111 protein-coding genes and 1 riboswitch (2 of these 112 running past the window's edge) are annotated in these 115,343 nt (G+C 37.6%); of the genes, 77 read left to right on the forward strand and 34 right to left on the reverse strand.

Features of this window, described 5'->3' with window-relative positions:
- The 6 genes from B1B04_RS02015 to B1B04_RS02040 form a co-directional block, all read left to right on the forward strand.
- Positions 1–398, forward strand: partial view of a DUF58 domain-containing protein gene (locus tag B1B04_RS02015; protein WP_079559664.1) — the 3' end only. 478 nt of this gene lie to the left of the window's left edge; the window shows 398 of its 876 coding nt (coding positions 479–876); its start codon lies beyond the left edge, outside the window; it ends in the stop codon at positions 396–398.
- An 11-nt stretch (positions 399–409) separates the two neighbouring features.
- The gene (locus B1B04_RS02020; protein WP_079559665.1) at positions 410–2,155 is read left to right on the forward strand and encodes a vWA domain-containing protein; all 1,746 of its coding nucleotides are present in this window, start codon (positions 410–412) and stop codon (positions 2,153–2,155) included.
- Positions 2,139–4,736: a VWA domain-containing protein gene (locus B1B04_RS02025; protein ID WP_079559666.1), complete on the forward strand. Its 2,598-nt coding sequence runs from the start codon at positions 2,139–2,141 to the stop codon at positions 4,734–4,736. The genes B1B04_RS02020 and B1B04_RS02025 overlap by 17 nt, the downstream gene beginning before the upstream one ends.
- 257 nt (positions 4,737–4,993) lie before the next feature.
- Positions 4,994–5,416, forward strand: coding sequence for a MarR family winged helix-turn-helix transcriptional regulator (locus B1B04_RS02030; protein ID WP_079559667.1), 423 nt, complete (start codon positions 4,994–4,996; stop codon positions 5,414–5,416).
- A gap of 43 nt (positions 5,417–5,459) precedes the next feature.
- On the forward strand, positions 5,460–5,783 hold the full coding sequence (locus B1B04_RS02035) for a ketosteroid isomerase family protein (RefSeq protein WP_079559668.1): 324 nt from the start codon (positions 5,460–5,462) through the stop codon (positions 5,781–5,783).
- Between the two features lie 15 nt (positions 5,784–5,798).
- Positions 5,799–6,278, forward strand: a complete 480-nt coding sequence (locus B1B04_RS02040; RefSeq protein ID WP_079559669.1) for an EVE domain-containing protein — start codon at positions 5,799–5,801, stop codon at positions 6,276–6,278.
- Between the two features lie 73 nt (positions 6,279–6,351).
- Here B1B04_RS02040 and thiW read toward each other — a convergent pair whose 3' ends face one another.
- The gene (gene thiW / locus B1B04_RS02045) at positions 6,352–6,852 is read right to left on the reverse strand and encodes an energy coupling factor transporter S component ThiW (protein ID WP_079559670.1); all 501 of its coding nucleotides are present in this window, start codon (positions 6,850–6,852) and stop codon (positions 6,352–6,354) included.
- 100 nt (positions 6,853–6,952) lie between these two features.
- A riboswitch (TPP riboswitch) is annotated at positions 6,953–7,060 on the reverse strand.
- A gap of 386 nt (positions 7,061–7,446) precedes the next feature.
- On the opposite strand from thiW, the gene B1B04_RS02050 reads away from it, so the two are divergent.
- Positions 7,447–9,246, forward strand: a complete 1,800-nt coding sequence (locus B1B04_RS02050; protein ID WP_079559671.1) for a glycerophosphodiester phosphodiesterase — start codon at positions 7,447–7,449, stop codon at positions 9,244–9,246.
- Between the two features lie 264 nt (positions 9,247–9,510).
- On the opposite strand, the gene B1B04_RS02055 is transcribed toward B1B04_RS02050, so the two are convergent.
- From B1B04_RS02055 to B1B04_RS02080, 6 genes are all read right to left on the reverse strand, one after another.
- Positions 9,511–10,707 carry an MFS transporter gene (locus B1B04_RS02055; protein ID WP_079559672.1) on the reverse strand — a complete coding sequence of 399 codons (1,197 nt, stop codon included), beginning with the start codon at positions 10,705–10,707 and terminating at the stop codon, positions 9,511–9,513.
- Positions 10,708–11,250: 543 nt separating this feature from the next.
- Positions 11,251–12,324, reverse strand: coding sequence for an ABC transporter substrate-binding protein (locus tag B1B04_RS02060; RefSeq protein ID WP_079559673.1), 1,074 nt, complete (start codon positions 12,322–12,324; stop codon positions 11,251–11,253).
- Positions 12,321–13,118: an ABC transporter permease gene (locus B1B04_RS02065; RefSeq protein WP_079559674.1), complete on the reverse strand. Its 798-nt coding sequence runs from the start codon at positions 13,116–13,118 to the stop codon at positions 12,321–12,323. Before B1B04_RS02065 ends, B1B04_RS02060 begins: the two co-directional genes overlap by 4 nt.
- On the reverse strand, positions 13,115–13,927 hold the full coding sequence (locus B1B04_RS02070) for an ABC transporter permease (RefSeq protein ID WP_079559675.1): 813 nt from the start codon (positions 13,925–13,927) through the stop codon (positions 13,115–13,117). The genes B1B04_RS02065 and B1B04_RS02070 overlap by 4 nt, the downstream gene beginning before the upstream one ends.
- Positions 13,917–15,023, reverse strand: a complete 1,107-nt coding sequence (locus B1B04_RS02075; RefSeq protein WP_079559676.1) for an ABC transporter ATP-binding protein — start codon at positions 15,021–15,023, stop codon at positions 13,917–13,919. The genes B1B04_RS02070 and B1B04_RS02075 overlap by 11 nt, the downstream gene beginning before the upstream one ends.
- A gap of 17 nt (positions 15,024–15,040) precedes the next feature.
- A complete protein-coding gene (locus tag B1B04_RS02080) occupies positions 15,041–15,583 on the reverse strand; it encodes a helix-turn-helix domain-containing protein (protein WP_079559677.1) in 543 nt (180 codons plus the stop codon).
- Between the two features lie 406 nt (positions 15,584–15,989).
- On the opposite strand from B1B04_RS02080, the gene B1B04_RS02085 reads away from it, so the two are divergent.
- The 5 genes from B1B04_RS02085 (at position 15,990) to B1B04_RS02105 (ending at position 20,202) form a co-directional block, all read left to right on the forward strand.
- The gene (locus B1B04_RS02085) at positions 15,990–16,532 is read left to right on the forward strand and encodes a peroxiredoxin (protein ID WP_079559678.1); all 543 of its coding nucleotides are present in this window, start codon (positions 15,990–15,992) and stop codon (positions 16,530–16,532) included.
- A 252-nt stretch (positions 16,533–16,784) separates the two neighbouring features.
- A complete protein-coding gene (locus B1B04_RS02090) occupies positions 16,785–17,237 on the forward strand; it encodes a TlpA family protein disulfide reductase (protein ID WP_049668264.1) in 453 nt (150 codons plus the stop codon).
- A 526-nt stretch (positions 17,238–17,763) separates the two neighbouring features.
- Positions 17,764–18,144: a winged helix-turn-helix transcriptional regulator gene (locus tag B1B04_RS02095; RefSeq protein WP_079559679.1), complete on the forward strand. Its 381-nt coding sequence runs from the start codon at positions 17,764–17,766 to the stop codon at positions 18,142–18,144.
- Between the two features lie 369 nt (positions 18,145–18,513).
- Positions 18,514–19,386, forward strand: coding sequence for a MerR family transcriptional regulator (locus tag B1B04_RS02100; protein WP_240518165.1), 873 nt, complete (start codon positions 18,514–18,516; stop codon positions 19,384–19,386).
- A 60-nt stretch (positions 19,387–19,446) separates the two neighbouring features.
- Positions 19,447–20,202 (forward strand): SDR family NAD(P)-dependent oxidoreductase, encoded by a 756-nt coding sequence (locus tag B1B04_RS02105; protein WP_079559681.1) that lies wholly within the window; start codon positions 19,447–19,449, stop codon positions 20,200–20,202.
- 529 nt (positions 20,203–20,731) lie between these two features.
- On the opposite strand, the gene B1B04_RS02110 is transcribed toward B1B04_RS02105, so the two are convergent.
- Entirely contained in the window at positions 20,732–21,802 is a 1,071-nt protein-coding gene (locus tag B1B04_RS02110) for an SDR family oxidoreductase (RefSeq protein WP_079559682.1), read from the reverse strand.
- A gap of 164 nt (positions 21,803–21,966) precedes the next feature.
- On the opposite strand from B1B04_RS02110, the gene B1B04_RS02115 reads away from it, so the two are divergent.
- The 3 genes from B1B04_RS02115 (at position 21,967) to B1B04_RS02125 (ending at position 23,868) form a co-directional block, all read left to right on the forward strand.
- Complete coding sequence (locus tag B1B04_RS02115; RefSeq protein WP_176166741.1) at positions 21,967–22,155, forward strand: hypothetical protein; 189 nt, start codon at positions 21,967–21,969, stop codon at positions 22,153–22,155.
- 565 nt (positions 22,156–22,720) lie between these two features.
- Positions 22,721–23,383, forward strand: a complete 663-nt coding sequence (locus B1B04_RS02120; protein WP_079559812.1) for a potassium channel family protein — start codon at positions 22,721–22,723, stop codon at positions 23,381–23,383.
- Between the two features lie 5 nt (positions 23,384–23,388).
- On the forward strand, positions 23,389–23,868 hold the full coding sequence (locus B1B04_RS02125; protein WP_079559683.1) for a hypothetical protein: 480 nt from the start codon (positions 23,389–23,391) through the stop codon (positions 23,866–23,868).
- A gap of 77 nt (positions 23,869–23,945) precedes the next feature.
- Here B1B04_RS02125 and B1B04_RS02130 read toward each other — a convergent pair whose 3' ends face one another.
- On the reverse strand, positions 23,946–25,208 hold the full coding sequence (locus B1B04_RS02130) for a dicarboxylate/amino acid:cation symporter (RefSeq protein ID WP_079559684.1): 1,263 nt from the start codon (positions 25,206–25,208) through the stop codon (positions 23,946–23,948).
- A gap of 414 nt (positions 25,209–25,622) precedes the next feature.
- Between B1B04_RS02130 and B1B04_RS02135 the strand changes: the two genes are divergently transcribed.
- The 6 genes from B1B04_RS02135 to B1B04_RS02160 all read left to right on the forward strand — a co-directional run bounded on the left by B1B04_RS02135 (position 25,623) and on the right by B1B04_RS02160 (position 31,908).
- On the forward strand, positions 25,623–27,224 hold the full coding sequence (locus B1B04_RS02135) for an ATP-binding protein (RefSeq protein WP_079559685.1): 1,602 nt from the start codon (positions 25,623–25,625) through the stop codon (positions 27,222–27,224).
- Positions 27,225–27,929: a response regulator gene (locus B1B04_RS02140; RefSeq protein ID WP_079559686.1), complete on the forward strand. Its 705-nt coding sequence runs from the start codon at positions 27,225–27,227 to the stop codon at positions 27,927–27,929.
- 288 nt (positions 27,930–28,217) lie between these two features.
- Positions 28,218–29,003 (forward strand): alpha/beta fold hydrolase, encoded by a 786-nt coding sequence (locus B1B04_RS02145; RefSeq protein WP_170938873.1) that lies wholly within the window; start codon positions 28,218–28,220, stop codon positions 29,001–29,003.
- Positions 29,004–29,084: 81 nt separating this feature from the next.
- Entirely contained in the window at positions 29,085–30,050 is a 966-nt protein-coding gene (locus B1B04_RS02150) for a S66 family peptidase (protein WP_079559688.1), read from the forward strand.
- Between the two features lie 337 nt (positions 30,051–30,387).
- The gene (locus tag B1B04_RS02155) at positions 30,388–30,885 is read left to right on the forward strand and encodes a GNAT family N-acetyltransferase (protein ID WP_079559689.1); all 498 of its coding nucleotides are present in this window, start codon (positions 30,388–30,390) and stop codon (positions 30,883–30,885) included.
- A 27-nt stretch (positions 30,886–30,912) separates the two neighbouring features.
- Positions 30,913–31,908, forward strand: a complete 996-nt coding sequence (locus B1B04_RS02160) for a S66 family peptidase (RefSeq protein ID WP_079559690.1) — start codon at positions 30,913–30,915, stop codon at positions 31,906–31,908.
- Between the two features lie 41 nt (positions 31,909–31,949).
- Here B1B04_RS02160 and B1B04_RS02165 read toward each other — a convergent pair whose 3' ends face one another.
- Positions 31,950–32,510 carry a GNAT family N-acetyltransferase gene (locus tag B1B04_RS02165; RefSeq protein WP_240518166.1) on the reverse strand — a complete coding sequence of 187 codons (561 nt, stop codon included), beginning with the start codon at positions 32,508–32,510 and terminating at the stop codon, positions 31,950–31,952.
- A gap of 293 nt (positions 32,511–32,803) precedes the next feature.
- Positions 32,804–35,893: an efflux RND transporter permease subunit gene (locus B1B04_RS02170; RefSeq protein WP_079559691.1), complete on the reverse strand. Its 3,090-nt coding sequence runs from the start codon at positions 35,891–35,893 to the stop codon at positions 32,804–32,806.
- A gap of 99 nt (positions 35,894–35,992) precedes the next feature.
- Between B1B04_RS02170 and B1B04_RS02175 the strand changes: the two genes are divergently transcribed.
- Entirely contained in the window at positions 35,993–36,826 is an 834-nt protein-coding gene (locus B1B04_RS02175) for a TetR/AcrR family transcriptional regulator (protein ID WP_079559692.1), read from the forward strand.
- Between the two features lie 218 nt (positions 36,827–37,044).
- Here the strand turns inward: B1B04_RS02175 and rnjA are convergent, their stop codons facing one another.
- On the reverse strand, positions 37,045–38,712 hold the full coding sequence (rnjA, locus tag B1B04_RS02180; protein ID WP_079559693.1) for a ribonuclease J1: 1,668 nt from the start codon (positions 38,710–38,712) through the stop codon (positions 37,045–37,047).
- 5 nt (positions 38,713–38,717) lie between these two features.
- Positions 38,718–38,927, reverse strand: coding sequence for a DNA-dependent RNA polymerase subunit epsilon (locus tag B1B04_RS02185; RefSeq protein ID WP_079559694.1), 210 nt, complete (start codon positions 38,925–38,927; stop codon positions 38,718–38,720).
- A gap of 448 nt (positions 38,928–39,375) precedes the next feature.
- Here B1B04_RS02185 and B1B04_RS02190 point away from each other — a divergent pair, with 448 nt between their 5' ends.
- Positions 39,376–40,146, forward strand: coding sequence for a Cof-type HAD-IIB family hydrolase (locus B1B04_RS02190; RefSeq protein ID WP_079559695.1), 771 nt, complete (start codon positions 39,376–39,378; stop codon positions 40,144–40,146).
- A 102-nt stretch (positions 40,147–40,248) separates the two neighbouring features.
- Here the strand turns inward: B1B04_RS02190 and B1B04_RS02195 are convergent, their stop codons facing one another.
- Entirely contained in the window at positions 40,249–41,037 is a 789-nt protein-coding gene (locus B1B04_RS02195; RefSeq protein WP_079559696.1) for a DeoR/GlpR family DNA-binding transcription regulator, read from the reverse strand.
- Between the two features lie 145 nt (positions 41,038–41,182).
- Here B1B04_RS02195 and B1B04_RS02200 point away from each other — a divergent pair, with 145 nt between their 5' ends.
- Genes B1B04_RS02200 through phnX form a run of 5 tightly spaced genes read left to right on the forward strand, consistent with a single transcriptional unit; the run spans position 41,183 to position 46,451 of the window.
- The gene (locus B1B04_RS02200; protein ID WP_079559697.1) at positions 41,183–41,935 is read left to right on the forward strand and encodes an ABC transporter ATP-binding protein; all 753 of its coding nucleotides are present in this window, start codon (positions 41,183–41,185) and stop codon (positions 41,933–41,935) included.
- Complete coding sequence (locus tag B1B04_RS02205) at positions 41,928–43,592, forward strand: ABC transporter permease subunit (protein WP_079559698.1); 1,665 nt, start codon at positions 41,928–41,930, stop codon at positions 43,590–43,592. The genes B1B04_RS02200 and B1B04_RS02205 overlap by 8 nt, the downstream gene beginning before the upstream one ends.
- Positions 43,555–44,538, forward strand: a complete 984-nt coding sequence (locus B1B04_RS02210; RefSeq protein ID WP_079559699.1) for an extracellular solute-binding protein — start codon at positions 43,555–43,557, stop codon at positions 44,536–44,538. The genes B1B04_RS02205 and B1B04_RS02210 overlap by 38 nt, the downstream gene beginning before the upstream one ends.
- Before the next feature lie 15 nt (positions 44,539–44,553).
- The gene (gene phnW / locus B1B04_RS02215; protein WP_079559700.1) at positions 44,554–45,648 is read left to right on the forward strand and encodes a 2-aminoethylphosphonate--pyruvate transaminase; all 1,095 of its coding nucleotides are present in this window, start codon (positions 44,554–44,556) and stop codon (positions 45,646–45,648) included.
- Positions 45,645–46,451, forward strand: coding sequence for a phosphonoacetaldehyde hydrolase (gene phnX, locus B1B04_RS02220; RefSeq protein ID WP_079559701.1), 807 nt, complete (start codon positions 45,645–45,647; stop codon positions 46,449–46,451). The genes phnW and phnX overlap by 4 nt, the downstream gene beginning before the upstream one ends.
- Before the next feature lie 124 nt (positions 46,452–46,575).
- On the opposite strand, the gene def is transcribed toward phnX, so the two are convergent.
- Positions 46,576–47,133 (reverse strand): peptide deformylase, encoded by a 558-nt coding sequence (gene def / locus B1B04_RS02225; protein ID WP_079559702.1) that lies wholly within the window; start codon positions 47,131–47,133, stop codon positions 46,576–46,578.
- Between the two features lie 393 nt (positions 47,134–47,526).
- Here def and pdhA point away from each other — a divergent pair, with 393 nt between their 5' ends.
- The 5 genes from pdhA (at position 47,527) to B1B04_RS02250 (ending at position 53,460) form a co-directional block, all read left to right on the forward strand.
- A complete protein-coding gene (gene pdhA / locus B1B04_RS02230) occupies positions 47,527–48,642 on the forward strand; it encodes a pyruvate dehydrogenase (acetyl-transferring) E1 component subunit alpha (protein WP_079559703.1) in 1,116 nt (371 codons plus the stop codon).
- A 3-nt stretch (positions 48,643–48,645) separates the two neighbouring features.
- A complete protein-coding gene (locus B1B04_RS02235; protein ID WP_079559704.1) occupies positions 48,646–49,623 on the forward strand; it encodes an alpha-ketoacid dehydrogenase subunit beta in 978 nt (325 codons plus the stop codon).
- A gap of 47 nt (positions 49,624–49,670) precedes the next feature.
- Positions 49,671–51,014, forward strand: coding sequence for a dihydrolipoamide acetyltransferase family protein (locus tag B1B04_RS02240; protein ID WP_079559705.1), 1,344 nt, complete (start codon positions 49,671–49,673; stop codon positions 51,012–51,014).
- Between the two features lie 5 nt (positions 51,015–51,019).
- Positions 51,020–52,435, forward strand: a complete 1,416-nt coding sequence (lpdA, locus tag B1B04_RS02245; protein ID WP_053483451.1) for a dihydrolipoyl dehydrogenase — start codon at positions 51,020–51,022, stop codon at positions 52,433–52,435.
- A 242-nt stretch (positions 52,436–52,677) separates the two neighbouring features.
- Entirely contained in the window at positions 52,678–53,460 is a 783-nt protein-coding gene (locus B1B04_RS02250; RefSeq protein ID WP_079559706.1) for an SDR family NAD(P)-dependent oxidoreductase, read from the forward strand.
- Positions 53,461–53,502: 42 nt separating this feature from the next.
- Here the strand turns inward: B1B04_RS02250 and B1B04_RS02255 are convergent, their stop codons facing one another.
- The 5 genes from B1B04_RS02255 to B1B04_RS02275 form a co-directional block, all read right to left on the reverse strand.
- Positions 53,503–55,029: a tripartite tricarboxylate transporter permease gene (locus B1B04_RS02255; RefSeq protein WP_079559707.1), complete on the reverse strand. Its 1,527-nt coding sequence runs from the start codon at positions 55,027–55,029 to the stop codon at positions 53,503–53,505.
- 17 nt (positions 55,030–55,046) lie between these two features.
- Entirely contained in the window at positions 55,047–55,523 is a 477-nt protein-coding gene (locus B1B04_RS02260; protein ID WP_079559708.1) for a tripartite tricarboxylate transporter TctB family protein, read from the reverse strand.
- Between the two features lie 48 nt (positions 55,524–55,571).
- Positions 55,572–56,600: a tripartite tricarboxylate transporter substrate binding protein gene (locus tag B1B04_RS02265; RefSeq protein ID WP_079559709.1), complete on the reverse strand. Its 1,029-nt coding sequence runs from the start codon at positions 56,598–56,600 to the stop codon at positions 55,572–55,574.
- Positions 56,601–56,867: 267 nt separating this feature from the next.
- Positions 56,868–57,554 carry a response regulator gene (locus tag B1B04_RS02270; RefSeq protein ID WP_079559710.1) on the reverse strand — a complete coding sequence of 229 codons (687 nt, stop codon included), beginning with the start codon at positions 57,552–57,554 and terminating at the stop codon, positions 56,868–56,870.
- A complete protein-coding gene (locus tag B1B04_RS02275) occupies positions 57,541–59,160 on the reverse strand; it encodes an ATP-binding protein (RefSeq protein WP_346426979.1) in 1,620 nt (539 codons plus the stop codon). The genes B1B04_RS02270 and B1B04_RS02275 overlap by 14 nt, the downstream gene beginning before the upstream one ends.
- 297 nt (positions 59,161–59,457) lie before the next feature.
- Between B1B04_RS02275 and B1B04_RS02280 the strand changes: the two genes are divergently transcribed.
- Both B1B04_RS02280 and B1B04_RS02285 read left to right on the forward strand, forming a co-directional pair.
- On the forward strand, positions 59,458–59,901 hold the full coding sequence (locus tag B1B04_RS02280; RefSeq protein ID WP_079559712.1) for a CidA/LrgA family protein: 444 nt from the start codon (positions 59,458–59,460) through the stop codon (positions 59,899–59,901).
- The gene (locus tag B1B04_RS02285; protein ID WP_079559713.1) at positions 59,894–60,571 is read left to right on the forward strand and encodes an LrgB family protein; all 678 of its coding nucleotides are present in this window, start codon (positions 59,894–59,896) and stop codon (positions 60,569–60,571) included. The genes B1B04_RS02280 and B1B04_RS02285 overlap by 8 nt, the downstream gene beginning before the upstream one ends.
- 34 nt (positions 60,572–60,605) lie before the next feature.
- Here the strand turns inward: B1B04_RS02285 and B1B04_RS02290 are convergent, their stop codons facing one another.
- Positions 60,606–61,202, reverse strand: a complete 597-nt coding sequence (locus B1B04_RS02290; protein ID WP_481817164.1) for a class I SAM-dependent methyltransferase — start codon at positions 61,200–61,202, stop codon at positions 60,606–60,608.
- Positions 61,203–61,630: 428 nt separating this feature from the next.
- Between B1B04_RS02290 and B1B04_RS02295 the strand changes: the two genes are divergently transcribed.
- On the forward strand, positions 61,631–61,963 hold the full coding sequence (locus B1B04_RS02295; RefSeq protein ID WP_079559715.1) for a helix-turn-helix transcriptional regulator: 333 nt from the start codon (positions 61,631–61,633) through the stop codon (positions 61,961–61,963).
- Positions 61,964–62,004: 41 nt separating this feature from the next.
- Here the strand turns inward: B1B04_RS02295 and B1B04_RS02300 are convergent, their stop codons facing one another.
- Positions 62,005–63,474 (reverse strand): aminotransferase class I/II-fold pyridoxal phosphate-dependent enzyme, encoded by a 1,470-nt coding sequence (locus B1B04_RS02300; protein WP_079559716.1) that lies wholly within the window; start codon positions 63,472–63,474, stop codon positions 62,005–62,007.
- A 152-nt stretch (positions 63,475–63,626) separates the two neighbouring features.
- Here B1B04_RS02300 and B1B04_RS02305 point away from each other — a divergent pair, with 152 nt between their 5' ends.
- Both B1B04_RS02305 and B1B04_RS02310 read left to right on the forward strand, forming a co-directional pair.
- Positions 63,627–64,583: an NAD(P)H-dependent flavin oxidoreductase gene (locus B1B04_RS02305; RefSeq protein WP_079559717.1), complete on the forward strand. Its 957-nt coding sequence runs from the start codon at positions 63,627–63,629 to the stop codon at positions 64,581–64,583.
- A 252-nt stretch (positions 64,584–64,835) separates the two neighbouring features.
- Positions 64,836–65,123: a UPF0223 family protein gene (locus tag B1B04_RS02310; protein ID WP_079559718.1), complete on the forward strand. Its 288-nt coding sequence runs from the start codon at positions 64,836–64,838 to the stop codon at positions 65,121–65,123.
- 427 nt (positions 65,124–65,550) lie between these two features.
- On the opposite strand, the gene B1B04_RS02315 is transcribed toward B1B04_RS02310, so the two are convergent.
- Positions 65,551–66,177 carry a YktB family protein gene (locus B1B04_RS02315; RefSeq protein WP_079559719.1) on the reverse strand — a complete coding sequence of 209 codons (627 nt, stop codon included), beginning with the start codon at positions 66,175–66,177 and terminating at the stop codon, positions 65,551–65,553.
- A gap of 120 nt (positions 66,178–66,297) precedes the next feature.
- On the opposite strand from B1B04_RS02315, the gene B1B04_RS02320 reads away from it, so the two are divergent.
- Together B1B04_RS02320 and B1B04_RS02325 are read left to right on the forward strand one after the other, a co-directional pair.
- Positions 66,298–66,495, forward strand: a complete 198-nt coding sequence (locus B1B04_RS02320) for a hypothetical protein (RefSeq protein ID WP_079559720.1) — start codon at positions 66,298–66,300, stop codon at positions 66,493–66,495.
- A 228-nt stretch (positions 66,496–66,723) separates the two neighbouring features.
- The gene (locus B1B04_RS02325) at positions 66,724–67,518 is read left to right on the forward strand and encodes an inositol monophosphatase family protein (protein ID WP_079559721.1); all 795 of its coding nucleotides are present in this window, start codon (positions 66,724–66,726) and stop codon (positions 67,516–67,518) included.
- Between the two features lie 57 nt (positions 67,519–67,575).
- Here B1B04_RS02325 and B1B04_RS02330 read toward each other — a convergent pair whose 3' ends face one another.
- Positions 67,576–67,761 (reverse strand): DUF5325 family protein, encoded by a 186-nt coding sequence (locus B1B04_RS02330; protein ID WP_079559722.1) that lies wholly within the window; start codon positions 67,759–67,761, stop codon positions 67,576–67,578.
- A 138-nt stretch (positions 67,762–67,899) separates the two neighbouring features.
- Between B1B04_RS02330 and typA the strand changes: the two genes are divergently transcribed.
- The 5 genes from typA to B1B04_RS02355 all read left to right on the forward strand — a co-directional run bounded on the left by typA (position 67,900) and on the right by B1B04_RS02355 (position 72,966).
- Positions 67,900–69,744 carry a translational GTPase TypA gene (typA, locus tag B1B04_RS02335; protein WP_079559723.1) on the forward strand — a complete coding sequence of 615 codons (1,845 nt, stop codon included), beginning with the start codon at positions 67,900–67,902 and terminating at the stop codon, positions 69,742–69,744.
- Between the two features lie 30 nt (positions 69,745–69,774).
- Positions 69,775–70,173 carry a YlaH-like family protein gene (locus tag B1B04_RS02340; RefSeq protein WP_079559724.1) on the forward strand — a complete coding sequence of 133 codons (399 nt, stop codon included), beginning with the start codon at positions 69,775–69,777 and terminating at the stop codon, positions 70,171–70,173.
- A gap of 244 nt (positions 70,174–70,417) precedes the next feature.
- Positions 70,418–71,410 carry an ABC transporter substrate-binding protein gene (locus B1B04_RS02345; protein WP_079559725.1) on the forward strand — a complete coding sequence of 331 codons (993 nt, stop codon included), beginning with the start codon at positions 70,418–70,420 and terminating at the stop codon, positions 71,408–71,410.
- A 1-nt stretch (position 71,411) separates the two neighbouring features.
- Positions 71,412–72,179 carry an ABC transporter ATP-binding protein gene (locus B1B04_RS02350; protein ID WP_079559726.1) on the forward strand — a complete coding sequence of 256 codons (768 nt, stop codon included), beginning with the start codon at positions 71,412–71,414 and terminating at the stop codon, positions 72,177–72,179.
- Positions 72,172–72,966 (forward strand): ABC transporter permease, encoded by a 795-nt coding sequence (locus B1B04_RS02355; protein WP_079559727.1) that lies wholly within the window; start codon positions 72,172–72,174, stop codon positions 72,964–72,966. Before B1B04_RS02350 ends, B1B04_RS02355 begins: the two co-directional genes overlap by 8 nt.
- 238 nt (positions 72,967–73,204) lie before the next feature.
- On the opposite strand, the gene B1B04_RS02360 is transcribed toward B1B04_RS02355, so the two are convergent.
- Positions 73,205–73,408 carry a YlaI family protein gene (locus tag B1B04_RS02360; protein ID WP_079559728.1) on the reverse strand — a complete coding sequence of 68 codons (204 nt, stop codon included), beginning with the start codon at positions 73,406–73,408 and terminating at the stop codon, positions 73,205–73,207.
- Between the two features lie 11 nt (positions 73,409–73,419).
- Positions 73,420–73,920: a molybdopterin-binding protein gene (locus B1B04_RS02365; protein WP_079559729.1), complete on the reverse strand. Its 501-nt coding sequence runs from the start codon at positions 73,918–73,920 to the stop codon at positions 73,420–73,422.
- A gap of 182 nt (positions 73,921–74,102) precedes the next feature.
- Between B1B04_RS02365 and B1B04_RS02370 the strand changes: the two genes are divergently transcribed.
- Genes B1B04_RS02370 through pyc form a run of 3 tightly spaced genes read left to right on the forward strand, consistent with a single transcriptional unit; the run spans position 74,103 to position 79,075 of the window.
- Positions 74,103–74,384 carry an Fpa/YlaN family protein gene (locus B1B04_RS02370; RefSeq protein WP_079559730.1) on the forward strand — a complete coding sequence of 94 codons (282 nt, stop codon included), beginning with the start codon at positions 74,103–74,105 and terminating at the stop codon, positions 74,382–74,384.
- A 59-nt stretch (positions 74,385–74,443) separates the two neighbouring features.
- Positions 74,444–75,628, forward strand: a complete 1,185-nt coding sequence (locus tag B1B04_RS02375; RefSeq protein ID WP_079559731.1) for an FtsW/RodA/SpoVE family cell cycle protein — start codon at positions 74,444–74,446, stop codon at positions 75,626–75,628.
- A 12-nt stretch (positions 75,629–75,640) separates the two neighbouring features.
- Entirely contained in the window at positions 75,641–79,075 is a 3,435-nt protein-coding gene (pyc, locus tag B1B04_RS02380; RefSeq protein ID WP_079559732.1) for a pyruvate carboxylase, read from the forward strand.
- Positions 79,076–79,648: 573 nt separating this feature from the next.
- On the opposite strand, the gene B1B04_RS02385 is transcribed toward pyc, so the two are convergent.
- Positions 79,649–80,572: a COX15/CtaA family protein gene (locus B1B04_RS02385; protein ID WP_079559733.1), complete on the reverse strand. Its 924-nt coding sequence runs from the start codon at positions 80,570–80,572 to the stop codon at positions 79,649–79,651.
- A gap of 335 nt (positions 80,573–80,907) precedes the next feature.
- Here B1B04_RS02385 and cyoE point away from each other — a divergent pair, with 335 nt between their 5' ends.
- The 7 genes from cyoE (at position 80,908) to B1B04_RS02420 (ending at position 88,462) form a co-directional block, all read left to right on the forward strand.
- Positions 80,908–81,825 carry a heme o synthase gene (gene cyoE / locus B1B04_RS02390; RefSeq protein WP_079559734.1) on the forward strand — a complete coding sequence of 306 codons (918 nt, stop codon included), beginning with the start codon at positions 80,908–80,910 and terminating at the stop codon, positions 81,823–81,825.
- A gap of 100 nt (positions 81,826–81,925) precedes the next feature.
- Complete coding sequence (gene coxB, locus B1B04_RS02395; RefSeq protein WP_079559735.1) at positions 81,926–83,014, forward strand: cytochrome c oxidase subunit II; 1,089 nt, start codon at positions 81,926–81,928, stop codon at positions 83,012–83,014.
- Between the two features lie 39 nt (positions 83,015–83,053).
- Positions 83,054–84,937 carry a cytochrome c oxidase subunit I gene (ctaD, locus tag B1B04_RS02400; protein ID WP_079559736.1) on the forward strand — a complete coding sequence of 628 codons (1,884 nt, stop codon included), beginning with the start codon at positions 83,054–83,056 and terminating at the stop codon, positions 84,935–84,937.
- On the forward strand, positions 84,937–85,563 hold the full coding sequence (locus B1B04_RS02405) for a cytochrome c oxidase subunit 3 (RefSeq protein WP_079559737.1): 627 nt from the start codon (positions 84,937–84,939) through the stop codon (positions 85,561–85,563). The genes ctaD and B1B04_RS02405 overlap by 1 nt, the downstream gene beginning before the upstream one ends.
- Before the next feature lies 1 nt (position 85,564).
- Positions 85,565–85,909 (forward strand): cytochrome C oxidase subunit IV family protein, encoded by a 345-nt coding sequence (locus tag B1B04_RS02410; protein ID WP_079559738.1) that lies wholly within the window; start codon positions 85,565–85,567, stop codon positions 85,907–85,909.
- Between the two features lie 771 nt (positions 85,910–86,680).
- The gene (gene ctaG, locus B1B04_RS02415) at positions 86,681–87,604 is read left to right on the forward strand and encodes a cytochrome c oxidase assembly factor CtaG (RefSeq protein WP_079559739.1); all 924 of its coding nucleotides are present in this window, start codon (positions 86,681–86,683) and stop codon (positions 87,602–87,604) included.
- Positions 87,605–88,000: 396 nt separating this feature from the next.
- Positions 88,001–88,462 (forward strand): DUF420 domain-containing protein, encoded by a 462-nt coding sequence (locus B1B04_RS02420; RefSeq protein WP_079559740.1) that lies wholly within the window; start codon positions 88,001–88,003, stop codon positions 88,460–88,462.
- A 60-nt stretch (positions 88,463–88,522) separates the two neighbouring features.
- Here the strand turns inward: B1B04_RS02420 and ytvI are convergent, their stop codons facing one another.
- Complete coding sequence (gene ytvI / locus B1B04_RS02425; protein WP_079559741.1) at positions 88,523–89,587, reverse strand: sporulation integral membrane protein YtvI; 1,065 nt, start codon at positions 89,585–89,587, stop codon at positions 88,523–88,525.
- 201 nt (positions 89,588–89,788) lie between these two features.
- Positions 89,789–90,154 carry a YugN family protein gene (locus B1B04_RS02430; RefSeq protein ID WP_079559742.1) on the reverse strand — a complete coding sequence of 122 codons (366 nt, stop codon included), beginning with the start codon at positions 90,152–90,154 and terminating at the stop codon, positions 89,789–89,791.
- A gap of 148 nt (positions 90,155–90,302) precedes the next feature.
- Here B1B04_RS02430 and B1B04_RS02435 point away from each other — a divergent pair, with 148 nt between their 5' ends.
- A complete protein-coding gene (locus B1B04_RS02435; protein ID WP_079559743.1) occupies positions 90,303–91,424 on the forward strand; it encodes a CAP domain-containing protein in 1,122 nt (373 codons plus the stop codon).
- Between the two features lie 275 nt (positions 91,425–91,699).
- A complete protein-coding gene (locus B1B04_RS02440) occupies positions 91,700–93,175 on the forward strand; it encodes a UDP-N-acetylmuramoyl-L-alanyl-D-glutamate--2,6-diaminopimelate ligase (RefSeq protein ID WP_079559744.1) in 1,476 nt (491 codons plus the stop codon).
- Here the strand turns inward: B1B04_RS02440 and B1B04_RS02445 are convergent.
- Complete coding sequence (locus B1B04_RS02445) at positions 93,156–93,656, reverse strand: PaaI family thioesterase (protein WP_079559745.1); 501 nt, start codon at positions 93,654–93,656, stop codon at positions 93,156–93,158. The genes B1B04_RS02440 and B1B04_RS02445 overlap by 20 nt on opposite strands.
- 87 nt (positions 93,657–93,743) lie before the next feature.
- Between B1B04_RS02445 and B1B04_RS02450 the strand changes: the two genes are divergently transcribed.
- From B1B04_RS02450 to B1B04_RS02460, 3 genes are all read left to right on the forward strand, one after another.
- Positions 93,744–94,190, forward strand: a complete 447-nt coding sequence (locus B1B04_RS02450; RefSeq protein ID WP_079559746.1) for a YlbF/YmcA family competence regulator — start codon at positions 93,744–93,746, stop codon at positions 94,188–94,190.
- 179 nt (positions 94,191–94,369) lie between these two features.
- Positions 94,370–95,422 (forward strand): tartrate dehydrogenase, encoded by a 1,053-nt coding sequence (locus B1B04_RS02455; protein ID WP_079559747.1) that lies wholly within the window; start codon positions 94,370–94,372, stop codon positions 95,420–95,422.
- A 559-nt stretch (positions 95,423–95,981) separates the two neighbouring features.
- Positions 95,982–96,437, forward strand: coding sequence for a DinB family protein (locus tag B1B04_RS02460; protein WP_079559748.1), 456 nt, complete (start codon positions 95,982–95,984; stop codon positions 96,435–96,437).
- 77 nt (positions 96,438–96,514) lie between these two features.
- Here the strand turns inward: B1B04_RS02460 and B1B04_RS02465 are convergent, their stop codons facing one another.
- A complete protein-coding gene (locus B1B04_RS02465) occupies positions 96,515–97,414 on the reverse strand; it encodes a glycerophosphodiester phosphodiesterase family protein (RefSeq protein WP_079559749.1) in 900 nt (299 codons plus the stop codon).
- 251 nt (positions 97,415–97,665) lie between these two features.
- Here B1B04_RS02465 and B1B04_RS02470 point away from each other — a divergent pair, with 251 nt between their 5' ends.
- Positions 97,666–97,938 carry a YlbG family protein gene (locus tag B1B04_RS02470; protein ID WP_079559750.1) on the forward strand — a complete coding sequence of 91 codons (273 nt, stop codon included), beginning with the start codon at positions 97,666–97,668 and terminating at the stop codon, positions 97,936–97,938.
- A 2-nt stretch (positions 97,939–97,940) separates the two neighbouring features.
- Here the strand turns inward: B1B04_RS02470 and B1B04_RS02475 are convergent, their stop codons facing one another.
- Positions 97,941–98,330 (reverse strand): DUF7147 family protein, encoded by a 390-nt coding sequence (locus B1B04_RS02475; protein WP_079559751.1) that lies wholly within the window; start codon positions 98,328–98,330, stop codon positions 97,941–97,943.
- A gap of 56 nt (positions 98,331–98,386) precedes the next feature.
- Between B1B04_RS02475 and B1B04_RS02480 the strand changes: the two genes are divergently transcribed.
- From B1B04_RS02480 to coaD, 3 genes are all read left to right on the forward strand, one after another.
- The gene (locus tag B1B04_RS02480) at positions 98,387–99,814 is read left to right on the forward strand and encodes an RNA polymerase II (RefSeq protein WP_079559752.1); all 1,428 of its coding nucleotides are present in this window, start codon (positions 98,387–98,389) and stop codon (positions 99,812–99,814) included.
- Positions 99,815–99,981: 167 nt separating this feature from the next.
- Complete coding sequence (rsmD, locus tag B1B04_RS02485) at positions 99,982–100,533, forward strand: 16S rRNA (guanine(966)-N(2))-methyltransferase RsmD (protein WP_079559753.1); 552 nt, start codon at positions 99,982–99,984, stop codon at positions 100,531–100,533.
- Between the two features lie 102 nt (positions 100,534–100,635).
- On the forward strand, positions 100,636–101,151 hold the full coding sequence (gene coaD, locus B1B04_RS02490; protein ID WP_170938874.1) for a pantetheine-phosphate adenylyltransferase: 516 nt from the start codon (positions 100,636–100,638) through the stop codon (positions 101,149–101,151).
- 98 nt (positions 101,152–101,249) lie between these two features.
- Here the strand turns inward: coaD and B1B04_RS02495 are convergent, their stop codons facing one another.
- Complete coding sequence (locus tag B1B04_RS02495; RefSeq protein WP_240518167.1) at positions 101,250–102,149, reverse strand: hypothetical protein; 900 nt, start codon at positions 102,147–102,149, stop codon at positions 101,250–101,252.
- A gap of 118 nt (positions 102,150–102,267) precedes the next feature.
- On the opposite strand from B1B04_RS02495, the gene B1B04_RS02500 reads away from it, so the two are divergent.
- A complete protein-coding gene (locus tag B1B04_RS02500; RefSeq protein ID WP_079559755.1) occupies positions 102,268–103,314 on the forward strand; it encodes a SepM family pheromone-processing serine protease in 1,047 nt (348 codons plus the stop codon).
- Positions 103,315–103,578: 264 nt separating this feature from the next.
- Here the strand turns inward: B1B04_RS02500 and B1B04_RS02505 are convergent, their stop codons facing one another.
- Positions 103,579–104,790: a nucleotidyltransferase gene (locus B1B04_RS02505; protein ID WP_079559756.1), complete on the reverse strand. Its 1,212-nt coding sequence runs from the start codon at positions 104,788–104,790 to the stop codon at positions 103,579–103,581.
- 196 nt (positions 104,791–104,986) lie between these two features.
- On the opposite strand from B1B04_RS02505, the gene B1B04_RS02510 reads away from it, so the two are divergent.
- The 12 genes from B1B04_RS02510 to B1B04_RS02565 form a co-directional block, all read left to right on the forward strand.
- Positions 104,987–105,520 carry a YceD family protein gene (locus B1B04_RS02510; RefSeq protein WP_079559757.1) on the forward strand — a complete coding sequence of 178 codons (534 nt, stop codon included), beginning with the start codon at positions 104,987–104,989 and terminating at the stop codon, positions 105,518–105,520.
- A gap of 24 nt (positions 105,521–105,544) precedes the next feature.
- Entirely contained in the window at positions 105,545–105,718 is a 174-nt protein-coding gene (gene rpmF, locus B1B04_RS02515) for a 50S ribosomal protein L32 (protein ID WP_010858320.1), read from the forward strand.
- Positions 105,719–105,881: 163 nt separating this feature from the next.
- Positions 105,882–106,649, forward strand: a complete 768-nt coding sequence (locus B1B04_RS02520; RefSeq protein WP_079559758.1) for an enoyl-CoA hydratase/isomerase family protein — start codon at positions 105,882–105,884, stop codon at positions 106,647–106,649.
- Between the two features lie 110 nt (positions 106,650–106,759).
- Positions 106,760–107,137 carry a transcriptional regulator gene (locus B1B04_RS02525; RefSeq protein WP_079559759.1) on the forward strand — a complete coding sequence of 126 codons (378 nt, stop codon included), beginning with the start codon at positions 106,760–106,762 and terminating at the stop codon, positions 107,135–107,137.
- Between the two features lie 672 nt (positions 107,138–107,809).
- On the forward strand, positions 107,810–108,712 hold the full coding sequence (locus B1B04_RS02530) for a ketopantoate reductase family protein (protein WP_079559760.1): 903 nt from the start codon (positions 107,810–107,812) through the stop codon (positions 108,710–108,712).
- The gene (locus B1B04_RS02535) at positions 108,709–109,104 is read left to right on the forward strand and encodes a DUF3397 domain-containing protein (protein ID WP_079559761.1); all 396 of its coding nucleotides are present in this window, start codon (positions 108,709–108,711) and stop codon (positions 109,102–109,104) included. The genes B1B04_RS02530 and B1B04_RS02535 overlap by 4 nt, the downstream gene beginning before the upstream one ends.
- 220 nt (positions 109,105–109,324) lie before the next feature.
- On the forward strand, positions 109,325–110,941 hold the full coding sequence (gene bshC / locus B1B04_RS02540) for a bacillithiol biosynthesis cysteine-adding enzyme BshC (RefSeq protein WP_079559762.1): 1,617 nt from the start codon (positions 109,325–109,327) through the stop codon (positions 110,939–110,941).
- 252 nt (positions 110,942–111,193) lie between these two features.
- Positions 111,194–111,625: a division/cell wall cluster transcriptional repressor MraZ gene (gene mraZ, locus B1B04_RS02545; protein ID WP_079559763.1), complete on the forward strand. Its 432-nt coding sequence runs from the start codon at positions 111,194–111,196 to the stop codon at positions 111,623–111,625.
- A 59-nt stretch (positions 111,626–111,684) separates the two neighbouring features.
- Entirely contained in the window at positions 111,685–112,635 is a 951-nt protein-coding gene (gene rsmH, locus B1B04_RS02550; protein WP_079559764.1) for a 16S rRNA (cytosine(1402)-N(4))-methyltransferase RsmH, read from the forward strand.
- Positions 112,636–113,004: a cell division protein FtsL gene (gene ftsL2, locus B1B04_RS02555; protein WP_079559765.1), complete on the forward strand. Its 369-nt coding sequence runs from the start codon at positions 112,636–112,638 to the stop codon at positions 113,002–113,004.
- Positions 113,001–115,202, forward strand: coding sequence for a penicillin-binding transpeptidase domain-containing protein (locus B1B04_RS02560; protein ID WP_079559766.1), 2,202 nt, complete (start codon positions 113,001–113,003; stop codon positions 115,200–115,202). Before ftsL2 ends, B1B04_RS02560 begins: the two co-directional genes overlap by 4 nt.
- Positions 115,203–115,260: 58 nt before the next feature.
- Positions 115,261–115,343: the 5' end (the start) of a stage V sporulation protein D gene (locus tag B1B04_RS02565; protein ID WP_079559767.1), read on the forward strand. Its footprint extends 1,834 nt past the window's final position; 83 of the gene's 1,917 nt are visible here — the first part of the coding sequence; the start codon lies at positions 115,261–115,263; the stop codon falls past the right edge of the window.

Genomic DNA, 115,343 nt, shown 5'->3' on the forward strand with positions numbered 1-115,343 from the left:
GCTTCGCAGAGGGAGCATTAAAAGCATTGCCTAAGGATAGTACAGTACTATTTATTGTGACGGACGGACTGGAGCCAATCAAGGAATGGGAGCAACTTTTAAAAAGGCTACCACGTTTTGCGGGGGATGTGCGTATTTTGCAAATAGTTACGCAAGAAGAACTATCACCAGAATATAAAGGTGATGTGCGCTTACTCGACCGTGAAACAGGCAGAGATGTAAATGTTACGATGTCTTCTAAAGTTCTAGACACATATTTGGCAAGACGTTTATTACATGAAGAGGAATTTGAGGCAATTTGTCGGCGTTTCGGTGTTCGACAATTACAGCTTAAAGTAGAAGATGGATTACAACATGCGATCTTTCAACAATTATTAAAAGCACATTGGATTAGGTGAGGTGAGCCGTATTGGGCTTTAGTCAAATAATTTTTAGCTGGACGGCCATCATCCCGGTCATTGTCCTTCTATATTATTTCTTTCGAAAAAAATATACCGATCAAACCGTATCCTCCACACTTTTTTGGTCAGAAATTATGCAAGAAACACGTGTATCACCATACTTAAAACATCTTCAAAAAAATGCACTGCTTTATTTACAACTGCTAGCACTTCTTTTACTTGTACTGGCATTAATGAATCCTTACGTTAAAAAGTCAACAATTGTTGGCGCGCAGACAATTTTCATTGTAGACACGTCTGCAACAATGTTAGCGGGGAAAGGGCAGTCAACATTTGACACACAGAAAAAAGAAATGCTGTCATTGGTTAAGGAGCTTGATGGAAGACCCATGACACTCATTACAACAGGTAATACGCCAAAAGCTCTATTACAGCAAGAAACAAATACAAAAGATATTGAAAAAGCTATTCAAGAACTACAGGTAACCTATGAAACAGCTCAAATGAATAAAGCTCTTGATGTGGCACAGGCTTTTGTCAGTAATACACCAACATCTATTTATGTCTTTACAGATTCGCTCGATAAAAAGCAATTACCGATGGAAAAAGATACGGTGAAGTGGATTATAAAAGGAGCTGCGAAGGATTTAACAAATATCGCAATTACCCGTTTTGCTGCTACTACAGATGGTCAATCTGCAGTGTCGCTTGTACAGTTACAAAATGATACGGACCAAGAACAACATGTGACTCTTTCGATAGAAAATGTTAAAGGTAAGGAGTTAGTTTCAGAAAGTATCTTATTGCCTCCAAAAGAAGCTGTAACAAAAACATTTAAAGACTTACCGTTAGAAGATACTATGACGGCCAGCATAGATGCTAAGGACGATTACGCAGTTGATAATTCACAAACTGTATTGTTACAAACAGCGACTTCAAAAGTAGTTGTTGATCAAAGTATGCATCAACTTATTCAAAAAGGTTTTCAAACGATTAATAGTAGCGTAAAAATTGTTCCATCTTCACAAGTAGCCGACAATAAGGATGCCACTATTGTGACAAATCAGACGGCGCTTCTCGAAAAGATAGACAAGCCAATTGTATTATTTGGACGGGATGACGTAGAGAAGGTTGAAGCTACTGGGGAAATAGGGACAACAAGTCATGCATTGTTTGCATTTAGTGAACTAAAAGACATTTATGTCAGTGCTATATATCCTGGGTTCGATGGCTATAAAACAATTGCATCGATTGGAGAACAGCCATTTATCCAGCGTTCACCAGAAGGAGATATTGTTGTATTAGCGGATATTGCTGATACAGATTGGCCGCTACATCCTTCATTCCCATTATTTTTATGGAGTGCTGAACAGCAGCTTTCAGAATCGATTGGTTCGCTCGGTATTTTTACACCAAATGAACAACGAGCAGTTGCTTTAGCGCAAGGTGATTGGAGTGTATATTCGCAAGATGATGAGTTCTTATCGTCCGTTACGAATGGATTATTAACAGCTCCAATGAAGCCGGGAATTTATACAGCGCGCTCAAATGATGAAGAAAAGCGCTTTATTGTACAGCTTCAAACGCAGGAGCGTGTGATTGAAAAAGGAACAAGCTATACGCTTGGAGAGCTTCAGGACAATGGGAAGAAGGAAATATCGAAAACCTCGTTCATACCTTGGCTGATTCTTATAATCTTAGTATTACTTGTTGTAGAGTGGGAGGTGCAACGACGTCGTGGATTTACGAATTGATATGCCATTAACATTGTTGCTTTTACTTCCGTTACTCGTGTATTTTGGATGGACCTATTGGCGTGAGCGTCAGCGACTTAAAAAAAGTCATATCGTCGTTCTAGGTATCCGTATAGTAGCAATATGCTGCTTAGTTTTTGCACTAGCTGGTCCCTATATTTTATTGCCCGTAAAAGAAGAACAAGTATTATTTTTAGTTGACCGTTCTGCTTCAATGAATGGTACAGATGATGAGATGGTCAATTTTATAGCGGAAAGTTTACAGTCGAAAAAAGATGAACAACTTGCCGGAATTTATTCGTTTTCATCGACATTACAAACGGAAGCTATGTTATCGAACTCTTTAAAGGAAGTACCGAAGTTTACAACTATAAAAGCAACAGATCAAACAAATATCGAACAGAGTCTACAGCTCGCTTCAGGTATTGTAGATCCGAAAAAAGCAACGAGGCTTGTGCTCTTAACGGATGGCAATGAAACAAAAGGAGATGCCTTAGAATTTGCATCAAAGTTTAAAGGATCGAATAGTAGTGTTGATGTAGTGACATTTAACAAACCTGTTGCTAAGGATGTATCTCTGAAAAGCTTTGTAACACCACAAGTTGCTTATGCAGGTGAACAGCAGCAGCTAGTCACTGAAATAAATGCAACTGTAGCAGAACGAGGTGAGCTCTTATTATACGAAAATGATCAGCTCATCCATCGTGAGACAGTGGAGCTTGCAGAAGGTTCAAATATTTTTACGTATAAACATACAGCAACGGCTGAAGGGCTTGTAAAATATGAAGCACTCGTGCAGGTCGATCAAGATGCGATTTTAGAAAATAATAAATTAACGAGCGTCACGGTGGTGCAAAGTGAACCACATTTACTAATTGTTAATGGCTATGAAACACCATCACCAATCGCAGCAGCACTTGGCAATCAACCCATTTCCTATGATGTGGTAGATGCTAAAAGTTTACCAAATGAGCTTTCTAGTTATTTACAATACAATGCAATCATTTTTGATAATGTGCCAGGCCATTTAGTAGGCGAGGCAAAAATGACTGTCATTGAGCAAGCGGTGAAAAATTTTGGTGTCGGTTTTACAATGGTCGGTGGCGAAAATAGCTTTGGCTTAGGCGGTTATTTTAAAACACCAATTGAAACTTTACTACCTGTTGAAATGGAGATTAAAGGTAAGGAACAATTACCATCATTAGGGCTGGCAATCGTACTTGACCGTTCTGGAAGTATGTCTGGAGCAAAGCTAGAGCTTGCTAAGGAGGCTGCCGCTCGTTCCGTTGAAATGCTACGAGATGAGGATACGCTTGGGTTTATTGCCTTTGATGACCGACCTTGGGAAATTATTGAGACTGGGCCAGTTGGCAATAAGGAAGAAGCTGTAGATACGATTTTATCTGTAACGCCAGGCGGGGGTACTGAAATATATGGTTCACTTGCTAAAGCCTATGAAAATCTAGCAAATTTAAAGCTGCAGCGTAAGCATATTATTTTATTAACAGATGGACAGTCACAGTCGGGTAACTATGAAGACCTAATTGCACAAGGAAAAGAAAATGGCACGACACTATCAACAGTTGCAATTGGTCAAGATGCAGATGCTAACTTACTTGAAGCACTCAGTGAGATGGGGAGTGGGCGTTTTTACGATGTTGTTGATGAGCAGGCGATTCCCTCTATTTTATCTCGTGAAACTGCTATGATTTCACGCACATATATTGAAGATAACCCATTTTACCCAACGATATTTAATGCATCTGGCTGGAATACGCTATTTACAAATGGGGTACCTAAAATGAATGCTTATATAGGTACGACAGCAAAGCAGGGGGCCACTGTTATCGCAGAAAGTGAGAAGGAAGATCCCGTACTTGCAGAATGGCAATATGGCCTTGGCAAAACTTATGCCTTTACGTCTGATTCGACAGGAAAATGGACGGGAGACTGGGCAAGATGGCAAAATTGGGGTGCATTTTGGCAAACGCTTATTTCAAAAATGCTACCAAGTTATAACGATGTTGCCTACGATGTACGTTTAGAATCAGACGGCTCATTTGTCATTACTGACCCAACAAATGAAGCGGCATTTTTAGATATTGTTGCTGTCAATGAAGCGGGTGAAGAACTTGAAACACAGCTTGAGGCAATTTCAGCATCACAAGTTCGAGCAGTCGTACAAGCAGAACCAGGACTCATCTTCTTCCGTATTGCCGATGAAGAACAAGCTATTTACCAGGCTGGCTTAAGTGTACCTTATAGTGCTGAATATGAATTACGTCCGGTGAACGATAAGCTAGTCAAAGAACTAACAAAGCAAACAGGCGGCTCTGTTTTGAAAGAACCGAGCGAAGTATTCCGTGAATTTACTAAAAAAGGAGCGGAACGCCAAAATATCGCGACATGGCTTTTATTAGCAGGGATGCTACTATTCTTCATTGATATTACTATTCGACGCTTTGGTTGGGACTTCCTAACAAGACCGAAGAAAAAAGAACAGCGTATAGAGGAAAAACCTATACAGGCAGAGGACACAAATGTTGCCCAGCTATTAAAGGGCATGAAAAAACGACATTAACAAAGAAAACGATGGTGCATCGCTTTACAGCAATGAGCCATCGTTTTTTTGTCGTTTGACATATGCTGTCAGGGATTATCGCCCAACATTTGAATTTTATCGATAAACTTTAGCGATTTAGCACCCAACTTATAATTTTTATCGACATCCACTAACCGCTGATTTATCTTGTAAACAAAGTGTATAAATGTAATAATAGATTATAGTAATAAAATATTACTATCATTACAAAGTACTATCGACTTGGAGGTTCAAAAATGACCAATATAATGAATTCATTTGGTTTTCTAAGTTTTAAATTAGCGGAGGCTTTAGAGGAAAATCTCGAGCAATATATTAGCGAAAAATTTCACATGAAATCTAGAGAAGTCGGGATCATGATGGCTGTAAAAGACCAAAAACTTAGCCAAATTCAAATAGGGCAGATTTTAAAGTTAGATAAAAATAGTGTCCGCTTTTTTATCGATGGTCTAGAAGAAAGAAAGTATGTTTATAGAGAAAAAAATCCAGAAAATAGAAGGGAAAATTTAATATGCCTTACCGAACAGGGTGAAAATTTGGCAGAAAAATTAATGAAGACCCTTACGATTTCTGAGAATGAAGTTTTAAACGTACTCTCATGGGAAGAAAAAGAGCAATTAAAAAACATTATGAAAAAAGTATATGAAAATCGTTCATAGGGATTAAAACCTTATAAATAAAAAAGGAAAGGGTGATTGAGATATGAAGGCAGTAGAGGTTATGAAGGAGTATTTAAGAAGAGCGCAAGTAGAGGGGCACGACTTATCTGACATGTATGCAAATCATGGGGAATTGAAAAATTTTAAAGGTCAAACTTTTAAAGGAAAAAAAGAAATACAGAACTTTTACATGTCATCTATGCCGACAGGCTTTAAATTAACGATCCACAATATTGAAGGCGATGATATAGAAGCTAGAGCTATCATTTCGACTACTTGGGATGGTTTGCCAAACCCAGTGATTTTTGAAGAAAAGTTGATTCTTGAAAATGAAAAAATTAAATCATTTACAATGATCCCGAAATAAAAGGAGAAGGAAGCTATGTCAGTATATCCTAATAAAAATCCTCTTCCTACGCCTGAAAGAGACACGAAATACTGGATTGGCGTAGTATCTCTTAATCATGTACAAAAAGGGGTTAAGGGAGGGTTCGGCCAGTTATGTCATGGCAAAGAAAGACCTTTGAAACGAATGCAAAAAGGAGATTGGATCATTTATTATTCTCCTAAAAAAAGTCTAGATGGTAATGAACCTGTAAGAGCATTTACCGCAATTGGAAGGATAAAGGACGACCGAATATACGAGTTACAAATGGCGGAAAATTTTATTCCTTTCCGAAGAGATATAGACTTTTATAAAGATGCAAAAGCTGTACCAATAAAAAGAGTCTTAGATTTTTTAGAATTTGTAGAAGATAAATCGAAATATGGCTATAAATTCAGATTTGGTCATTTTGAAATAAGCAAAAAGGACTTTTTATTAATTGCTCATGAAATGGGATTACCGTTGAAGTATGGGTGAATTTGGTTGGACAAAAAACGTTACTTTCTTAATTCCCCTTAAGAAAATAACGTTTTTAAATTTGCCTAAATCTTTATTTAAGAAGAGTATTAAGGTTAGTTACAAATACTGTCTTGCGCAAATTGCTAGCAACGACAATGCCTAATACAGCACCAATAGTACTTGAAGTTAAAAAGGCTGGCATGAAAAATAAAGCAGCTACAGAAGTCCCCATTAATAAATGTGCGTAGGGCACTGCAATGAGTGAGGCAATAATACCTGTCCCAAACATTTCACCGACACCTGCGAGCCATTGTTTGTCGCTGTATTTATAGGCAAGGGCGGCGCATAAAGCACCAATGACACTGCCAGGTATAGCTAATAATGAGCCTGTACCTGTTAAAATACGAATAATAGCTGTGATAAAGGCGATCATAACAGTAGGCACTGGTCCAAGAATAATCGCGCCAATAACATTAATGGCATGCTGTACAGGGTAGGCACGCGCAATTCCTGTCGGTATTGAAACGAAGGTAGAACCTGCTACGGCAATTGCTACTAATAAGGCCATGATTGTTAATTTTCGAATTGACATAATTTCCACTCCTATTTTGTATTTATTGAATTGCTAATAAACCAGAAAAAAGCCGCTCCCTATAAGCATTAGGAAGCGGCCTTGCATTTAAAATAGTAAAAAGCAAGTGTCGCCACTTCCCTCCGCTAGTGTGAACTAGATCAGGTTCAAAGGGTCCGTATATGACAATATACGTCTCAGCCTTTAAAAGACTCCCCTAGTGGTAATGATTTTAACTCTTAATTTTTCTAATAATAACGTAGTCAAGACAGCCTGTTTCCCTCGATATACAAGGAGTTTAACAGGAGGAATCAATCATAGTTACTAACATTTTAGCACACTCGAAAGAACAGAGCTAGAACTCCTACATACTCAATGGATGGTCTACAAGTGTCGTCGCTAAAGAAATAGGGAGGGATCCTTCAAGTGAAGAACTAAAGTTGAAGCGCGATCAATAATTTGTCGCCTTTTTATGTATTGAGTCTCTCCATTCCGTGTGCATGGTCAACAATATTTTTCAGCTTATTACACTCCACTATGCAGTCTTGTTGGAGGAAATGTGTAGGTATATAATGGAATATATACCGCGAAACTAACTAAAGGAAAACCAAAACCATGAATACCAAACAAACCAATACGAACCGTTTAAGACTCATGCCATTTCAAATGACGAGGGATATTTTAAAGGTGTGGAAGTATGCGTACCGTCCTTTTCTTTTATTTGAATTGATATACAAACTGCTAACGATAAGTGTATTTATCCCGTTGTTATCCATAATTTTCAACAAATTACTGGCTGTAGGGGGCTTCGAAGCAGCCGCCAATCATGACCTTCTGCGCTTCTTGTTCAGCAAATATGGCTTACTTAGTGTACTAGTAATGGTGCCAATTGCGATAATGCTCATTTACACAGAGTTCACGGTTCTCTTCTATATTGCGTACTACGGGATTCAGGAGAAGCGCCCACGAATCCGCCCTGTATTGTTCAAGGCAATCTCTAGCTTACCAGGCTTATGGCGCATCGGGGTTTTCGGACTTGCTCTCTATTTATTGCTTCTGTTCCCGCTACTTGATGCCAACATCGGCGGAACACTTTTACCTAATATGACAGTTCCAAACTTTATTACGGGCGAGCTGATGAAGACAACCTTCGGAACTATCGCTCTTGTTATCGTCGGACTGCTCATCTTGGCATTGAACTTAATCTGTATCTATGCTCTGCCGATTATGGTATTGGAAGGCAAGTATCGATTCTGGAACGCCGTTCGCGAGAGCAAGCGATTGTTCTGGCGTAGTAAGTGGTCATTAGTTAGAGCTGTGTTTGAATGGGTAGTAATCTTCCTGTTTCTGTTTATTCTACTTATCTGCTTAATCATCCTAATCGTGCTTCTCCTTCCTAGTGGGGATGGTGAGTCCAGATTAATGACTACCATTGGCGTCATGCTAAGCCTTGGTTTGTATATCGCAACACTAATTATGACTCCAATGTTCATTACCATCATCACCTTGCTCTATGTACGCTATCAAGGCCATGACCATGTGAACATTGATACCGATGGAGTCGATGCTACTGTCTGGAAAGGACGCGATATGCAGCGTTCGCTCATGCGACGTTATCGTTCAATGCTGACTACATTCGGACTGTTCATTCTTATTGTTATAGGCTGGGGAGCAACTGCCCTGTTGACTGATTGGGGAGAAACCAATGAAAAGTTCATCATTATGGCTCATCGGGGCGACACCACTTCAGGCATAGAGAATACAATCGGTGCCTTCGAAGGCGCCATTCGCACAGGTGCTGATTATATCGAGCTCGATATTCTGCAGACGAAAGATGGCAAGCTTGCGGTCATCCATGATGAGAATTTGAGACGATTGTCCGGCAAAAATGTGAATGTTTTTGATCTTTCCCTTGCCGAACTTCAACAAATTTCGCTGCGCGTAGGCAAGTTCCAAGACAATGTCCCATCTCTTGATGAGGTGTTGGAGCGTACGAAAGGTAAAATCAAGCTTAATGTGGAACTCAAAACACATGGACATGAAAAGAATTTTGTCTCTATCTTAGTGGATACGATTCGTAGACATAAGGCAGAACAACAGATTATTCTCCAGAGCTTAGACTATGAGCTCGTAAAGAAAGTGAAGAAGGCCGCACCAGATTTAACAGTCGGGTATGTCATATTCGCTACATTCGCTTCGCTTAATCAGTTCGACGCGGATTTCTTCGTTGTTGAAGAGTCTTTCGCCCGTCCACGATTGATTAGTTCAGCGAAAATAATTGGCAAGCCGATTTATGTTTGGACCGTGAATGATGTGAAGAGCGTTGAACACCTCTATACGTTAGGTGTGGATGGCATCATAACGGACATTGCCGTTGACGCAAAGGAGACCGTTCAAAAGTTACAGAAAGAATAGGGTCAGAAATGAAAATATCATCTGCTCTTTTTTGAATAAAGCATGAACACCCGGTATTTCGCACGAGGCGCTAAATACCGGGTGTTTTGTGTTATCTATAGTTGCACATTATGACTGTCAGTCTGCAACTTCTCAAGTTTTATGTTGGTAACTTCTTATGAATAATCTTTCTCTATACAGCAAGTGAATAAAATTTTCCTATTGTCCAACGAGTTATCTAATCGTTGCGGTCATGCTAGTAAAAATAGTCAATCACTTTTCAGACTATTTTGTATCAGGATGCATAAGGTGAGGGGCTTTTTTCATTGTCCAAATAAGGGCAAGGAAGAAGCATGCCATTAAAATAATAGCCCCGAAAATATAAGGACTGTTCATATTCCAATCGAATAAAATACCTGCTAAAGCTGGACCAATCATATTACCAAGACTCATATACGCATTGTTCAGACCAGCTGCAAAGCCCTGTTCATTTTCAGCAAGCTTGGAAATCAACGTGTTGACTGCTGGACGAATCAATGTCGTAGCTGTAGAGAAGATTGTCGCTACCACTAAAATAAGAGCAAAGCCAGATACGAATAGTATTAAGAATATTGACACGGATGCAATAAATAAATTGACTAACACTACTTTCATTTCGCCGAAGCGATTAAACAGTGGTGTAATCACAAACATTTGAACAACAACACCAAAAGCGCCTCCCACAACTAATATAATGGCGATATCAGTAGGTGTGTAATTAAACTTATCTGTCACAAATAATGATAATGTTGTTTGGAAGTTAGCAATCCCGAATGAGAATACTAGCATGATAATAAGCATGACAAAATAAGGCATTCGGACTGAACGCGCCATTTGCTTTGCAAGATTATCCTGCCTCTGCGCTTTTTGTGCTGTGTTTGGTTTTGCACCAGGCAATAAAAAGAACGATAAAATCGCTGCTAAAATAGCTGCACATCCAGCTGTATAAAATGGGAAATGCAAACTAACTTTTGAAAGGAATCCACCGATACCTGGACCAATCATAAAGCCAAAGGACATTGCTGCTCCTAGCATACCCATACCTTTTCCTCGTTCCTCATACGTTGTGACGTCTGCCACAAAAGCCATAATAGGAGGTGCCACAAATGCAGAACCAAGGCCACCTAAAAAGCGTGCCAAGAAGAGCATCCACACATCTGTAGAAAGCCCGAAACCAATTTGTGCAAGTCCTGTTACGATAAGACCGAAGATAATGAGATTTTTTCGACCGTATTGATCTGAAAGATTCCCAGCAATTGGAGAAAATACGAATTGTGCTAAGGCGAACGTTGCAATCAACATGCCAAGTACTTGTCCTGCAGCACCAAATAGTTTTAAATACTCAGGCATGACAGGAATAATAATTCCAATACTCCCCATTGCGATAAACATATTAAACATTAAAATAAACAAAGCCGCCTTATTAGACTTCTGCTGGGTCATCGAATACCCCTTTCTTTATTCAAATATATTACAGTCTACCACAAGGCTTGTACGTTTACTATTGACTATAAGTCTGAAATAAGAATTCAGATGACCTTCCGGCAAAACGAGGGGGTGATTTCCGTTCCGACTGGGCGCTTTGTTGTTGCTGTCGATTTGCTTTCGCACAGATAAAACATTTGCTGCCGCACAGAGCAGAGCTTCCTGGGGGCGTCCGATGAGCCGCTTCGCTACGCTGCAGAGTCTCATCTGTGACGCTAATCCCCAAGGAGTCGCCCAGTCTCCACTCCAATCAACGACTACAAAAGAATGTATCTTTTTTACATATCACTCTAATTTGTAGTAATAAGGCTATGTATCCTAGCCTCTTTTTTCGTTTAGCTAATGGAAGACTTCTATGGTGAAACTTGTGCAGTATTTGTTTTAATAATTAGAATCCCACACCTGACAGTAAGATTAAAAAAATATAACATCAAAAAAACGCAAGAAATCAACTTTTCTAAAATTGATTTCTTGCGCTTTTTAAGTTTATTAGCTTTGAGCTTATCGAATACTCATTTTAAATTCTAAAAACAGCTCATTGTATTTACCTAAATAATCAGGGCCTAAGTTTTTATAAACTTCTAATGTTTTACGTTGTTCTTCAGAAGGATAGAATCGCTTATCAGATACAACTTCCTTATCCATTAACTTCATCGCTGCAATATTAGGAGTAGAGTAGCCTACATAATCAGCGTTTTTAGCACCTGATTTAGCTTTTAGCATGAAATTAATGAAGGCATGTGCACCATCTATATTTTTTGACGTTTTTGGGATGACCATATTGTCAAACCATAAGTTTGAGCCTTCCGTCGGTACAGCAAAGTCTAAATCTTCATTTTCTGACAACATGTCAGCTGCTTGACCAGACCAAGTGAGTGCCACGCTCGCTTCATTATTAACCATCAGCGGTGTAATTTCATCCCCGATAATAGCTTTTACATTTGGCGCCATGGTGATTAGCTTATCAGTAGCTTCACGTAGCTCCTCGTTATTTAAAGAGTTTAGAGAGTAGCCAAGGCTGTTTAAGCCCATACCAATCACTTCACGTGCACCGTCTACTAAAAAGACTTTACGCTTTAATGAAGGATCCCATAAGTCCTCCCAAGATGAGAAGTCAAGGTTTCCAACGAGCTTTGGATTATAGACAACGCCGACTGTTCCCCAGAAATATGGAACAGAATATTTATTGTCGTCATCAAATGGTAAATCTAAAAAATAAGGATCGATATTTTTAAAATTAGGGATTTTCGTTTTATCTAAAGGAACAAGTAAGTTTTCTTCCTTCATTTTTTCAATCATATATTCAGAAGGTACTGCAATATCGTAAGCTGTACCACCTTGTTGAATTTTTGTCATCATTGCTTCATTTGAATCAAACGTCTCATAAATAACGTGAATCCCTGTTTCTTTTTTAAATTGTTTCAGCAAATCAGGGTCAATATATTCTCCCCAGTTAAAGATTGTTAACGTATCTTTACCACTTTTCCCACCACCCGCACTTAGGGCGTCAGCAGCATAGAATAAAAGGGCGGAAACAACAAGTATTGCGATTGTTGCTTGAATTAATTGCTTCATTGAGTTCCCCCCGTTCTTTTACTAGCGCGGCTTGTGATGAAGTAATAGCCGACTACGACTATAACCGTTACAAAGAATACTAAACCAGAAATAGCATTAACCGTTAAGGAAATACCGGCACGTGCCATCGAATAAATTTCAACAGATAATGTACTGAAACCGTTACCTGTTACGAAAAATGTTACCGCAAAGTCATCTAGAGAATACGTTAAGGCAAGGAAGAACCCCGCAAAAATACCAGGTTGAATATACGGTAAAATAACACGCATCATAACATCTTTTTTCGTTGCTCCTAAATCTAATGCAGCGTCGATTAATGATTTATTCATTTCTAATAGTTTCGGTAAAACCATCAGAACAACGATTGGAACACTGAACGCTACATGTGCTAATAACACAGAAGCAAAGCCTAATTTAATACCAATCATTGTGAATAAAATTAAAAAGCTTGCACCAATAATGACATCCGGGCTAACAATTAACACATTGTTTAAAGAAAGTAGTGTATTGCGCATTTTTGAATCTTTAACAGTAACAATACCAATAGCTCCTAGTGTTCCGATGATTGTAGAAATCAATGCAGAGAGTAAAGCCACGATGACTGTATTTATTAGAATGACGAGTAGACGTGAATCCTCAAAAACAGCTTTATAATGTTCTAACGTAAAGGACTCAAAACTATTCATCGTTCCACCACTATTGAACGAATAGAAAATTAAATAGAAGATAGGTGCATACAAAACGATAAAAACAATCGCTAAATATACTCTTGCTGAAGCAGATAGTTTTTTCATCGTACGCGACCTCCTTTATCCTTTTTCTGTCCCGTAATTAACATAATAATGACCATAAATAAAATTAAGAAAACAGCAATTGTTGAACCCATTCCCCAGTTTTGAGTGACAAGGAATTGTTGTTCAATAGCTGTACCAAGTGTAATAACACGGTTTCCTGCAATTAAACGAGTGATCATGAAGAGTGATAATGCAGGAATAAATACAACTTGAATACCGGATTTAACACCGTCCATTGTTAACGGCAAAATAACGCGACGGAACGTAGTAAAGGCCGATGCCCCTAAATCACGTGCGGCATAAACAAGAGCCGGATTTAAACGATCCAATGAGTTAAAAATCGGTAAAATCATAAATGGAATAAAAATATAAACGGATACGAACACAAAGCTAATGTCAGTAAATAGCATTTGCTTCGGATCAAAACCAAATACTTCGATAAATGCATTTAATGGACCGTATAAGCCGAAAATTCCAATAAAGGCATATGTTTTTAACAAAAGATTAATCCAAGAAGGAATAATTATTAGTAAAAGCCAAAGTTGTTTATGTTTCGTCTTCGTTAAAAAATAGGCTGTTGGATACGAAACAAGTAATGTAAAGAACGTAATTAAAAACGCATACCAGAATGAACTTAATGTCATTTTTAAATAGACAGAAGTAAAGAATGCTTTATAGTTATCGAGTGTGAAATTGCCATGTATATCTAGTAGGGAATAGTAAACAACGAGTGCAATCGGTGCGATAACGAAAAGTGCAATCCATAAAACATAAGGAAATAAGGCTGATTTTGAAGTCTTAGTTTGCATCTTCGTCGTCCCCATACGCCTCTAAACGTTTATCGAATTCTTCTTCTGTTTCATTTAAGCGCATTACATGAATTGCTTCTGGGTCAAAGTCTAAACCAATTTCTGTCCCTACCTCAGCTTTTTTCAATGAATGCACAAGCCATTCATTGCCATCTTTGTCGTACGTAGATAATTCATAATGTACCCCGCGGAACAATTGAGTATCGACTTTAACGACAAGTTTTCCTTTATCGATTGTTGTCATTTCTAGATCCTCTGGGCGAATGACAATATCAATTTTTTCGTTTGGCTTCATACCTTGGTCAACACATTCAAAAACTTTACTAGCAAATTCTACTTTGAAATCTTCAATCATTACGCCAGGAACAATATTTGATTCACCAATAAAATCAGCAACGAAGCGGTTAATTGGCTCATCATAAATATCTACTGGTGTACCAGATTGTTGAATTTCACCTTCGCTTAAAACAAAGATTTCATCACTCATGGCAAGTGCTTCTTCTTGATCGTGTGTGACAAATACAAATGTTTTCCCAAGTCGTTGTTGTAACTCACGTAACTCATACTGCATTTCTGTACGTAGCTTTAAATCTAACGCTGACAGAGGCTCATCAAGTAAAATTACTTCAGGATCGTTCACAATCGCACGAGCAATGGCCACACGTTGACGTTGACCACCAGACATTTCAGAAATTTCACGATTACCATAGCCTGCTAAGTTTACGAATTTTAATGCTTCTGTAACACGGTTTTTAATTTCACTTTCAGGAAGCTTTTTTATACGAAGCCCAAATGCGACGTTTTCAAAGACGTTTAAATGAGGAAATAATGCATAATCCTGAAAAACTGTATTTACTTGGCGTTCATTGGCTGGTACTGAGTTGATTTTTTTATCATGAAAATAGATATTTCCTGTTGTCGGTTCTGTGAATCCAGCGATCATACGTAAAATAGTTGTTTTACCACAACCGGACGGACCTAGTAGCGTATAGAATTTTCCCTTTTCTAGCTCCAGGTTAATGTTTTTTAAGACGACCGTGCCGTCATTATAAGACTTTGAAACGTTTTCAAAGCGGATAATCGAATTCGTTGTCATAGATGCGCCTCCTTAAGCTATAAATATGAATCCGTTGCGACAAGTAAAATTTTTGTTTCATCAGCATGTGCATTAAAAATTTGATGATGATCTGTCGCTTCAAAATAGAGAGCATTACCTTCACTCGCTATGTATTGTTCATCTCCTAAAACGAGACGAATACGCCCTTCGACAACATATATAAATGTTTCTGAAAGGGAGGGTTCAAACTGCTTAAATTCACCATCAGCAGCAAGTGTTAAGAAAATGGGTTCCATTTCTTTTTCATTTGATGTAGGAATCAACCACTGAATTTCATATTTTTTTTCTTCATCTGTATAAGTGGATTGATCTTCCTCTGTATATACAACCTTTTGTTCAGGTGCTCCATCATCGAAAAATTCCTTAGGTGTAGACCCTAAAACTTCTAATAGTGAAAATAATGTTTCAATGGAAGGTGAATTTAGATCACGTTCTAATTGTGAAATATACCCTTTACTTAAATCTGTACGTTCTCCAAGTTCCTCTTGGGTAAGACCTTTTTTTAAACGAAGCGCTTTGATTTTTGCTCCTATTTGCATCTTTTCCCTCCTAGAAGAAGTTTAGCAATCATAAACTTTTGAAATATGAAGTTTACTTTAACGAAACTTTTAGTTTACTAAAACCATTACAATTATACATAATAAAAAAGAATTTGCAATCGTTTTTAATGAAAAAAAAGTAGATGAAATTTTTAGAAATTATACATAAATGTTGTGTAGAAAAAAATTGTTTAAACTAGAATAAAATCGTTAAAAGTAGCTAATAAATAGGCTGTAGCAGCTATTCCATTTGGGGATTTGACGAAAATTTGTCAGATAATTAAATGTGTGCACTTTTGTGAAGTTTACTTGTTTGAAAAACTACGATTACTCTGCTATCGTAGAAGACGAGTTCGCTGGTGCGAATGGAATATATACACTACATATATAATCGGAGGGATTTATAATGGCAGAACGCATGGTAGGTAAACAAGCACCTGACTTTACAATGGAAGCGGTACTTGCAGATAAATCATTTGGCAAAGTATCTTTAGAAGACATTAAAGCACAAGACAAATGGACAGTACTTTTCTTCTATCCAATGGACTTCACTTTCGTATGTCCAACAGAAATCACAGCAATGAGTGATCGTTACGATGAGTTCGAAGACTTAGATGCAGAAGTAATCGGTGTTTCTACTGATACAATCCACACTCACTTAGCTTGGATTAACACTGACCGCACTAAAAATGGTCTTGGTGAGTTAAAATACCCATTAGCAGCAGATACAAATCACCAAGTTTCAAAAGAATATGGTGTATTAATTGAAGAAGAAGGTATCGCACTACGCGGCTTATACATCATCAACCCAGAAGGCGAATTAAAATACCAAACAGTATTCGATAACAACATCGGCCGTGATGTAGACGAAACTTTACGTGTTCTTCAAGCTTTACAAACTGGTGGTCTTTGCCCAGCAAACTGGCGTCCAGGTCAAGCAACTCTATAATTAACTTCTTTCAGTTACTGAAAGAAGTTAAAGCCTCCGGCGGATGTCACGGAATCGGAAAGGAATGCTTTGTGCAGCACAAAGCCGATTCCGGACGCAATTATGCCGAGGCATAATTGATTAAATAGAGGTTTGTCGGGCTTTGAACTAAATTCAAGGTCTGATAAAATTGATCCTTTAACAAATAAAGAGTCCCCACAGTAAGTTTGTGGGGATTTTTTTAAACTTGATATAGAAAAAGGAGAATGTTTTATGAAACTTCGTGAACAAATGCCTGAACTTGCAGGCGCAACGACTTGGTTAAATGGAGAAGTAACAAAAGCGGATTTAGTAGGCGAAAAACCAACGTTAATCCACTTCTGGTCAGTTAGTTGTCATTTATGTAAAGAGGCGATGCCGGATGTGAACAATTTCCGTGACCAATACAAAGATGAGTTAAACGTTATTGCCGTGCATATGCCACGTTCTGAGGAAGATACAAATTTAGAAACAATTAAATCGGTAGCGGCAGAGCATGACATTGTTCAACCAATCTTTGTGGATAGCGAGTTAAAGCTAACAGATGCATTTGAAAATCAATACGTACCTGCATATTTTGTGTTCGATAAAGACGGTCAGCTTCGTCACATGCAAGCTGGTGGTAGCGGTATGAAAATGCTAGAAAAACGTGTAAATCGTGTTTTAGATGAAATGCGTAACGCATAAAATAGCAGATTAAAAGGCGGGGATTTTTTTCCTCGTCTTTTTTATGCAAAAATATACGGTTAGTCACCACTAAGTTGTTACCTGAGCGGAAAAGGGAGAACTCAAACAAATCAAGAGGTGACCTGTGTGATTTTAAGTATATCTTTGCCGGGTTGCCAAAGATATACTTAATGTGCGCCCGGCATGCGCATGAACCATAGGGTGTAAGTCCCGAACCCCGAAGACAGAAGTAGAGGATACAAAAGAAACGTAGTTCCCTTAATTTAATTTTAGAGAAAGAAATGACCAATGATGAAAATGTAACAAAATTGAATCAGATTAAAAAGCCTAAATTTACTAGAGACAAATCCATTTTGATTAATCTTTAATATTAAAAAAATGATTTATCTTTCGTTTCGAACGAGAACTAGAGGTTAGTTTTTTGGTTACAGTTATAATATCAATGATGGACACTAATGGATCAAATTCATCGGATATTTACAGTGACTTGTGCTGGATTATTCATAAAAGTAAGGTGTGGTGTGTAATGAAGGAATCTCATAAAATTTACAATACGGCGGTAGAGGCAACTTTGGAGGTAATTGGAGGGAAGTGGAAACCTGTGATTCTCTTTCATCTGACATTTGGCAAGAAACGTAACAATGAGTTGAAAAGGTTGATACCTGCAATTACTCAAAAAATGTTATCGCAGCAGCTTCGAGAGCTTCAAGAGGAAGGCGTCATCTTACGCACTTCTTACAATCAGGTTCCACCAAAAGTCAAGTATGAGTTGACCGATTACGGTTGGAGTTTAAAGGAGATTCTTCATATGATGTGTAGGTGGGGGGATTCGCATCTAGAAAGAAAGTACGGGGGAAGAGCTACCGTTCTGGCAAATCCAGAGCTTGGAGACGAAAGTGACATATAGGGGCCATCGGTGATAGGTATAATTTCTCGCCTAATAATTTTAAACTCCGTAACCAATATTTCATTAGTTTTTTCCGCTTGGAAGTTACTATGTAAAAGAATTGATGCGATTCTTCCAACTTTCCCTTTTTAAGAACGATTATTTTTCATACGAATGAGATGTCGTTTTAAAAGAAGATGAACTGGAATATCTTACTGTACTGAAGGACAGGTTAGATGAATGAGTCTAGATTCTGAACAAAAAAAGTTGAAAATATCTAAATGAGGCTTTGAAATAAAGTACGATGATTATAAAAAGGATGAACTGAGCCCATTTGTATATGAATGGGTTTTATTTTTCGTAATGTATTTATTCAGAACGTCTCTTCAAGTGGAAGAACCATATTTTAATAAAGTGAACTCAAATCCTATAATGTATATTATAAATCAAATAAAATTGAAAGTAGGTGATTTATTAGTGAATAATAATTTGCTTCTAATAAAGAATTTTAGCAAGTTGACTGGCTTATCACGCAAAACTTTGTATCTGTATGATGAACATAGTATTTTGAATCCAGCGTTTGTTGATCCAAATAATGATTATCGATATTATCATAAGAATCAGTTACTAACTGCTAAACGAATAAATTTGTTAAAACAAGCAGGGTTTAGCTTAAATGAAATCAGTAAAATCATCCATAGAAAATTATCAGATGATGACATAAATAATTTGATAGAAGAAAAGCTTCAATTGGAAATGAATAAGATAAGAGATGCAAATCAAACAATAAATAATTTGAAAGCCCTGAGTCCCGCAATTATGATGTTAAATAATGAAGTCCAAAAAGAGTATTTGGAAGCATTATTCGTATATGAATATGAATTATTGCCAAATGAAAATATATGTGTCGCGCTGAATAACATCGAGGAATTAGTGAGCGAACTTAATGTTAAAAAGAATGAAAAAATCATCAAATATAAACTGATAGATAATAAAATTCACCCTATTCGTGTCGCTTTACAATTGGAAAATCACAAATTGAATCAATTGGGAATCACAAGTTATTTTGGCTTTCAAACGCAAAAGTTTTTTTATGAAATTGATCCATATCAAGAAGAGTCGGTATTAAAAATAAATGAGATCTTGAAAAATAACGAAATAGAATTATCCGAACCATTTATTTATGAACGTATATTAAACCCAGATGAGTATCTATATTCCTCCAAGCGCCTTTCGGAATTTATTTTTCCGTCTAAGTATTAAGTGATTGACCTTCCCCCTTAGGTTAACCCTTACACTCTCTTTAAAGGGAGGTAATATTACATGAAAAAAAATAATTACGCATTAGTAACAGGAGCTTCGAGAGGGATAGGGAAAGCAGTCGCGATCCAACTTGCAAATGATGGATTCAATTTACTATTACATTATAATCAAAACATTGAAAAGACTAATCAAGTCAAAGAAGAAATTGAATCACTTGGCAGACAAGCACATTTAATTCAAGGTGATTTCAATTCCAGTGAAGGAATTAAAGAGTTTGTCATGAAAATTAAAAAAATGATAATTCGTGATAATAATGTATCATTGCATACAATTGTTCACAATGCCGGACATGCTACATCAAATGGATTTGGAGATGTGGATTATGATGAGTTCGATCGGCTATTTAATGCAAATGTTAAAGCACCATATTTTATCACACAATCTTTAATCGGACATATCGAATCCAATGGTAGGATAATAAATCTATCATCAGGTGTGACACGTATCGCGTTTCCGCATATGATGGTATACAGTATGACAAAAGGTGCGATTAATACAATGACGTTTACACTAGCAAAGGAATTGGGTGAAAAAGGAATTACGGTTAATTCCATAATGCCTGGAATCATTGATACGGATTCAACTGCTAACTGGCTGCATACAGAAGAAGGTCAAGAAAATGCAAAGAATATGAGTGCTTTAAAAAGAGAGGGGCAACCAGAAGAAATTGCAAATGTTGTTTCATTTCTAGCGAGTGAAAAAGCCAGTTTTATTACTGGGCATAATATGGATGTGACTGGTGGAAGTCATCTGTAATTAGGTAAATGTTTTAACTAGAGACCGATTAGAATCATGAATTTTAAAGTGTAATAAGCATAATTAGATTTGATAATTAGCATTAAATAGTCTGTTTAACGGTATTGAACAATAAGATTCAAGTAGGCTATTGTATGCTATAGGTTCACGGAATTTCTTAAATTTATATCTATTTACAGAAAAGGACAGATGAAATGATTATTAGTCGGTTTTCATATAAGATTCATGGTAATTAATTTGATCAATCTTTTTTATAAAAACATAAATTAATAAAATATGATTAAAGCCTATTTTGAACAAACTCTTCAAAATAGGCTTTTCTTATTCTTAGTTTATTATTGGTTATTAATATTTATCTGATCAAACTATAATTTAATGCAACACGAGTCATTTTTTTCACCTTCAGTCCCCTATAAATATTTTTTTACCGCTTGAGAAGAAAATTTAGCCATAGAAAAACTGCACCTTCAATTGTTAGACTGCGTCTAACAATTGGGATGCAGTTCATATAAAAATGCCGGCTTTTCGTTTATGGAATGATTTTGCGTTTGCGGAAGTCGTCGAAGATGTTCATAAACATCGCTTCGGTATCGACGTATTCATGAAAACCTAAGCGACGGGCCTTAGTTCCGTCAGCGAAGAAATCGTAATTCCAAGAGAACACGAAATCACCGAATCCCCAGGAGGATACGTCTTTATAGGAATGCTGAGCAAGTCCATGGTTCTCAACCATTTTGTTCCAAAGATGCTCCTTGTCCGCCATGACAACGTCCAGGGACATTTGCAAAGGAGGCGCCGTTTCCAAGCCGAAGTAGTGAGCGATTTTCGGCCATAGTTCATTCCAGCGGAACAAATCGCCATTCGTGATGTTGAATGCCTGATTAGCACAACGCTCTTCAGTCGCTGCCCATACTGTTGCCTTCGCGAGAAGTCCAGCATCTGTCATCTCTAAGAGGCTATCGTAAGCACCTGGCTTGCCTGGAAACCGCAGCGGCAGTCCAAGTTCCTTCGAAATTGAAGCGTAGATCGCAATAACCATAGCGAGGTTCATTGGATTTCCAAGCGAGAAGCCGCAGACTACAGAAGGACGGAGCGCCGACCAAGTCCAAGCCTTACCTTTTTGCCTTTGTTCTAAGAAATTTTGCTGATCAACATTGAACTTGGGCGGCATATGGTTAGCGTCTGTCTCACGAGCCGGAGTCTTGAATGGACCAAGGTGTGCGCCATATACCTTGTAACCCTGCATCAAACTTACATGTTTTAAGCCTGGTGCGGCTGATTCAATCACTTCTACGGTGTTTACTAGCATGGTGAGATTAGGGGGAACAAGTTCGGCCCAAGTTGGACGGTCCTGATAGGCGGCATAGAAGATGTGTGTTACCTCAGTTAAATCTCCTAACTTCTCCCTGGTATCGTCTGTATTGAGTAGATCCGCAGCCACATACCGGACACGGCCAACAGATTCTCCGCCTCGACGGGATACACCTATCACGTCCCAATCAGGGAGAGTAATTAGGTGATCAATTAGGTTGCGACCGATAACACCATTTGCGCCTACAACTAAGGCGACTTTGCGTGTTGATTGAGATTCATTATTCATAGTGTTTTAGCTCCTTCTATAATCTGCTTTGTTCACTGTTATTTTGCATCAAGGAACCACACTTGAGAAGTACGCACTTTGAAGTGCCATAAGTACTTTTTTGTAATCTAGCAGTACTCTTAAGACGAGTATGTGGAGGAATACTCAGGATTTTAACTTGGGGATTGACATTTGGCGGGGCACCAACATTATTACAAATGGCCATAGCAGATGCTGCTGGGGAAGAAGCAGATGTGGCTCAATCTATTTTTGTCACCATTTTTAACCTTGCAGTAGCTGGAGGTGGATTTGTTGGCGGAATGATGCTGAATCAATTAGGTGCGAATTCTTTCCCATGGTACTCGTATTATTAAGTCTCATCGGTTTCTTGATAGTGTATGGAGGGAAAACACATGCGTTTAAGCCTAATCAAAATCAAATCGATGGTAATTAATAATCCTTACACTTTTATTGCATTTCATTTATTTATGTCAAATACACATCCATAAGTTTATTACCTTTCAATGATGCAAAAGGAAGTACCGAATACATCGTCTATTTTGACGTGTTTCGGTACTTATTTATTTGCTCAAAACGATTGGAGATAAATTATTTTGTAGTTAATAGATAAGCTAATAGAGAAGTGGATAAGAATATAGAAAATGGAAAGTGTATTATGGACAACGTGGCATAAAAGAACGGATTACTTAAAATCACACTGATGGTAAAAAGGGGCAACCTGATGACGTAACCTGAGCGTCCAAAGGAGTACCCCTGAGCAAAGGAGAGAATCATGTGCTCTTAACTATAACCAGAGTATTCCTTCGAAAATTTCTAAGATCTGCCTTTTATTGACGAATAGTCTCTTGTTTTGGCGATACATATAGCAGAGAATGCGTTACAATATGGGTATAGTAGTTTTCGGAGGGATTTAAAATGATGAAAAAAGAGTTTGCTGTCATTGGACTTGGACGTTTTGGAGGTAGCATAGTCCGCGAGCTAATGAGTCAAGGGGCACAAGTTATGGCGATTGATCATTCCTCAGAGCGGGTGGACGAATTCGCTTCCATTGCCACACAGGCGGTTATCGCAGATTCGACGGATGAATCGGTATTAAATTCATTAGGTATTCGTAATTTTGAGCATGTGATTGTAGCAATTGGTGAAGATATTCAGGCTAGTATTTTGACGACGATTATTTTAAAAGAAATCGGTGTTCAGCAGATTACTGTAAAGGCTCAGAATGATTATCATGAAAAAGTTCTGCGAAAAATTGGTGCAGATTTTGTCGTGCATCCTGAGCGTGATATGGGAATCCGTATTGCTAATAATATGCTGTCTAATACAGTGCTTGATTATCTAGAGCTTTCGGATGAACATTCCATTATGGAGCTAAAGGCCAATGATGCGATTGCAGGTTATTCTATTATGGATTTAGATATTCGTGCAAAGTACGGGATTAATATTGTAGGTCTTAAGCGTGGTGCAGATATTATCGTATCTCCACAGGCGAGTGATAAAATTTTGCTAGGAGATATTATGCTTGTCATTGGGGCTGATGTAGATATTAACCGCTTTGTGAAAAAAGCATTGAATGGGTAATGAACATGAATAAACGAAGATGGAAACTAGTTATATTTGCTGCAATTATTCTGATTGGCGCTTTTACATTGCAGTCTCGCGAAAAAAATGAGGAAGAGGCTATTTCTCACATTTTAGATCATGCAGCACAAATTGATGCAGTCGAGCTATTTAAAGGAGAGCAATCTGTAATTAAAGCAACAGGTCAAGATGCAACAGCCTATATTGAAAACTATCCTCTAAGCCATGTAAAGAAATTAAGCAAAAAAGAACGAGCTATATTTGAGGAAAAACCACTCTATCATATTGTCTACGAAATAAAAGGGAAGTCTTTATATGAGGTGGATATTTTAAAAGTCGCGATTAGCTCTGAGCTAAATGAGGAATTACAGCAGATGGTTTTTAATGTTGGTGATCAGCAATATTTGATCTATTGGGTAAATGAGAAAAAAGCACTTGAGCAATCAACAAATACGCAACGCTTGCTTGAACAATATGTTAAATAAAGGGGGTAGTGAAACAGCAGCACGCTGTCATCACTACCCTTTTTTATAAACTATAGACTAACTTTGCGTATTTGTTTCTAAGACACAATAGTAGTTTTTCCTTGAAGTGCACGTTCTTGCATCTCTACATCAAACTCTTTTTCAGATTTCGATACGACTACACAAGCTACACCGTTACCAATTAAATTTGTTACGGCGCGTGCTTCAGACATGAATCGGTCAACACCAATTAGTAGCGCGATCCCTTCGACTGGAATCATTGGGAAAGCAGCAAGTGTCGCTGCTAATGTAATAAAACCAGAACCTGTTACACCGGCAGCACCTTTAGATGTAATCATTAAAATCCCAAGTAGTGTAATGATTTGAATCCACGTTAAGTCCATTCCGTATGCTTGTGCAATAAATAATGCAGCCATCGAAAGGTAGATGGAAGTTCCATCAAGATTGAAGGAATAACCAGTTGGTACTACTAATCCAACAACTTGCTTAGAGCAACCAAAGTTCTCCAATTTACGCATCATAGATGGCAAGGCAGATTCAGATGATGAAGTACCAATTACTAAGAAAATTTCTTCTTTAATATAAGCGATAAATTTAAAAATATTAAAGCCGAAGAATTTTGCAATCGCTCCTAAAACAAAGACTACGAATAAGAACATAGTAATATAGACGGCAGCCATTAATAGACCTAAGTTGCTTAAAGATTTCAAACCAAAATTACCAATCGTATAGGCCATTGCACCAAAGGCACCGATTGGAGAAATTTTCATCACCATACTTACGATTTTGAAGAAAATTTCTGCCACTTGTTCAAAAAATGTAATGACCGGTTTTGCAGGTGCGCCAATAGAAGCAGCAGCTAAACCGAATAATATTGCAGAGAATAACACAGGAAGTAATTGCCCTGTTGCAAGAGCACCTACAACGTTTTCAGGAATGATGCTAGAGATGAAAGCACCTAAACCTTGCTCACTTTCAGCAGCAGCAGTTGTAAATTTTGAGATATCAGCTTCGGAAGCACCTGATGTATCTAATCCAGTACCTGGGCTTACGATTAGTGCAACAGCAATCCCAATTGCTAAGGCAATGGTAGAGACAATTTCAAAATACAGTAACGCCTTTCCTCCGATTTTTCCGACCTTTTTCATATCTCCCATACTACCGATTCCGATTACAACTGTTAAGAAGATAATAGGGGCGATTAACATTTTAATTAACTTAATGAATAAGTCTGCCAGGATTTTAAGGCTTGCACCAAACTCAGGGAAGACGGCTCCGACAATAACCCCCAAAATGATTGCAGCTATAACCTGAACAGTCAAATTTTTCAGTAATTTCATTTTATGCTACCTCGTTTCTGAATTTTCTCTTTGATATCGTTTTCACTAGAATTATCATAACGAATCCTTTTGAAAAAAAGAGATTTAGAAAATAAGAAACATATCGTTCATTAAGTACATTCATCCATATTTTCAATGAAACGTAGTGTTTTCAATGGCTCGACCTGTTATGATACTGTGTGGCTGATTTATCTTTGTTATAATACAATAATAATTAGTGATAGAAAATTTTGTTTTATACCAATTTTCCGTAATATTGTTCATTAAGTTCATGACTTTCTCCTACTTATGTCAACTAAAGTGTTGTCAAAAGATTTTTTTGAAGATAATCTTAAAAGCATATCATTTGAAGAAGTGAGATTGACTTAAGACTTTTATAGTGCAAATGCAGATTTGGAAAGGGGAAGATTTCAAATGATGAAAATGCCTGTAAACGGCAAAATATTGTTAGTGACATTTTTAATCATCGCTTTCTCCTTTTTACTTGGTGGCATTTTTGTACTTGGTAACCTGTTAACGGAGCAAGAAAAGGAGTTTGGTCAGCGTGCTATGCTCGTTGCACGGACTGTATCAAATGTGCCAGAAATTAGTACACATTTGAAAAATGACAATATGAAAGAAGCTGCGAAACATGTTAATAAAATTGTTGATGGAATTCGTGTTGTTAATAAAGCGGAGTATATTGTTGTGATGAATAAGGATCGTATTAAACTATCTCACCCAGTCAGTAAAGAAATAGGGAAGCGTAGTGAATCACAGGATTTAAATGCTGCCTTTAGTGAGCATTATTATGTATCGAAGGCGCAAGGGGAAGCCGGGGTAATGATTCGAGCGTTTGTCCCAATCATTGATGAGAAAAAAGAACAAGTGGGCATTGTCATTGTAGGGTATTCACTGCCTACTTTTATAGAAATGCTGCAAAATTATGAGCATGAAATATTTATTACGATTCTGATATCGCTTGTTTTTAGCATTTGGGGGGCTTATACGCTTGGCCGACATATTAAAAAGCAAATGTTTGGGCTTGAACCTCATGAGATTGCGAAGATGTATGTGGAACGAACAGAAACATTCAATGCTATGCATGAAGGCATTATAGCGGTGGATAAAGAAATGAATATTACAATTTTTAATGAAAAAGCAGCTGATATATTAGGCGTTACTAGAAAGATAGAGGATTGTATTGGGGAAAATATTTATGATGTTTTGCCAGACACACGATTGCCTGAAATTGTTGAAACAGCAAATCCTGTATACAATCAAGAGCTCTATATTAATCATCATAGTATTTTGAGTAATCGTGTCCCGATTATAGTAAATGGTGAGTTAGTCGGAGCAGTTGCTATGTTTAAAGATTTAACTGCGGTGAAAAAGCTTGCGGAAGAGGTGACGGGTGTTAAAGCTTTTGTTCAAGCACTCCGTGTACAAACACATGAGCATAAAAATAAGCTACATACGATTGCAGGTCTTCTGCAATTGGGACATACAAAGCAAGCACTTGAATACGTTACAGCTACTACCGAAAATGAGGCCTCTTTAACGAAGTTTTTAAATGAACGCTTTCATAATGAAAATATTTCAGGATTATTGCTAAGTAAAGTTAGCTATGGCAAGGAATTAGGCATACAAGTAGAAATCGATCGAAAAAGTCATTTTAAACGCTTTCCACCTTTATTAGATCACCACGATTTTGTTGTCTTATTAGGAAATTTAATTGAAAATGCCTTTGAAGCGCTAAATGTACTTTCAAAAGATGATAAATATGTAGCGATTTCTGTAGATGAGCATGACGGTGTTTTAGCAATTGCTGTTTCTGATAATGGAATTGGGATGTCTGAAGAGGTGCAAGCTCGTATGTTTGAAAATGGATTTTCTACAAAGGCAAGCGAGAATCGCGGTATTGGCTTGCATTTAATACATGAAATTGTAAAAAAAGGTAATGGTGATATTGAAGTAGTGAGTGAATTTATGAAAGGGACAAGTTTCTTAATCTTATTGGAGTTAGGAGAAGAGTAGATGGATGTAATGAACGTGTTATTAATTGAGGACGATCCGATGGTACGAGAAGTGAATAGGCAATTTATAGAGCAAATCAAAGGATTCTCGTTAATAGGCTATGCTAGTAATGGGATAGAAGGGATTGAGAGGATTAAACAATTAAATCCCGACCTAGTCTTTATGGATATTTTTATGCCCGAGCAAGATGGCATTATTACGCTAGGGAAAATTCGTGAAGAACATCTTCCCGTTGATGTTATTGCTGTAACTGCTGCAAATGATATGCCTACTGTGCAGCGAATTTTACATTTAGGCGTCTATGATTATATTATGAAACCTTTTACGTTTGAACGAATTGAACAAACTTTAAAGAATTATCAAACATATAAAAAGAAAATAAGCGGTATGGAAGATCTAACACAGCATGATGTGGATCATCTAATGCAGCAACGTATCCCTGAACAAGTAGCTGTTCCTCCCATCACTGAGACAATTGTAATAGAAGAACTACCAAAGGGTTTTAACCGGGCGACATTAGGCAAAGTGCTTGCCTATATTCAAGAAAGTAACGAAGCAGTCTCAGCGGAGGAAGTGTCTACATATATTGGAACAGCGCGCGTAACGGCTCGACGTTATTTAGACTTTTTAGAAAAACAAAATTTATTAAAGGTAGATATACAATACGGAAGTGTTGGACGTCCTATCCATCGATATTATATTTAACTTCTATCAGCGAGTGTTCAAACACCCGCTGAAATAGAGGAACTAGGCTAAGAACTTCTCATCCTGTAAAGACGTTATCACAGGACGTGATGCTTTTAGCCTTCGTTCCTCTATTGCTGATCCCCAAAGTGTCGCCGATTCGGAACGTGTTTTAACAATAATCATCCACATTTTAGTTATTAGCCATTGATTTTCCATTAACGCTTTGTAATAATAAAGAAAATTTTAGTTATATAATTACCTGAATTTTTCGAAAAAACGAACGTTATGATGGCAAGGTGGAGGATCATGAAAAAATATATTCAATACAATGCATTTCAAAATGAAGAAGTAATAATTGCGATACCTGCGCTTGGTGAACGTAAAGAAATGTTTGCAGCATTAGCCAGCGCCCTTCCAGAAACTTATATTGTAGCAATCGATTTACCGGGGCATAATGGTCGACTAGACAGTGATTTTTCATTTCAAACGTTTATCAATACGATAAAGGAAATTATGGAGCATTTAAACATTACTAAAGCTCATTTTCTTGGGAATTCAATAGGTGCATGGATTATTCAAAAGTTTTATACAAACTATCCAGATTCGGTTCAATCATTAATATTGTTAGACGGTGGATATTATTTTATAGGAGAATATCAACTTGATGATGAAGCGGAAATACAATTACCTATCATAGAACGATTAGAAGATTTACAGGAAGCTATTACTGAAGAGGTAAGTAATATGATAAACTTATCCGCTGAAAATAAAGAATATTTGTATAATTATTTCTTTCATAATTTCGTTGAAAAAAATAATATCTTTTACCATCACAGCAATGTAAAAGCTTTAAATGATTTGTCAAAAGCAATTGAAATAAATAATTACTGTATAGAAAATGAAATTCCATTGTCGGTGTTATTACTGTTGGCTGATGACCATCCAGATAGTTTATTACACAAGAAGTTAAATAGATTTCAGGGAAGACAACCAAATGCACTAGTTGAGATTATTCCTGATAGCTATCATTTTTTGCCCCTTACAAATCCTAGTGAGGTAGCTGAACGGATTAGAAAGGCAATCTTGCGTTAATTTATTCAAGTTTGTCCAAAGTTATAAAAAAGATGAGAGATTACTAATGAAAATTTGAAACATATTAGAGGAGGGAGCAGTTTGCGTATTCCGAATAAGTTAACAGTAGGTGATGAGATACGTGTTATTGCACCTAGTCGTAGTGCGGCAATCATCACAGCAGAAGGCGCTGAACAAACAAAGAAAAAGCTTGAAGAGTTAGGCTTTCGTGTATCTTTTGGTCGATATATTTTTGAATGTGATCTACAACATTCATCATCAATCGAGCATCGAGTTGCAGACATTCATGATGCCTTTCGTGATGAGGGTGTAAAAGCCATATTAACAGTTATTGGTGGTTTTAACTGTAATGAAGTATTACCTTATTTGGACTACGACATGATAGCAAATAACCCGAAAATTCTTTGTGGTTTCAGTGATATCACAGCTTTAGCAACAGCAATTACAAAAAAATGTGAATTTGTTACGTATTCTGGGCCTCATTTTTCTAGCTTTCAAATGGAAGAGGCACAAGACTATCAGCTATCCTATTTCCAAAAATGTTTAATGACTAATACATCATATACGATCAAAGCGTCAAGCGTTTGGAGTGATGATGCGTGGTATTTAGATCAGCATAATCGTCATTTTGAAGCAGCTAGCTGGAAGGTATATTCTGACGGTGAAGCAAGTGGACAATTATTTGGTGGGAATTTATGTACGTTAAATTTACTTCAAGGTACACTGTATATGCCAGATTTATCGAACAGTATTTTATTTGTAGAGGATGATGAAATAGTTAATCCAGAAATATTTGCTCGTGATTTCACCTCATTATTGCAAGCTACTAGCAATATTAAAGGTATTGCGATAGGGCGTTTCCAAAGAGCTTCTAATATGATAGAGGAGCAGTTACATTTTATTTTAGATAAGCATCCCAAGTTAAAAAGAATCCCAGTTATCTATGATGTTGATTTTGGACATACACAGCCAATTTTTACGTTTCCTATCGGTGGTGAAATTCAAATGAACACGGAAAACTTGATGATACAATTCACTCAATTTTAACTTCTTTCAGCAAATGTTTAATATAGCGACAGGTACAGAAGATGAATGCGGTTTTAAGTCACTTTTCAGCAGATGTCCCACCATCCGCTGAAATAGATGAACTCAGTCTAAGAACGCCACGTCCTGTGGCAATGACTGAGCGACCAACATCACGTTGGCCTAAAGCCTCCGGCGGATGTCGCGGAATCGGAAAGAAATTCTTAGAGGATGTTAGCCTAAGATCATCGCATCCATGCGATAACGGCTAACTGACCTGCATCGTGCAGGCCTAAACACAAAGCCGATTCCGGACGCAATTATACCGAGGCATAATTGATAAAAAAGGAGCTAAATCAAGATGTTAATAAGAGAGGCTATACGAGAAGATACTGAGCAGGTCATAGCTGTCATAAAAAATGCGGAAGAATCTAATTTTATGTTGTTCAAGCCAGGTGAACGAAAGTTAGAGACTGAACAGTTTACTAAGTTTATAGAGAATATGAACAATAACAGCCATTCAGCTTTATTTATTGCTGAAATTGAAAAGGCTATAGTTGGTTATTTAATTGTTCAAGGTAATCAAACGCCATCTAGAGTTTCGCATCGAGCCTATATAGTCGTAGGTATCCATAGTGATTATAGAGGACGAAAAATAGGTACTGCATTATTTAGTCACCTCGACGATTGGGCAAAAGAAAAGGGTATGCACCGCCTGGAACTAACTGTAATGGCAAATAACACGGCAGGCATTGCTTTATATAAAAAAATGGGGTTTGAAATTGAGGGGACTAAAAGAAATTCTTTATATATTGATGGGGAATATATGGATGAATATTACATGTCAAAAATATTGTAAAAAAAAAGGAGGAGTTCGAGTTCCTATATGAATCCTATAAGCATCAGAAGCGGTATCAATATTGGTGTTTTTTCTCCATCATCGCCAGCATCCGTCAGTTCACTTTCTCGATATAAGCGAGGGAAAGCTTTTCTTGAACAAAGAAATATAAACTTAATTGAAGGAAGTCTAACTGGTAAATCTGATAGTTATCGCGCTGGAACTCCAAAAGAGCGTGCCGAAGAATTAAATGAATTACTACGAAATCCAAACGTCCACATCATAATGTCGACAATCGGTGGTACAAATTCGAATAGTATGCTGCCATATATCGACTATGAGGCGTTTCAAAGCAATCCGAAAATCGTTGTTGGTTATTCTGATGCAACGGCAGTTTTACTTGCACTTTACGCAAAAACAGGAATTACAACTTTCTATGGTCCAGCTTTAGCTCCTTCATTTGGTGAGTTTGAGCCATTAGTTAATGATACATATCGATTCTTTGAGAACTACTTCTTTAAGTCACAATCATTACCTTACGAAATTCCGATGCCATCTTATTGGTCAGATGAACCTGTCAATTGGCTAGAAAAAACGGTGGAAAAAAAGTTAAATAAGAATGAGTGGGTGACGGTTCGAGAGGGAGTTGCTGAAGGTAGGTTAATTGGTGGCAATGTAAATGCGATGTATGGATTTATTGGTACGGCTTATTTTCCAAATATTAAAGACGGAGATATTTTATTAGTTGAAGATTGTGCAAAAAATACAGCTATCGTTGAGAAAAATTTTGCGATGTTGAAATTGCATGGTGTATTTGAAAAAATAAGTGGCATTATTTTAGGTAAGCATGAGTGTTATGATGACTTGGGGACTGGACGTAAACCGTATGAAGTCCTGCTTGAACAGTTAGATAACATTGATATCCCGATTTTAGCAGAATTCGATATATGTCATACGCATCCGATGCATCCAATTGCAATTGGAAAAAGAGTAAGATTAGATGCAACGGCCAAAAAAGTCTATTGTATTGAGGAATGGTTGTAATTTAAATAAGCCCTGCTGATTTTTGCAGGGCCTAATCCAATTTATGATTTAATATAGTCATCATCTGTAATAGCATACATTTTAATATTTTGGTGAAGTCCTTTAACAAACATACTTTTTCGTAAAATACCTTCGAAAAGCATACCCGATTTTTCCATTACTTTTTGGGAACCGATATTGTCCTCAAAACAGCGTGCTTGTATTCGAACCATTTTTAATTCGTTAAATCCATAGTCTATTAATTTTTTTACTGCTTCGGTCGTAATCCCTTTATTCCAATAATCTTCAGAAATAACGTATCCAATTTCCGTCCATTTATGTTGGTCATTAACAGAAACAAAGTCGATAGTGCCAATTAATTTCTGCTCAAATTCAATACCCCATAATAGATGATTACCTTGTTTATACCCATTTAAAACTAATTCAACAAACACTTTTGTTTCGTCTAAACTCTTATGAGGATCCCATGTAACATAGCGTGCAACGTTTTCGCAGGACGTGTAATTAAACATTGCCTCTAAATCATTTAATGAAATAGGTCTTAATATTAATCTTGCTGTTTTTAAAACTGTTGGTGCTTGTATAAAAATGTTATCGCTCACAAAACTCCCCCCTTAAAAGCATTTTAGTGGATTTAATTATAACAAGATTTGTAAATTCCTGTTAAGCTTTTTATTTGAGATTGAGAGGGGATGACATTTTGTTAAAACGTATATCATGTAGAAAAGTTGATTGGTGTGAAGGCTGGGGCGACTCCTTGGGGATCAGCAATAGAGGAACGACGGCTAAAAGCATCACATCCTGTGATAACGCCCCCGTGACCAACATCATGCTGTTTCATCAAAATATAGAAAAAAGGCCCCCCTTTAAGGAGAGCCCATTTTACATTTATTTATTAATTTTCTTCAGTGTCTTTTCGGTTTTTCTTTAACATTTTAGATAGCATTTCATACACGATTGGTACAACTACTAATGTTAATAATGTTGAAGATAGTAAACCACCAATTACGGTAATCGCCAGGTCTTTTGAAATTAGACCACTGCCACCATTACCGATTGCCATTGGAATCATCGCACCGATTGTTGCGATAGCAGTCATTAGGATTGGACGTAAACGAGTTGCCCCTGCCTCTAAAATAGCCTCGCGCATAGCAAGTCCGTCACGTTCCATATGGATAATGCGGTCTACTAATACAATGGCGTTTGTTACAACGATACCTATTAGCATTAATAGTCCCATCATAACAGAAACAGAAATAGTTTGATTTGTGACGTACAAGCCGACAAATGCACCGATTACTGCGAATGGTAGTGAGAACAGAATAGCGAATGGTGCTAAACCTTCACCGAATGTAACTACTAGAATGAAGTAAACAATCGCGATTGCAGCTAACATAGCAATGCCAAGTTGTGTGAATGTTTCTTGCATATCTGCAGCCACACCTGCAACGCCAGTCGTTACACCTTTAGGTAAATCTAATTTATCAATTTCTTTATCAGCAGCTGAAGTTGCTTTTGAAATATCGTCACCTTTAATCGTGCCAGAAACTTTTGCGAAATACTCACCTTTTGAGCGAGATAATGTGTTTAACGTAGTGCCTTCTTCTTTTGTTACTAACTCACCGATTGTCATTGTTGTGCCTAAAGCTGTTTGGATTTTAGTAGCTAATACATCATCAATTGATTTAGCTGCAGCTTTTTCTTCGCGTTGTACAATAACATCGATATCTTCACCATCATACTGAACTTTAGTTAAAACTTCAGGCGATGTATTTTCATTTAAAGCCATTACAATTTGAGCAGTAGTTAAACCGTATTGTAGAACATTCTTTTGATCTACTTTTAAGGTATGCTCAACAAATGGATCTTCATTATCAGACTTGATTTCTTCTAATCCATCAACTTCTTTTAATGCGCCTTCCACTTGTTTCACGGCTTTACGAAGCTTATCTAGATTTTCACTATATAATGTGTAACTTACTTCATTTGAAGATCCCGACATTGATGAGAAGTTTTGAGATTTCCATTCTCCTGATTGACCAATGTTCGTTACATAGTCTTCTACTTCTTCGCGTGCTTCAGGGAAGTTCTCCATATCTGGATCGAAGATGAGGTACATTAAGGCACCGCCAGCGCCGCCACCCATCATCATTGCCGAAGGATCAACATGTTTAGGGTCATTGATAGAAACTTGCAAAATATCTACGTCTTTGCGTTTCATTAATTCTTTTTCTACTTTTGCAACGTTTGCTTCTGTATCTTTCATTAGCTCGCCTGTAGCAGGAGTATACGTTAAGTACATAACCTTTTCTTCTTGTGAGCCCATGAAGCTGAAGCCAATAAGTGGTGTTAAAGCAAGAGAACCAACAAGCAATACGATCGCAATAACTGATGTAATGATTTTATGGTTTAATGTTTTCTCTAATACACCTTTATACCAAAGAGCTAGTTTACCAACTTCTTTATGTTGACTTTCTTTTTTCTCACCGTATATTTTTTTACGGAATAGGAAGTGAGATAAAGCAGGGACTATGGTAATAGCCACTATTAATGAAGCACCTAGCGCAAATGACATTGTTAACGCAAACGGCATGAATAATTCACCAACCATACCGCCTACAAACATTAGTGGGGCGAATACTGCCACAGTTACTAATGTAGAAGAAAGGATTGGTTTGAACATTTCAATTGTCGCTTCACGAATAAGAGCACGACCTGTTAGTTTTTCTTCTTTTAAATGGATACGTCGATAAATATTTTCAACAACTACAATGGAGTCATCGATGACACGACCAATTGCTACGGTAATCGCACCGAGAGTCATAATGTTTAATGTGATATCCATCCAGTTTAAGAGTAGTAATGCCATGAATACTGAAACTGGGATAGAAATAATCGAAATAATTGTTGATTTGAAATCACGTAAAAATAGTAAAATAATTAATACGGCAATGGCACCACCGAATACTGCTTTTTCAATCATTGTGAAGACTGAATCTTCAATTGGTTTACCTTGGTCAAGTGAGATATCCACTTTTAAGCCGTCTAATGATTTTTCTTCGTCTTTCATTAAATCTTTCACTGCATTTACGACTTTTACCGTATTTGCATCTTGAGCTTTAACGATTTGAATCGCAATCGCATCTTCGCCATTTGTACGTGATACAGATTGTACTTTACCTTCGACTTCAATCGTTGCAATATCGCCTAAGCGAACGAATGGTGAAGGATTTGTAGCTGAAGGTGTGACTGGGATCAATAAGTCTTTTAACTGATCGATAGATTGTACTTTACCGTCTACTGATACGGCCTGTTCGCCAACAGTAAATTGGTATAAACCAAGTGATAGTGACATATCACTTGCTTGAATCATTTGCTTGACAGAATCCTCTGTTAAGCCGAGAGCAGCCATTTTCGCTTGATCATATTTAAATGATATTTCATTAATGTGCTGGCCGTTGATAGTTGCTGAAGCAACGCCATCAATTTTTTCGATTTTAGGAAGTAAAATGTCTTCAACTGTTGACGTTAATTCAACAATATCTTCCTTAGAGCTACTAACTGATAAAGCGACAACAGGCATCATATTCATGCTAATTGCCATAACTGTAGGCTTTTGGACACCTTCAGGTAATTTGATAGATTCTAGAGCGGACTCTAATTGGCGTTTTTTCTCATCCATATCAATTCCGTAGTCGTATTCAACTTGAACTTGTGCTACGTTTGAAGAGGAGTTTGAGTAAACAGCCTTTACATCTTCTAAGCTTTCTATTGACTTTTCAAATGGCATGGAAAGCTCATTCATAACCTGTTCAGGTGTTGCGCCTGGATATACACCCATTACAATTAAATATGGTATAGAAATATCAGGTATGGATTCCATTTTCATTTTTGTACCTGAATAAATACCAGAGACAGTGATGATAATTGTTAATAACCACACTGCCAATTTGTTTTTCAATACGAAATTAACTAAACCTTTCACCTTTACACCTACCCTTTATTGACTAACTTGATTCAGTTATTTATACTAATGACTAATCGGTCATTTGTCAACGATATACATTAGGAGAGAATTAAAAGTATGTTAAAAAAGCAACTTATTATGGAGAAAGCGTTGGAGCTTTTCTCGGAACAAGGCTTTGAAGCTACATCTGTACAGCAAATTACAGAGCGATGTGGAATTTCAAAAGGTGCATTTTATTTATCTTTCAAAACAAAAGACGAGCTTATAATTTCCATGGTAGAGAACTATCTACAACGGTTTGTTACAGATGTTGACCAAGTAGTCAAAAGTTCCCTTAGTAAAGATATCAAATTAGTTGAGTTTTATAAAAGTATTTTTCAAGCATTTAAAAACCATGCTGCACCTGCCCGTGTGTTTTTTAATGAGAAAGTACTTCTTTCAAAAAAAGAGTTGTTTCAGAAAATTATTGCCTATGATGTTGAAATGTCTAAGTCGATTATCTATATGCTGGAACAGCTATATCAAGATGAACTCCACGAGACAAAATATGATGTCATGTATTGTATTAAAGGGTTTATGAAAAGTTATTCAGAACTTTTTATTTTTTCCGATATACCACTCGATTTAGATCAATTGGCTAGATCTCTAGCTGAAAAGACGGAAATTATTGCACGGCATACGACGATTCCATTTATAACCGAAGAGCTCGTTCAATTAACAGCGAAACCTTGTAATGAAGAAGTTTCACAGGAATCTTTACTAGAATTAATTGGACAACATTTAGATGGCTTAGAAGAGTCTATAGAACGCGAGTCTCTTGAATTATTAAAAGTTCAAATCGAAAATACAACCTATAGTAAACCGATTTTAAAAGGATTGATTGAAAATCTACGCTTGCAGCCAGATCATAGATGGGTTGCTTATGTAATAGCTAAATACTTTAATATTTAGGCATGGAACAGGATTGCTCACTCTCAAGGGTGAACAATCCTATTTTATTGACATTAAAGAGAGGTCGTACGAATAATTGAAGTTTTAGTGGCTCTTATGTAATAGTCTAGGGAGTAAAATTGAGTTGTTATTACTATATACGAAACAAATAGCAAAGAGGTTTCAGAAAAATGAAAATAAAAAAACTACGCAAATTTGCGTAGTTTTTTGTAATGAGGTTAAACCTCCATAATAATCGGTAAAATCATAGGTCGACGTTTTGTTTTTTCAAATAAATATGGTCCCAATACGTCAGTAATTTCATTTTTCAGCTCAGTCCATTGAGGAGTCTTGCTTTGAATTGACTCATTCAGGTGACGATTTAGCATTTTTTGTGCTTCATTAATCATCGTACCTGACTCACGCATATAAACAAAGCCTCGTGAAATAATGTCTGGGCCAGAAACCATTTTTTGATTTTCCATATCCACACTTACAACAACGATCACTAAACCTTCTTCAGAAAGAATGCGTCGATCACGTAAGACGATATTGCCGATATCTCCAATACCATTGCCATCAATATAAACGTCTCCTGAAGGGATACGACCTGCAACATGTGCTTCATTGGCACTTAATGCTAGCACGTCACCATTCTCCATAACGAATGAATTTTCAAGTGGAACATCACAATCTTCTGCTAGATGAGTATGCATTTTCAACATACGGAATTCACCGTGAATTGGCATAAAGAATTTAGGCTTCATTAAGCGTAGCATCAATTTTTGTTCTTCTTGAGAACCGTGACCAGACGTATGGATATTATTAAGTGCACCATGAATAACTTCTGCACCTGCACGGAAAAGTAAGTTGATAATCTTATTTACACTTACCGTATTTCCTGGTACTGGCGAAGAAGAGAAGATAACTGTGTCACCAGGCTGAATTTGGATTTGACGATGTGTGCCATTTGCGATACGAGAAAGGGCCGCCATCGGTTCACCTTGAGAGCCTGTACATAATATCATTACTTCATTGGCAGGGAGACGATTAATGCTTTGGGCATCAATAAATGTATCCTTTGGTGCATTAATATAGCCTAGTTCACGACCGATTGTAATGGCATTGTCCATCGAACGTCCGAAGACAGCAATTTTTCTTCCGTATTTTATAGCAGCATCTGTTGCTTGCTGTAAACGGTGAATATTGGATGCGAAAGTTGCAAAAATGATACGACTATCAACCTTGCGGAAAATTTCGTCGATACTTTTTCCAACTGTACGCTCTGACATAGTGAAATTCGGCTTTTCTGCATTTGTACTATCTGAAAGTAAGCATAGTACTCCGTCACGTCCGATTTCAGCCATTTTTGTTAAGTTGGCTGGCTCGCCTACGGGTGTAAAATCAAATTTAAAGTCACCTGTATGCACGATGTTACCGGGTGGTGTTTTTACAACAATCCCGTAAGCATCTGGAATACTATGTGTTGTTCTAAAGAAGCTAACAGATGTTTTTCTGAACTTAATAACATCCTCTTCTTTGATTTCGATAAGCTTTGTTGTACGTAGTAAGCCATGTTCGTCTAACTTATTGCGAAGTAAGCCAAGTGCAAGCTTACCACCGTAGACAGGGACATTTACTTGACGTAATAAGTAGGGAATACCACCGATATGGTCTTCATGTCCATGGGTAATGAATAATCCTTTAATCTTGTCGACGTTGCGTACTAAATACGTATAGTCCGGAATAACATAGTCAATACCGAGTAAGTCGTCTTCTGGGAATTTAATGCCGGCATCAATTAAAATGATTTCATCTTGAAATTGAACGCCGTAAGTGTTTTTGCCGATTTCGCCCAGTCCGCCGAGCGCGAAAACAGCTGCTTGGTCATTTTTAACAAACTTCATGTTTGTTAAATTTCCTCTAAGACGAAGTTCGGACTTGCTTGTTCGTAAGCTAAATAGTTACCTTCAAGCAGTTGAATGAACTCGATGTTGTAGTTTCGGTCTTTTAGCTTTTCACGTACTTCGCGGTCTGAAGCAGCTTCAAGGTATAGACTTTTAGTATTTTCGCGAACTGGAATTTCATTTGCTTTTTCTTGGTAATAAACTTTGTAAATCATAGTTTGCTCTCCTTTTATTGCGTACAATTTTTTGCAGCTTTGACTAATACCACGCACGTACTACAAGAAAAAACAACGAATTTCTAGTATACTAATGGCGAAATTAGGCGTTTGAAGTTCTTGTATCTCAGTGTTTTAATCCAGACGTAATTACAACAAGTTGCAATTGAATAAAGCAATGAGCCAGTGGTTGCACATAGCCAAATAAATGCATTTCCTTTATATTATCACGCAGTTACTCTAAAATAAAGAAAAGCCCTTCAAATAATGAAGGGCAAATGTTAGGCAATTGATTTTTTTCCGAGTACGCCGCGAAGTTGCTTCAACAATTTGCGTTTGAGTTTCTTCAGCATGGCACATCACTCCTTAGGATCATTATAATGGAAAATCATACCTCTGTAAAGTCGTTGGCCTTTGCAGAATAATACATAATGAAGGGGACTATAAGATGAAGAAAATATTATTTTTTGATGTAGATGGTACGCTTTATAATAGTGAGAAAATATTACCTGCTTCTGCGAAAGAAGCGCTTTTTGAGGCTCGTCGAAATGGCTATGAGCTAGCGATTGCAACTGGCCGTGCGCCTTTTATGATTCAAACCTTACTAGAAGAGTTGGATATTAATACGTATGTGACATTTAATGGGCAATATGTTGTTTATCGTGGTGAGGTTGTCTATACAAATGGTGTTGAGAAAGACGAGCTAGCCGAAATCATTGCCTTTGGCGAAGCACGGAACGAACCTGTAGTATTTTTAGATGACAAGCAAATGATTGCATCTGTTGAAAATAACGCTATGGTGGCAGAAAGCTTAAATACTTTAAAATACCAGTATCCAAATTTAGACTCAACTTATTATATGCAGAACGATGTATATCAAACACTTATTTTTATGGAAGAAAAAGATGAACATTTATATCGTGAAGCATTTCCTAATGTGCAGTTTGTACGCTGGCATCGCTATTCTTGTGATATTTTACCAAATGGAGGCTCGAAGGCTGTTGGTATTGAAAAGGTTCTTGAAAAAATGGGGCTGACACTAAATGATGCCATTGCTTTTGGGGATGGTATGAATGATATAGAAATGCTACAGGCTGTTGGGACAGGTGTGGCGATGGGGAATGGACATGAGAGAGTAAAGGCTATTGCTACCCATATTGCGGAGCATGTAGATGAGGATGGCCTTGCTAAAATCATGCGCCAATTAAATATTATCTAAAGAAATGAAAGAGAAGCAACTAGTTGGAGGATTGACTGCAGCTAGTTGCTTTTTTTAGTGAATTTCACAAGCGTGTTGATTAACCATTTTTATCTACTCTTATTAATTAGAAGACTCTGATTCAGTTTCTATGTTTGTTCTTACTATTTTTAACTGTACACCTTTATCCGTGAAATGATTGATTGTTTTTTTAGAGAGTCCACAATCTGTAATAATCATATTTACGGCATCTGCTGGACAAACTTGAATAGCGACATCTTTGTCAAATTTTGAAGAGTCAGCTGCTACATACACAGTTTGGGAAATATTGATAATTTGTTTTCGGGTAATAGCCTCCTCTAAATTGAAATCTGAAATTCCTTTTTCAATCGACACCCCACTAGCACAAATAAAAGCTTTATTAATATTTAGATGATCGAAGCGGAAGAGGAAATCATTAGACGTTACAGATTTTTCTGAATGCCGAACTTTACCGCCGATAATGATCACTTCGATATTGGAGCCGATTAAATCAAAGGCTACAGGAAGTGAGTTTGTAATAACGGTTAATTTTTCTTTTTCTAATAAAAAAGGTGTCATTTGATATGTGGTCGTTCCACTATCTAAAAAAATACACTCCCCATCTTGTACTAAAGAAGCGCAAGCTTTTGCGATCGCGATCTTTTCTGGTAGCTGTTCATGAAGTCGGTTATCCATCAACCCCTCAACAGGTTCAATATATTTAACACCGCCATAAAACTTCTCCATCTTCCTATCTAGCACAAGCTGTTGAATATCACGACGGATTGTTTCCATTGAAACGTTAAACTCTTTTGTTAATGTTACTAATTTTACTACTTTATGTTTCCGAACAAATTGCAAAATATGCTGTTGCCTTTCTATTGTATACATTTCATCACCTCTACTAAATAATAATCGAAATGAACGCAACCTTGTCAAAAGTTGGTCAGAATTTACTCAACATTTACACAAATCTGTAATTCCTTTTACAAATTGTCCCTATACTAAGGTTCAGAACTAAAGAGAGGTGACCAATTTGTTAGAACTAAAAAATATCTCGAAAAACTATAAAAATAAAAAAGTTTTAATGAATATAAATTTAAACATTCAATCGGGTGAAATAGTTTCGTTACTAGGACCGAGTGGTTGTGGGAAAACAACTTTACTCAATATTATTCTAGGTCTTACTCAACAAACGAATGGACAGCTTTTTTACAACGGACAAGATATATCGAAACAATCTATGCAAGATCGAGGGTTTAATATTGTTTTTCAGGACTTTGCGTTGTTCCCGCATTTAAATGCTTATGACAATATCGTCTATGGTTTGAAAAATAAAAAAGAAGGAATGTCAAAAAAAGAGGTGCAGGAATATATAGACTTTTTAGAACTGACCCCACATTTACATAAAAAGATTCATGAGTTATCAGGCGGGCAAAAACAGCGTGTCTCTATAGCTAGAACGCTTGTGATGCAGCCTAAAATATTATTGTTGGATGAACCGTTAAGTGCGCTTGATGGTGTGATAAAGGAATCGATTAAGGAACGTATTCAATCCATTGCTCACCAATTTAATTTAACGACAATCATTGTCACGCACGATCCAGAGGAAGCTCTCACACTATCAGATAAAGTGCTAATTATTAATGAGGGAACTGTTTCGCAATTTGGAACGCCGCAAGAAATAGTAAATACACCAGAAAACCAATTTGTTGAAGATTTTATATTAAGACAGCTTCATATAAAACGTCATAACATTTATCAGCTATTTGGAGAATCGTATGCTTAAAACAAATAAAATAATGAAATTGATTTTTCTTCCGATTATTTTCTTTTTTGTATTCTTTTTAATTGTTCCGTTACTGTATATGTTTTGGCAATCTTTAAAAAAGGGGAAGGCCATCACCATTCAAAACTATGTGGAAACATTGCAAAATGTGGAGATTCGTGATGCGTTTTTCAATAGTTTTCAAGTCTCTTTAATAGCAGCTTTGATCACGACAATTTTGGCTTTTTTATTGGCCTATGCTGTTCATTTTACAACGATGCATCGATTTACGAAAAAGCTTGTTCAAGTGGGTATTACATTACCGATGCTATTACCAACCATAACATATGGCTTTGTACTGATTTATACCTTTGGCAATCAAGGGATTATTACGAAGATACTTGGTCAGCCCTTGTTTACGGTTTATGGATTTAACGGTTTATTAATTGGTTATGTGCTGTATACATTGCCTGTTGCTTTTATATTAATGCAAAATTCTATGCAATATATTGATAAAAGATTTCTGCTAGTTTCCATGCTGATGCATGATCGTCCATACCGAAGATTTTATCATACAGTATTTCGTCCGATGCTAGGGACGATTGGTGGGGCATTCATACTATCGTTTGTGTTAAGTTTTACAGATTTCGGGATACCTGCGTCAGTTGGTGGTAGCTACAAAGTTATTGCTACTGAGCTATATCAAGCGATGCTTGGTTCCATTGTACATTTCGAGAGAGGTGCAGTGATTTCGATTTTAATGTTAGTACCTGCAGTGCTTGGTGTCGTTATGTTAACAATTTTGGAACGATTTAATTTTCATTATAAGGAGGTTTCTAAAAGTGACCTCGTTGTCCATCGTTTCCGTGATGTAATGTTTACTGTTTTCTCGTTTGTTTGTGTAGGTGCGGTATTAATCATGTTTTCAACAATATTTATAATACCTTTTACGAAAGGATATCCATATGATTTCAGCTTTACATTTGAGCATGTGAAAAACGTACTAGCTGAACAGGGCTTGAAGCAAGTTTATATGAACTCGCTAATAGTGGCTGTTTTGACAGCTGTTTTAGGTGTGGCTGTAGCGTTTGTGTCCGCTCTATTAAATGTACGAACACCGCTTAAAGGAAGGAAAAGCATAGATTTTGCTTCAATGGTTACGAATACTGTGCCGGGCATGGTACTTGGTCTGTCTTACTTGTTTTTCTTTAATGGGAGTTCCTTAAAAGGGACATTCCTCATCATTATTGCGTGTAATGTCGTTCACTTCTTTACAACACCATATTTAATGGCGAAAAATTCATTGCAAAAAATGGATCCGACATGGGAAGTGACAGCAGAGCTATTAAAAGATTCATGGTTGAAAACGGTTATTCGCGTTATTTTACCGAATATTAGACCTACGATTTATCAAATGTTTAGCTATTATTTTTTAAACGCTATGGTGACTGTTAGCGGGGTAATTTTCCTTGTTAGCACGAAAACGATGCTTGTATCGACACGTATAAAAGAACTTCAACATTTCGCGAAGTATACAGACATTTTTGTTCTATCGATTTTTATTTTATGTACAAACCTCATTGTGAAATTAGGTTGTGACTATATAGCAACACCTAAAGAAAAAACAAAGGAGCATAAAGATGAAAAAATCAACAGTAATGATGTTAGGTACAGTTAGCTCAGCAATTGTTTTGGCTGCATGTGGAGGAGTGGAAGCGGGTTCGAACGATCAAGTTATTATTTATTCAAATGCGGATGATGAAGCAATTGATGTCATGGAAGCAACATTAGATAACAAGGGGTATAAAGGTAAATATTTAATACAATCATTCGGAACGTCTGAACTGGGCGGGAAAATAATGGCGGAGGGGAAAGACATTGAGGCAGATGTCGTAACAACAGCTTCTTATTTTATAGAAAGTGCGCAAAAATCTAAATCTATGTTTGTAGATGTATCTTCTGATTTAAAGCCTTTAGATGATGGTTCTACATTTGCATTACCGATTTTAGGGAATAGCGGCTCGATTTTTATTAATACGGATTTATTAAAACAAAAAGGTTTGCCAGTTCCAACATCTATAAAGGATTTAACAAACCCTGCCTATAAAGATTTATTGTCATTTCCTAATATTCTAGACTCGTCAACAGGTTGGTTGTTAGTGCAGGCCATTATTAATGAGTATGGAGAAAAAGAGGGTAAAGAACTATTAGCTGATTTAATCAAAAATGCTGGACCGCATATCGAAAGCTCGGGCTCTGGGCCTATTAAAAAAGTAAAAACGGGCGAGGTAGCTGTAGGGTTTGGTCTACGGATTCAAGCTATTGATGCTAAAAAAGAAGGGATACCGATTGATTATATCGATCCAATAGAAGGTAACTTTACATTAACAGAATCAGTGGCTGTAGTAGATAAAGAGGGGGATGAAGCGTTAGCGCATGAAATAGCCAAAGTAATCGCAACGGAGGCCCGCCCTGATTTATTGAAGCAATATCCTGTAGCTCTTTATGAAGGTGAGCAAGTAAATGAAGAGTATGTGCCTAAACATTTAAAGAAATGGGACACGACATTAACGGTAGACCTATTGGAAAAACATCAAGCTTTCTTTAAAGAAGCGCAAAAATAAGGAGATATCAATTTTATGAACAACTATAAATTGTTAACGCCAGGTCCTTTAACGACAACTGCAGCAGTAAAACAAGAGATGTTAAAAGATCGTTGCACATGGGATGACGATTATAAAAGTGTCACACAAACAATACGTAAGCAGCTTTTAGAGTTAGCACAAGTGACAGAAACGGATTATACAACGGTTCTTATGCAGGGAAGTGGTAGTTTTGTTGTAGAATCTGTGTTAACAACTGCTGTTGGAGAGGAAGATAAAGTACTTATTATCACAAATGGTGCTTACGGTGAACGCATTGTTGAAATGGCAAAAGTGCTTAAACTACAGCACGCGGTCTATAGTGTTCCTTATAATGAACAGCCGTCACCACTCGAAGTGAAAGCGCTGTTGGAAAGTGATTTAACAATAACACATGTGGCTATTGTACATTGTGAGACGACAACGGGTATTTTAAATCCTATTCATGAAATAGGAGGCGTTGTCAAAGGGTTGGATAAAACGTTTATCGTTGATGCGATGAGTAGCTTCGGTGGCGTACCAATGGATTTAAAAGCATTAGGGATTGATTATTTAATTAGCAGTGCTAATAAATGTATCCAAGGGGTACCTGGATTTGGGTTTGTTATCGCAAAGATTGATGAATTAGAAAAGTGTAAAGGGCAAGCTAGAAGTGTTGCATTAGATTTATATAATCAGTGGGAAGTGATGAAACTCGATGGAAAATGGCGTTTTACATCCCCTACACATGTAGTAGCAGCTTTTGCGAAGGCATTAGAGGAACTTGTGGAAGAAGGAGGGATACGTGCTCGTTACGAACGATATGCGAATAATAATCGTATACTTCGTACTCAATTGCAAGCACTTGGTTTTAACGCTTATATTTCAGAGGGGTTACAATCACCTATTATTACGACATTTTTATTCCCTTATGAAGGGTTCTCCTTCGATCATTTCTATAGTGCGATGAAAAAAGCAGGATTTGTCATTTATCCGGGGAAACTAACAGATGTGGATACATTCCGAATTGGCAATATTGGAGATATTCATGAAGATGATATGAAGACATTGTGTAAGGTTATCGAAAATTATATGGTGGTGATAAAAAAATGAAGATTGAAGCGATTATTTTAGATTGGGCAGGTACAACTGTTGATTTTGGTTGCTTTGCTCCTGTGAATGTTTTTCTTACAGTTTTTGAAGATGTGGGAATCAAGGTTACGCTAGAGGAAGCACGTAAACCGATGGGCATGTTGAAAATAGATCATATTCGTACAATGCTTGAAATGCCAAGAATTCGTGAGGCATGGAACGAAAAGTATGGACGAGATTTTACGCAAGAGGATGTCTACGCTTTATATATGCAGTTTGAATCAAAGTTAATGGAATCTTTAGCGACTTACACGGATCCGATTCAGTATGTGATAGAAACGATACAACAATTAAAAGAAGAGGGTATTCGTATCGGTTCCACAACGGGATATACAGACTTGATGATGGAGGTAGTGACTCCGCATGCAGCGGCTAAAGGATATGAACCTGATTTTTTAGTAACACCTACTCAATTAGGAGATAAAGGACGCCCTTACCCATATATGATTTTTAAAAATATGGAGGCATTAGGGATTAAGTCAACGAAGCAAGTGGTGAAGATTGGTGATACAACTTCAGATATTCAAGAAGCTCTAAATGCAGGTGTATGGGCTGTTGGTGTTATTATTGGCAGCTCTGAAATGGGGTTATCTGAAGAAGAGTATTGGGCTTTATCTGAAGAAGAGCAGCAATTTGCTGTTGAAAAAACAGCAATAATATTTAAAGAAACAGGTGCGCATTATACGATTCGAACGATGAAAGAGCTCCCTGCATTATTGGAAAAAATTAATGAACGTTTAGAACGAGGAATCGTAACGGTTTAATGCCTCAGGTGGATGCTAGACTAATCCCGAAGTTAAAGTGTCAGATGAATATCATAGCGAGGCAAGAAAAAGTAAACCCCGCAGTTTAAAAAAACTGCAGGGGTTTGCTTTCTTTTTCGTGCGCCTAATCGCGCTCATATGGTGTAGAATCTGGAATTTCCGCAAATGGATTTTTTTCATTGATGCGGTCGTAAAACATAACGCCGTTAAGGTGGTCTAATTCGTGTTGGAAGGCTATAGCAGGCATTCCTTTAAGGCGCATTTTTTTCTCTTCACCGTCAACGGTTTTAAATTTAACTGTAACACGAGCATGACGCGGTACATAGCCTGGAACATTGCGATCTACAGAAAGACAGCCCTCGCCTGTTGCAAGGTACGTGTTTTCTACTGAGTGACTAACGATTTTTGGGTTGATTGCTACAAAACTTAATTGTTCGCCATTCTCGTCTGTTAAATGAAGGGCAAACATTCGATGGAGGCTATTTACTTGATTGGCAGCTAGTCCAATGCCGCTACGTAGGTTATATTTATCTGCCATTTCGGGATCTTGGCTGTATATTAAATATTGAAGCATGTCTTCTGCGAGTTGTTTTACTTCATCAGTTAAAGGGAATTTTACCTCCTCGGCTTTTGTGCGTAAAGTCGGATGACCTTCGCGAATAATATCATCCATTAAAATCATATATGAATCTTCCTTTCGACTTTGTAGTGTCTTACTTATAAGTATACATCACGTCTTTAAACAATCACATGAAAAAAACCTTATTTGAATATACTTAAAAAATTTTTCAATAGCTATTAGATTGTCTGAAACTGGGCATTCTACTATTGGTAATCATGTAGGAGAACGTAATAATTGAGTACCTTTAATATGGTGTTATAATACAGAAAAAATTAATTAATGGTACAGTATGGAACAGAGTTGTTTAATTGTTATGTTAGAAAAAATCTTTGTTTGTACGCGTAATATATGATTGACCGACAGTATTTTATTCAGTATACTGAGTGCAAAGAATAAGTTGTACTAGTTGAAACGGTGATTTATTTTAATACAGCTGAAAGGGAGATGTGACAAATGAGCAAGAAAAACAATAATATTTTTGATGCTAAACAAACGCTAACTGAAATCGAAGATAAGTTTGAAATGTTTCAAATTTTGAATGAAGAAGGCGAAATTATAAATGAAGAGGCAGACCCAAAGCTATCTGATGAGGAACTAGTTGAGTTAATGACGCGTATGGTTTATACACGTATTTTAGACCAACGATCTATCTCTCTTAACCGTCAAGGTCGCTTAGGCTTCTATGCACCAACTGCTGGGCAAGAAGCTTCACAACTTGCGTCACACTTTGCATTAGAAAAAGAAGATTGGATTTTACCGGGTTACCGTGATGTACCACAAATCGTATGGCATGGTTTACCTTTAGATAAAGCGTTTTTATTCTCACGCGGTCATTTTGCGGGGAACCAAGTTCCTGAGGGCGTAAACGTATTAGCACCTCAAATTATTATCGGTGCACAATATATTCAAGCAGCAGGTGTAGCTCTTGGTATTCAAAAACGTGGTAAAAAGGCAGTGGCAGTAACTTATACAGGTGATGGTGGTTCATCACAAGGGGATTTCTATGAAGGCATTAACTTTGCAGGTGCATTTAAATCACCAGCAATCTTCATTGTACAAAATAACCAATTCGCCATTTCAACACCTCGCGAATTACAAACAGCTGCAAAAACAATCGCTCAAAAAGGTGTAGCAGCAGGCTTACCAAGTATTTTAGTAGATGGAATGGATGCGCTAGCAGTTTACGTAGCAACACGTGATGCACGTGAGCGCGCAGTAAATGGCGAAGGTCCAACTTTAATTGAAACAATGTGCTATCGCTATGGTCCTCATACAATGGCAGGGGATGACCCAACGCGTTACCGTACATCAGATACAGATAATGAATGGGCACAAAAAGACCCTCTTGTACGCTTCCGTAAATACCTTGAGGCAAAAGGTCTGTGGGATGAGCAAAAAGAAGAGGCTGTTATTGAGCGTGCAAAAGAAGAAATTAAAGAAGCAATCAAAAAAGCCGATGCTGCTCCAAAACAAAAAGTAACAGAGTTAATGGAAAACATGTATAAAGGCGAAATGCCATCTAATTTAAAAGAACAGTATGAAATCTACAAAGAGAAGGAGTCGAAATAACCTATGGCACAAATGACGATGATTCAAGCAATTACAGATGCACTTCGCACAGAATTAAAGAATGATGAAAACGTTCTTGTATTCGGAGAAGATGTAGGTGTCAACGGTGGGGTATTCCGCGCAACTGAAGGCCTACAAAAAGAATTTGGTGTTGACCGTGTATTCGATACACCGTTAGCAGAATCAGGTATTGGTGGCTTAGCGGTCGGTCTTTCTCTACAAGGTTTCCGTCCGGTTCCTGAAATCCAGTTCTTCGGCTTTGTATATGAAGTAATGGACTCAATCAGTGGTCAATTAGCACGTATGAGCTACCGTAGCGGTGGTGTCTATAATGCACCAGTAACAATCCGTTCTCCGTTTGGTGGAGGTGTGCATACACCTGAAATGCACTCTGATAGCTTAGAAAGCTTAATGACAGCACAGCCAGGTTTAACAGTTGTTGTGCCATCAACACCATACGATGCTAAAGGTTTACTTATTTCATCTATTCGAAATGATAACCCAGTCATTTTCTTAGAGCATTTAAAATTATATCGTTCATTCCGTGAAGAGGTACCTGAGGAAGCATACGAAATTCCACTAGGTAAAGCGGATGTAAAACGTGAAGGTAAAGATTTAACAATTATTGCCTACGGTTTAATGGTTCACGAAAGCTTAAAGGCAGCAGAGGAACTAGAAAAAGAAGGTCACTCTGTAGAAGTAATTGATTTACGTACAATCCAACCAATTGATATTGAGACAATTATTGCGTCTGTTGAAAAAACAGGTCGTGCAATCGTTGTACAAGAGGCTCAAAAACAAGCAGGTATTGCTGCAAACGTAGTGGCTGAAATTACAGAGCGCGCGATTTTAAGTTTAGAAGCACCTGTACTTCGTGTAGCTGCACCAGATACTGTGTACCCATTCCCACAAGCTGAAGGTGTTTGGTTACCGAACTATAAAGATGTAATGGAAACAGCTAAAAAAGTTTTAACATTCTAATGTAACTTCTAAACTTGAAAGACAGCAAATAGAAAGGATGGGTACACATGGCATTTGAATTTAGATTACCGGATATTGGCGAGGGTATTCACGAAGGCGAAATTGTTAAGTGGTTCGTTAAAGCTGGAGATACAGTAAAAGAAGACGATATTCTTTGTGAAGTACAAAATGATAAAGCAGTAGTAGAGATTCCGTCTCCAGTTGAAGGGACAGTAGAAGAAGTTTTAGTAGGAGAAGGCACAGTAGCAGTTGTTGGTGATGTCTTAATCCGCCTTGATGCACCTGGCTATGAAGATTTAAAGCTAAAAGGTGATGACCATGCTGAAGCGAAAACAGAGGCTCAAGTTCAGGCGACTGCTGAGTATGGTAAGGAAGTAGCAAAGGCACCTGTTGAAGTTGAGCAGGCTCCAGAGAAAGCTACTGAAAAGACTGAAACTGTTGTGGTAGCTGAAGATAATAAGCGTATCATTGCAATGCCATCAGTACGTAAATTTGCACGAGACAATGATGTGAATATTCGTGAAGTTAATGGTACAGGCAAAAATGGTCGTATTTTAAAACAAGATATTGAGAATTTCCTAAAAGGTGGAGGCGTTGTAGAGGCTGAAGCAGCAGCACCAGTGGCTAATGAAGAAGCTGTGCAGCAAGAAACAACTACACAAGTAGCACCAGTAGTCCTTGAAGGTGATTTCCCAGAAACACGTGAGAAAATGTCGGGCATTCGAAAAGCGATTGCAAAAGCGATGGTTCACTCGAAACAAACGGCTCCACATGTTACACTAATGGATGAAGTCGATGTAACAGCTCTAGTAGCACATCGCAAAAAATTCAAAGATATCGCTGCTGAAAAAGGTGTTAAATTAACGTACTTACCATATGTAGTTAAAGCGCTAATTTCAACTTTACGCGAATTCCCAGAATTTAACCGCTCATTAGATGATGCAACACAAGAAATTATTCAGAAGCATTATTACAATATTGGTATTGCAGCAGATACAGAAAAAGGCTTGCTAGTACCAGTTATTAAGCACGCGGATCGTAAATCTGTTTTTGCAGTATCAAATGAAATTAATGAATTAGCGACTAAAGCGCGTGAAAGCAAGCTTGCACCACATGAAATGAAGGGCGCTTCGATGTCGATTACGAATATCGGCTCTGCAGGAGGACAATGGTTTACTCCGGTAATTAATCATCCTGAAGTAGCGATACTAGGTATTGGTCGAATTTCAGAAAAACCTGTAATAAAAAATGGTGAAATTGTAGCCGCACCTGTGTTAGCATTATCATTGAGCTTTGATCATCGTATGATTGATGGAGCCACTGCGCAAAATGCTTTAAATCACTTAAAGCGTTTGTTAAGTGAACCAGAATTATTATTAATGGAGGCGTAACAAAAATGGTAGTAGGAGATTTTCCAATCGAAACAGATACTCTTGTCATTGGTTCAGGTCCTGGAGGATATGTAGCAGCAATTCGTGCAGCTCAAACTGGCCAAAAAGTAACAATCGTTGAAAAAAATGTACTTGGTGGTGTGTGCTTAAACGTAGGTTGTATCCCATCAAAAGCATTAATTTCAGTAGGTCACCGTTTTGAGCATGCTAAACATTCAGATGACATGGGTATCATCGCTTCTGATGTGAAATTAGACTTCTCAAAAGCACAAGCATTTAAAGACAGCGTTGTTAAAAAATTAACTGGCGGTGTTGAAGGCTTACTTAAAGGTAATAAAGTTGAAATTGTACAAGGTGAAGCTTATTTCGTTGACGCTCATTCAGTGCGTATCATCAATGGTGAATCTGCTCAAACTTACACATTTAACAATGTAATTATCGCAACGGGTTCTCGCCCAGTTGAAATTCCAACATTTAAATTCTCTGATCGCGTACTAAATTCTACTGGCGCACTTTCTTTACAAGAAGTACCAGGTAAATTAGTCGTTATCGGTGGAGGCTATATTGGTACAGAGTTAGGTTCAGCATATGCTAACCTTGGCTCACAAGTAACAATTATCGAAGGCGGAAAAGATATCTTAGCTGGCTTCGAAAAACAAATGACACAAATCGTGAAAAAAGGCCTTAAAAAGAAAGGCGTTGAAATGGAAGTAAACGCATCTGCAAAAGGCGTTGAAGAAACAGAAAACGGCGTAGTAGTAACATATGAAGTTGGCGGAGAAGAGAAAAAAGTTGAAGCTGACTACGTATTAGTAACTGTAGGTCGTCGTCCAAATACAGATGAAATGGGCCTTGCTGAAATCGGTGTTGAATTCGGTGAACGTGGTCTTATCAATGTTGACAAACAATGCCGTACAAATATTCCAAACATCTATGCAATTGGTGATATTGTAGCTGGTCCTCAGCTTGCTCATAAAGCATCTTACGAAGGTAAAGTTGCTGCTGAAGCAATCGCTGGTGAAAAATCAATCGTTGATTATTTAGCTATTCCTGCTGTATGCTTCACAGATCCAGAAATGGCAACAGTTGGTTATAACGAAGATGAAGCGAAAGCTGAAGGCATCGAATACACTGCAGCGAAATTCCCATTCGCAGCAAATGGTCGTGCACTTGCATTAAACCAAACAGAAGGTTTCGTGAAGCTAGTTGCGCGTAAAGAAGATGGCTTATTAATCGGTGCTCAAATCGTAGGTGCTGGTGCATCAGATATGATCGCTGAAATGGGCTTAGCTATTGAAGGCGGTATGACTGCTGAAGATATCGCGTTAACAATCCATGCTCACCCAACATTAGGTGAAATTACAATGGAAGCTGCTGAGGTATTACTTGGCAATCCAATCCATATTGTAGCAAAAAAATAATAAAGTTTATGAAAACGGCTATAAAGCATTTGCTTTGTAGCCGTTTTTTTGTATATTACATGTAATTTTGATAAAGTAATTATATCGAATGAATATTCTAAAAATATAGTTCGGTTGGGAACGTATTACATACCGGATAGACTTTGTGTCAAATAAATCTAGTAATTGACTGCTAGATGTCCGGAAATGATAACGATGTCTTTGAAACAAGGGAAGTTGAACAAAATACTGGGGTGATAAAAATGGAACTAGGCTTAAAGGGGAAAGTAGCAGTTATTACAGGCTCAAGTAAGGGAATTGGCTATTATACAGCGATGCAGCTTGTGAAAGAGGGAGCGAAGGTTGTACTTTGTGCTCGTGGTGAAAAACAGCTTCAAGTGGCTGCTGGCTGTATTAAAAATGAAACAGGCGAGGACGTTTTAATTGTACCAACTGATATTACAAAAGAAAAAGATTGTAAGTACTTAATAGAACGAGCAGTAGAGCATTTTGGTCGCCTTGATATTCTGATTAATAATGCAGGTACAGCTTCAGCAAATCCATTTGAATCGGTTAGTAGTGAGCTATGGCAGGCTGATGTAGATTTAAAGGTGTTTGGTGCTGTCAATTGTTCAAAATATGCTGCACCTCATTTGCGTAAGGTTGGTGGCGGTGCAATAGTTAATGTAACTGCGGTAATGGCTAAAACACCACCGGCAAGCTCACTCCCTAGTACTGTAAGTCGTGCGGCAGGTCTGGCATTAACGAAAGCTATGAGCAAAGACTTAGGAAAAGATAATATACGTGTGAACTCTGTTTGTATTGGGCTTATTCGTAGTGATCAAATAGAGAAGACATGGAAAGAGGCAGAACCCGAGCTATCGTGGGATGAGTATTCTCGTAAAGTAGGTCAAGCAATTCCACTTGGTCGTGTAGGGGATACTCAAGAAGCGGCAAATGTCATTACTTTTTTAGTATCTGATGCAGCTAGTTATGTGTCTGGCACTTCTGTAAACATTGATGGCGGTTCTGGACACGCATTATAGATACATAAAAGAGTGAAGAGAATAGGTTCTCTCCACTCTTTTTTATTCTTCTTCATTAATAATGACATTTTTACCACGCATTTTCATAAAGATCGGTATGAGTAACCAAGACACTGCAACAATTAGAAATACTAATGATAATGGCTTACTTACAAAAATTGAGAAATCACCATTTGAAATAGTTAAAGCGCGACGCATATTGTTCTCGATCATAGGGCCTAAAACTAGGGCTAGTACTAGCGGTGCTACAGGATAGTCGTTTTTGGCGAAAAGATATCCGAGTATACCACAGGCAAGTAATAAATATAAATCGAACGTCGTATATTGAACAGCATAAACGCCAAAGAATGATATAGCTATTATTATAGGTAATAAATATTTCTTTGGAGTTTCAATGACCTTTGCAAAAACACGAACAAGTGGCATATTCAAAATTAATAACATTAAGTTACCGATAAACATACTCGCGATTAAACCCCAAGCCACTTCAGGATGCTCGTCGAAAAGTAAGGGACCAGGTTGAATATTATACATAATGAGTGCCCCCATTAAAATAGCGGTAGTTCCAGAACCAGGGATACCTAATGTTAATAATGGAATCATTGCGCCACCCGAAGCTGCGTTGTTCGCTGATTCAGGTCCAGCTACACCAGCAATATGACCTTTACCGAATTGCTCTGGTGTTTTACTGAATTTTTTCTCGGTAATATAAGAAAAGAAAGAAGCAAGAGTTGCTCCAGCCCCTGGTAAGACACCAATGAAAAATCCTAAAAATGAGCCACGTGCAATGGGTACCATACTATCTTTAAAATCTTGCTTTGTTGGGAAAACGCGATTAATCTTCGCAATTTGACCGTCATCGTTGTCTTTTTCAAGTATTGTTTTGAATACTTCACCTAAGGCAAATAAACCAACTGCAATTGTCAAAAATTCAATCCCAGAGAACAGTGTTGGTTGACCAAATGTAAAACGTTCGATTCCAGATACAGCATCAATCCCGATTGTACCAATCATTAAACCAAGCACCGTCATGATTAAAGCTTTTGTAATCGAGCGCCCAGCTAGTCCACTAACTGCGGCAAGACCTAATAGCATTAAAGAAAAATATTCAGCAGGGCCGAATTTTAATGCGATACTTGATAAAGGCTTTGCTAATAGTACAAGGCCAAGCAATGCTATAATGCCTGCGCAAAATGAGCCAATCGCCGCAATAGCAAGAGCACTACCGGCACGACCTTGTTTAGCCATTTGATAACCATCTAGTGTTGTAACAACAGAAGAAGATTCTCCGGGTGTATTCAATAAGATAGAAGTAGTTGAGCCGCCGTACATAGCTCCGTAATATACGCCTGCAAGTAAAATAATGGAACTTGCAGCGGCAGCTTCAGTTGGTAGCCCTGAAGTAAGTGTTGCAGTAACTGGAATGAGTAAAGCAACTCCACTCATTGGACCTATTCCAGGAAGTACTCCAACCGCAGTTCCGATAATAACACCGACGAACGCAAATAATAAATTTTGCCATTGAAAGGCAACTGCAAAGCCATCTGCTAGAAATTGCAATGTTGTCATGTTTTCACTCCTTTACATTAAAAAGTTGGGAAACTAGGCAAAGATCCTCCTAAAATAACTGAAAATACATAATAAATGCCAACTGAAAAAGCGACTGAAATACTAATAGAAGCTAATATTTTTCCTCGTTCCATCGTTTGGAAACCGATTAATAAAAAGATAAATGTTGTAATAACGTAACCTACTATTTCAAGAAAAAATACATAGGCAATCGCACTAATAAATAGTATTAGAAACTTCTTTAGTTCAATGGGTGTTGTTTGTGATGATGTTTTTGTGTTTCTCACTATTTTTGACTTCGCAGCTTGTTTCCATGTCTCGTAGAAGAGCCGTAAACTTAGTAAAATTAGAACTATACCTAATCCCAAAGGAAATGATTTGGGTCCAACTGTGGATCCATATGCACTATCAGAAATTTGTGTTGCTTCTGTGATAAATAAAATACCAATGATGAAAAATGCAATACTCGAAATTTTATCGAAAGTTTGGCTCAAACGTTTTATCCTCCCCTTGAGAAAAGCGACTATTAAAGTCGCTTTTCTTTATTTTTGCATACCTAAGGCTGTTAAAAGTTCAACGATTATTTTATTTTGTTGATCTAAATACTTTGTGAATTCTTCAGCATTGCGGTACTCACTTTGCCAGCCATTACGCGCTACTTCAGATTTCCACTCATCCGTTTCTACCATTGCTTGTAATTTTTCGGACCAGTATGCAAAAGCATCTTTTGACATATTTTTCGGACCAAAAATACCGCGCCAAATTGTAAACTCTTCATCAATACCTGCTTCTTTAAATGTTGGTACATCGGCTAGTTCACCTTCTAAACGATCTGAAGAACTGACTGCTAGTACGCGGACATCACCTGATTTTACATAAGTTGCAATTGTCGAGGCATCTGTGGCAATTACATCGGCATTACCTCCTAAAAGCGCGGCAACAGCTTCACCACCACCATCATAAGAAACGTATTTAACTGTTTTTAAATCGATTCCTGATTTAAATGCCGGAATAATACCTATCAAATGATCCATGGAACCAGGTGAAGATCCTCCTGCAAGTGTTACATTTTGTGGATTAGTTTTTAAAGCATTTAACATGTCATTTAGGGTTTTGTAAGGCGAATCCTTTTTAACAACAATTGCACCATAGTCACGCGTTAACTGTGCTATTGGCGTTGTATCCTTGTAACCAAATTTACTGTTTCCTTCAGCTTTTTCATGATTAATCAAAATAGGTGGTGATTTTACCATTAGCATGTAGTCATTATTAGATTCTTTAGTTGCAAAAGTAGCCATAAATACTGCGCCTCCGCCACCAGGTTTGTTTTCGACTTGAATTGGTTTTTCAATAAGTTTCGTATCATTCATCGTTTTAGAAATTGCACGTGCTGTTAGATCCCAGCCACCTCCAGCGCCAGAAGGAGCAACAATCGTAATATTGTTTTTTGGATAATTGCTTACTTTCTTTTCTTCTGTGCCCTCATCGCTTGAAGAATCTGAAGAAGTACAGCCTGCTAAAGTAGCTAATAAAAGTGCAGCTGTTGCAAATTTCATCCATGTTTTCCACATAAGAAATCCCCCTTGTAAAAGAAATATGGTAGCGCTGGAATTGCGAGCGCTACCATAAATTTACCGTATATTCTGACAATGACAATGTTGTGATAATAATGATAATTTATTTCATTTTGATCATAAAGTTTATTCTGCATTAACAATTAGTAAATTATCTGTACCGAAAGAAGAAGTTTGGTGGGCGATTGACTGTGCGTGAAAGCCCGATTGGTGAAAACTAATAATTAGTAGGGATGAAGAAAAACCCCTGCTAAAAGTTTCGCTTTATTGAGTGATGAAGTATCTACGCTCTGGTCGACCGACGGTACCATAAATAAGTTCAGTATGTGCCTGTCTTTGTGTAACGAGAAATTCTAAATAACGCCGAGCTGTAGAACGGCTAACCCCGATATTTTTTCCTAGTACTTCTGCAGTAGTACCATCTTCGATTGTATTTAAATGACTGATTACATAATTCATTGTTGTTGGATCGATCCCCTTTGGCAATAATGATAATTTTACTTTTTCATTGGAAGGTGCTTTTGGCCAGAGCTGTTCAATTTTTTCTTGTGTGAATTTTTCATCATTTTGTAAAATAACATGTTTTAAGCGGTATTTTTCGATACTTTCCTTCAATTGCTCGAAAGTAAAGGGTTTTAAAATATAGTCCGTCACATTTTTTCGATAAGCGTCATGCACAATATGCGCCTCTGTTGCGGCTGTAATCAAAATAATGTTAGTAAATGGTCGAAGCTCTTGGATTTTATCAATCAAATCAACACCAAGAATATCAGGTAAAAAAACATCTAATAGAATAAGTTGCGGAGAAAAAGACATGAGCCAGTCTAGTGCCTCCTCACCGGTATTTGCACAGGCAATGACATGAAATCCTTCAATTTTTTCTAAAAAACGCCGATGCACGTCCGCCACACGTATATCATCCTCTATAATCAATACTTCAATACTTTGCATCTTCTAAATTGCCCCCTTTGTTAATAGATACAATGAATAAAGCCCCGCTTAAATCTCCTTCTCCAAGAGCTAGTGTGCCGTTTAATTCATGAACACTTGAGATAACTTTACGTAAACCGTATCCTCTAAATTTTGTATCTTTTGTCGAAATATTTTCTAAGAAGAGTATTTCTAGCTTTTCTTGTGCTATGCCGTTCCCTGAATCTTCAACCTCTATTACAATTTCTTCGCCATTGTCAAAAACAAAAAGTCTAACAATTGGTGGACGATCTTTGTTTTTCTCAACCTCTTCAAAAGCATTTGTCAACAAATTACCCATGATGGAAATGATGAGACTTTTTTCGATGTTTTCAGGCAATGTTTCTATATAACTGTCTTCATCGAAAATAAGTTTGACTTTTAATTCCCGGGCTCGATTGAAAAATCCAATAATAAGTCCATTTAAAAATGGATCTTTGACACGATTTGTAATGAACTGAGTTAATGAGGATTGTCCTTGTACCTCTTTATGAATAATAGATAAAGCTTCATCTGAGGCATTCAATTGAATTAGCCCAGATATTGTATAGAGAATATTGTTAAACTCATGTGTTTGTGAACGTAAGGCTTCGGTATACTGCTTCACTTGAGATAATTCGATCGCTAGCTGGTCAATTTCAGACTGCAAACGAAAACTAGCAACAGCGCCAACAATTTTACCTTTCATCTTTATGGGCACGCGGTTCACAATTACTTCATTTCCATTAATAATCATTGGTTTATCGTGTTGTTTTTTTCCATAAGTAAGTACTTCAAGAAGGTGAGTATTTGGAACATAATATTTAATATTTTCGCCAATTACGGAATCTTTGTCAGATAAATGCAGAATTTTAGCTGCGGCATTGTTCAGAGTTGTAATTTCACCTTTATGATTAACAGTAATAATTGCTTCTCGTACAGATTCAATCAATGCATTTTTCTCTGTGAAAAGATTAGCGATTTCATTTGGTTCGAGATTAAAAATTTGTTTTTTGATGCTACGAGATAAAAAAACGGAACAGAGAATACCAATTATTAAGGCAATCATCATAATATAAAAAATGTTGTCGAGATATTGCAAATATAGATGGTCTAATTCACTTGTTAAGTAGCCAATTGAAACGACACCGAGAACCGTTCCATCCGTATCTAACACAGGTGCTTTACCTCGAATTGACTCACCCATAGAGCCATTTGCAATCGAAATATAGGATTCTCCATCTAATAATGCACGGTCATTGTCGTCACCAACCATGGGTTTGCCAATTCGTTCAGTAATCGGATGGGAATAACGAATCCCATTTTTATCGCCAATAACTACATAAGCAGCTTCTGTTGTGTTCATAATAGTGATGCTGATTTTTTGAAGTGCTTCAGTTGGATTATCTGTTTTAAACGCAGCTAAAACATCACCACGATCAGCAGTTGTTTCTGCTAAATAAAGTGCTCTTTTTCCCAGTTGTGTTTGCAGTGCATCGGAAATTGTTAAATAAAATAATAAGCCAGCAAAGACTACAATGATTAGAATGAAAAAACTACTATAGTAGGCAAAGCGTGTTTGTAATTTTAATGGTTTTATAATAGATATTCATCTCCTTTTATAGAAATTTATAAAATTCGGAATAGTAAATCTATGATAACAGCTAATATGTTCTATAATCTATGGTTGTTCAAAAACTATAAAAGGGATTCAAAGGTTGATAGAGTTGAGGAGCATTTAATTATTTTGTATTTAGAAATAGTAGAAAGATTCGTGTGCCTAAATAGTATGTTTTGTTGAAATATTGTTTCTATTGTAGGTTTTTTTCTATTGTTTTTCTAAAATTATAATAGACAGAAAATTCCTGCAGTTGTAGAATGGACGTAATGGGGGGAATGTGGCGAAATGTTGAACGAAAATTTTGTTGCGATGTTAAAGAGAGTTGTTCGAATTATTGTCCAGATTGGGATACTCAATATCTTTTATTACATGGGCGTCGGTATTGTTACTTTACTACAGGTACCTCTTCCTGGAAGTGTAATTGGATTACTATTATTAGCACTTTCACTCCATTTAAAAATAATTAAAGTAGAATACATTCAAGATGGAGCAGGTTTTTTAATTGGCGTATTAACCTTGTTTTTCATTCCTGCAACAGTAGGAGTGATTGACTACCCTGAACTTGTTTCAACAACTGGTCTATTGATTATGCTAGCCGTTATTGCAAGTACGCTAATCTCTATTTATGTGACGGGATTACTTAGTCAAATTGTTGAGAAAAAAGAGCTGACTAAAAAAGAAACAGAAGCCATTGTAGAAGAAGGAGAGGGGGAATTAACGGTTGATTGAAATTATTGTTGTCGTTAGTACCGTTGTGTTATTCGTATTATTTACAAAACTTTATCAACGTTTCCCTCATCCTTTAATGATTCCGCTAGTGACGACAACTATCGTCAGTGCAATTATGTTAGTAATCTTTAATATTCCATACTCTACATATATGGAGGGTGGTGAATGGCTACAAAAAATGCTAGGTCCAGCAGTTGTAGCACTTGCTTATCCTTTATATAACCAGCGAAAGATTATTATGAAATATAAATATGCAATTTTGTCAGGTATATTTATTGCCATGATTACAGGTTTAGTGACAATATTTATTATGCTGAAATGGATTGGTGTTAATAAAAGCTGGTTGCTGACAGCATTACCTAAATCGTTAACGACACCTGTAGGTATGCAGGTGAGTGAGACAATTGGAGGCATACCACCTTTAACAGCTGTGCTTGTCATGCTGGCAGGGTTTGTAGGCGCTATTATAGGACCATTAGTCATTAAATACGGCAAAATTGACTCCGCCGTTAGTAGAGGTGTTGCGGTAGGTAGCGCTTCACACGGTGTTGGTCTTGTTAAATTAAGAGAATACGGAGAACAAGAATTATCAGTAGGCTCATTATCTATGGCCTTAACTGCAATTATTGGCGCATTTTTATGTCCATTATTTGTTTATTTATTCTTGTGAAAAAGCTATATACAGAATCTGTATATAGCTTTTTTTAACTTTTTTCGATAATAAACTGAATGGTATGAGCAAGGCCTGTGTGGAGCTTACCTTCATTTCGCACTTGTTCACCTGTGAAAAAATGAATGATTTTATAAGGCTGACACCATTTTAGAATATCTAATGGATCATATAAAAAATCAAGCTGTCTTGGGCCACCTGAGGCGTAGGGTAGTTGATAAATTGAATAAAGTTCCATCATAATACGACCGCCAGACTTTACGGAATCGACAATCTTCTTAAACACTTCTTGTTGGTGCTCAGCCGGAAAATGTCCAAACACCATAATAGCAGTATCAAACGTTTCGATTGGTAGTTCATCTTCAAGTAGGTCAGTAAGCTTTGTATGAACAGCAACATTATGCTTTTCTGCAAGCTGATTTGTTTTTTCAAGACCGCTTTCAGCATAATCAAAGGCAGTTACTGTATGGCCTTGTAAAGCTAAAAATACTGCATTGCGACCTTCACCTTCTGCGTATGCAGCCACGTTTGTATAATCTTCTAAGTAGTGAACATAGTCTTCTATAAAAGCATTTGGTTGCTCACCATAAACGTATTCGATTGTGTTAAATCGTTGATCCCATGTGTTCAATCCTATCACTCCCATTAAGTTCTTTCAGCGGGTGTCCAAACATCCGCTGAAAGAACTTAATGCTTCCGGCGGATGTCAAGGAATCGGAAAGGAGTTCTTAGGGGATGTTAGCCTAAAATCATCGCATCCATGCGATAATGGCTAACTGACCTGCATCGGTAAAAACGCCACGTCCTGTGGCATTACCGAAATGACCGACATCGTGTCGGCCCTCGTGCAGGCCTAAGCACAAAGCCGATTCTGGACGCAATTATGCCGAGGCATAATTGATTATATATATTGTAAGCGAAGCAAGCGCTACAATCGAATTTTTTGCTTCGTTCATGAGAGCAACTATGCGTTGCGAATTAGCAAATAACAACTTCTAGAATAAAGTGTATTAATCCAGTAATATTTGTTCAAATCCAATAAATTGGAGGTGAAATTCAATGAATTTAGAAAACCGTTTAAAAGAATTGAGAGAACAACATAAGTATACACAGGATGATGTCGCAGGCTTTTTAAATATTTCAAGGCAATCCGTTTCAAAATGGGAGTTAGGAAAAGGTTATCCGGATATTGATAATTTGAGAAGGTTAAGTGATTTATATGAAATTTCTTTAGACCAACTTATTACAGGTGAAGAAAAATATCAAACACCTGTAGTCTCTGATTCAAATCAATCCGATCATAAAACTGTTGGTGATTTTTTATGGAAGTATTGGTGGCTTATTTTCCCTGTATTCGCTATGCTCTCTTCTTGGTTCTATTATCAGTATTGATTCGAAACAAAAAGCTACCTCAGAAAGAGGTAGCTTTGCTATTAAATAATAGGTTTGCGTTCTTTTATGACGCGAATCGTTTTTAATGTTGTATCTTCTGGTCCTTGTACAGGTAAACCAGCTTCAATATTCATTTGTATATAACGAATATTCTCTTGTGTAATTATTTCCCCGGGAATAAAAATCGGAATACCTGGGGGATATACCATAACGAATTCTGCACAAATACAATTATCTGCCTCTTCAAGAGGAACAACTTCAGTATCTGCATAAAATGCATCGCGTGGTGACATGGCAAGTGCAGGAATATCCGGTACATTAACCATTGCCTCAGTAATAGTAGCTTCTGAATTGAATGCTTTTGACATACGACTAAGAGCATTGATGAGGAGATTAATTTCCTTTTTCGTATCACCTAGTGTCACTAAACATAAAATATTGTATAGGTCCGATAATTCTACTTCAATATTTGCGTTGTGACGAAGCCATTCTTCAGCTTGATGACCAGAGATGCCTAAATCTTTAACACTTATTAGTAGCTTTAAAGGGTCCATATCATAAGTTGCTGATGAATTTAATTTTTCTTTACCAGCACATTTTATATGTGGAATTTGGTTAATGCGTTTACGCGCATCCTTTGCCAAGCGAAGTGCATCACCAATTAAATCATAACCATGGATTGCCAGCTGACGTCGTGCTGTGTCAAGAGAAGCAAGTAATGGGTAAGATGTCGATGTCGTTGTTAGCATCGATAGAACAGCTTGTACACGTTTGGCAGAAACAAGACCTTCACGAACATTTAAAATAGACGTTTGAGTCATAGAGCCACCAAGTTTGTGTACGCTTGTTGCAGCCATATCAGCCCCGGCTTCCATTGCGGAGTAAGGGAGGTCATCATGAAATTTAATATGTACACCATGTGCTTCATCGACAATTACCGGAATATTACGTGTATGGACTATTTCTACAATACGCTTTAAGTCTGCGGAGAAGCCGAAGTACGTTGGATTAATTACAAGTACTGCTTTTGTATCTGGATAAGCATTTAAAGCTTTTTCAACAGCTTCAGGCGATATTCCATGAGAAATACCGTATTCACTATCTACTTCAGGATGAATAAAAATCGGGATTGCTCCAGCGAAAACAATCGCCGACATAATGGATTTATGAACATTCCGTGGTACTAGAATTTTATCACCTGGACCGACGACGGTCAGAATCATCGCCATAATGGCGCCACTAGTACCTTGAACGGAAAAGAATGTATGATCAGCACCAAAGGCTTGTGCAGCAAGTGCTTGCGCTTCTTTAATGGCGCCCTTTGGTGAATGTAAATCGTCTAGTGGAGCAATATTAATTAAATCAATTGATAAAACGTTGTCGCCGACGAATTCTCGAAACGCAGGATCCATACCTTGACCTTTCTTATGGCCTGGAATATGGAATTGAATTGGGTGTCTGTTCCGATGTTTTAATAATACGTCGAACAATGGAGTCTCTAGTTGTGACAACGCAGGTACCACCTCACTTTTTAATATCTAACAAAACAAAAGAATTATAGCACCTAATTGCACGAAAAAATAGACTTTACAGAAAAAAATAAAAAATAAAGGTTTTTTTGATAATTTAGAGAAATTAGTTATCGTAGGAAAGGGGAGGTACTATGAATTGGAATACGCGTGTGACGGAGCTTTTAAATATTAAATATCCAATAATACAAGGGGGATTAGCCTATTTAGCCTATGCTGATTTAGCAGCAGCGGTGTCGAATGCTGGGGGGCTAGGGCAAATAACAGCGATGAGTTTACGGGATCCTGACTTATTGCGCGCAGAGATTCATAAAGTACGAACATTAACGGATAAACCGTTTGGCGTAAATTTTGCAATTGGTATGTATGGCACTGGTTATGAGGAAATGGTGCGCGTTGCGGTGGAAGAAAAAGTACCCGTTGTTACAATGACTGGCGGGAATCCTGCACCAATTTTTGATATTTTGGAAGGAACGGATATTAAAAAATTAGTTCTTGTTGCTGCACGTAGACAAGCTCAAAAGGCGGAAGAACTAGGCGCAGATGCTGTTATGGTTGTTGGACAAGAGGGTGGAGGTCATCTTGGACGCGATGATATAGGGACAATGGTGCTCGTGCCACAAGTTGTAGATAGGGTGAAAATACCTGTTATTGCCTCTGGTGGTATTGGTGATGGCCGTGGCTGGATAGCAGCTCATGCACTGGGAGCAGAGGGAATTGAAATGGGTACACGTTTTATTGCGACAAAGGAATGTGTTGATGCCTCTGAGGCATATAAAGAAGCATTACTCGCAAGCACCGAGGCAGATACGACTGTTATAAAACGCTCTATAGGTGCACCAGCAAGAGCGTTACGCAGTGAATTTACGGAAAAGATTTTAGAAATTGAGCGCACTACACCTACGTATGAGGCATTAAAAGATTATATTAGCGGGAAAGCAAATAAACGTTTTATTTATGAGGGTGAAAAAGAAGAAGGCATTGGCTGGGCTGGACAAGTTACAGGAATGATCCATGATATTCCAACTGTCGAGGAGCTGATCACTCGAATGGTTGCAGAAGCAGAGAGTATCCGGGTAAAATGGGCTTAACGACATACGAACAAATCATTTACATCAGTGTTCTAATGAGATTGTGAAAACCAAGCCATCTCGTATTGTAATCGCCTTTGGAGAGCCATACTAATTGGCAGTAGCTTAGGCGAAACTAGGCTCGGAGAATAAGGAAGACACAAAAGCGAAAGTCAAAAGATATAAGTTGTGTCACTGTAGAGATGTCTACATTTTTTAAGAAATGTATATGTTTTTTGTATCGGGTCAATAACATAAAGGTGGTTATGTCCAATGGAATACTCTTATCCGTTTTCGACGGATTGGTCAACTGAGGAAATTGTTGATGTTGTCCAATTTTTTGAAGGAATTGAACAAGCTTATGAAAAAGGAATTAAGCGTGAAGTGATGATGGCGAAATATCGTCGTTTTAAAGAAATTGTTCCTTCACAGGCCGAGGAAAAAACAATTTTCCGTGAATTTGAAGAAGCGAGTGGCTATGTCAGTTATCCTGTTGTGAAACAAACAAAAGACGCAACGGATGGCACAATTATTAAAGTTGCCCCGAAGCAGCGTAGATAAATAAAACTGGTCAAAACCTTAAAAAGCGCGAGAAATCAATTTTAAAAACGTTGATTTCTTGCGCTTTTATAATGTGAAATTTTTAAAATTTGCTTTTAAAAGAGGGTGATTTTCGTTTCAGGCTACTCATCATAGTTTATCGGAACAATTTCAGTTCTTGTTTTTATCCGATCCCTTTACACCATCCCAGTGTTAAAAATAAGCGTGTTTCATATACTACTTAAACAAAATCAAACTTTTTTAAATTTCTTGAAAAATAGAGAAAAAATAATAACTTTCTCAACTCAAACCCATAAAAGTATTCCTCAAACAAATTTTCATTTGCTAGGGATAATGACGTAAATTTTCCACAATATATAAATATTTATCATGGAACATTGTTTTTTAGTTATTATGCCATAAATCTTAAAGCACAATCCTTCAAACTTTATTTTCCAACAATGATGTTATAAATAGGGAGTAAACGGTTAAAGGTATCTTCTGTTAATTGATGAAGTTCACTAGCTGACAGCTTGACCGCTTGATCTTTTGGAATATGTCGACCTACTAAAAACTCACCTTTTTTTACATCGCGTAAACGAATAAGTAATGCATCTAGCTTGTCTTCCTTTGCATCTTGCATGGAGATTGCTGCTGGTGACATATGATCCCCAGAGACAATGAAGTCATCAGGAAGTTGCTGCAGCATTGCTCTGTTGGCGATTAAACGTTCTGCCATCACATTTTTTTGTGGAGCTTCATAAATAATAGCTAAGACGATGAATAAATGTGTGCTCCAAAGACCAATCTGAAAGTGAGGTAATGATTTATAACCTCTTTTGTACGGAGCGAAGGCAACCCAGCTATCATTCGGAGGATTTACTGTTCTACGTGCATGCTTCGCAACATGAGGATAAAATTCCTCTCCAAGATGACTCGAAAAGAAGGAAGAGAAATCCTCTCCAAGAGTTTGGAATTTTGGTCTTACACATTCATTTAAGGCATCCATTCTCTGTTCTAATCCGTCTATTTGAAAAACATTGAAGTCTTTATTCGTCCATTTTATTTTCGTCATTTTTTATTTACTCCTTTCGATTTATAAGGTTTATTTTATTACGAAAATGGGAAAAAATCTTATAACAAGAACTTTCTCGAAGTTGTTATTGTGAAAAAATAAAAAAAGGAAGTGATTTTTATGAAACCTATCGTAAAAATTATACGTAAAGTCGACATTGAAAAGCAATATGAACACATTTTACAATTAGAATTAGATTATGAATTAGCCTCACTCTTTTCGGCAATGAATGAAAAAAATGAGTTTGAAATTGAAAAAAGTAAAAAACGTCTGGCTGAAATTCAGCTTGAACTTGAGAGCTTGCACGTCTATGCGTAGTCAAAATTTTATACCGATTTGAAAAATCACTTGCTGAATATTCCGACAGCAGGTGATTTTTATTGCTATAAAGGGTAAAATAGACAGTATATCATAATAGGAAGTTTTAATTTCAAAGAAGTACTAGGAGCTACGTATTAACAAAACGTCATGAGAAATCAAGCCTTAAGTAGTGAGAAAGTTAAAAAATGTGTGAGGCCTTTTCTTATAATCGAAGGGTGGGTTTTTATGGATTTACAACAAATTGATCAGTTTGCGAAAAGTATTATAGTTGAAGCGGGGAGACGTATTCGGGAGGCCTTTTCGTACAATCTAATTATTGAGACAAAATCAGGTGCCAATGACCTTGTTACAAATATTGACCGTGAAACAGAATTATTTTTTATCGAAAAAATACGAAGTTTCGATCCAACCCACAAAATTTTAGGGGAAGAGGGAATGGGAGAGAAAGTAGAGTCGTTAGAAGGTGTCGTATGGATTATTGATCCGATCGATGGCACGATGAATTTTGTGAAACAACATCGTCATTTTATGATTTCTATCGGTATTTTTGTTAATGGGGTAGGCAAGCTAGGTTACATATTCGATGTCATGCGTGAAGATTTATTTTATGCTATTGCAGGTCAAGGGGCATGGTACAATGACTCTCCATTACGTAAGTTGCAGTCAGTCAAAATGGAGGAATCGGTCATTGGTATAAACGCTCATTGGGTAGCACCCAATCGACATATTCACCATGAAAAAGTCATTGAAATGGTTCGGAAAGTACGTGGTACGCGGTCATATGGTTCAGCGGCAATGGAAATAGCGTTTGTTGTCAGTGGTAAATTAGATGCTTATGTATCGATGCGACTATCACCATGGGATATTGCTGGGGGGACTATTATCGCTAAGGAAGTTGGTGCCATCACCACTAATTTACATGGAGAGGGCTTTGACTTTTTGCATCAGGATACTTTTATCATTGCCAATCCTTCTATACACAAAGAGCTATTAGAAAATTATATTGTGCCTTATGAATAAAAAAGGAGCCGTCTATTTTTTAGACAGGCTCCTTCTTACTTAAGCAATCAACATTTATTATAGTAAACCTTGCTCACGTAGTTTACGTTTCATTTTAAAGGCTGTCATGAAAATGACACAAGTAGCCACAATGCCTGCTATTATACCTAATACACTGCTAATTGCTACTGAATACCCGATAGAACACATTGCTAAAACAGCAGCTAATGCGTAAATGGCCATTACGAATTTTGCACGATTCATAGCCGAGCCTCCTATATTAAAAATTTGTAAATCAAATATATTTTTTAGAATGAGGAAAATTCTAATAAGGACATTTCTATCCTTCTTGTGCTATAATATCACAGTTAAACATTCGAAAAAAGAATATGGAGTGGAATAATGACAAACTTACGTCAAGATCTTCGCAATATCGCAATTATCGCACACGTTGACCATGGTAAAACTACTTTAGTCGACCAATTACTAAAACAATCAGGTACATTCCGTTCAAACGAACGTGTTGAAGAACGTGCAATGGACTCTAACGATATTGAACGCGAACGTGGTATTACGATTTTAGCTAAAAATACAGCAGTAAACTATGAAGGAACTCGTATCAACATCCTTGATACGCCTGGACACGCTGACTTCGGTGGTGAGGTAGAACGTATTTTAAAAATGGTAGATGGCGTTGTACTAGTTGTCGATGCGTATGAGGGTTGTATGCCACAAACACGTTTTGTGTTGAAAAAAGCATTAGAACAACGTTTAACACCAATCGTTGTTGTTAATAAAGTAGACAAAGATTCAGCTCGTCCACTAGAAGTAGTAGATGAAGTACTTGAATTATTCATTGAACTAGGTGCAGATGAAGATCAATTAGAATTCCCTGTTGTCTATGCTTCAGGTGTAAATGGTACAGCTTCTTTAGATGCTGATCCATCTAAGCAAGAAGCGGATATGAAATGTCTATTTGAGAAAATTATCGAAGCTATCCCAGCACCAATTGATAATTCAGAAGAGCCATTACAATTCCAAGTAGCTTTACTTGACTATAATGACTTCGTTGGACGTATCGGTATTGGTCGCGTATTCCGCGGAACAATTTCTGTAGGTCAACAAGTATCTCTTATGAAGTTAGACGGAACAGTGAAAAACTTCCGTGTAACGAAAATCTTTGGTTTCTTCGGCTTAAAACGTGAAGAAGTTGAGACAGCAAAAGCTGGTGACTTAATCGCCGTTTCAGGTATGGAAGACATCAACGTTGGTGAAACAGTTTGCCCTGTTGAGCATCCAGACGCGCTAACGCCATTACGTATTGATGAGCCAACTTTACAAATGACTTTCTTAGTAAACAATTCTCCATTCGCAGGTCGTGAAGGGAAATGGGTTACTTCTCGTAAAGTAGAAGAGCGTTTACGTGCTCAATTACAAACAGACGTATCTTTACGTGTTGAAGATACTGATTCTCCAGATGCTTGGACAGTTTCAGGTCGTGGGGAGCTTCACTTATCTATCCTTATCGAAAACATGCGTCGTGAAGGCTTCGAATTACAAGTGTCAAAACCACAAGTAATCGTGCGTGAAATCGACGGCGTGAAATGTGAACCTTTCGAACGCGTTCAAATCGATGTGCCTGAAGAAAATGTTGGTTCAATTATCGAATCAATTGGTACACGTAAAGGTGAAATGCTTGATATGGTGAACAACGGCAGTGGTCAAGTTCGTTTAACGTTCTTAGTACCAGCTCGTGGATTAATCGGTTATACAACTGAATTCATGTCGATGACAAAAGGTTTCGGTATTATCAACCATACGTTCGATTGCTATCAACCATTAGTACCAGGGAAAATTGGTGGCCGTCACCAAGGTGTACTAGTTTCAATGGAAACTGGTAAATCAACAACTTATGGTATGATGCAAATTGAAGACCGTGGTACACTGTTCTTGGAGCCAGGTACAGATATTTACGAAGGTATGATCGTTGGAGAAAATACTCGTGACGCTGATATCACTGTAAACATCACAAAAATGAAACAAAAAACAAACATCCGTTCAGCAAACAAAGACCAAACGAATGTTATTAAAAAGCCACGTATTTTATCACTAGAAGAAGCGCTTGAATACTTAGGTGATGACGAGTACTTAGAAATCACACCAGAATCTATTCGCCTTCGTAAACAAATTCTAGATAAAAACGAACGTGAGAAAGCAGCGAAAAAATTACGTAACGCAGAACAATAATTTTCCGCTGACATGAAAGGAAGAGGAGTCTTGGATATAAAGTCCGCTTTATTGGGTGAACTAAATGTTATTCAAGTTGCTGCATCAACAAATTCAGAGGAAACAACAAAGGTTTATGAGAGAATGGCAGGTATAACAAGATTTTTATATGAAAATTTACCGAGCTATGACATTGCAGGCTTCGTTGTATTTCTTCTTGTATTTGTACTTTCTGCAATTGTCTATAAATTAGGCTTTGCAAAGAAGTTAAAGCTATCTCAAAATATTGTCATTTATGCGTTCCTATTCCTGGGATGTATTATGTTGACATTTTTCGCGTTATTCCTACCTATGATTGAGGGTCTCATCGTAGCGGCGTTAATTTTAATTGTATATAAAACACGTATGTGGCGTGAAAAAAGAGAAGAGCAACAAGCTGCCAATCAATGAGAGTAGCTTGGCTCCTATACCGTGAAACTTGTATTGAGTTTTTAAGTAATAAAACAGCCTTAGCATTAGTTTGCTAAGGCTGTTTTATTTTATCGTTTTAAGCCATCTACATATAAACGTTTGGCTACGGAACCCAATTTCTATCGATTGTGTCTCTCAAACCTAAATTGATTGGCACCGAAATCTTCTAGTGTGAATAAGTTAATGTCGATAGGCTTATTTCATCAATTAAGGAGGAAATGGAATGCGTTGGCTTAAAAAAAGTTTACTATTTAGTGTTATTGCTTTATTACTCCTTTCTTTAACAGCGTGTAATAAAACGGAGCTAGAAAAAGTCAAAGTTGGAGAAGTGACGCGCTCAATTTTCTATGCGCCGCAGTATGTAGCACTTGAAAAAGGCTTCTTCAAGGATGAAGGGCTTTCCGTTGAGCTACAAACAATTGCGGGTGGCGATAAGACAATGACGGCGTTACTATCTGATGGGATTGATATCGCCTTAGTTGGATCGGAAACTTCTATATATGTAACGCTCCAAGGCTCTAATGACCCGATTCAAAACTTTGCGCAGTTAACACAAACAGATGGTACATTTTTAGTTGCACGCGAAAAGATGGATAATTTTTCATGGGATCAATTGAAGGGATCTACATTTTTAGGGCAGCGTAAAGGTGGAATGCCACAGATGGCTGGTGAGTTCGTACTGAAAAAGCATGGCATTGACCCTACCAATGATTTAAAACTCATTCAAAACATTGATTTTGCAAATATTTCTACAGCCTTTGCTTCTGGAACAGGGGACTATGTACAACTATTTGAGCCGACAGCAAGTATGTTTGAGAAAGAAGGTAAAGGCTATATTGTCGCTTCGTTTGGTACTGAATCTGGGCAATTGCCGTATACATCGTTTATGGCGAAAAGCAGCTATTTAAAGGACAAAGCGAAGACAGTTCAAGGTTTCACAAATGCATTGAAGCGAGCACAGGATTTTGTGCAAAAATCGAGTGCAGCAGAAATAGCGAAAATTATTCAGCCATACTTTGAAAATGTAGATATTGAATTAATCGAAACAGTGGTAGAGCGTTATAAATCACAGGGTTCCTATGCTACAGATCCTATTTTGGATAAAGGGGAATGGGATAACTTGCAAACGATCATGGGAGAAGCGGGTGAACTTCCTCAAAAAGTGGATTATGAAAAGCTTGTAAATACAACCTTTGCTAAAAAGGCAGCTGAGTAATATGGAATTTTTAAAAGTAAAAAATATTCACCATAGCTATTTTTCGAAAACGCAGGCAAAAGAAGTTTTACGTGATATCAATTTAGATATTCGTGAGGGTGAGTTTGTTTCTTTTATAGGACCGAGCGGATGTGGGAAAACAACGTTATTATCAATTATTGCGGGCTTATTTTCGTCTACAGAGGGCAAGGTATACATTGATGGTGAGGAAATTTCAACACACAATCAGTCTCTCATTGGCTACATGCTCCAGCAAGATTATTTATTTCCTTGGAAGACCATTGAAGAAAATGTCACTATTGGGTTAAAAATCATGGAACGAAGTAATAAAACTCATAAAGTAACTGCAAATGCACTTTTGCAAGAAATTGGTTTGCCGCATGTAGGGAACAACTATCCGAGAGAGTTATCTGGTGGCATGCGTCAACGTGTAGCACTTGCAAGAACTTTAGCAGTGGACCCTAAAATTTTATTGCTAGATGAACCATTTTCGGCACTTGATTATCAGTCTAAATTAAAACTGGAGGATTTGGTTGTTGAAACGTTAAAGGCCTATCAAAAAACTGCAATTCTTGTGACACATGATATTGGTGAAGCAATTGCGATGAGTGAACGGGTATTTCTGTTTTCTGCCAATCCGGGTACAGTGCATAAAGTATTTGAAATACCTTCAGAGTTACAAGAGCTGTCACCTTTTGATGTTCGACAGCATCCAGCGTATTCAGACATATTCCAAATTATTTGGAAGGAGCTGGAGAGTCTTGGATAATACAATGTTTAAACAGTATCAGCAAATGTTAAAAAAAGAAAAGCGCTATGTTCGATTATATCAGTTTATTATCTTACTCGTATTTTTCGGTGGGTGGGAGCTTCTATCAAGAGTTGGGTGGATTGACCGTTTAATTTTTAGTTCTCCAACGCGTGTGTGGCAAACATTGGTAGAAAAAGTGGGCGATGGTACGTTAACACTTCACGTTGGCGTTACTTTAATGGAAACGATTATTGGCTTTATTGCTGGAACACTACTGGGTACATTAATAGCAACAGTATTGTGGTGGTCATCGATGCTGTCAAAGGTACTAGATCCATATTTAGTTATTTTAAACGCTATGCCGAAAGTTGCTTTAGGACCCATTTTAATAGTCGCCCTTGGTCCTGGATATTTTTCTATTATAGCGATGGGTGCTTTGATTTCAATCATTATTACAACCATCGTGGTTTATACGGCTTTTAAAGGGGTTGATCCTAACTACAGCAAAGTATTACAAACTTTTGGGGCAACCAGATGGCAAATATTTAAAGAAGTTATTTTACCTGCTTCCTTCCCAACGATTATTTCTACTTTGAAAGTAAATGTAGGACTTTCTTGGGTAGGTGTCATAGTTGGTGAATTTTTAGTTGCCTCAAAAGGGCTTGGTTATTTAATTATTTATGGTTTTCAGGTGTTTAATTTTAATCTTGTGCTTATGTCACTTCTCATCATCGCCTTTTTTGCGACGATTATGTATCAGGTTGTCGAATTGATTGAGAAGGCGATTATAAAAAATAATGGTTAAATGTTAAAGGAGGTGTCTCAAATAATGAGTCGCCTCCTTCGTGTTGATAATATTCCGATAAAAACAGAAATTGTTCCGATAAAACGAGATAATATTCCGATAAAAGTTAAAATTGTTCCGATAAAATGAGATTTTGTTCCGATAAATCTTGGTGAGTAGCCTGAAACGGAAATCACCTTTTTTTCAATATGATAAAGGAGGTGACGCAAATAATGGGTCACCTCCTTCGGCTGATCAGTTAAAATTCTTTATCCATCTGTGGTGAAGTACGATAAAAACGGAAATTTCCTGTTTCAATGCGTGCGACGGTATTATCTTCAATACGGTCATGACATGTTTCACACATATACGTATGAATTGGTCGATTGCGTAATTTTTTTGCTAACGGTAAATTATCATCTAAATTGTTAATAGTATCGCAAATAACGCACTTTACGCGCATTGCATTCCCTCCTACTCAGCACGAATAGCTAATACATTTTTGATAGGGTTGTCTACATTTGAACCGTCTCTAAATAGCACATGAACAGGACCATCTTCCATTAATGGCTTACCATCTTGGCTATATTTTAAAATTAATGTATAAGCTTCTTCGATTGTAAATGGATATTCTTTGTTATCTTCACATTCAATGACGATTGTTGTTGCTTCAGGTTTAATATCAGCATTTTTTAAGAAGTGACTTAATTCGATTCCGAAAGTGCCTGTTTCCATCCCTTTGCGGTCGAATTTTCGTTCTGATTTCAATGTTGGTGGGAAAGTAGCTCCTTCCATAATCTCACGTGACCAGTGAGCACCTACCTCACGCATATATTTAATATCCGAATCTTCTTCAACTTCTTTTGTGTCGAAATACGTTTTTAAATCTAATTTACGATCATCGAAAATCCAAACAGTGGGATCTAATGTTAATTGGAATGTAACTGCGCCCTTAATAGGAATTATTGTTTCCATTATAGAAATCCTCCTTAAATCTTGTATATCCATGAAATAGTATAACGCTAATGACTAGAGATAATAAAGAAATATAATTCGATTTCTCTATTTTCCAATGTAGACACTTGCATTTTTAACGACTAAAAGATAAACTTTATTAAGATAGAATCGAAGAAATATCAGATAATGGGGGCGTCCTCATGGATACTAAATCACAAACTTCTTTTCAAGAGAAGGCTTTGGAGCTTTTAGTTGCTGATGCAGATAAAATTGCTCGCCTCATTCGAGTACAAATGGATCATTTAACAATGCCACAATGCCCTCTATATGAAGAAGTATTAGATACACAAATGTTCGGCCTTTCACGTGAAATTGAATTTGCTGTTAAGCTTGGACTCATTGAACGCGAAAAAGGCAAAGAAATTCTCGATTCACTCGAGAAAGAACTTTCTGTACTACATGACGCGTATACAGACAAATAAAAAGAAAAAACTCAAACGCATTTGCGATTTGAGTTTTTTTTCTAGAATGAGGTTTTCCGATGAAACAATATTTAAAACGTTATGCACAAAATTTTGATTACCCGTTGTTTTTTACTGTTCTATTATTAAGCTTATTTGGTTTAGTAATGATTTATAGCTCCAGTATGATGGTGGCGATTGCACAAAAAGGAGAAGCTCCAGATTTCTATTATCACAAGCAAGTAATCAATTTAATTGTAGCTTTTTTTGGTTTATTAGTAGCAGCATTTTTCCCGTATAAACATTATGCGAATAAAAATGTAATGTTGTTACTGACGGCTGTGTTAGTTGTTCTATTTACTTGGGTAAAAGTTGCTGGTAACGGTGATACGGCAGGGATAGGTTCTAAAAGTTGGATACATGTTCCGGGTTTTGGTAATTTTCAACCTTCTGAATATGCGAAGCTATTTATAATTTTATATTTTGCTGCAGCTTTTTATCGGAAAGGACAGAAGTATACGCTTGAAAAGCTACAACCAAATGAAATATTTTATCCTATATTCCTCTGGATTCTTGTTGTTGCGGGTGTAGCATTTGAAACCGACTTGGGAGCAAGTATTATTCTATGTGGAATTGCGGTTAGTGTTGTAGCAGCGAGTGGTATCCCATTTAAAACATTTTGGAAGTTTTTTGGAGTGTTGGGCGCGTTTGGAGGAGTCATTTTTGGTATACTAATGCTGTTTAAAGGAAATATGTTAACGACAAACCGTTTAGGACGTCTTAAATCATTCATTAACCCGTTTGAGTATGAGACTGGTAGTGGTCACCAAGTTGTCAATAGTTATTATGCCATTGGCGGAGGCGGTTTAGAAGGAAGAGGTCTCGGTCAATCAATTCAAAAATTGGGGTATTTACCTGAACCACAAACCGATTTTATTATGGCAATTATTATGGAGGAACTAGGAATTTGGGGAGTTCTTATCGTTTTAGGTGGTTTAGGGTTTATTGTATATAAAGGGTTTTCGATTGCGTTGCGCACGAAAGATCCACTAGCACGTATGATTACGGCTGGTATTGCGAGCTGGATTGGCTGGCAAACGTTTATCAATCTTGGGGGTGTAACTGGGTTAATCCCGTTAACCGGTGTCACGCTACCTTTTATTAGCTATGGCGGGACATCTATAATTATTCTATCTTTAGCGATGGGAATATTAATCAATATTTCTATGTTTGAAAAGGTAGAAAGGAGAAAGACACAATCATAAAGGGGGATATCAATGGAATCAATCATCAAAATTCTCGTAGCCAATCGAGGAGAAATTGCAATTCGTATTTTCCGTGCATGTACGGAGTTGAATATCCAAACTGTAGCCATTTATTCGCGGGAGGACAGTGGGGCATTCCATCGTTTTAAAGCAGATGAAGCCTATTTAGTAGGAGCTGGCAAGAAACCAATTGATGCTTATTTAGATATTGAGGGCATTATTACGATCGCGAAAGATGCTAATGTTGATGCGATTCATCCAGGTTATGGCTTTTTATCAGAAAACGTAGAATTTGCACGTCGATGTGAAGAAGAGGGGATTGTTTTCATTGGACCTACTTCTCAGCATTTAGATATGTTTGGGGATAAGGTGAAGGCGCGTGAACAAGCAATTGCTGCAGGTATTCCTGTTATTCCAGGTACAGATGGTCCAGTAGCTAATTTAGCGGAGGTAGAAGCTTTTGCTAGCGCATATGATTATCCAATTATGATTAAGGCAGCACTAGGCGGCGGTGGTCGAGGAATGCGCCTTGTTCATACAAAAGAGGAACTAGCGTCCTCCTATGAACGTGCAAAATCAGAGGCGAAAGCAGCATTTGGCTCTGATGAGGTGTATGTAGAAAAGGCGATTATTAAGCCAAAGCATATTGAAGTCCAAATTATTGGCGATCAACAGGGCAATATCATTCATTTATATGAACGTGATTGCTCGATTCAACGTCGACATCAAAAGGTTGTAGAAATCGCACCATCTAATTCAATTTCGGAGGATTTAAGAAGCCGAATTTGCGATGCTGCGGTTCAATTAATGAAAAATGTCTCATACATAAATGCAGGGACAGTAGAATTTTTAGTTGCAGGCGATGAGTTTTATTTCATCGAGGTCAACCCTCGTATTCAAGTAGAGCATACGATTACTGAAATGATTACGGGTGTTGATATTGTGCACGCCCAAATTAAAGTGGCAGCAGGGTACGGTCTCCATAGTGAGGAAATCCATATTCCACAACAGGCAGATATTCCAATGATCGGCTATGCGATTCAAGCGCGTGTCACAACGGAAGACCCAGCTAATGATTTTATGCCTGATACAGGGAAGCTTATGGTGTACCGTTCAAGCGGTGGTTTTGGCGTTCGATTGGATGCCGGCAATGGCTTCCAAGGAGCTGTTGTAACGCCGTACTATGATTCGCTACTAGTTAAAATTTCAACGACAGGGATGACGTTTAAAGAAGCGGCAGCAAAAATGGACCGAAACTTAAAAGAGTTCCGTATTCGTGGGGTGAAAACGAATATTCCATTTTTAAATAATGTTGTAACGCACGATAAATTTTTAACGGGTGCATTTGATACAAGCTTTATCGATTCAACACCTGAATTATTTAATTTCCCTGAGCGCAAAGACCGTGGGACAAAGCTCTTAAGCTATATTGGCAATGTGACACTTAATGGCTTCCCTGGTGTAGAGAAGAAGTCGAAACCAATTTTTGTGCAGCCGAGCATCCCAAAAGTCGATAAATTAATCGTTCCTCCGGCAGGGACAAAGCAAATTTTAGATGCCCAAGGAGCAGACGGGCTTGTGAAATGGATTTTGGAGCAAGAGGATGTGCTATTAACGGATACAACTTTCCGAGATGCACACCAATCACTTCTTGCAACACGTGTGCGTTCACAGGATATGTTCGAAGTTGCAGATGCAACAGCGCGCATGATGCATAATTTCTTCTCACTAGAAATGTGGGGGGGCGCGACGTTTGATGTGGCGTACCGTTTCTTAAAAGAAGACCCATGGGAGCGTCTTGCTAAGCTACGAGAACAAGTACCGAATGTACTATTCCAAATGTTATTGCGTGGTGCGAATGCAGTTGGCTACACAAATTACCCAGACAATTTAATTCGTGAGTTTATCGCTGAATCAGCGGCATCAGGCATTGACGTATTCCGTATTTTCGATAGCTTGAACTGGATTAAAGGAATGGAAGTAGCCATTGATGCAGCACGTCAATCAGGTAAAATTGCTGAAGCTGCGATTTGTTACACAGGAGATATTTTTGATGAATCAAGAGCGAAATATTCAGTTCAATACTACAAGGAAATGGCAAAAGAGCTAGAGGCAGCAGGTGCCCATATTTTAGCGATAAAAGATATGGCTGGATTATTGAAGCCAGAAGCAGCTTATCGTTTAATTTCAGAGTTGAAAGAGACGACAAGTCTGCCAATCCATCTGCATACGCATGATACAAGTGGCAATGGTATTTATTTATATGCCAAGGCGATCGAAGCAGGGGTAGATATCATTGATACGGCGCTCGGTTCAATGGCAGGTTTAACATCACAGCCAAGTGCAAACTCCTTGTATTATGCAATGAAAGGCGGTAAGCGCGAGGTTCGTGCCGATATCGATGCGCTTGAAAAGTTATCGTACTACTGGGAAGATGTGCGTAAATACTATAAGGATTTTGAAAGCGGCATGATTAGCCCGCATTCAGAAATTTATGTCCATGAAATGCCAGGTGGTCAGTACAGTAACTTGCAACAGCAAGCCAAAGCAGTTGGCCTTGGAGATCGATGGGAAGAAGTGAAGCGTATGTATTCCCGCGTAAACCTTCTATTTGGCGATATTGTCAAAGTAACCCCATCTTCGAAAGTAGTCGGTGATATGGCGTTATTTATGGTGCAAAATGATTTAGATGAAAACTCTGTCCTGACAAGAGGGCAAACAATCGATTTCCCAGATTCTGTGATTGAATTCTTCCAAGGCTATTTAGGACAACCACATGGTGGCTTCCCAGAGGCACTTCAAAAGGTTGTGTTAAAGGATCGTGAAGCAATTACGGTACGCCCTGGCGAACTACTAGAGCCTGTGAATTTTGAGCAATTAGAGGCGATACTAGAGGGAAAATTAAATCGTCCTGTGACAAAGCAGGATGTGCTAGCGTTTGCTTTGTATCCTAAAGTGTTTGAAGAGTATGCAAAAACAGTGAATTCCTTCGGCAATATTTCGGTATTAGATACGCCAACATTCCTTTACGGGTTAAAACTAGGCGAAGAAATCGAAGTCGAGATCGAAAAAGGAAAAACACTAATCATTAAACTTGTTTCTATTGGTGAACCGCAGCACGATGGTACGCGTGTTATATATTTTGAGCTAAACGGTCAATCTCGTGAATTAGTGATTCAAGATATGACTGTCGAAGTAGATGGCAGTCTGGCATTAAAAGCAGACCCAAACAATCCAAATCAAATTGGCGCAACGATGCCTGGAACGGTCTTAAAAGTAGTCGTATCGAAAGGAAGCCATGTAAAACGTGGGGATCACTTATTAATTACCGAAGCGATGAAAATGGAAACAACCGTCCAAGCGGCGAAAGACGGTATCGTGAAAGAAGTATACGCTCATGCGGGCGATGCTATTTCAACAGGTGATTTGTTAATTGAAATTGAATAATTGATAATAAAGAAGGTTATTAGAGGGCTTTTACAGCATACTAATAACCTTTTTTTATGGCTCATCACCATAATGTGTGGTTGATTTCCGTTACGGCTGGGCGCTTTGTTGCTGTCGCTTCGCTTTCGCACAGTTAAAACATTTGTTGTTGCCGCTTCGCTTTCGCACAGAGCAGAGCTTCCTGGGGGCGTCCGATGAGCCGCTTGGGCCAACAGATGTTTTTTGCGTGAAAGCGTAGTGCTAGCGTAGCGGCAGGATGTTGGTCACGAAGGCGTTATCACAGGACGTGATGCCTTTAGCCTTCGTTCCCCTATATCGCTAATCCTCAAGGAGTCGCCATCCTTCACTCCAATCAACTAATATATAGAGCATATATTTTTAAGCTTTTTGCTTATGAGCCTTTTTTATCTTCATTCAGAAAATATTTTTGTAGCGAAAGCACACCGAGGCAACAACTAATTTTGCTATATTGTAATAATAAACTTGTTGATTTTTATAGACATAAATGGTAGAAGTGTTTGCCGAAATAAAAAAGATTCACTACTTAAAAATGTAGCGAATCTTTTTCTACTATTATTTGCTTTTTTCATTATAATTGCTACGTGCAACTAGCATTATCATGTAACAAAGTAGACCAAATAGAATTGAAATGAATAATGAATGAAGTAATGCGACTGTTAAATTCAATTTAGTTAGGACTACTAACATACCTGCGATCATTTGTAAAATTACTATAGTAAAAGCAATAATCCAGCCATAGTAAATAACGCGTTGATTTTTATATTCTTTTACAACGTGCCAAGTTATGTATGCAATCCAAATGAAAAAGATAAGAACTGCTAGGCGATGTCCCATTTGCACCCATTCATACATATTATTAAAAGGTGCGAATGGTGTTTCATTATAGCAAAATGGCCAGTCAGGGCATATTAAGCTAGAATCTGTATGGCGAACAAGCGCCCCTGTATAAACGACTAAATAAGAATAAATTGTGACAGCAATTGTATGCCAACGTAACTTTTTACCAATAAATACGTTATCGGCATCAAATTTCCGATCGACTTCAAATACAATCATAGAAAGAAGGAGCACAGCAGCAAAGGAAATAAGAGAAATCCCAAAGTGGAGGGCTAATATGAAATCGCCTTGTCCCCACAACACTTGAGCTGCTCCAATAAGAGCTTGTGCGATTAAGAAAAACATCGCTAAGAAACCTAATAATTTTACTTCTCGAATATGACCGAGTTTACGCCATGTCCAAACTGTTAACGCAAGAATTGAAATAGATACAACTCCAGTTACAAGACGATGAGAAAATTCAATTAAGACTTCTGGTGTTATTTCTTTTGGAATAAGAGAACCATTACAATCAGGCCAATTTCGACCACAGCCTAAGCCACTATCTGTTTTGGTAACGAGTGCTCCACCTAATAAAATAAGAAGCATTCCAACTGTAGCGGCAACAGCAAACCATTTCATATACTTGTTGTGTTGCATAAAATGAGTCACCTACTTTATCTATGAACATTACATGAAAGTAATGTTTCTGCTAATAGATGATATCGAAAATACAGGTAAAAAACAACTTGTAAAGAGTAGGGAGTATTAGATGTCGATTCCATTTCACAAATTGTTCATAATTTCGTACTCTAACCTTCACAATTCATTTTGGAAAATGATTTACTATAGATATGTTGTTTTTATTATATTTCTAGACAAAGCTAATTTTTACAACTTCATCTAAATTTCACTTAATGTCTAGAAATCAATCGCAAATTTCGCTATAGTAATTGGTAGCGGAATATGCTTACAAAAATGAAAGGAGAGGTATCATGTCAAACGGTCGTGCACTGACGGCTACTAGAAATGGTGGACCAGCATCAACATCTGTTGTGAAAGATTTCTTAGCACTGATAAAAATTGGAATTGTTAACTCGAATCTTGTCACAACGTTTACAGGGATGTGGCTGGCATTTCAATTTACTAGTAGACACTTCTTGCAAGAGCTTGATGTCATATTGTTCACCATGCTGGGTGCAGCATTGATTATAGGTGGCTCGGGCGCAATGAATAACTTTATTGATCAGGATATTGACCCAATCATGAAAAGAACGAAGGCAAGACCGACAGTAACGGGTAGATTTAAGCCGAATTTTGTACTGACCATTGCCCTCTCATTTTTAATTGTAGGTGAAATTTTGTTATTTGCGGCATCGTTTGCGGCCGGCATGTGGGGACTTGTAGGAATATTTGCTTATGTTGTTCTGTACTCAATGTGGTCAAAGAGGAAGCATGTTAGTAACACGGTTGTAGGAAGTATTTCGGGGGCAATCCCACCAGTTATTGGGTTTGCAGCTGTTGAGCCTACATTAGGTGCTGGAGCACTTGCCTTATTCCTGATCATGTTTGCATGGCAACCACCGCATTTTTATGCACTTGCTATGAAACGTACTGAGGAATATCGTGCAGCTAATATACCAATGCTACCAGTAGTAAAGGGATTTAAACGAACTAAGTACTCAATGTTATTCTGGATTCTTTTATTATTACCGTTACCTTTCCTTTTACCGGAGCTTGGGATTGGCTTCTTAATTCTTGCGACTGCATTGAACTTGGGCTGGTTGATTCTAGCTTTTAAAGGCTTTACGACAAAAGATGATATGAAATGGGCAAATAAAATGTTTATCTATTCTTTGAATCATATGACCATACTATTTGTATCCATCATAATTTTTGCGTTGTTTAGCTAAATGTAGGAATTCTTTCTTTTCTTAAAGAATTCATATAGACAGAACTGATGTCCTAGGTACACATGAAAATACAACAAAGAAAGAGGGGTTTAATTAAGCTATGATGAAAGGGCTTAAAAAGTGGCGTCTTTTTTCACTACTAGCAGTGATGATGGTTTTCCTTTCTGGTTGTGGTGAAGATTATATTTCTGCACTGAAACCATCTGGTCAAGTAGGTAAAGAACAATTTAATCTATTAATGCTAGCTACTGGAATTATGACGTTAGTTGTAGTAGTAGTATCCGTTGTCTATTTACTTGCATTCTTAAAATTCCGCCGTGCAAAAGTTGGCGAAAATGTTATTCCTAAGCAAGTAGAAGGAAGTCACACTCTTGAGGTGATTTGGACAGTTATTCCAATTATTTTATTATTAATCTTAGCTGTACCAGTTGTTACGGCTACTTACAAATTTGCAGATGTTGCTGCGATGGACGAAGTAGATGAAAACGGTGACAAAACAGCACTTACAGTAAATGTAACTGCAAAATTATATTGGTGGGAGTTTGAATACCCTAACCAAGGTATTGTAACGGCACAAGAATTAGTAGTACCAACAGGTCAAAAAGTTTACTTTAACTTAAAAGCTGCCGATGTTAAGCACTCATTCTGGATTCCTGCTATAGGCGGTAAAATGGATACGAACGTAGATAACTTGAACAAGTTCTATCTAGAATTCGATAAAGAATCAAAAGACCTTAAAGACGGCGTATTCTATGGTAAATGTGCTGAGTTATGTGGTCCTTCACATGCATTAATGGACTTCAAAGTTAAAGCATTAAGCCCAGATGCATTCGATACATGGGTAGCTTCAATGAAAGCAACAGATGGTAAAAAGGCTGACAAAGCTTCAACAGATTTAGGGGAAGCAACATTTGCTCAGAGCTGTATGGGTTGTCATGCTATATCAGGTACAAGTGGTGCAGGCACACCAGGTCCTAACTTAGCTACTTTTGGTGACCGTAACCGTGTTGCTGGTTTCTTAGAACATACTGAAGAAAACTTAAAAGATTGGATTCAAGATCCTGGGAAATTCAAACCAGGTAACTTAATGATGAATCCAGAAGGCACTGCGCCAATTTATGGCGACTTAACTGACGAAGAAATTCAAGCTCTTGCAACGTATATCATGGGCTTATCTGTTGAGAAATAATTTTAGTTTTATGTAACAAACTTGAGGGAGGTAAAAGTTGTGAGCTCATACACACAGAAAAAGGGCTTTGGAGCAACTGTCTGGGACTACATTACAACTGTTGACCATAAAAAGTTAGCAGTAATGTATTTATTAGCCGGTACACTGTTCTTTGCTATCGCTGGTTTTGAAGCGTTATTAATGCGTATTCAATTAATGAAACCAAATAACGACTTCGTATCAGCTGGTTTTTTCAATGAATTATTAACAATGCACGGAACAACGATGTTATTCCTAGCTGCGACTCCATTACTATTCGCATTTATGAACATGCTTGTACCATTACAAATTGGTGCGCGTGACGTAGCATTCCCGTTCCTTAACTCTTTAGGGTTCTGGTTATTCTTCCTAGGTGCAGTATTCCTTCACCTATCATTCTTTATGGGTGGCGCTCCTGATGCGGGCTGGACATCTTATGCATCATTATCTTTATATTCTCCTGGACATGGTATTGACTTCTATGTTCTCGGTTTACAAATATCAGGTGCAGGTACGTTAATTTCAGGTCTTAACTTTATCGTTACGATTATTACAATGCGTGCTCCAGGTATGACATTTATGCGTATGCCATTATTCACTTGGACTTCTCTAGTATCAAGTGCATTAATCCTATTCGCATTCCCTCCATTAACAATTGGTTTATTAATGATGTTATTTGACCGTATGTTCGGTGGTAACTTCTTTGACCACTTAATGGGTGGTAACACAATTATTTGGGAACACCTATTCTGGATCTTCGGACACCCAGAAGTTTATATCTTAGTATTACCAGCGTTCGGTTTATTCTCTGAGATTATTCCAGCGTTCTCTCGTAAACGTTTATTCGGATACTCTTCAATGGTATTCGCAACAATTTTAATCGGTTTCTTAGGGTTCATGGTTTGGGCTCACCACATGTTTACAGTTGGTCTTGGGCCAACAGCTAACGCAATCTTTGCTGTTGCAACAATGGCGATTGCGGTTCCGACAGGTATGAAAGTATTCAACTGGATCTTAACTATTTGGGGCGGATCTATTAAAGTTACAACACCAATGCTTTATGCACTTGGTTTCATCCCGTCATTCGTTGCGGGTGGTGTTACAGGGGTAATGCAAGCATCTGCACCTCTTGACTACCAATTACACGATTCTTACTTTATCGTTGCTCACTTCCACTACGTAATCGTTGGTGGTATCGTAACAGCGTTATTTGGTTCAGCGCACTTCTACTGGCCAATTTTCTTCAACCGTATGTTAAACGAAACACTTGGTAAAATTACTTTCTGGGTATTCTTTATCGGATTCCATTTAACGTTCTTCGTTCAACACTTCTTAGGTTTAATGGGTATGCCACGTCGCGTATTCACTTACATGGAAGGTCAAGGTTGGGATCAGTTTAACTATATCTCTACAATCGGTGCATTAATGATGGGTGTAGGGGTTATCTTAATGGTAATCAACTGCTTAATGTCAATCAAAGGCAAACCAGCAGGTCGCGATCCATGGGGCGATGGACGTACTTTAGAATGGTCAATTCCACAACCAATCCCATTCTATAACTTCCGTCAAACACCTCTTGTTCGAGGTTTAGATCCTTGGTGGATTGAAAAGCAAGAAGGTAATAAAGAAGTTACATTTGCTGAGCCAATCGGTGATATTCATATGCCGAACAACTCAGCTATCCCATTTGTTATTTCTATGGGTTTGTTTATCGCGGCATTCGGTGCTCTTTACAACCCAGATGCAGATAAACCATGGTCAATTTATATTTTAATTGCTGGTCTTGCAATTACATTTGGTGCTATGATTTTCCGTTCTGTTAAGGACGATCACGGCTTCCACTTACACAAAGAAGAAATTCTTGAAATTGAAGAACATCTTTACGGCAAAGGAGGAAATAAATAATGGATTTCAATACTAAATTTACTCCTCATACTTGGCCAGATCATCCTGAACAAGCGACGATGGAAGGGAAAAATAAAGTTGTTGGTTTCTGGATTTTCCTTGCCTGTGAAGTTGTACTTTTCGCAAGTTTATTCGCTACTTACCTAGCGCTTAAGAACAAAGGGCCAGCTGGCATGGAGTTCACAACACAAGATTTATTTGAATTACCTTTAGCTTTCGCTATGACGATGTTATTATTAACATCTTCACTAACGTCTGTTTATGCCATTTACCATATGCGTAACTTTAACTTTAAGGCTATGCAAACTTGGCTTGGTATAACATTACTTTTAGGTCTTGGATTCTTAGGTCTTGAAATTTATGAATTCAATCATTATGTAGGTCTTGGTTTTACATTTGACCAATCTGCATTCTCAACTGCGTTTTATTCATTAGTTGGTACACATGGTTTCCACGTAACATTAGGTCTTGTGTGGATTGCTACGTTAATGCTTCGTAATGCTAAACGTGGTCTTAACTTATACAATGCACCTAAATTCTTCGTGGCTGCATTATACTGGCACTTTATCGACGTAGTTTGGGTATTCATCTTTACAGTAGTTTACTTGATGGGAGTGATCGGATAATATGTCATCACACGATACACCTATAGTTGCTAAGTCACAGGCACAATACGAGTATGATCGTCATCATAATGCCGTTCATATGCGTAAACAAGTAATTAATTTTGCGATGATGATTTTCTTTACGTTTATCGCATTCGCAGTAGTTGCAGCTGATTTTTCTAAATACTTAATATTACCGCTTATTTTATTGCTTGCTGGAGTTCAAGTTGTTCTTCAACTTTACTCTTTCATGCACTTAGAAGACAAAAAAACACACTTCGGTGGTGTAATTGGCTTCTTCATGTGGATGGGTATTTTAATCGCATTTACATTCTTCTTAGCATTTTTAACAATCATTTGGTGGTAATCATCAAAAAAAGCACGTTCTCTACTTACTGTAGGAACGTGCTTTTCTTTTTGGGTTCTGCTAAAAAGTTAAATGGATGAAGAGTAATAATTAGTGGTAGATAGAAAAACCTAACACTGCTTTCATATGAGCTTAAAACGTTGTTTAAAAATGCTAAACATGTACACCTTGATTTCTTTTGTATGGGGTTAAGCACTTTATTATTTTGAGCAGAGGCACCTTACCTTATATAAAAAGACGACAAGCAAATAAAAATGTACATTTCTGTGCGGACATTTATACTTTAATTAAAGTTTTCATTTTATACAAGTTGATTGGAGTGGAGACTGGGCGACTCCTTGGGGATCAGCGATATAGAGGAACGAAGGCTAAAAACATCACGTCCTGTGATAACGCCTTCGTGACCAACATCGTGCTGCTGTCGCTACGTTGCACTCACGCTTTCGCGCAAAAGACATCTGTTGGCCCGAGACCCTGCAGAGAAGCGAAGCGGCTCATCGGGCGCCCCCAGGAAGCTCTGCTCTGCGCGAAAGCGAAGCGTCAGCGGCAAAGCGCCCAGTCGGAACGGAAATCAACCCTGCGCTATGTTGATAGCCACGAGAAATAAGATATTCTTCAGGATGATTTATAGTTTTTAACATTTTTTCAATAGATGAACTAGCTTGTATGAGTAATATATTGTGGTTAGTAATTTGTTCACCTTTCGTTCATTGCAGAATGTTTGTAAGCGTTCTATAATAGGGATACTGAAGTTAAAGGAGTGCGTTTTGTATGCCACTTAGTATATTTGGTTTCCAAGCTTTATGGAGCCCATACTTAATAGGGGTTCTTGTATTTATAACAGTCATCTATTTTCTAGTCACAACAAAGTGGCGCAAGGATTTTAAAGTAAGTGAGCCTTTGAAAAAAGGGGAGGCTATTTATTTTGTACTGGCGATGGTAACGATATATATTATTAAAGGATCTCCAATAGATTTAATGGCGCACATTATGTTTACAATGCATATGGTGCAAATGGCTATTTTATTGTTACTTGTACCGATTTTCTTAATTAAGGGGATTCCTTGGTGGGTATGGAAAGTTGCGATTGAAGCACCAGTTGTTAGATCTTTATTTAAAGTATTTACATTTCCCGTCGCTGCAGTATTTGTGTTTATTGGTCTATTTTCTTTCTATCACTTACCCGCAGTGCTAGACTACATTAAATTAAACGAAACTCTACATGGTACATATACATTTGTATTATTTGTTTCTGCTGTCTTAATGTACTGGCCTTTGATTCAAAAGATGCCAAATCAACCACAAATGAAGCCTTTGCATAAATTAGCCTATATCATTGCGAATGCGGTATTAATTACACCTGCGTGTGCGTTAATTATTTTTGCGCCAAACGCTATGTATGAAACATATACAAATGGTGAAGCATGGCTAAAAGCAATGGAACTTTGTGTACCAGTGGCCACACTTTCTAGCTTATCTCTTTCAGGGCCAGAGCTCTTTACAAATATGACACCTGTTGCTGATCAGCAACTAGGCGGCGTTTTAATGAAGATTTTACAAGAGATTATTTTTGGGGTATTACTAGGGGCGATTTTCCTTAATTGGTATCGTGCAGAACAAAAGGATCCGGATAAAATTACTGCCGATGCTTTAAAAGAGCATCAAAAGAAATGGGAAAGCCAGCAGCAACATTAATTGTAAAATAAAGAAATTTAACTTCTTTCAACAGGTGTCCAAATACCTGTACCTGTCGCTACGCTTTCGGTACAAAAGATACTTGCTGAAATAGAGGAACTCAGTCTAAGAGCGCCACATCCTGTGGCAACGACTGAATGACCAACATCGTGTTGGCCTAGAGCCTCCGGCGGATGCCACGGAATCGGAAAGGAGTTCTTAGGGGATGTTAGCCTAAAAACATCGCATCCATGCAATAACGGCTAACTGACCTGCATCGGTAAAAACGCCACGTCCTGTGGCATTACCGAAATGATCGACATCGTGTCGGCCCTCATGCAGGCCTAAGCACAAAGCCGATTCCGGACGTAATTATGCCGGGGCATAATTGATTTTAAAGTATAAGGGGTTTTGTCAATGGAATTGCAAATTTTGCCTACTATAAGTACATCATTCATTGTTATTAGTGCTGTACTTGTAGCTATTGGTTGGGGCTTAATTATAAAAAGAAAAGTTGAGGCACATAAAAAAGTAATGCTTGCAGCAGGTGTCGCAGCACTTATCTTCTTTATTATTTATGCTTCACGTACAATCTTTATTGGTAACACAGCGTTTGGTGGCGGAGAAGATTTAAAACCATATTATACGTTCTTCTTAATTTTCCACATTACGCTTGCAACAACTGGAGCAGTATTTGGGATTGTTAGTATCATCTCTGGTTTGAAAACGAATCTTAAGCTTCACCGTCGTATTGGACCGATTACAAGTATTATTTGGTTCTTCGTAGCTATTACCGGAGTTCTCGTTTACCTGTTACTTTATATTTTATTTGAGCCAGGTGAAACAACATCTGTCATTAAAGCTATTTTAGGCTTTTAACTTCTTTCAGCTGGTGTCATTGTGCTGAAGCATAATTGATCAAAAAGATCTCCCTCCTTTTTATTTTTGAGAAGGAGGGAGATTTTTTATGGATGTTTGATTAAATAGGGATATGACAACAACAAAGAGTAAAGGGCCGATTAAAATACCAACAAATCCAAACATTTCAAAACCGATATACATTGCAATAAAGGTTGTGAGTGAGGAGAGTCCAACTTTATTTCCAATCACTCTAGGTTCAATCATACGTCGAACTAAAAATAGTGCGATTGTTAATACGACTAGCATAACAGCAAAAATATAATCACCTGTAAAGGCTTTGTATAGTGCCCAAGGAAGAAGCAAAATGAATGAGTCTAAAAAAGGAACGAAGTCTAAAATGACTAGCAAGAGTGATAAAACGAGTGGGAATGGAGTTTTAAGAAAATAAAAAGTCCCAAAAGATATAGCTAAAATACAAATACCAACAAAAAATTGTGCTTTCATAAAACCAAATAAAGCAAGTTTCACACGCTGTCCAATAAATAGAATTTTTTGTTGATAGTGAAACGAAATAGGTGCTAACATTTTCCGGTTAATATTCGGTAGTTCTAAAAGAAACATATATAACACAATCCAATAAACAAAAATATCAAACAAACGAGAAGTAATATACGTAAGTAAAGATGACCAAACATTCACATTTGTTAAAGAAAGAGCATATTTCTCAATTGAAGAAAGAACTTGTGTTATCATAAGTTGAATTTGTATAACAAGATCTAAGGGCAAACGATGCGTGTAGTTGGAGAGCTTGGATTGCATTTGAATCCATATTGCTGAGAGCTGATTGAGGTACTCTGGAATATCAATGATAAATATTGAAAATTGTTTCCAGCTTATAAATATGATGAGAATACATAATAATAATGTCACAATTGAAAAGATCATAAAAAAAATGGATGCGACTATTTTTCGTTTTTTTCGGAACCGTTTACTAATTCGTATGATGACAGGTTCCAATAATAATGCAGTTACGTAGGCAAGCAGTATAGGTAATGACAGGGATATAAACCAGAGAATTGCAATTCCAGCCGCTATAACGATTATCGGATGGCGAAAAAAAGGGCTTTTTAAAAATTGTAACATTTATCTCACCTACATCATGTAAAAGATATAGTTAGTATGAGAAGAAAAAAATTTTTTACTCAAAATAAAAAAGACTGGACCACCAGTCTTTTCAGTTTAGCTATTGCACTGCATGCTATTGCCGTTACTGTTACCTGATAAAAAATAAAATGATTTCGATGTTTAATCGACATATATGCACCGTGAAATAACTATCTAAAATTACGCACGAATTTCAAAAGCTTGTAAGTCTAATTTAACCTTTTTTAAGATTTCTTCACATTTTTTTACAAGATGAGCTGGATAAACTTCATCATCACCATACTCAACACCGTGTGGATAGTAGTACTTACCAAGTACTGGTTTCATTAATGTTAAGATTGCATCGTGTGCACCAACATCACCTGATTTAGCATATGAGAATACACGTAGGTAATAACGTCCCTCACGAGTATCGAAACGCTTATCAAATGTCATACGTTCGTAGTCCCAGCCGCCATCACATTCTAAACCGTTTTTTTTCATGACGCTTACAATAAGTTCTTGATCAGCTGTTAAATTTTCAAGGTTAGTATTTTCAAAATACATCTCTAATCCTCCTTTAGGTTCTCGTACAAAGTATACGCTCATTTTTATAATAGAGCATATTCGACATTGTTGCAATGACAACATTGTGTCAACACAACTACAATTGATATAATAGTTTTAGAATAATCGTGATAAGAAGGAGTCATGTATGAAAGCTTTATTTCGCATTTTTATGGCATGTGCTGCAATTGCGTTGATTGGCTTTATGTTTTTTAATACACCACGTGAAAACGAGCCGCTAAAAGGCCCGAATGCCAATTCAAATATCATTCCCAAAACCGAGTTAACGCAACCTGAAATGGGGGCAATGCCACGTCCGGAAAGCGGGATGTCGACATTAATCGGGAAAGAAATAAAGGCAGTTTCAGATAAATATGGTGAACCAGTGCGAAAGGAACCATCGTCCTTTGGCTATGATTGGTGGATCTACAATGCAAGTCCTTCCAAATTTTTTATGGTAGGCGTTGAAAATAATGTGGTGACACAAGTTTATCTAGCTGGTGAAGATTTAGATGCTTCTCCTTTTAAGGTTGGTCAGAAGCGTGATGATATATACCGAATGACTATCATTGATTACGAAGTAACTGCGAATGTTGGTAAAAATATTTTCTCTTTCTCGATGAGTGAAGAAGATATGCAGACACGGTTGCTTGTAAAATTCGATGGGCTGTTTGCACAACTCTATCTCGATAGAGAAACGAGTGAGCTACAAGGCATACGCTTTACTAATAGTAAAACTCTTGTTCTTCATCAACCTTATGAAATGACTTATCAAGGCGAGCTAGTTATACCAACACCACCTTCTTCCTTTTTACAGAAGGAAATTAATGAAGCAAGTGCTGCGCAACTTGACGATTTAATAAATGTAGCAAGAGTTCAACATGATTTATCTCCATTAAATATTGATGAATCAATAGAAGAAGTTGCAAATATGCATAGTGAAGATATGAAGGTTCAAAATTTCGTTGGTCATGAATCACCAACAAATGGAGATTTAAAAAAGAGATTAGAAACACAGGGTATCGAATATAGTGAGGCAAATGAAAATCTTGCGACTGATTATTTTGATGCTATCGAAGCAATGCATGGCTGGCTTAATTCATCTGAGCACCGAAAAATCATTTTAAATGATTTATATACTACAGTGGGATCTGGAGTCTTTTTAAACTATTATACGCAAATATTGTTAGAATCTTCTTCACAGGAGCTGGATAGTGAGAATAAAGACTCTGAGGAACCAGTAGAAAATATTGATGAATCATCACCTTGAAGAGAAACTTAACCTGTGGAGTTTTTCTTCACCTCACTGATTAGTAGTTTTCAATAATCAAGCGTTTACGGGACAGTGAATCTTGTTCCGCTTTCGGTACATCTAAAATGCTGGAATATATAGAAATCAAAGACTGAAAATACACTTGGCAAAATCAAGTGTATTTTCAGTCTTTTCAGTTAGACGAAAAAGAGAAGCACAATAACCAACTACAATTTTCGTCACACCATTATATACGCCGTCATATGCTAGAGAACCGAAAGGGGGAATGAAGCTTGCAATTAGCTGAGCTATTAAAAGACTGGCCGTGTAGTGTAACTGGAGGATCTATTCGTACAAATATTACAGGCGTTGAGGATTATGCTCAGGCAGTAAAACCTGGGGATATTTTCATTGTACGTAAAGGTAAGAAAACATCGGGAAGTCGTTTTGTAAAAGAAGCATTAGCTCGGGGAGCTGCCGCTATAGTATCAGAGGAAAGTATTTCAATACCTATTACTGATCAAAGTATTCCTTTTGTTTGGGTTCCGAATACATCCTTATTTTTATCGTATGCGAGTGCAAAGCTTTCAGCCTTTCCAGCGGAAGCATTAACAGTCATTGCGGTTACGGGTACGAATGGTAAAACAACAGTGAGTCATTTTGTGAGCCAATTGCTAAGAGCTCTACATAAAAACGTCGCGGTTATTGGAACTGTAGGATTTTTCATCAATGAACAGAAACAACAAACAGTGCATGAGCAATTAACTACATTACAGGCAAAAGAGTTGCATCCGATTTTAAAGCAATGTGTACGAAATGGTGTTACACATGTTGTTTTAGAAGCTTCGTCAATGGGGTTACAGCAACATAGGCTTGATCATTGTGATATCGATTGTGGTGTTTTTTTAAATTTAACGGAGGACCATTTAGAAGATCATGGAGGACTTGAAGCGTATAAGCGGGCGAAAAAAAGGTTGGCAGATTTGTCAAAAAAGCTTGTGCTAAATGGGGATGATAATTTTTGCCGTTCCGTTGGTATTTATGATAAGAAAAAATCCTGCTCATTCGGGTTTGATAATCATAATGATTTACATATCCAAATTGTTAGTGAATCAATTGGAAAAACGGTGCTTTGTTTACAAACGTCCTCGAGCGAACATATCGTGGAAATTCCTTTTAACGGAAAATATCATGTGCAAAATGCTGTAGCTGCGTTAATGACTTTATGGCGGCTAGGTTTTTCAATTGAAGATCTAGCGGAGCATATGTGGTTGTTAAGGCTACCAGAAGGAAGGCTTGAGAAAATAGACAATCCATTTGGGGTTGCCGTGTATGTAGATTATGCTCATACGGCCGAGGCATTACAGGCTGTTTTGCAAACTTTGGATCGTTCTAAAAACCTTTACCTTGTATTTAGCTGTGGGGGGAATCGAGATAAGTCGAAACGTTTTGCGATGGGAGCGGTAGCTAGTAAGTATGCGGATGTCATTTTTTTAACAACGGATAATCCACGTGATGAGGACCCTATTTTAATTAATGAAAGTATTATTGCTGGTTTTACTGAGCAGCAATATTATGAAATCTATTTAGATCGAAAAGTTGCTATTCATCAAGCGCTAGCAAAGGCAGAAAAAGGCGATATTGTACTTGTTGCCGGAAAAGGGCATGAACAAACCCAACAAATAAAAAATCAAAAATTCCCTTTTTCCGATCAACAATGTATTCGAGATTACTTTTTAAATCTTATGTCTAAGGACGGCGTTGAATAACAAAGAAAGATCCAGTCGCAATAGCAAGTCTTCGTCCAGTCTCATCCTCGATATCGCATTCCATCACAAGTGTCTGGCGCCCTTTATGGACGAAACGCCCACGAGCGATTAGTTCCTTGTTCGTTGTTGTAGCAATATAAGAGATATTCATATTTGTTGTGACAACATTAAAGCCTTCTGGCACTGAACGCGAAGCAAGTCCGCCCATTGCTGCATCTGCAATTGTTGCAATAATCCCACCGTGTGGTACCTTAATAGTATTATGGATAACAGGTGTAATGGGAATACGAACTTCACTAACTTCGGATTCAAATTTGCCTACCATATGTAAGGCAGCATTAATATAACGTCGATGAATACCTTGTTGTTTATCGCGAAGTCCAGACAATAAATGTAGTAAGACTTCCTCATCTTCAGGCGTGCTATGTTGTAAAATCTCTGCAAGTAATTGTTCTATTTGTTCTTTAGATGATGGTACCAATTTAAAAACTCCTCCATTGAAAAATATCAATAATGTAAAATTACCATAAAATCTGTTATGATGGAAAAGAGATTGGGGGAATTAAAAATGATGATGACCTCTGACTGGGCAATCATTTTGGATGAGGCCGATGCGCTTTGTGAGATGATTCTTTCCTCTGAGCCTGCGAAAGCGCTGCAACAAGCTTATGATGATGTGTATAGCGACGTCCAAATAGTGGAAGCTATTTACGCTTTCAATCGCATGAAAGAGCAGTACGAAGATGTACAACGTTTCGGAAAATATCATCCGGATTATCATACAATTATGAAATCGATTCGTCAGCAAAAGCGCGCACTCGATTTAAATGAAAAGGTTTCGGCATTGAAACTTGCTGAGAACGATTTTCAAGATTTGCTTGACCAAATAAGCTTACTTATAGGAAAAACTGTTTCTGAAGCGGTAAAAGTTCCTGTAAGTAATCCGTTCTTTGCATCAGGTTCTTCATGTGGTGGAGGATGTGGCTCAGGCGGTTCATGCTCATGCTCTGCTTAACACAAGGTAATGCTTTTTAATAGACTATATACAAAACTCGATTGAGTTTGTATATAGTTTTTTTATTACTATATTATGTTGTAGCGACAGCAACATACATCAGGATGAAATTGCTGAATAAAAATAAAAATTGTATAGTAATTGAATAGGTGATAGAGAAAGTAAAGGAGGATAAATGGATGAAGACTTATCGAATTGCCGTTATACCAGGAGATGGGATTGGTAAAGAGGTTGTACCTGCGGCGATAGAAGTGCTTAATAAAGCTGCTCAACTAGATGGCAGCTTTCAGTTTGAATGGCCAACATTCCCATGGGGGTGTGATTATTATTTAGAGACAGGTAAAATGATGCCTGATAATGGTATTGAAATTTTAAAAGGTTATGATCAAATCTTTTTAGGTGCTGTAGGTATGCCCGATTTAGTACCAGATCACATTTCATTATGGGGACTACTTATTAAAATCCGCCGTGAGATGAAACAATCTATTAATGTGCGTCCGGCAAAGCTACTTCAAGGTTTGCCTTCACCTTTACGTAACCCAAATGGCTTTGATTTTGTAGTTGTACGTGAAAACTCAGAAGGAGAGTATGCTGAGAGTGGTGGCAGAATACATAGTGGACAAGATGAAGTTGCTATCCAAAATGCTATTTTCACGAGGAAGGGAACAGAGCGGGCAATGCGATATGCATTTGAAATGGCGAAAACTCGACGCCAGCATGTTACAAGTGCCACAAAATCTAACGGAATTACGTATAGTATGCCTTTTTGGGATGAAGTATTTGCAGAAGTAGGTAAAGATTATGAGGACATAGGCCAAGTATCTAATCATATTGATGCTTTAGCTGCTTTTTTAGTGATGAAGCCAGAAAACTTTGATGTAATTGTTGCATCGAATTTATTTGGGGATATTTTAACCGACTTAGGTGGTGCAATTATGGGCAGCATCGGTATTGCGCCAGCTGCAAATTTAAATATAGAACGACAATATCCATCCATGTTTGAACCAGTTCATGGCTCAGCTCCTGATATTGCAGGACTAGGAATCGCAAATCCGCTTGGACAAATTTGGACAGGAAAAATGATGCTTGATTTCTTAGGGTATCATGAGGTTGGTACAAAAGTGCTGAATGCGATGGAAGCAACATTAGCGCAAGGTGTTAAAACAGGTGATTTGGGAGGAAAAGCAACATTACGTGATGTAACGGATGCGGTATTACATCATTTACAATAAAGTGAAATTTAAAAAGTCATGACCAAAAGTAGTGGGGGACATTTGTTAAAACGTATGCCATTCATCCTCATTCCGTAAAAACTCTTACTTTTGAGGGGGGATAAGTTGATCTCCGTTACGACTGGGCGGCTCCTCGGGGATTAGCAATAGAGGAACAAAGGCTAAAAGCATCACATCCTGTGATAACGCCTTCGTGACCAACATCCTGCTGCTGCCGCTACGCTAGCACTACGCTTTCGCGCAAAAAACATCTGTTGGCCCAAGCGGCTCATCGGACGCCCCCAGGAAGCTCTGCTCTGCGCGAAAGCGAATGTTTTATCTGTGCGAAAGCGAAACGACAGCAACAACGAATGTTTTCTGTGCGAAAGCGAGGCGACAGCAACAACAAATGTTTTATCTGTGCGAAAGCGAAGCGACAGCAACAAAGCGCCCAGTCGGAACGGAGATTAACCACACGTTATGGTAATGATAGAACTTTAAACAGTGGGGTTTTCATCAGTTCGACTGTTTATTGATCTTTGCTAAAACTTACTAAAAAATCTAAGGGGTGTAGGGTCACATGATCAAGTTTTTTCAGTATAACTGGCAAGTAAGAGACGAATGGTTCGAGTGGTGTAATCAGCTAAGTATAGAGGAATTATTGAAAAAGCGAAGTGGTGGAGTAGGTAGTATTCTATATACACTATTTCATATTATTGAAGTTGAATATAGCTGGATTCGCGGCATTATGGGAGAAAGAGACATAATATTCGATTTTGATGAATATAGAACGCTTGAAAAAGTAAAAAATCTCTCAATTGAATTACAAGAAGAAATTATTGAATTTTTGAAGCATAATGAAAATTTAAGCGATGAAATCGTAAAGGTTTCTTGGGATACAAATACTTATACAAAAAATGATATTTTACACCATACTATTGCACATGAAATTCATCATATAGGGCAGCTTTCTGTGTGGGCGAGACAATTAAATTTATCCCCGGTACCTGCTAATTTTATAAGAAGAAAATATTAAAAGGTAAGGGCTATAACAAGTAGCCCTTACCCATCAATGTGTTAACCTAATGGAACTTAAGCTCCATTCCATGGTTCTTATTTTTGTAGTAATTCCACAGCAATATCAGGTCGATCTGTAACAATACCTTTTGCACCATTGTGAATTAATTTATTCATTGTTGGAGCGTCATTGATCGTCCAATAATGAACAGGGATATTTAAATTGCTTAAAAACTGGATAAACTTCGGAGAATCTAAGTTAATTACTCCTGATTTAGGTGGTATTTGGAATACATCTACCTTTGGATGATATAAATGTCCGAACTGGCTTGAGAAAGAAGCGAATGCTTTACGAACATCTGATTCGCCTGCACCTAGTGCTACTTGATTTTGAGCATATAAATTAAAGCGATCGATCTGTTCGCCGTAGAAGCTTGTAACAACTACTCGATTCTCAGCACCAAGCTCTTCAATTAAACGCCATAGTTTAGATGGCATTAAACTTCCTTCATACGTATCTGGCGCATCTTTAATATCAATATTTACTAACACGTTTGGATAAGATTCTAGAAGTTCGCGTAAAGTTACAACGTCTATTTTTTCATCTCGATAAGGAAATTCCCCATCCAAATCTTCAAATTGATAACCGTGGTTTAATGCATTTATTTCTGCTAAAGTCATGTCTGCAACAAGTCCATAGCCATCTGTCGTACGATCAACAGTATCATCATGGAAAACGATAATTTCCTCATCTTTAGTTAAGCGAATATCTATTTCAAAGCCCTGAACACCTAACTGCATGGCTTTTTCAAAAGCAGGTATTGTATGCTCAGGTGCTAAATGAGCACCGCCACGATGTGCGAGAATAATTGGGTGATCAAATTGTAATGCTTGTTTACCTTCTCGTTGTTGAGGTTTAGAAATAGCTTTACTACCTGCCCAAGCCGCTGCACTTGCCGCTGCGATTGCAAGCGCAATCTTTGTTTTCTTACCCATATTCGTCCTCCTTAACAATTAAATTAATATAAATAGTACTGACAATTTCACTTTTAAATTTTCAGTGAGCAAACAAAAAATTATAACTTAAACTAGTGCTCTATTAACTTGCATAAGTGAATGTAAAAATCTTAGTCAACGTTGTATGCTTTTCCATTATAACGGAAAATCAAGCGTTCTGTCAGCTAAACTCTGTTGCTATCATTTTCCGGTCTATGGTATTCTTTTATGTAAGAAATGAGGGGAATACTATGAACGAACGCCAAGGACTAATCGTTTACGTCCATCAATTAAAACATGCGAAGTCTCTTCGAAAATATGGTCATGTTCTTTATATTTCTCGGAGGCAAAAATATGTAGTTCTTTATTGCGAGCGAGAGGAAATTGAATCAATGTCAACAAAACTACAACGCCTTCCATTTGTGAAAGACGTTGTAAAGTCTTATCGTCCATTTGTTAAAACTGAATTTGAAAATGCGAAACCAGATAAAGCGAAAGAATATGACTATAAAGCGGGTCTATAATACTATGTTAAAGCCGGTATATAGTGATGAAGTCTCATTATTCCGATTAAGTATTGATAAAATAGTTTTGATTCCGAAAATATAGAAGAGTGCTTTATTTCTACAACAACCGCTTTTCTATCTAGTCGTTTAATACTTTCTTCAAACATTTTTTGTCGCTGTGAAGGCTGCTCTTCATTATAAGGGATGCCTTCTCGACAAATATAAATCGGCATGAATTTACTTTCACCGACTGGTTTTAAAGCGATTGCTAAAGAAGCAAACTTTTTTTGTTCTTTAGTGGATGTTAGTATAAAAGCTTGGTGGAAGCGATCTTGATTGGTTTTTACTATTTCAAGTAGCTCATAAACATCACCATAGCCTTCACCTAATTCTATAAATTGTTGTGGCATAAAAATTGCACATCCTTTCCAATACACATAGTATCATGCTGCGGGAGGTCAAGCACATGAAATTTGCAATGAGTTTTTTTTCCATTCTAGCACTAATCATTACCGGAACATTATTTTTTCAGTACCATGCCTATTCATCTGATTTAGAAGCAGGCAATGGCGAATTCCGTTATTCACAGGAGATAGAAATTGTCTATCGAGAAAATAGCTTGGATATTCGTCAACATTTTAAAAACTTACCAAACCAAAATGTGAAAATAAAGTGGCCGGAAAATGCAGTGAACCCTAGTTGCTTTATCGATAACGAAAAAAGCTGTGAGCGTTTATCAGAAGAAGTCTCTTATTTTAAAAAAGGAGAGACTAAATCACAATCTGTTTCATACATAATTCCGATTGAGGGTGGCTTAAAAGATAAAATGCTCATCCAAAATGCTTTTGCCACATTAACGAATGGTGAAGCATCTTATTCCGTAGTACATATTTCAACCGATAGTAAAATTGTTGGTCAGTGGATCACGGGATTGCCTTTAGTAGGTCAGCAAAAGCTATCACTTGTTAACTATACAATGTTTAGTGGAGATGGTACAGTTCGTGATATTTATTGGCAAACAGGTAATTTAAAAGCACAAGAGCAAAATTCTGTGTTATCTATTTATGCACGAGGAACTATTTCGAAGGATCTCTTGAAGTCACTGGAAAACATTAAGTTTTTGAATGATCAACACATTGCTATTATTCAAGAAAAAAATCCGGTGAAAGTTCATGATGACCGACTTTTATTTATGCCTGAGCTAACTGAACAAGCAGTTGCACAGGAAGTTATACTGTCACAAATAAAGTCACAATATAAGTTTAAAGATTCACCAACATGGTTGCCAGAAGTTGTGGCATCCTATTTAGTGAAGGATACGATTGGTTCCGATAAAGCAAAGAAAATTGTGAAGACGTTAAAAGAATATATGACAGCAGATCAAGAGTCAGCATGGCAAGAATCTTTGGATAAGCTTGGGGAAGAACCGATTTCTCCTGCATTAATGGACGATCTTTTATCAAAGGTATTAAATGCAAAAACGTCTTATTTTAAGTTGAATGCAGCCCAAGTAAACGGGACATATCCTCTTTTATTTGAGGATGATCGAAATGTTTACGTGAATGATGTTTTGAGAAAAGATGTTCATGTGATTCTTTCTGAAGGACAAGTATTGTATACTGCTGATACATTGTTACCGTATCTAGGATATACGGTTGGTGAAGGGAAAAATGGATATTATATCAATAGTGATAATCGCACCTTCCGATTTCCGAAAGAGCCTGGATTTTATGTATTTAATCAACGTAGATATTCTACAATTTCAGAACCAATTATACAAATTGCCAATCATTATTATGTTGAAGAAGCTTGGCTACAGCGATTATTTTTAGTAGAATTACAAAAAAGTGATGGTCGTATTAATATTAAGATGTTAACACAAGAGGAAGAATAAATTTTTGCAGCGGAGGTTCGTCTTTCGCTGCAAAAATACTTTTAACTTCTTTAAAGTGGGTGCCAAACACTCGCTGAATCGAAAGCGAAGCGACAGCAACAATAAGTAATAACAATTACGCCAAGGTGAAATTGTTATATGGAATAAGAAAGTACGGTGATTTGCCTATGAGAGTTGTAGCAGGAGAACGTAAAGGAATGCCGTTAAAGGCGATTGTAGGGAACACGACGAGACCTACAACTGATAAAGTTAAGGAATCCATCTTTAATATTATTGGTCCATTCTTTGATGGAGGTATAGCGCTTGATTTATTTGCAGGGAGCGGTGGCTTAGGGATCGAATCTTTAAGTAGAGGAGTTGAGCACGCCGTTTTTATTGAAAAGGATGCAAAGGCGTTCCAAGTGCTACAGGAAAATATAAAGAAATGTCGTTACGAGGATTGTTCTGAGCTATTTCGTATAGATGCGAAGCGTGCTGTGAAAGCGCTATTAAAACGTGATATTTCGTTTAAATTAGCATTTTTAGACCCTCCATATCACCACAAAGAATATTATGACTTAGTGCAGATTCTTGTCGACAATGATAAAATCCAACCTGATGGCGTAATTTTATGTGAGCATGCAAAAGAAGTAGAATTACCACAGAGGTTTGGTGATTTTGTATTAAAAAGACAAGAAATATATGGCGGAACGATTATATCCGTTTATCTTCATTCGTAGGGTATCCCAATACCTGCTGAATAGAGGAACTCGGGCTAAGAACTTCATCCTGTGAAAACGCAAGAGTGGCCACGTCATGCAGCCAAGGTGAAATGGATCGTTATGCAAAAGAAAGAGGGGAATAGATTGTCAGAGAAAATTGCTGTAGTTCCTGGGAGTTTTGATCCGGTGACATATGGTCACTTAGATATTATTAAACGAGCGGCAGATGTATTTGACACAGTTTATGTTGCTGTATTAAATAATTCATCCAAGCAGCCATTATTTTCAGTAGAAGAGCGTATGGCATTAATGGCTGAAGTGACTAAAACATTGCCTAATGTACGTATTGAAAGTTCATCTGGACTATTAATAGACTATGCCAAGGAAAAAAAAGCAAAAGCGATTGTCCGTGGTTTACGAGCTGTTTCGGATTTTGAATACGAAATGCAAATTACTTCGATGAACCGTTTTCTTGATAAAAACATTGAAACGTTTTTCATCATGACAAAAAATCAATATTCATTCTTGAGCTCAAGCATTGTCAAAGAGGTTGCGAAATACGGTAGTGATGTAACCGAGCTTGTTCCTGCTTGTGTTGTAGAAGCTTTGAAAGAAAAGTATGGTTTTAATAAATAAAAGAAACAAAGAGGATGTCTTATTTTTAAGACATCCTTATTTTAGTTTGAGGAGCAATTTGTTTCCTACGTATAATGTTGAACCATGCAGATGATTATTTATTTTAAGAAAAAAAGAGCATAAATAGTAGGTACAATGATTATGCTAAGTAGGCGGAATTTTATATAGGGTCGAACAGACAGCTTGGCTGATTTTGCAATGACGAAAATTTGTAAGTGAATGCTTATACTTTGCATGGTCAACAACATAACAACAAGTAATGGCAAATACGAAAGATTTGGAAAAGCTGAGACGGTCATTTTAAGACCGTTTGTAACTTCAAGAATTGCGGCTATGGAAAGCTCCGCTGCATAGGGAAGTTTAGGTAGCAGTGAATCTAAGCCTTGTTGGACAATCGTCTGGATGGTAGTGAAAAAAATTATCGTCGTTCCAACTAATAGTATTGTCGGGGCTGTTTCTTTTATGCTTTCAGAGAATGGTGCTGTATTCAAAGCTGTATTGTGTATTGAGATGCTAGGAGGATCTGTTTTACGAAATAAAAAGTAACCAGTTAGTAAGCAGCAAATATTAAAACTATGTAGTAAACATAAAAACAACCATCCGAACGTATTACTGTGTAGTAAATCAAGGCTTACAAAGCCTAGCACAAAAAGAGGGCTTGGTGCATGACATACGGCTAATAAAAAATTTGCTTCTTTAGCGTGTAATTGCCCACTGTTTTTTAAGTAAACAATGGTTGTTGCTCCAGACGGATATCCTCCAAGTGCACTAATAATGTAGGCTTGTACGTATAAAGAAGCTCTTTTTGTTTTTGTGCGCATAGGAGCCGTTAAACGGAGAAGCCATTGCGTTAAAATAAGATAAGGTAATAAATACGGGAATAGAGCATCCATAAAAAGGTTTAAACCTAAATCAGTACCTGTATGAGCTGTTTGTGGGAATAACAAGAGTAATAGAATAAGAACTATGCAAATCGCTATTTGAATTGTCGCGTACATGTTATCATCTCGTTTCAACTTTTTGTCATTCACATAGGCAAATGCTAAAATCAATATATGTAAAAAAGGCAAAAAAATGAACGTAAGGTTTTGCAAGCGTCCTAGGAGGTTTTTTCTTATGAAGAAAAAAATTAGTATTTATGCAATGTTATTAGTCGTGATTTGTTTTTTAATGTTATACCGATTAGACGCTTATATTATGAAGCCTGGAAGTGCTTATGATGTCAGTGAATTTGTTAACGTTGAAAATAGCCACACGAATGATAAAGGTTCCATGAGTTTAATGACGGTGGCTATGCAGCAAGCTACGCCTTTTTCGTATCTTTGGGCAAAAACTCAAAAATACCAAAAATTAATGGATATTACCCAAGTTCGAAATCCGTTAGAGGATGAAGAAGAATATAATGTTCGACAGCTTAAATTAATGACTGATTCTCAATTTAATGCAAAATATGTAGCTTTTCAAAGAGCTGGCCTTCAAACAAAAATTCTTTTTAACGGTGTTTTTGTATTAAATGTCCTTGAGGGCGGTGCTTCGGAAAATTTATTAAAAGCTGGTGATGAGATTATTGAAGTTGATGGACAAAAAATTAGAAATCAACAAATGCTTGTAGATCTTTTAAAGCCGAAGCAGCTTGGAGAGAAAGTGACAATTCAATTTATACGTAATAAAAAAGAACAAGAGGTAACGATAACATTAAAGGAAATCCCTAGATCAGAAGAAACAAGGGCTGGTTTAGGTATTACTTATGCTGAAAGTAAATCTATTGAAACAAATCCAAATGTGTCTATGAAAACTGAGGATATTGGAGGTCCTTCTGCTGGACTAATGTTTACTTTAGAAATTTTAGACCAACTTCTCGAAGAAGATTTAACGAAGGGCTATGCTATAGCTGGGACAGGGGAGATGCTGGTTGACGGCACTGTTGGAAGAATTGGTGGGATAGACTATAAAGTCATTGCTGCTGATCGTGATGGTATGGATATCTTTTTCGCGCCAGATGATGAAATTACTCCAGAAATGAAAGCCAAATATCCTGAACTAGAATCTAATTATGCAACAGCAGTAAAGGTAGCAAAAGAAATAAAAACAAAAATGAAAATAGTTCCGGTTAAAACTGTGGATGATGCAATCGAATATTTAAAACAGTTACAGCCGAAATAAGAAACAAAAAAGGTGCTAGAAGAATCTCTGGCATCTTTTTATTGTGTTGAAAATCTTTGTAAATAAAAGTAAACCGCTGCACGTAGATAAAATATTTTACTTTCGTACAGAAAATATTTATTTATGGCTCTTCACCAAAGCGAGTAGCCAGGAATGGAAATCACCCTCATTTAAAGCGGTGCGACATTCCTGAACAATTTTTTTAACAACATAAAAAGATGCTAGAGGAATTTCTGGCATCTTTTTATTGTGATCTCGTATTACTTAAAAACGAATGGGTGGTGTTTGATAATCTTTAGGTAAACTTTCCCCTTTTGATCTTTGCTCTATACTTAAATTGTATACCTCTGCTGCATGGATATCTACAGCGAGCATAGCATCATCTATAGCTGCAACACGACTGATTAAAGGTAAAGGTATGTCTTTTTTATGCATGCCCAAATACGCTTGTCCCTGCTTACTCATACCAAGTAAACGTATACTAGAAGGCGCATCAAAGCTTTGCAATTGTTCCTTTGTAAATCCAGTATAAATATGCGTGAGCATACGTTGAAGTCGTGTCCAAGTATAGCGTTTAGATTTAATTTTCTCCATAAAGCTACCGAAAGAATGACTCGTTTTCGCTGCTTTAATAAGTGCATTCTCAATGCCTTCTGTTACCTCGGCATAGCGCGTCAGTTCACTAGGTGTGTGCCGAATAAGTGTAAACTGTAATAATGGCCAAAAAGTTTCCCAACTTGCAAATTCACCATATTTTTCTTGCCAATCCGCTAAATGAACGAATGATGCTTTAGGTAGAAACTCTTGCACATTTTGTAGAGCGCTTGTTGTTGCTAGTGCCTTGCGTATTCCTGTGGCGCTAGCAATGGATGCACCTTCTTGTATAGCGTCATGATAACCTGCAACGATGCGAGGGATCGTTAAAGGTTTAATGTTACTACCTAAAGTTTTGGCAGCCTCAATGTAGTGAAAACCGAGTATATTGTTCGGTTGACCTAAATCAATGTATGCAGCAGGGAACTTTTGAGAAAGCTGTTCATAGGCGTAATGTAGACTTTTAGGATAGCTTGCACCCGTTTTAAGGCTTTCTTTAATAAGAGCGTTATATTCAGTGCGGTGATTATTAATGAGCTGAAACGTATTCATAAAGGGTTGTATGGAGCCATCTTCGCTTCCGAAAGCAAAAGAATCGCAACCAATTCCAGAAAGTAAGGAAATGGCTCCTTTTGCGAAATCAGTTGCAGGTGCGGTACTATATACGTAAGGTAGTTCAATGACAATATCGACACCACCTGCGAGAGCCATTTTTGTGCGTGTCCATTTATCGACCATGGCTGGTTCACCACGTTGCAAAAAATCCCCGCTCATGACAGCGATGACAATATCCGCCTGTGCTACTTTCTTCGCCTGTTCCAAATGATAGGCATGTCCATTGTGAAAAGGATTGTATTCAACAACTATTCCAACTGCTTGCAAATGTAAGCCCCCTTTATCTATATCATTTGCTTCTCGTTCTAAGGAGCATTTTTGCTTATAAAGAACGGTTTGGAGCAAATACACATTTAATAATATATAATTATAGGTGGGTTTTATTGTGGTGACAAGAAATTATCTTGACATCTATTTTTACACATTATATAATCAACAGTGTTGTCTCGAGGTGATTAAACGAATGAAATGGTCAATTCATCAATTATCTAAATACCGCCAAAACGGGATGCCAATCGATGCCTATGTCCAGTTGGACGAGGTGATGGAGCGAAACCAGGATATTCGAGCAATTTCGCCCGTTCATGTAAAAGGGCTATGTACTTTCGGTGCATCGCAAATGACATGTCAGCTAACAGTGACAGCGACGTTAACACTTCCATGTGCACGCACGTGGGAAGATGTTGAGTTTCCTATCGAAGTTGATACAGTTGAAATTTTCAGCTGGGTTGACGAAGAAAATCGTGGGGAAGATGGCGGAGATATTCACTACATAGTTGGTGAAGTAATCGACATGAAGCCGGTTCTTGAGGAGTTAGTGCTTCTTGAAGTACCTATGCAAGTGTTCAAGGAGAATACCGAAGGGCAAGTGCATAGTGGTAAAAACTGGTCTTACGCAACAGATGAAGACGTTCAGCTACACAAAAAAGCTGACGAAAAAAAAGTGGATCCAAGACTGGCTGATTTAGCTAAGTATTTTGATCAAACAGACGAATAGACGATCTGTAAGGAGGTGCCATCAATGGCTGTACCATTTAGAAGAACTTCTAAAACTGCAAAAAGAAAGCGTCGTACGCATTTCAAACTATCTGTACCTGGTATGGTAGCTTGCCCAAACTGTGGTGAAGCAAAATTATCACACCGTGTTTGCAAAGCTTGCGGACAATACAAAGGTAAAGAAGTAGTAAGCAAATAATTCAGTGTTTGCTCACGTCAAAGGCTAGTAAAGAGACCATGGCTCTTTACTAGCCTTTTTGTTGACTAGAAAAGACGGAATCTTTCGGCAATAATGAAAAGATATATAGTACTATAATAATTGTATGATACAATTTATCCATCGGGACAAAGGGGGAAATGGTATGGCATATATAATTGATAACAAAGATGGTATTATGACGTTTACGATTAATCGGGAAGAAAAAAGGAATGCGGTTAATGATGAGGTTATGGATGGGCTTCAAGAAGTTATTACATATATTCGACATCATGATGATGTCCGTTTTTTAGTCGTGACGGGTGCGGGAGATAAATCATTTTGCTCAGGGGGCGATTTATCTGAATTTCATTCGCTTGAAACGGAGGATGAGGCGTTCGGGATGTTGAGTAAGATGGGCAAAATATTATACGACCTTGCGACTTTGCCTGTGCCGACGATTGCGTTAATTAATGGAACAGCGGTTGGTGGAGGTTGTGAGATTGCAACAGCTTGCGATTTTCGTCTAGTGGCAAGTCATGCGAAATGTGGTTTTATACAGGGGACATTAGCAATTACGAGCGGCTGGGGAGGCGGTACATACTTATTCGAACGTGGATTACGCCATGACCGTGCAATGAAGATGCTAGTCGATGCGAAGCCTTATCCAGCAGAATTACTATATGAAATTGGTTGGGCAATGCGCGTTTTCGAGGGTTCGAAAGAAGAGGCGTTGAATGATTTTATCGAACATATGCGTAAAATTCACCCTTCTGTTCATAAGGCTTATAAAGAAATTGAGCTTCGAAAGTGGCGTGAGCGTAATATGTATGAACGTGTTATGGAGGAAGTTCGTACATGTGCGAAATTGTGGGAAAGCGAAGCTCACCACGAGGCAGTTGCTAATTTCCTAGCAAAGAAAAACAATAAATAATGTATAACAGCAGTGATTATAATAAAACATAATCATTGTCTTTTTTATTTCGATGATTCTATTTTGCTCGCCCATGCATATAGTAGTAAAAAATGCGAGGGTGATAGATTATGGAATTGAAAAAAAGAAAAGATCAATGGACAAAGGAAGACGATGAAAGATTAGCAGAAATCGTGTTGCATAATGTGCAAAATGGCAAAACACAGCTAGAGGCTTTTGAAATGGCTGCTAATGAACTAGGTCGTACAAAACAGGCATGTGGTTTCCGTTGGAATAAAACATTACGTAGTCAATATAGTCAGTCGCTACTAGCTGTGCGAAATCAGCCGCAACAATCTATGCGAAGTCATTTGAAATTGGCATTAACAAGTTTCGATGAATTAACAGAGGCCTATCAAAGTCTCGAAATAAGACACCGTGAATTACAAAATGATCATGAAAAACTAGTGAAATGGTTACAGCAAGGATATTCTTTAATGAAAGATTAAAATAAGGAAGCAGATGAGGGTTACAAGTGCGGTAGAGTAAGTTACTTAGAAAGAATATAAGTTAGATTAAAACATAATGCTGCGCTAAGTGAATTTATAGGTAATAATTTATCTGTACCGAATGCGAAGCGCCAGGTACAAATCACACACCTTGAAATGTAACGAAAGTTATGAAGTTAGGTGTGAGAGTAACTGCCTGTAAAAGTCCGATTGGTGAAGGCTAATGATTAGTGGGAAAAACCCGCTGATTAAAGTTTCGCTTTATATATTGTCGTAAACACTTAGCCAATCTTGTATAATAAAAGAACCTGCATGGGAGGTGCCTTAGGAATCATTCTAAGGCACCTCCTTCTGTAGAGTGGGGTAAAATGGATTGTATAATGATGGATGGTAGTGTCTGCCAAACATTCGCTGAAATAAGGTGAAGCATCGGTGGATGTCACGGAATCGAAATGGAGTTATTAGGGGATGTTAGTATCGCATCCATGCGAAACGGCTGACTGACCTGCATCGGTAAAAACGCCACATCCTGTGGCATTACCTAAATGACCGATATCGTGTTGGCTCTCAAGTAGGCCTGAGCGCAAAGTCGATTTCGGACGCAATTATGCTGAGAGAGGGCGTTCTCTTATGTTTGATCGTTCGTTGTAAATGTAGGAGGTGTGATGTATTGTGGGTGTAACGATTATTGGTGCCGGGGCAGTAGGGCAATTAACGGCAAGTTTTATAGCTGAGTCTGGTATATCTGTAACGTTGGTTGCGAGAAGGCAGGAACAGGTAGATGAACTTCATGCAAAGTATTTAACACGAGTGAATGTTGATGGAACGAAAACTGTACAAAAAGTTGCTTCAACTACGAAATTAGAGGAACTACCGCGACAAGATTTAATTGTAATTGCTGTTAAATACGGTCAATTACAAGAGCTATACAAACAATTATCTGCATTACCGAGTACGGTACCGTTGTTGTTTATGCAAAATGGATTGGCGCACTTTAACGAGGCACTACGTTTGCCGCAAAAGAATATTGCTTTTTGTTCTGTAACATTTGGTGCTCAATTGATCAATCAGACAACTGTGCAACATAGAGGTGTAGGTGCTTGTAAAATTGCAATAGAGCGAGGGGATAGTAATGCGTTTGCCGATTTGTTACAGCTAAGAAATTCCTTATATCCAGTTGAACTAGTTGCTAATGCGGAACAAATGTTATTTGAGAAAGCTGTATTCAACTGCTTAATTAATCCATTAACGGCTATACTGCAACTGAAGAATGGAGAGTTAGTTACGAATAAGCAAGCGTTTCTATTAATGCAAACTCTTTATCGAGAATTTACGGGAGCTTTTGAAGGCATAGAACAAACTATACCTTTTTTCAAGGTGATAGACTTATGTGAACAAACAGCAAGTAATACATCCTCTATGCTAGCGGATCGGGTGCAAGGAAGGAAAAGCGAAATTGACACGATTGCAGGAGTAATACTAGAAAAAGCTCTAGCGAATGGTCACGATTTGCCAACTTTACGTACTTTATATCACCAAGTACTTGCGATAGAGGAGAGCGGTGAAAGACGTTGAAAGATTTTTTACATATTATGATAAGTGTCATTATTTTTTGTCCATTCCTCCTTTTTATGATTGTCTATTTATTTGGTCGAAAGGTTAAAATTCGAGGCACTCATGCTTTTGGAGTAGCATCGGACGTGACAACATTGTGTTTGTATTTTTCAGTACCGCTAGCAATTAGTGTGCTGTGGAATGTCGATGTTAGCGCACTATTAGTTACATTGACGGTAGTGATGGCAATAATTTTTACATATATTGATTGGCGAACAAAAAAGGAAATTGAAGTAAAACCGCTACTTAGGAAAATTTGGCGCTTTCAATTTTTAGTACTAAGTACGGCGTATATTGTTATTTGTTTAGTAGGTGTTATACGATCTGTTATAGAATATTTACAGGCAGTCTAAGCATTTTCTTTTCATGTTGAAGCCATAAGCGTTAAAATAATAGCATTATAAATTGTTTTTTTAAGTAATAACTCTAGATGTGCAAAAATGAAGTGAAATTCCAAAGTACTTAAACGTTTGAGGTTTGTTGAAAATTGTACCTTAACTTTTTTCTGGGAGTTTATTTTATTTTGCTTATTAAAGAGTAAGAAGATGATTTAGGTAGAGGAGTTTGTGTTAAATGAAACTGGAGTCAATCCAAGTACCCATAAAAAATCGTTTGCTAGCAGATTATTGGTCACCGAATACTGCCATCCATGAGTTTTTTGAATACGAATATAACGATAAATCTTTTGAGAAACGTGCGCAATATCTAGATCAGCAGGCGTATGATCAAAAAGAATTAACAGCCATCATACGTCAATTTATGGAGCCTCTTGGTATTTCGAAGAAAGCGAATGAACATTTGCAACAACTAGAGCAAGGAGCTGTTACGGTTGTTGGTGGGCAACAAGCAGGTATCTTAACAGGCCCTCTTTACTCGGTGCATAAGGCGATTTCGGTTATAGCATTAGCGAAAGAGCAAAGTGTAAAGCTACAGCGACCAGTTGTTCCTGTTTTTTGGATAGCTGGAGAAGATCATGATTTAGAGGAAATTAACCATACGTATACAGTGCATGGTGTAGATATTAAAAAACGTGCATACAGTGAACGCTCAAGACGTAAAACAATGGCTTCTGAAACAAGAATAAACAAAGAATCCATGACACAATTAATAAATACTATTGTGAAGGATATGGGTGAAACAGAATTCACTGAAATGCTTATTAAACAATTAGTAGATACTCTAAATAAGAGTGAAACGTTTACGGACTTCTTTGCGCAACTTATGAACCACTTGTTTAAAGATGAAGGTTTATTGATGATAGATGCAGCGGACTTTAAATTCCGTCAATATGAGAGTGGGAATTTTACCCGTATCATTCATAAAAATGAAGAAATTGCTAGAGTGGTAACGGAGAGGGAAGCGGAGCTTGAACGTGCAGGTTATGGCCAGCCTATTTTGGCAACAAACGAAGCGGCCAATTTATTTTATGTAGAAGATGAAGAGCGTCTTCTTTTAGAAAGAAAAAATCAGCATTTTGTCAATCTAGCTGCAAATATCAAACTATCTCGTGAAGAAGTTTTAAAAATTGCTGAAGAACACCCTGAGCAGTTAAGTAATAACGTTGTGACGCGTCCGTTAATGCAGGAAATGACATTGCCTGTGCTAGCATTTGTTGGTGGACCAGGGGAGCTTGCCTACTGGGCGACATTGAAGGATGCATTTTCTGTATTAGGCTTACAAATGCCGATTTTTGCTCCACGCCTTCATATTACACTTGTTACACGTCACGTAGAACAACTTTTACGTGAATATCGTTTAACTGTTGCTGAAGTTTGGGATGGTAAAGTATTGCAACTTAAAGAGCAGTATATTGCTGACGTACAGGACACTGAAGCGAAGCGTCAAATTCAAACGATGCAACGAGACCTTTTAGAAAAATATGATGCACTTCAACTTTATTTAGAAGAACAACAGCTATTATTAGATAAAATACTTGAGAAAAATAAAGAGAATCACCTAAAGCAATTTGAGTATTTACAGCAAAAGGTTGAACAAACTGTTCTTAACAAGCATGAAACGACGATCCGAAAATTTATGACGTTACAAAATGAGCTGTATCCAAATGAGGGATTCCAGGAAAGAACTTATAGTCCGTATCAATATTTTAATGAGTTTGGACCTATGTTAATTACTGAAATGTTGAAACAAAATTATAGCGTTGGCAATCACCACTATATAATTTATTTATAATCCAATATTTGTATCTATATACCTAATTAACAATTTGATACAATGTGAATTTGATGGATAATGTCGATATAAATAGTAAATAGAGAGCTATCCTACTAAGGGTAGCTCTTTTTTTGAGTCATTTAGCATAGTTTCAATAATTTGTTAAAGGCCTAATCACACATTAATTGTTAAAATGTCAAGTTTTTTTTAAAAAAAGTGGAGGAAAGTGGGGGGATGTGGTACATTATTTAATAAAGTGGGGTGAATAGCATGTTCATGGGAGAATATCAACACTCTGTTGATGCAAAAGGACGATTAATCGTGCCCGCAAAATTTCGTGAAGCCTTAGGTGAAACGTTTGTTGTAACACGCGGACTTGATAATTGTTTATTTGGCTATCCTATGGATGAATGGCGAAAACTCGAAGAAAAATTAAAGGGCTTACCGATGACCAAAAAAGATACACGTGCATTTGCAAGGTTTTTCTTTTCTGGAGCAACGGAAGTAGAGATAGACAAGCAGGGGCGCATTAACATTCCTTCAACTCTAATGCAGCATGCACATCTTGTGAAAGAATGTGTCGTGTTAGGAGTTTCGAATCGGATTGAAGTATGGGCGAAAGATGCTTGGGAGACTTACTTTAGTGAGTCGGAGCAATCCTTTAATGAAATTGCAGAAAATATGATTGGCTTTGATTTTTAACTTTTTTAGACACTTAAGTGTCAGCTAGATGAAGTTAAGGCCTGAAGGGAGCGAGTGGTATGTTCGATCATACAACCGTGTTATTAAGAGAAACAGTTGATGGGTTGAACATCGATCCTGATGGTGTGTATGTGGACTGTACGTTAGGTGGAGCAGGACACAGTGAATATTTAGTACAACAATTATCTGAAAAAGGTCGTTTAATTTGCTTTGATCAAGATATGACAGCTATTAACAATGCAAAAATTCGATTGGCGCCATATATTGAACGTGTGACATTTGTTCATTCGAATTTCCGCTATTTAAAAGAAGAGCTATTGGCGATTGGTATTGAGCAAGTTGATGGTGTTTTATATGATTTAGGCGTATCTTCGCCACAGCTTGATACACCAGAACGAGGCTTTAGTTATCACCACGATGCACCTTTAGATATGCGCATGGATCAAACGGCATCCCTTACAGCATTTCACGTCGTAAATGAATGGGCATATGAAGATTTAGTACGTATATTTTTCCGTTATGGGGAAGAGAAATTTTCAAAACAAGTTGCTCGTAAAATCGAAGAGGCACGTAAGGCAGCACCGATTGAATCAACTGGCCAACTTGTAGAACTTATTAAAGAGGGTATTCCAGCAGCGGCACGCCGTAAAGGTGGACATCCAGCGAAGCGCATATTCCAGGCAATACGAATTGCTGTTAACGATGAGCTAGGCGCAGCAGAGGATTCATTAGTCGATGCGATTGATATGATAAACGTAGGTGGACGCATTAGTGTCATTACGTTCCATTCATTGGAGGACCGCCTATGCAAGACTATTTTTAAGGAAGCGTCATCATTACCGGAATTACCACCGAATTTACCAGTAATTCCTGATAACATGAAGCCAACTTTAAAGCTTATCTCGAGAAAGCCGATCGTTCCTTCTGATGAAGAACTAGCTGTAAACAATCGCGCCCGCTCAGCAAAGCTTAGAGTGGTAGAGAAAATTAACGACAAAGGGAGTGAGTAAATGGCAGCAGTTCGTGTAAGGCAGCACCAGCAACAGCAAGTGCAACAACCAATAACACCCCCTAGCCCACAACCCACTATCAAACGTCGTAAAAAATCGAACCAGAAGTTTGAAAAAACAATGCTAATTGCTTTAGTTAGCATTATCGCTGTAATGTCAGTACTAGTGTTAAATAAGCAAGCAGCCATTCAGACAACCAGCATGGACATTCAAAAAATCGAAACTGAAGCAGAAGAGATTACTAAACAGAATGTTGACTTGACAGTTCATGTAAGTGAGCTGTCTACATTCGACAACATATGGAACAAAGCTAAAGAACTCGGTTTAACTCAAAATGAGAAAAATGTAAAGGTAGTGCCGGGAGAATGAAAAAAAAGAGATTTCGATTCCAATGGGGAGCCTTTCTATTATTTATTTTTTATGGAGGGCTCTTTTTTCTATTGTTCACGAGAATGGTGACGTTACAAGCGACAGGTGAAGTGAAAGGTCAAGAGCTTGCGGCAAAGGCAGCTGCAAAATATAGCAAAGAAAGTGTAATAACAGCAAATCGGGGAAAAATTTTTGATGCAAAAGGACAAATTATTGCGGAGGATACACTTAGTTATCGACTAATCGCAATTGTCAATAAAGAGGCCACGACGAATTCAAAAAAACCTCGACATGTAGTAGATCCAGATAAAACTGCAAAAATATTAGCAGAATATATCCCTATGGACGAAAAAAAAATCTATCAACAGCTTACTAGAGTAAAAGATGATGGCGAAAAGCCTTATCAAGTTGAATTTGGCGGTGCGGGACGTGGATTAAGTCATGAGACGATGAGTAAAATTAAAGAAGAAAATTTACCAGGGATTTTATTTGTAAATGATTTAAAACGTTATTATCCAAATGGTATCTTTGCCTCACACTTAATTGGTTTCGCACTAAAAGAGGAAAATAAGGATGGTACGCTTACAACAAAAGGGAAAATGGGTTTGGAGCTTACCTACAACAAAGAACTAACTGGAAAAGACGGTAAGGTAGAATATGAGACAGATGCTTTCAGTTATTTATTACCGAATAGTGAAAAAATGGTGACGCCTGCCGAAAATGGTGATGACATTTATTTAACACTTGATAAAACAATTCAAAGCTTTTTAGAGGAAAAGATGACAGAGGTTGAAAAGGAATATAACCCTGAAGCGATGACAGCTATTATTGCGCGTCCAAAAACCGGGGAAATCTTAGCGATGTCACAGCGACCTACGTTTAATCCTGATACACGTGAAGGCGATAATATGAAGTGGCTGAACGAGGCTATTGAAGAGACTATAGAACCAGGCTCGACGATGAAAACGTTCACACTCGCTTCTGCTATTGATACAGGGGCTTGGGATCCAAATGCTTACTATCCATCAGGTCAATACAGAGTCCATGATCGTGTAATTAAAGACTACAATAAAGTTGGTTGGGGGTATATTACTTATTTACAAGGCTTCCAACGTTCATCCAATACTGCAATGGCACACTTATTAAAGCTAATTGGTGAGGAAGAATTTTTTGAATATTTAGATCGATTTGGTTTTGGTAAAAAAACAGGTATTGATTTACCGAATGAAGCATCAGGAAAACTTTTATCGAATTACCCAGTGGAACGAGTGACAACAACGTTCGGTCAAGGTTCTACGGTAACGCCGATTCAATTAATTCAAGCATTGACAGCGATTGCGAATGACGGGAAAATGATGCAACCGTATGTGATTGATCGTATTGTTGACCCTTCGACAGGAAAAACGATTAAAAAGCATGAGCCGGTTGTAAAGGGAAAACCAGTTTCAGCCGACACAGCGAAACAAGTAAAAGAAATCCTTGCCTCTACGTTAACAGCTGAGAAAGGTTCGGCGACGGATTTTGTTCTTGATGAATATGAAGTTGCAGGGAAAACAGGTACTGCCCAAATTCCTTTAGGAAATGGTAGGTATTCATGGGGATCAAATGAATTTCTATATTCTTTCTTAGGGATGGCTCCTGTAGATGACCCTCAGCTCATTATGTATGTCTCCATAAAAAGGCCAAAGTTAAAAGGTGAAGCTGGTTCTATACCAGTTTCGAAAGTATTTAATCCTGTTATGTTAAATAGTTTAAAGTATTTAAATGTTAACCCGGAAGATGTAAAGCAAGTTGATGATACTAAGATACAAGATTACACAGGTCAAAGTGCTGAAGCTATACAAGTAGAGCTTCAGAATGATGGTCTGCAGCCAATTATTGTTGGTGGTGGCGGTAAAATTATTGACCAATATCCTAAAGGTCCACAGAAACTTGTGAAAGGTAATTTTGTGTTTTTAAAGACAGCAGGCGATGTAGTACTTCCGGACTTCACTAACTGGTCGTTGCGTAATGTACTTGCTTTTAAGGCATTGGCAGAGTTAGAACTTGAAGTCGTTGGGGAGGGCTTTGTAGCTAGTCAGAGCATTTCGGCAGGTACTGTAATTTCAGATCGTTCACCGATTGTCGTGAAGCTGAAAACGCCAGCTGAAAGCTTTATCAAAGATGTAGAGGCCCCAACTGAGGGTGAAACGGAATAAAGACTGAATAGAAGCCCACTTTATTTCATACGTTGTAAAAAACAAGGTGTGATGTCGAATGAAGTGGATTTCTATCCATTCCAAAAAGCGTTTGCGTGTTTTATATGTATTGTTTATGTTTGTAGTCGCTGCGATTATTAT

The organism is Lysinibacillus sp. KCTC 33748 (assembly GCF_002237755.1).
GTDB lineage: Bacteria > Bacillota > Bacilli > Bacillales_A > Planococcaceae > Lysinibacillus.

Bases quoted from the DNA above. Each gene is read 5' to 3' on its own strand.
- B1B04_RS02110 (WP_079559682.1), bottom strand. From the start codon at position 21,802: ATGAATAATGAATCTCAATCAACACGCAAAGTCGCCTTAGTTGTAGGC.
- B1B04_RS02270 (WP_079559710.1), bottom strand. From the start codon at position 57,554: ATGCAAAGTATTGAAGTATTGATTATAGAGGATGATATACGTGTGGCG.
- coaD (WP_170938874.1), top strand. From the start codon at position 100,636: ATGCAAAAGAAAGAGGGGAATAGATTGTCAGAGAAAATTGCTGTAGTT.
- B1B04_RS02375 (WP_079559731.1), top strand. From the start codon at position 74,444: ATGAAACAATATTTAAAACGTTATGCACAAAATTTTGATTACCCGTTG.
- pdhA (WP_079559703.1), top strand. From the start codon at position 47,527: ATGAGCAAGAAAAACAATAATATTTTTGATGCTAAACAAACGCTAACT.
- B1B04_RS02360 (WP_079559728.1), bottom strand. From the start codon at position 73,408: ATGCGCGTAAAGTGCGTTATTTGCGATACTATTAACAATTTAGATGAT.
- B1B04_RS02500 (WP_079559755.1), top strand. From the start codon at position 102,268: ATGAAGAAAAAAATTAGTATTTATGCAATGTTATTAGTCGTGATTTGT.
- B1B04_RS02195 (WP_079559696.1), bottom strand. From the start codon at position 41,037: ATGTATACAATAGAAAGGCAACAGCATATTTTGCAATTTGTTCGGAAA.
- B1B04_RS02325 (WP_079559721.1), top strand. From the start codon at position 66,724: ATGGATTTACAACAAATTGATCAGTTTGCGAAAAGTATTATAGTTGAA.
- bshC (WP_079559762.1), top strand. From the start codon at position 109,325: ATGAAACTGGAGTCAATCCAAGTACCCATAAAAAATCGTTTGCTAGCA.
- B1B04_RS02405 (WP_079559737.1), top strand. From the start codon at position 84,937: ATGGATTTCAATACTAAATTTACTCCTCATACTTGGCCAGATCATCCT.
- B1B04_RS02080 (WP_079559677.1), bottom strand. From the start codon at position 15,583: ATGCAAATAGGAGCAAAAATCAAAGCGCTTCGTTTAAAAAAAGGTCTT.
- B1B04_RS02135 (WP_079559685.1), top strand. From the start codon at position 25,623: ATGATGAAAATGCCTGTAAACGGCAAAATATTGTTAGTGACATTTTTA.
- B1B04_RS02420 (WP_079559740.1), top strand. From the start codon at position 88,001: ATGGAATTGCAAATTTTGCCTACTATAAGTACATCATTCATTGTTATT.
- B1B04_RS02265 (WP_079559709.1), bottom strand. From the start codon at position 56,600: ATGTGGAAAACATGGATGAAATTTGCAACAGCTGCACTTTTATTAGCT.
- B1B04_RS02280 (WP_079559712.1), top strand. From the start codon at position 59,458: ATGTTGAACGAAAATTTTGTTGCGATGTTAAAGAGAGTTGTTCGAATT.
- B1B04_RS02560 (WP_079559766.1), top strand. From the start codon at position 113,001: ATGAAAAAAAAGAGATTTCGATTCCAATGGGGAGCCTTTCTATTATTT.
- rsmH (WP_079559764.1), top strand. From the start codon at position 111,685: ATGTTCGATCATACAACCGTGTTATTAAGAGAAACAGTTGATGGGTTG.
- B1B04_RS02365 (WP_079559729.1), bottom strand. From the start codon at position 73,920: ATGGAAACAATAATTCCTATTAAGGGCGCAGTTACATTCCAATTAACA.
- B1B04_RS02520 (WP_079559758.1), top strand. From the start codon at position 105,882: ATGGCATATATAATTGATAACAAAGATGGTATTATGACGTTTACGATT.
- B1B04_RS02035 (WP_079559668.1), top strand. From the start codon at position 5,460: ATGAAGGCAGTAGAGGTTATGAAGGAGTATTTAAGAAGAGCGCAAGTA.
- ftsL2 (WP_079559765.1), top strand. From the start codon at position 112,636: ATGGCAGCAGTTCGTGTAAGGCAGCACCAGCAACAGCAAGTGCAACAA.
- coxB (WP_079559735.1), top strand. From the start codon at position 81,926: ATGATGAAAGGGCTTAAAAAGTGGCGTCTTTTTTCACTACTAGCAGTG.
- mraZ (WP_079559763.1), top strand. From the start codon at position 111,194: ATGTTCATGGGAGAATATCAACACTCTGTTGATGCAAAAGGACGATTA.
- B1B04_RS02435 (WP_079559743.1), top strand. From the start codon at position 90,303: ATGAAAGCTTTATTTCGCATTTTTATGGCATGTGCTGCAATTGCGTTG.
- B1B04_RS02155 (WP_079559689.1), top strand. From the start codon at position 30,388: ATGTTAATAAGAGAGGCTATACGAGAAGATACTGAGCAGGTCATAGCT.
- cyoE (WP_079559734.1), top strand. From the start codon at position 80,908: ATGTCAAACGGTCGTGCACTGACGGCTACTAGAAATGGTGGACCAGCA.
- B1B04_RS02370 (WP_079559730.1), top strand. From the start codon at position 74,103: ATGGATACTAAATCACAAACTTCTTTTCAAGAGAAGGCTTTGGAGCTT.
- thiW (WP_079559670.1), bottom strand. From the start codon at position 6,852: ATGTCAATTCGAAAATTAACAATCATGGCCTTATTAGTAGCAATTGCC.
- pyc (WP_079559732.1), top strand. From the start codon at position 75,641: ATGGAATCAATCATCAAAATTCTCGTAGCCAATCGAGGAGAAATTGCA.
- B1B04_RS02350 (WP_079559726.1), top strand. From the start codon at position 71,412: ATGGAATTTTTAAAAGTAAAAAATATTCACCATAGCTATTTTTCGAAA.
- rsmD (WP_079559753.1), top strand. From the start codon at position 99,982: ATGAGAGTTGTAGCAGGAGAACGTAAAGGAATGCCGTTAAAGGCGATT.
- B1B04_RS02205 (WP_079559698.1), top strand. From the start codon at position 41,928: ATGCTTAAAACAAATAAAATAATGAAATTGATTTTTCTTCCGATTATT.
- B1B04_RS02030 (WP_079559667.1), top strand. From the start codon at position 4,994: ATGACCAATATAATGAATTCATTTGGTTTTCTAAGTTTTAAATTAGCG.
- B1B04_RS02065 (WP_079559674.1), bottom strand. From the start codon at position 13,118: ATGAAAAAACTATCTGCTTCAGCAAGAGTATATTTAGCGATTGTTTTT.
- B1B04_RS02480 (WP_079559752.1), top strand. From the start codon at position 98,387: ATGAAATTTGCAATGAGTTTTTTTTCCATTCTAGCACTAATCATTACC.
- typA (WP_079559723.1), top strand. From the start codon at position 67,900: ATGACAAACTTACGTCAAGATCTTCGCAATATCGCAATTATCGCACAC.
- B1B04_RS02140 (WP_079559686.1), top strand. From the start codon at position 27,225: ATGGATGTAATGAACGTGTTATTAATTGAGGACGATCCGATGGTACGA.
- B1B04_RS02310 (WP_079559718.1), top strand. From the start codon at position 64,836: ATGGAATACTCTTATCCGTTTTCGACGGATTGGTCAACTGAGGAAATT.
- B1B04_RS02430 (WP_079559742.1), bottom strand. From the start codon at position 90,154: ATGTATTTTGAAAATACTAACCTTGAAAATTTAACAGCTGATCAAGAA.
- phnX (WP_079559701.1), top strand. From the start codon at position 45,645: ATGAAGATTGAAGCGATTATTTTAGATTGGGCAGGTACAACTGTTGAT.
- B1B04_RS02455 (WP_079559747.1), top strand. From the start codon at position 94,370: ATGAAGACTTATCGAATTGCCGTTATACCAGGAGATGGGATTGGTAAA.
- phnW (WP_079559700.1), top strand. From the start codon at position 44,554: ATGAACAACTATAAATTGTTAACGCCAGGTCCTTTAACGACAACTGCA.
- B1B04_RS02095 (WP_079559679.1), top strand. From the start codon at position 17,764: ATGAAGGAATCTCATAAAATTTACAATACGGCGGTAGAGGCAACTTTG.
- B1B04_RS02320 (WP_079559720.1), top strand. From the start codon at position 66,298: ATGAAACCTATCGTAAAAATTATACGTAAAGTCGACATTGAAAAGCAA.
- B1B04_RS02465 (WP_079559749.1), bottom strand. From the start codon at position 97,414: ATGGGTAAGAAAACAAAGATTGCGCTTGCAATCGCAGCGGCAAGTGCA.
- B1B04_RS02160 (WP_079559690.1), top strand. From the start codon at position 30,913: ATGAATCCTATAAGCATCAGAAGCGGTATCAATATTGGTGTTTTTTCT.
- B1B04_RS02255 (WP_079559707.1), bottom strand. From the start codon at position 55,029: ATGACAACATTGCAATTTCTAGCAGATGGCTTTGCAGTTGCCTTTCAA.
- B1B04_RS02175 (WP_079559692.1), top strand. From the start codon at position 35,993: ATGTTAAAAAAGCAACTTATTATGGAGAAAGCGTTGGAGCTTTTCTCG.
- B1B04_RS02085 (WP_079559678.1), top strand. From the start codon at position 15,990: ATGGCAGAACGCATGGTAGGTAAACAAGCACCTGACTTTACAATGGAA.
- B1B04_RS02295 (WP_079559715.1), top strand. From the start codon at position 61,631: ATGAATTTAGAAAACCGTTTAAAAGAATTGAGAGAACAACATAAGTAT.
- rnjA (WP_079559693.1), bottom strand. From the start codon at position 38,712: ATGAAGTTTGTTAAAAATGACCAAGCAGCTGTTTTCGCGCTCGGCGGA.
- B1B04_RS02305 (WP_079559717.1), top strand. From the start codon at position 63,627: ATGAATTGGAATACGCGTGTGACGGAGCTTTTAAATATTAAATATCCA.
- B1B04_RS02345 (WP_079559725.1), top strand. From the start codon at position 70,418: ATGCGTTGGCTTAAAAAAAGTTTACTATTTAGTGTTATTGCTTTATTA.
- B1B04_RS02185 (WP_079559694.1), bottom strand. From the start codon at position 38,927: ATGATTTACAAAGTTTATTACCAAGAAAAAGCAAATGAAATTCCAGTT.
- B1B04_RS02240 (WP_079559705.1), top strand. From the start codon at position 49,671: ATGGCATTTGAATTTAGATTACCGGATATTGGCGAGGGTATTCACGAA.
- B1B04_RS02190 (WP_079559695.1), top strand. From the start codon at position 39,376: ATGAAGAAAATATTATTTTTTGATGTAGATGGTACGCTTTATAATAGT.
- B1B04_RS02055 (WP_079559672.1), bottom strand. From the start codon at position 10,707: ATGACCCAGCAGAAGTCTAATAAGGCGGCTTTGTTTATTTTAATGTTT.
- B1B04_RS02330 (WP_079559722.1), bottom strand. From the start codon at position 67,761: ATGAATCGTGCAAAATTCGTAATGGCCATTTACGCATTAGCTGCTGTT.
- B1B04_RS02070 (WP_079559675.1), bottom strand. From the start codon at position 13,927: ATGCAAACTAAGACTTCAAAATCAGCCTTATTTCCTTATGTTTTATGG.
- rpmF (WP_010858320.1), top strand. From the start codon at position 105,545: ATGGCTGTACCATTTAGAAGAACTTCTAAAACTGCAAAAAGAAAGCGT.
- B1B04_RS02315 (WP_079559719.1), bottom strand. From the start codon at position 66,177: ATGACGAAAATAAAATGGACGAATAAAGACTTCAATGTTTTTCAAATA.
- B1B04_RS02460 (WP_079559748.1), top strand. From the start codon at position 95,982: ATGATCAAGTTTTTTCAGTATAACTGGCAAGTAAGAGACGAATGGTTC.
- B1B04_RS02130 (WP_079559684.1), bottom strand. From the start codon at position 25,208: ATGAAATTACTGAAAAATTTGACTGTTCAGGTTATAGCTGCAATCATT.
- B1B04_RS02210 (WP_079559699.1), top strand. From the start codon at position 43,555: ATGAAAAAATCAACAGTAATGATGTTAGGTACAGTTAGCTCAGCAATT.
- B1B04_RS02075 (WP_079559676.1), bottom strand. From the start codon at position 15,023: ATGACAACGAATTCGATTATCCGCTTTGAAAACGTTTCAAAGTCTTAT.
- ctaG (WP_079559739.1), top strand. From the start codon at position 86,681: ATGCCACTTAGTATATTTGGTTTCCAAGCTTTATGGAGCCCATACTTA.
- lpdA (WP_053483451.1), top strand. From the start codon at position 51,020: ATGGTAGTAGGAGATTTTCCAATCGAAACAGATACTCTTGTCATTGGT.
- B1B04_RS02050 (WP_079559671.1), top strand. From the start codon at position 7,447: ATGAATACCAAACAAACCAATACGAACCGTTTAAGACTCATGCCATTT.
- B1B04_RS02145 (WP_170938873.1), top strand. From the start codon at position 28,218: ATGAAAAAATATATTCAATACAATGCATTTCAAAATGAAGAAGTAATA.
- B1B04_RS02410 (WP_079559738.1), top strand. From the start codon at position 85,565: ATGTCATCACACGATACACCTATAGTTGCTAAGTCACAGGCACAATAC.
- B1B04_RS02450 (WP_079559746.1), top strand. From the start codon at position 93,744: ATGATGATGACCTCTGACTGGGCAATCATTTTGGATGAGGCCGATGCG.
- def (WP_079559702.1), bottom strand. From the start codon at position 47,133: ATGATTTTAATGGATGATATTATTCGCGAAGGTCATCCGACTTTACGC.
- ytvI (WP_079559741.1), bottom strand. From the start codon at position 89,587: ATGTTACAATTTTTAAAAAGCCCTTTTTTTCGCCATCCGATAATCGTT.
- B1B04_RS02120 (WP_079559812.1), top strand. From the start codon at position 22,721: ATGAAAAAAGAGTTTGCTGTCATTGGACTTGGACGTTTTGGAGGTAGC.
- B1B04_RS02060 (WP_079559673.1), bottom strand. From the start codon at position 12,324: ATGAAGCAATTAATTCAAGCAACAATCGCAATACTTGTTGTTTCCGCC.
- B1B04_RS02470 (WP_079559750.1), top strand. From the start codon at position 97,666: ATGAACGAACGCCAAGGACTAATCGTTTACGTCCATCAATTAAAACAT.
- B1B04_RS02475 (WP_079559751.1), bottom strand. From the start codon at position 98,330: ATGCCACAACAATTTATAGAATTAGGTGAAGGCTATGGTGATGTTTAT.
- B1B04_RS02105 (WP_079559681.1), top strand. From the start codon at position 19,447: ATGAAAAAAAATAATTACGCATTAGTAACAGGAGCTTCGAGAGGGATA.
- B1B04_RS02385 (WP_079559733.1), bottom strand. From the start codon at position 80,572: ATGCAACACAACAAGTATATGAAATGGTTTGCTGTTGCCGCTACAGTT.
- B1B04_RS02125 (WP_079559683.1), top strand. From the start codon at position 23,389: ATGAATAAACGAAGATGGAAACTAGTTATATTTGCTGCAATTATTCTG.
- B1B04_RS02250 (WP_079559706.1), top strand. From the start codon at position 52,678: ATGGAACTAGGCTTAAAGGGGAAAGTAGCAGTTATTACAGGCTCAAGT.
- B1B04_RS02495 (WP_240518167.1), bottom strand. From the start codon at position 102,149: ATGTACGCGACAATTCAAATAGCGATTTGCATAGTTCTTATTCTATTA.
- B1B04_RS02510 (WP_079559757.1), top strand. From the start codon at position 104,987: ATGAAATGGTCAATTCATCAATTATCTAAATACCGCCAAAACGGGATG.
- B1B04_RS02090 (WP_049668264.1), top strand. From the start codon at position 16,785: ATGAAACTTCGTGAACAAATGCCTGAACTTGCAGGCGCAACGACTTGG.
- B1B04_RS02235 (WP_079559704.1), top strand. From the start codon at position 48,646: ATGGCACAAATGACGATGATTCAAGCAATTACAGATGCACTTCGCACA.
- B1B04_RS02040 (WP_079559669.1), top strand. From the start codon at position 5,799: ATGTCAGTATATCCTAATAAAAATCCTCTTCCTACGCCTGAAAGAGAC.
- B1B04_RS02525 (WP_079559759.1), top strand. From the start codon at position 106,760: ATGGAATTGAAAAAAAGAAAAGATCAATGGACAAAGGAAGACGATGAA.